Below are 113,231 nucleotides of genomic sequence, written 5' to 3' on the forward strand. Positions count from 1 at the left end.
CCACAGCGTGTAGTCCGCGTACTGCACCGCGAGCGGCTCCCAGGCGGGGGCGCGGCCCTTCGCGCGGGCGGCGTAGGCCGTGGTGAGGTCGCGGAACAGCGGTCCGAAGGACTCCCCGTCCACGGCGATGTGGTGTGCGACGACGACGAGGGTGTGCTCGCGGGGGGCGCAGCGCAGCAGTCGGGCCCGCAGGGGGATGTCGGCGGCCAGGTCGAAGGTGGTGGTGGCGGCCGCGGTGACGGCCGCCACCCGCTCCTGCTCGGTGACGTCGGTGACGGCCAGGTCGACGGGCTCGTCCCCCGGCGCCAGCACCCGCTGGTGCGGGACGCCGTCGCCGTCCTCGACGATCACGGTGCGCAGGACCTCGTGGCGGTCGACGACGTCCGCGAGGGCGGCCCGGAGCGCGCCGACGTCCAGGTCACCGGTCAGCCGCAGGGCGAAAGCGCCGTTGTAGGTCGGCGAAGGGCCTTCGAACCGGTCCACGAACCACAGCCGGCGCTGCGCGAACGACAACGGGATCATTGTTGTGTCTCCATATCGGCGGAACCAGGAGGGAGCGGGCGGCGGCTCAGCTCAGGTCGAGCAGGTCCAGCAGTTCGTCGTTGTAGAAGTCGTCGATGGAGCACGCTCCCGACAGGGTCGAGAAGTAGCGGTCGATGTGCTCCTGGTGGCCGACCAGGTGCCGCAGCATCTCCACGCGGCCCTCGGGCTTGAGCTCGGCCACGTTCAGGGCGCCCTGGTAGTGGCTGAGGGCCTCGCCGCTCAGGTCGTTCTCGTAGCGCTTGAGGGCGGTGCGCAGGGCGGCGTCGTCGTGGAGCTGGGTGCCGACGTGGTCGACGAGGGACTGGGCCTGGACGAAGGCCTCGGTGATGCCGCGGGCGGTGATGGAGTCCTTGTGGTTGACCGCGTCGCCGACCAGGACCCAGCCGGGTCCGTAGGCCTTGCGGAAGTAGTTCTCCTGGTGGCCGGTGCCGTAGATCTGCTCCACGCGCCGGCCCGCCTGCATCCGCTCGTACAGTTCGGGCGCCGTGGTGCGGAAGGAGTCGAGGTAGAAGGGCTCCACTCCCTTGCGGACCTCGTTGTAGAGGTCCTGGGGGAAGTAGGTCATCAGCAGGGTCAGGTCGTCGTTGGTGGGGATGACGCCGATCCAGCGGCCGGGCCGCTCGTAGAGTTCGAAGTGCGAGGGGACGTCGGCCCAGTAGCTGTAGTAGGTGCAGCTCACCCGCGGGTGCTCGATGACGTTCTGCGCGCCGGTCTTGCGGGCCACCAGCGAGCGCATGCCGTCCGCGCCGACGACCAGGCGGGCCCGCTCGGTGGTCTCGGTGCCCTCGGGGGTCGTGTAGCGCACGCCGGTGACCCGGTCGTCCTGCCACACCAGGTCCTTGACGGCGCAGCCCTCCCGGAAGTCCACGCCGGCCTCGACGGCTCCCTCGGCGAGCAGCGGGTCCAGGACGTAGCGCCGGGGCGCGTAGGTGTGGTCCAGGCCGTCGACCGGCAGGGAGAAGCCCTCGATGCGCACCCCGGGGCCCTGGTAGCTCTGGCGGGTGATGGGCCGGCAGCCCGCGTCGCGGAGCTTGCCGAGCAGCCCCCAGCGGTTCAGCAGCCCCATGCCCTGCATGTGGATGTAGTGCGAGGACAGGGTGTCCTGCGGGAACCGGGCCTTCTCCAGGAGCAGGACCCGGTAGCCCTGCCGGGCGAAGAGCATGGCCGTCGGCGAACCCGCGCAACGGGCACCGATGACAATCACGTCGTACATGGGCGCGCCTCTCTAACCAGGTAGTTTTCTGCACGCGACGCGGCCCGTGGGCCGGTGGTCCGGGTGGGTCCGGCGCGCTATCGGTGCGGTGTCAGGGATTCGATGTACGTGGAGATCGACGCCACCGTCGGGTGGAGGAACATCTGGTCCATGGGGACCTCGGCGCCCAGTTCCTCCAGGAAGGCGCCCTGGATCCGGACCATGATCACGGACTGGCCGCCGAGGGCGAAGAAGTCGTCGTCGGCCGCGATGTCCTCGCGTCCCAGTTCCCGGCACCAGATGGCGCGCACGCTGTCGGCAGTCATCACAGTCCTCGGTTCTTGAGGGCGTCGACCAGCGCCGCGCGGTCGACCTTCCCGTGCGGGCTCAAAGGAATGGCCGCCACCTCGACGAAGCGGGCCGGGACCATGTTGCGCGGCAGGGTCGTAAGGAGGCGGGCGCGCACGGCGTCCTCGGCGAGAGCGCCCGCCTCCGGTACCACGAACGCGGTCAGCTCGGCCTCGCCGGCGTCGGTGTGGGTGACCGCCACGGCGGCCTCGCGCACCTCGGACAGCCTGCCGAGCGCGCGCTCGATGTCGGTGGGGTCGATGCGCATGCCGCGCACCTTGACCTGGGCGTCCATCCGCCCGGCGACGACGAGGTCACCGGCCTCGGTGACCCGGCCCCGGTCGCCGGTGCGGTACAGCCTGACCGGGGTGCCGTCGATCTCGACGGTGGCGAACTTGGTGTTCTCGGGGCCGGCGGCGCCCAGGTAGCCGGCGCCGACACCGGCGCCGGCGATGCAGATCTCGCCGTCCTCCCCCGCCCGCACACCGCGCAGCCGCTCGTCGAGGAGGTGGATGTCGGTGTTGTACGCCGGCCGGCCCACCGGGGCGATGTCGTGCTCGCCGGCCCGGTAGCCGGCGAGGTCGAAGGAGGTGGCCACGTCGGTGCACTCGGCCACGCCGTACTGGTGCAGCAGGGTGCAGGTGTTGCCCTCGCGGCGCATCCAGTCGGTGAGCCGCTCGGGCTTGAGCGCCTCCCCGCCGAAGAGCACGTAGTCCAGGCGGGTGAGGGCGTCGCCGCCGCGCGCGTTCTCCCAGTCGATCAGCACGTACAGGGTGCTGGAGGCGCAGTGCACGACGCGGATGTCGTGCTCGCGCAGGACGCGGTAGGCGAGCATGGCGTCGAAGTTGCGGCTGGCCAGCAGGTGCTGGGTGGCGCCGCAGAACAGCGGTGTCATCAGGGCGCGTTGGGACAGGTCGAACCCGAACGCGCTGACGACGAGGTTGTGCGAGCCGCGGTGCAGGCCGTATTCGAGCCGGAGCCAGTTCATCAGGTTGAACCAGCCCTCGTGGCGCACCGCGGTCAGTTTCGGTGTGCCGGTCGAGCCGGAGGTGAAGACGGCGTAGCAGAGGTCGTCGCCGGTGACGGTGATGCCGGGAGAGGTGGCCGGCAGGCTCGCCAGGTGGTCGGCGAGCTCGTCGAGGTCGACGACGTCGACGGCCGCCGTCTCGACCATGGCGGCCGTGGCCGGGGAGGCCACGATCAGGGCGAGTGAGGGGACCTGGTCCAGCAGGAGCTGGAGCCTGGCGGCCGGGTAGGCCGGGTCGAAGGGCACGTAGGCGGCGCCCGCCTTCAGCGTGCCGAGGATGGCGACGAGCAGGTCGACGGAGTAGTCGAGGCAGAGGCCCACCTTCGCGCCGCGGCCGTGTCCGCGCGCGGTGAGGAAGTGCGCGAACCGGTTGGCCCTCGCGTCCAGTTCGGCGTACGTGACCTGCCGGCCGGCCCGGACGACGGCGACGGCGTCGGGGGTGGCCTGCGCGTGCTCCTCGAACTGCTGGTGGACGACGGGCGCCGAGGGCAGGGCGACCCGCTTTCCCTGAAGGATCATCAACTGACTCCGATATGAGGGGTGTCCGGTGGGACGAGCCGCCGGCCCGCCACGCGGTGCGCGTCCGGGCGATGCCGCGTTCCGGCGGTACGCGTCCGGGCGGTGCGCCGGTGGGTGGTGCGGTGGGCCGGTGGTGCGCCGGTCGGGTGGTGCCGGGGCCGGTGGGTGATGCCGGCGGGTGGTGCCGGTTCAGGCGGTGCGCCGGCCGGTGGCGGGGCCTTGCGGGTGCCGGCCCGGGGTGGGGCGGCCCGCGGGGTGCAGGTCGGTGGCGAGGCGGTCGGTGGCGGGGCGGTCCGTGGCGGGGCGGTCCGTGGTGTCGAGCGTCCGGGTGACCCACTGGGCGACGGGCAGGCCGTGCGTGGCGGCCGCCCGGGAGTAGTGCTCCAACTGCTCCGCGGACAGCTCGATGGTGAGCGTGGTGACCTGGTGCCGCTGCTCGGTACCGGCCTGGCGCCGTTCGGCGGCGGGCTCGGCGGGGTGGGGCACGTGCGCTTCCCGCTCCCCCGGACCGGGGCTGGTGCCGGGACCGGTGCCGGGGTCGGTGACGGTGCCGGGGTCGGTGGCGGTGCCGGGGTCGGTGGCGTCGCTCTGTGCGGCCAGGCCGGCGCGGACCGCCCTGCGCAGTTCGTTGCGCGACCACTTCTGCTGTTCGGCCCGGCGCAGCCAATAGTCCTGCTCCGGCGGCGAGAGGCGGGTGACCTCGGCGTGGTGGGCGAAGCTGAGGCTGTCGCGCCGGCGGTGGTGCTCGAAGCGGCGGGCCACCCACGCGTAGTTGCGCAGGGTCTGGTAGTCGAGCCCGGTGCGCTCGATCGCCTCCTTGTAGCGCCGCCACCCGTAGGTGGCCTCACCGTAGAGCAGCCAGTCGGCGAGCCACCACGCGGAGGAGTTCACCAGTTCGCGCAGGTTGGCGCCGATCCGCTCCCAGGACCGCTCCGGCAGGTTGGGAGGCAGGACCATCCCCGATTTCTGCACCGTGGCCTGCGATCCCACGAAGGACAGGACCACGTCGCCCTGCGCCGGCGCACGGCCGGCGTCCACGGGCCCCGGTCCGGGCCTGCCCGCGGTTCTCACAGCCCCCGTCACAGTGTTCAACTCCCCACTCGAAGTGTCTTCCTGGGCGCGGACCGGCCGGGCGGACGACGGTGTCGTCCCGGTCGGGTCCGCGGGAGGGACGGCTCTCAGTCCGCCGCCATGGCCTCCTGCAGGCTCTTGGGCCTCAGGTCGGTCCAGTTCTGCTCGACGTACTCCAGGCACTCGGCCTTGGCCGCCTCACCGAAGACCACACGCCAGCCCGCCGGGACCTCGGCGAACACCGGCCACAGGGAGTGCTGCTCCTCGTCGTTGACGACCACGTAGAAGCGGCCGTCCGCGTCATCGAAGGGGTTCGTGCTCAACAGGGCACCGTCCTTGTCGGTCAGGGGGTGGCTCGGGATTCGGACATCGCCGGCCGGGTGCGCGGAGCACACCGGGCGCGGGTCCGCCGGCCGATGCCCGTCCGGTCGACGGGACATCCGCGCCGTCCGGTCGACAGGACAGCCGGCGCCGGCGGCGGCCCCGGCGATGCCTCGAAACCGTAGGGAGCGCGCCGTCGGCGCTACAAGGGCACCGGCCCCGCCGGCCCCCCGGCGTGCGGCAGCGGCTGCGCGCCGCGGTGATCCTCTGTACCGGGCCGGTTTCCTGTGCCACGATGCCGCGCCCGCGGGCCGGCGGCGCACCTGAGGCCTGCTAGAGGGCCACCTGACCAGCGGCGGAGTCCCCCGCGGTGCCGCGTCCGTACGGCACGGTCCGGCACGGCCCGGCACGGCCGCGTTCCGGGCACGCAGGGGCGCCCTCGTGGCGTACGGGATCACCCGCCTGGCCGTGGGGCGGGGATCACCCGGCGGGCCGTGGGGCGGGGATCACCCGGCGGGCCGTGGGGCGGGGATCACCCGGCGGGCCATCAGCGGGGTGGACAGCGCGGGCCCCTCGCTCCCGGCCCCCCTCCCCTGCCCGCGGCGCCGTCCGTCCACGCACCCCCGGCCACCCCTCCGTTCCGTCCGCGCCCGCCCCTCCACGCCCGCACGCGCGCACGCACGCACACCCGCGCGCGCACCCGCGAGGACGGCAGACGGCAGACGGCAGACGGCGTACGACGGACAGCGGGCGGCGGGTGGTGGGCGGCTCGCAGCCGGACGGGGCGCCGGTGACCGGTGAGCCGGTGACCGCGATGACGGGCCATCCCCGGCACTCCCCCAACTCCCTTCCCCCGACGGTAGAACGACCAATTCCGGCCTCGCGCGGGCGGGGCGGCGAACGGCCGGAGACGCCGTACCTGCGCCTTTTCGGCCGTGGCGCCGCCGCACGAGTTGCCCGCGAGCCAAGTGACCTACGGTGCCGCCACGAACCGCACCTGTACGGATCCGGCCAACGTGCGGACACGACGAAGAGACGGGGCAGAGACGATGACGATGCGGAACAGGCCAAGAGCGGGCGTGGTCGCTCTGGCGGCGGTGGCGTTGACGGCCACCGTCCTGACGGGTCCCGCCCGGGCATCGGGTGACACGGCCGCGGGGGCGGCCGGCCATCAGAACACGCAGGCGGCGATCGAGGCGGCCGTCGCGGCGGGTGTCCCCGGCGTGAGCGCCGAGGCACGGGATTCCGCCGGAGTCTGGAAGAGCGCGGTGGGTGTCGGCAACCGGGCGACGGGCGCGCCGCGCGGCAAGAGCGACCGGTTCCGCACCGGCAGCATCACCGACACGTTCGTGGCGACGGTCCTGCTCCAGATGGAGGCGGAGAGGAAGGTCAGCCTCGACGACCCGGTGGAGCGCTACCTGCCCGGCGTGGTCGGCGGCAACGGCAACGACGGCGGCGCGATCACCGTCCGCCAGTTGCTGAACCACACCAGCGGTCTGTTCGACTACCTCGCCGACGTGTCGTACTACCAGACGTACACCATGGGCGACAGCTTCCTGGCGCACCGCTACGACACCCTGACGGCCCAGCAGCGCCTGCAGGTGGCCTTCTCCCACGCGCCGCTGTTCCAGCCCGGCGCCCGGCACGCGTTCTCCCACACCAACGACCTGCTGGCGGCGCTGATCGTCCAGAAGGTGGCGGGCAGGCCGTACGAGGACGAGGTGCGCCGGCGCATCATCGGGCCGCTGGAGCTGAAGGCGACGTCCAACCCCGGCACGAGCAGTGAGCTGCCCCGGCCGAGCAGCCGCGGCTACTCCAAGCTGTTCTACGACACCCAGCCGGACCGGATCGACGACGTCACCGACCTGAACGGCTCCCAGAACTGGGGCGACGGCGACATCATCTCCAGCGCCCACGACCTGAACCTGTTCTACGGGGCCCTGATGGGCGGCAAGTTGCTGCCGGCGCAGCAGCTCAAGGAGCTGAAGACGACCGTCGTCAATCCCGACCTGCCGATCACGTCGTACGGGCTGGGCGTCGAGAAGCTCACGCTGGGCTGCGGGGACATCTGGTACCACGACGGGGGTGTGGTGGGGTCGCTGACGCTGGCCGCCTTCACCGAGGACGGCCGCCATCAGCTCACCTTCAACTACAACGGCGACTGGGACGCGTCGGGGATCGTCCCCATCCTGAACGCCGAGTTCTGCGGCCGGCCGTCCACGTCCGGCTGACAGCCCGACCGACAGCCCGCTGACAGCCCGAGGAGACCCGGCCGGAATCCGGCCGGGTCTCGCGTCGCAGGGCGCGCCGCCACGGAGCATTAACTCCCGCCCCATTGCAACAAAGCGGATCGCTGACGTTGCATTACATTCAGGCCCGTTGCAACAATTGGGCGCAGTTGAGCTGGAGTTATAAGGGTGATGCGCAACAGACTTGTTGCCAGATCACTGAACGCAACGTAGCGTTTTCTGCATCGGAAAACACGAGCCCGAGGAGCCACCGATGCAGAAGACCGAGTACGCGACGCAGAGGTTCGACACCCCCTCCCCCATCCGCGCCGAGGTGGACATCCCCGCCGGACGCATCCGGTTCATCGCCGCCGACCGGGCCGACACCGTCGTCGAGGTCCGCCCCGCCGACCCGGCCAAGAACCGCGACGTGAAGGCGGCCGGGGCGGTCGAAACCGCCTTCGGTGACGGCATCCTGCGGATCGGGGCCGCGCCGGCGGCCCGCAAGCTCCTCGGGCACCCGGGGTCCGTCGAGGTCACGGTCATGCTGCCCGCCGGCTCCGGGGTCGAGGCGAAGGCGGCCGCCGCCGAGTTCCGCGGCGTGGGACGCCTCGGCGACGTCGCCTTCACGGGCGGCCACCGCTCGGTCAAGATCGACGAGGCGGCGAGCGCCCGCATCGACGCCCACGACGGCGAGGTCTTCCTCGGCCGCCTCGACGGCCCGGCCGAGATCGGCGTCCACAAGGGCGGCATCCGCATCGAGGAGGCCGCGCGCGGCACGGTCACCCTCAGCGTCCAGCACGGCGACATCACGGTGGGCGCCGCCCGCGGCGTCTCCGCCTCCCTGGACGCCCGGACCGGCTACGGACGCATCGACAACTCCCTGCGCAACAACGGCACATGCGACCTGGACCTCCACGCCGCCACCGCCTACGGCGACATCACCGCCCGCAGCCTGTGACCGCCCACGGCCCCGAAGGAGCACCCCTGATGAGCACCGTGGCCATCGCGGCGAGCGGGCTGCGCAAGTCCTACGGCGACAAGACCGTCCTGGACGGCATCGACCTGGCCGTCGAGGAGGGCACGGTCTTCTCCCTGCTCGGCCCGAACGGCGCCGGCAAGACGACGGCCGTCAAGATCCTCTCCACCCTGATCCGCGCCGACGCCGGCGAGCTGCGCGTCGGCGGCCACGACCCCGCCCGGGAGGCGCGGGCCGTACGCGCCGCGATCGGCGTCACCGGCCAGTTCTCCGCCGTCGACAACCTGATCACCGGCGAGGAGAACATGCTCCTGATGGCCGACCTGCACCACCTGCCCAAGGCGGAGGGCCGGCGGGTCAGCGCCGAACTCCTGGAGCGCTTCGACCTCACCGAGGCCGCGCGGAAGCCCGCCTCCACCTACTCCGGCGGCATGAAGCGCCGCCTGGACATCGCCATGACCCTGGTCGGCGGCCCCCGCATCATCTTCCTCGACGAGCCGACCACCGGTCTCGACCCCCGCTCGCGCCACACCATGTGGGGCATCGTCCGCGAGCTCGTCTCCGGCGGCACCACCGTGTTCCTGACCACCCAGTACCTGGAGGAGGCCGACCAGCTCGCCGACCGGATCGCCGTGCTGAACAACGGCAGGATCGCCGCCGAAGGCACCGCCGCGGAACTCAAGCGGCTGATCCCGGGCGGGCACATCCGGCTCCGCTTCACCGACCCCGCCGCCTACCGGTCGGCCGCCACCACGCTGCGCGGGGCCACCCGGGACGACCAGGCGCTGGCGCTGCAGATCGTCAGCGACGGCACCCAGCGCGAACTCCACTCCATCCTCGACTGGCTGGCCGCGACGGACATCGAGGCCGACGAACTGACCGTGCACACCCCCGACCTCGACGACGTCTTCTTCGCCCTCACCGACAGCGGCCAACCGCCCGGCCAGCCGGGCCGGCCCGACCGGCCCACGGAGACCCTGCGCTGAGCTCCCCCTCCCCCGCCGTTCTCCCGGCGGGAAATACGGACGCCCTTCACCGAAGACGGCTTCACCGGCCGGCGGGCGCCATGCCAACAGCAGCCTTCATCGACCTATGGAATTCATCGACCGGTGGACGTCATCGACCGGTGGACACAATTGACCGGGCGGGATTCATTCGGCCAATGGGATTCATTCGGCCCGGAAGTTCGACGTGCAACCGTTCGAGTGCCGCTCCGGTGCCACCCCAGGCGGCGCTGCGACGCTTATCGACGGTTATATGCACCGTTCTTTGGAGGCATGATGGCGCATCAGGCCGGTCAGACCGCGGGGTCGCACGGCGGCACGGCGACCACCGTCCCGCAGGCGACGCCGCGGCAGGCGCGCGCCACGGCGTCCGCGCCGCGCCGGGTCCCGGTGCTGACGACCAAGGTGGGCCTGCAGATGCCCGCCAAGATGGCCTACGACGAGTGGGAGCGGGCCGGCCGGCAGCTCGCCGACGTCCTCGACTCGTCCTCCTGGTGGCTGGGCGACTGGATGGTCTACGGCAAGGACCACTACACCGACCGCTACCAGCGCGGGATACGCGCCGCCGGACTGTCGTACCAGACCCTGCGCAACTACGCGTGGGTCTCACGGCGTTTCGACCTCACCCGGCGCCGCTCCGCCCTCAGCTTCCAGCACCACGCCGAGCTGGCCTCCATGCCGGTCGCGGACCAGGAGCTCTGGCTCGACCGCGCCGAACAGCGGCAGTGGACCACCAAGCAGTTGCGCGGTGCCCTGCGCGCCGCGCGCCAGGGCGATCAGCAGCCGGCCGCTCCCGCCGTGCCGGGCCGCCGCCTGGAGGTTCCCGGCAGCCGTCTGGAGTGGTGGCACCAGGCCGCCCAGCAACTGGGCGTCGACTTCGAGCAGTGGGTGATGGCCACGCTGGACAGCGCGGCCGCGACCGCCCTGGAGGCGCTCGGCACCGCGCCGGAGCGCCCCGAGGCGGCCGGACTCAAGGGCGTGCAGGACATGCAGGACAGGCTGGACAGGAACGTGCAGGACGGCAACGTGCAGGACATGAAGGGGACCGCCGAGCAGCGGACCCGGCCGGTGGCCATCAGCGCCTGAGGCCGCCCGCGCCGGGTGCCGCCGGCGTCTCAGGGCAGCCGGTTCATCAGCCCGGCGACCTCGCGCTTGTACGTGCACCCGCTCTGCCCGAACGAGGTCTGGACCCGCTCGCGCACCTCGCCCGGCTGTTCCTGGCTGAGCTTGAACATGCCCTCGGCGCCCGTGACCGTGAACCGGAAGGCCCCGACGGCGGGCACGATCTGGCGGAAGTAGCCGAGTGATTCGGTCATGTCCCAGCCGTCGCCGAACGCCTTCTCGAAGGCGCGCACAGTGGACTGCACCACCTCCAGCGTCTCCTCGGTCGAGTCGATCTTCTCCACCACGCCCCGGACATGCACCGCGGTGAAGTTCCACGTGGGGGCGGCCGGGGTCTTCCCGTACACCGTGGGTGACACGTAGGAGTGCGGGCCGGTGAACGTCAGCAGCAGCACGTCGCCCGACCGCAGCGCCGCCCAGTGCGGGTTGGCCCGGTTCATGTGCCCGAGCAGCGTGACCCCCCGCAGCCCGTCGCCGGCGTCGTCGGCGTCCCCGGAGGCGTCCGGGGCTTCCGTGACGTCAGGGGCGTCGGGGGCGTCGGGGGCGAAGATGACCGGCAGGTGCGTGGCGAAGGGACCGCTGTCGGGGCTGCCGTTCGTCACCGCGAGGGCCAGGGGGTTGTCGCGGATCAGATCCGCCGTCCAGGAATTATTCGGCTCGCGATAAAAGCGGGGCACGAACATTCGCATTCTCCTTTTCGGAAATCGGCCTGTTTCGAGGTCCCCGACCGTACGGCCGTCCTGTCCGACAGGACAATGCTTCCACATTCCGAGGACCTGGAGAAGGTCTGAAGAAGTCCTGCAGAAGTCCTGCAGAAGTCCTCGAGCGGTCTTCGATTATTCTTCGAGAAACGCTCCGAAAAACACCCCTGCCGCACCCGTTCCCGCATTTCCGCGCACCCGGTGCCGCACACGGGCCGGCACCCGCACGGCACCGGCCGCGCGACGGGACCGGCACCGGCGACGGGGCGCACCGCACGAGCGGGAGCACGCCGGACGCCGGACGCCGGGCACCGGGCACCGGGCACCGGGCAGCATCGGGTGGCGCCGGGCGGCGGTGCGAGGCAAAGGTTCCCCGCCGCCGCGGGCCGAAGTCACCTCTCCCACCAGCGACTCCGCCACCACTCCAGCGTCACGAGACCGGATCTCAGGATCGTCTTGCCAACATCATGGCAAGGTTTTGCCAAGCCGGAAGGCGTTGTGGGCCACCGGTTGATTTCCAGACGCATCGGGAGCATTCACATGGAGACAACGGGCAGGCGGAGCGAAGAGGTCTACGACGTGGTCGGTATCGGGTTCGGCCCGTCCAACCTGTCGCTCGCCATCGCTCTGGAAGAGCACGGGGCGAGCACTCCGCAGCATCCGGTCACCGCCCACTTCTTCGAGCGGCAGCCCGCCTTCGGCTGGCACCGGAACATGCTGCTGCCGTCGACGACCATGCAGATCTCGTTCCTCAAGGACCTGGCGACGTACCGGAATCCGCTGTCCCGGTACAGCTTCGTCTCGTATCTGCACGCCTCGGACCGGCTGGTGCAGTTCGTGAACAACCAGGACTTCTTCCCCACCCGCCAGGAGTTCCACCAGTACCTGGAGTGGGCGGCCGCCGATCTGGGCGACCGGGTCACCTACGGCGCCGAGGTCACCTCGATCCGGCCCGTCACCGAGGCCGCGGCGCCGTCCTGCGACCTCCTGGAGGTCGAGGTGCGCACCGGCGACGGCGGCACCCGCGTGGTCGCCGCACGCAACGTGGTCATCTCGACCGGCCTGGTGCCCAGGCTGCCGGAGGGCGTGCGCTCCGACGAACGGGTGTGGCACAGCTCGGAGTTCCTCGCCAGGTTCGACGCGCAGGACCCGAAGGACCTCAAGAGCGTGGCGGTGGTCGGCGCCGGCCAGAGCGCGGCCGAGATCGTCCGGTTCTTCCACGACGCGCTGCCGCACGCCCAGGTCAGCGCCGTCGTCCCGTCCTACGGCTACGCCATCGCCGACGACACGCCCTTCGCCAACCAGGTGTTCGACCCCGACGCGGTCGACGACCACTACTTCGGCACCGAGCAGGCCAGGGACGCCTTCTGGCGCTACCACCGCAACACCAACTACTCGGTGGTCGACTCCGACGTCATCCGGGACCTGTACCGGCGCAGCTACGACGAGCGGGTGCGCGGCACCGAACGGCTGCACTTCCGCAACCTCACCCGGGTCACCGACGTCAAGCGCGCCGGGAACGAGACGCGGGTGGGCCTGCGCTCGCTGCTCGACGACCGTACCGAGGAACTCGCCGTCGACGCGCTGGTGTTCGCCACCGGCTACGACAACCTCGACCCCGCCCGCCTGCTCGGCGACTTCGACGGCCACTTCCTGCGCGACGCGGCGGGCCGGCACCAGGTGGAGCGCGACTACCGCCTGCTGAGCGCGTCCGGACTCAAGAGCGGGGTCTACCTCCAGGGCGGCACCGAGCACACCCACGGACTGTCCTCGGCCCTGCTGTCGAACATCGCGGTCCGCAGCGGCGAGATCGCCGACTCGATCGTGCTGCGGCGCACCGAACGGGAACTGGGCCGCACCACCGCCGCCCGGGCCACCCGCTCGGCCGCCTGAAGCACCGGGCCCGGCCGCTGTCTTGTTGACAGGACGTGACCTCGCGGCAGGACACTCGAGAACCCGCGCGCGAGAGCGCGCCGCGCCCCCGCGGGCCGGGCGCATGTCCACCGGTCATGGGGTTCAGCCCGCGACCGGGGCCCCACAGAAGGAGTCCCATGAGCGCCAATTCCACGGTCGGCGGCCTCGGTCGTTCGGCGGGCGAGGGTCTCTTGGCTTCCTCCCCCGCCTAAAGGCGGGGGATTCCAGCGGTCGCCCGCTGGGCTTCCTGCTTCACCAACGACTGCCCCGTCCGGGAGGACTCCCGTTGAGGCCTTACACCGTCTCCACAGGCAGACACCGCCAGCCCGGCGGCCAGAATGTTGCGTGCCGCGTTCACGTCGCGGTCATGCAGGGCGCCACAGTCGCATGTCCACTCGCGGACGTTGAGCGGCATCTTCGCGGCGATCGTTTTGCAGGTCCCGCACAGCTTGCTGCTGGGGAACCAACGGTCGATCACGACGAGGTCGCGTCCGTACCAGGCGCATTTGTACTCCAGCATCATGCGCAGGTCCGTCCAGGCCGCGTCGGAGACGGCGCGCGCGAGATTGCCGTTCTTCAGCAGGTTGCGGACGGCGAGGTCCTCGATCACGACCGTTTGGTTCTCACGGACGAGCCGAGTCGACAGTTTGTGCAAAAAGTCGCGGCGCCGGTCGGCAATCCGCGCGTGAACACGGCCGACCTTGCGGCGGGCCTTCTCCCGGTTCGCCGAGCCCTTCGCCTTGCGGGCGAGTTCACGCTGTGCGCGGGCCAGCCGGGCGCGATCACGGCGCTCGTGCCTCGGATTGGCGATCTTCTCGCCGGTGGACAAGGTCACCAGGGAGGTGATCCCGGCGTCGATGCCGACCGCCGCCGTGGTGGCCGGGGCCAAGACGGGGGTGTCCTCGGCGAGCAGGGACACGAACCAGCGCCCCGCAGCGTCACGGGACACGGTCACCGTGGTCGGCTGCGCCCCGGCGGGCAGGGGCCGCGACCAGCGAACATCCAGCGGTGCGGTCATCTTCGCCAAGGTCAGCTGTCCGCCGCGCCACGTGAAGGCGGACCGGGTGTACTCCGCCGCCGCCCTCGACTTCTTTCGCGACTTATACCGCGGGTACTTGGCCCGCTTGGCGAAGAAGTTCCCGAAGGCCGTCTGAAGATGCCGCAGCGCCTGCTGCAACGGCACCGAGGAAACCTCCGCAAGGAAAGCGAGATCCTCGGTCTTCTTCCACTGCGCCAGCGCGGCGGACGACTGCGCGTAGGACACACGGCGCTGCTCGCCGTACCAGGCCCGGGTGCGCTCCTCCAACACCTTGTTGTACACGAGACGGACACAACCGAACGTGCGCGACAGCTCGGCCGCCTGCTCGTCCGTCGGGTAGAAGCGGTACTTGAATGCCCGCTTGACCCGTTGCGTCATATTTCACACAGTATCAAATTCCCTGTAAGCGAAGGCTGCCAGCCAGTGGACGGTGCACGCCGGTCTGCCCTGCCGGCGAACCGGCTTTCCCTGCCCTGCTCCGCAGGAGCTTCGTTTCCTCCCCGACCAGGTCGAGGTATCCACGAAGGAGAAACCCGATGACCGTCAGCGTGCAGCAGGCCCAGGCCAAGGCCCGGTCCCTCGGTGACGCCCTGCCGTGGCTGGCCCGTCACCAGGGCCGGACGGTCGTCGTCAAACTGGGCGGACACGCCATGGTCGACGCGGACCTCACGGCGGCCTTCGCCCGCGACGTCGTCTTCCTGCGCTACGCCGGGCTGCGGCCCGTGGTGGTGCACGGAGGCGGCCCCCAGATCGACGCCGAGCTCGAACGGCGCGGCATGAAACGCGAGTTCGCCGCGGGCCTGCGCGTCACCTCGCCGGCGGCGATGGACGTCGTACGCATGGTCCTGGCCGGGCAGGTGCAGCGCGAGCTGGTCGGGCTGATCAACCGTCACGGCCCGCTCGCCGTCGGCATGACCGGCGAGGACGCCGACACCCTGACCGCGGTGCGGCACGTGCCGTGGATCGAGGGGGAACCCGTCGACGTCGGCAGGGTCGGCGACATCACCGGCGTGGACACCACCACCCTGGACGGCCTGCTGGCCGCCGGCCGGATCCCGGTGGTCTCGCCGCTGGCCCGCAGTGTCGAGGACGGCCTGGTCTACAACGTCAACGCCGACACCGTGGCCGCGGCGCTGGCGACCGCGCTTCGGGCCCACGCGCTCGTCATGCTCACCGACGTGGCGGGGCTGTGCGCGGGCTGGCCGCACCGGGCCGAGGTCATCCCGCGGCTGACGGCCGACGAACTGGAAAAGCTCCTGCCGGAACTGAGCGAGGGCATGGTGCCCAAGATGGCCGGCTGCCTGGCGGCGGTACGGGGCGGGGTGGGCGCGGCCCGGGTGATCGACGGGCGCGTCCCGCACTCGGTCCTGCTGGAGATGTTCACCGACGACGGGATCGGGACGGTGATCGTGCCGGACCCGGACGATCAGGAGGTCCTGGCGTGAACGAGCAGTGGCACCAGCGACAGCAGCCGCCCGCCGGTCCGGCGGGGACCCTGGGGCCGCCCCCGGGCACCGGGCACGCCCCGCAGCCGGCCGTGCTCGTGCACGAGCTGGTCGCCGTGGCCGCGGCGGGTGGGGAGCGGGCCGAAAAGTGCGCGCGCCGTCTCGCCGCCGCGCTGCCGCCCCGGGCCCGGTCCGTGCTGCTGGACGCCCTGGCCGAGGCGGACACCCCGGCCGAGGCGGCGGGCCCGCCGACCGGGGAGGACGGCCCGTACGGGGACGAGGGCGGTGACGCGCTCTCCTTGGGCGGACCCGAGCACCCGCTGCCCGCGGCCCGCTCCCATCTGAGCCTGCTGCCCGCCTACCGGGCAGCGGGGCCGGATCCGCAGACCGGCACCGGTGACGGCGGCGATGGCGGGGTGTGGCCTGAGCCGCGTAGCGGGCCGCCGGCCGCCGTCATCCGGCTGCGGTTCGCCGACGCGATCGCGCTGGAGCGGGCCGGCGCCTGCTTCGAGGGTGCCTGCGGCGACCCGGTCACGGGCACCCTGCAGATCCCCGCGGACGCCGGCGTCGAGGCGGTGCGGGCCGTGCTCGCGGCCCTCGACGCGGCGGCCCTGGCACCCGAGTCGTTCACCGTGCACTCGAACGAACTCGACGACGTCTTCGCCGCGTTCACCGGCCTGCTCTGACCGCGCCGGGCCCGGGGCCGTGCGCTGCCGGGCCGCGGTGGTCCGGGTGTCAGGTGCCCGGGTCCTGTTCCCGGATGCCGCGCAGCAGGCGGGCCTGGTCCTCGACCAGCCGGTCGATCCGGGTCTGGAGGCGTGCCACCTCGGCCGCCAGGTCCGGGCGGTGCGGATCCGCGGGGGCCAGGGTGGGGCAGTGGTTGAGGACCGCCTCCAGGCGGCGGCGCAGCGCCGGGCCCGGTTCCACGCCCAGGGTGCCCAGAAGGCGGCGGCGGGCGCGTTCGTAGACGCCGAGGGCCTCGGACTGCCGGCCGCACCGGTACAGGGCGAGCATCAGCAGGTCGTAGAGGCGTTCGCGCAGCGGGTGGGCGGCGGTGAGGCGTTCCAGGTCGCTGACGGTCTCGGCGTGGCGGCCGCAGTTCAGGCTCGCCTCGTACAGGGCTTCCAGGGTGGTCAGGCGCGCTTCCTCCAGGCGGTCCGCCTCGGCCGTGCACAGCGGGCCGTGGCAGGAGTCCTGCAGGGCCGTGCCCTGCCACAGCGCGAGTGCCTGGCCCAGGAGCCGGGTGGCGTGGCGGGGGTCGCCGGGGGCGGTGGCGCGGCCCTGGCCGGACAGGCGGGTGAAGCGGGCGGCGTCGGTGGAGGCCCGGCCGAGGCTGAGCAGGTATCCGGTGGGCAGGGTGCTGATCCACTCGTGGCCGGGGGCGGGCAGCAGCCGGCGCAGCCGGGCGACGTGGGTGTGCAGGGCGCTGGGGGCGTTGGCGGGGGGCCGGTCGCCCCACAGTTCCTCCACCAGGCGGTCCACGGAGAGCTGTTCGCCGGCGTGGACGACGAGGGTGGCGAGCAGGGCCCGCTGTTTGGGCCCGGCGGGGGTGATGCCGGTTTGGGTGAGCCGGTTGTGGACGGCCACCGGTCCCAGCAGCCGGAACTCGGTCGCCTCGACGGTCTCGGCGACCGAGGCCGCCCCGGCCCCGGTGGCCCCGGTGGCCTCGCCGGCTCCGGTGGCCCGCGTGGTGCGGGTGCGGGTGGGTGCGGTGGGGGCGGGTGCGGGGAGGTCCAGGACGCTCATCGGGCGGCCGTGGACGGTGCGCGGGTGGCCAGTTGGGCGCGGCGTACGTCGTCCTGGATCTGTGCGGCGACCGCGGGAAGGTGGTCCTGGAAGTAGAAGTGGCCGCCGTCGAAGAGGTGCCGGCCCAGGAAGTGCTCGGTGACCTCGGCCCAGCCGTCCAGGCGGTGGGGCGGGGCCACCTGGTCGAGGGTGCCGCCGAACACGGACAGCGGGACGGGCAGCGGCGCGGTCAGGGGCGGGGTGCGCCAGGTCTCGCTCATGCGCAGGTCGGCGCGGATGGTCGGTTCGAACAGTTCCCACAGTTCGTCGTGGTCCATGACCTCGGCGGGGGTGCCGCCCATGGTGGTCAGCTCGTGGCGCAGTGCGGTGTCGCTCAGCAGGTGGCGGCGCACCGGGTCGCCGTCGGGGTGCAGGGTGCCGCGGGCGGACACGCCGAGCCAGAGGGGGGGTGTGCGGCCCTGGTCGAGGAGGCGGCGGGTCAGTTCGTAGGCGACCAGTCCGCCCATGCTGTGCCCGAAGAAGGCGTAGGGGCCGCTCAGCCGGGTGTCGAGTTCGTGCAGGAAGTGGTCGAGCAGGGCGCCGGCGTCGCGCAGCGCGGGGCGCCGGTCGCGGGGGCCGCGGCCCGGTGCGTCGGGGATCTGCACGTCCCAGTGGGCGGGGAAGCAGGAGGTCCAGTCGCGGTAGGCCAGGTGCGAACCGCCGGAGTGGTGGAACACGAACAGGCGCAGCTTCGGCTCTTCCGCCTTGTGCATGAGAACTCCATCGAGAGGACACTCGCCCGTCCGGTCCGCCGCGAACGGGCCCGGACCGGGGTGGAATGGGGACGATAGCGGCGTCCGGGCCGTGGGGCCCGCTGTCCTGAGCGGGCCTCGAACCGCTCTCGAGTGCGTGTGGACGTGCCTGCTCCCGCGTCGACGCGCCCGCCCTCGTCGGGACGGCAGGCGGGCGCGGACGGGGAGGAGGATGTGCGTGTACGACGTTAGGCGGGCGGGGTCCTCACGTCTCGTGTGCTGGACGGAACGTCGAGTTCGGCTGCAGCGGCCGTGGGCCCGGGTTCAGGCGAGGTCGTCGCGGGTGACGTGGCGGTGCGTGATGCGCCACTGGCCGCCGGAGCGGACCAGGACGTCCTGCATGACGTACACGTGCAGGGCCTTGGGGCGGCCCTGGCCGGGGGTGGTGTGGACCAGGGCGGAGCAGCGGGTGTGCAGCGAGCCGTCCTTCTGCGGGTGCACGTCCAGGAGGCCGACCCAGTGCTGCAGGCGGTCTCCGGCCCGCCGCCGGTGGGCGGCGCCGGCCCGTACGTAGCCGGGCAGGGCGGTGCGTGCCTTGAGCGGGGCGGGCAGTGCGGGCAGGTGCAGGATGGCGTCCTCGGCGAAGGTCTCGGCCCAGCGCCCGGTGTCGTGGGTGTCCAGCAGCCGCATCTGGTGTGCGTAGAAGTGCTGTGCCTGCGCGTACAGGGCGGCGAACTCCTGTGCGGGCGGGGCGGGGTGGGCGGTGTCCGCGAGTTCGACGGTCATGTGCGAGGCCTCCGCTTCTGCGTCCGCGTCAGACCGTGCCCTGCGGTTCGGGGGCCGGTTCGGGGCGGGGTGTGGGCTGCGGGGTGGGGGCCGGGCCGGGGGCGGGGGCCGGGCCGGGGAGGGTGCGGCGGGCGTGGGTGACGGCGGGGCCGATGGCCGCGGTGCCGGCCAGGAAGAGGGCGGCCAGGGCGAGCCAGCCCAGGGCGTCGTGGCCGACGACGAGGAAGGTGACCAGGGCGGGGCCGAGGGTGGCCTGGATGACCATGTGCAGGTGGAAGGCGCCGAGGTATTCGCCGCGTGCGTGCTCGGGGGCCAGTCCGAAGCCCAGGCCGAAGCCGCTGGCGGCCTGCCACAGTTCGGCGAGGGTGAACAGCAGGACCGCGCCGAGGGTGATCGCGGCGGTGGCGGCGGATCCGGTGAGGGTTCCCGCCGCCAGGGCGGCGCAGGCCAGCACGCTGACGGCGCCGGATCTGCGGGCGGCGCGGACGGAGCCGTCCAGGCTCTCCGAGCCGCGGGCCGCCGCCACCTGGAAGAGGACCACCAGGACGGTGTTGACGGCCAGGATCAACGGGACCAGGGCGCGCGGCAGGTCGGTGTTGCGGACGATCCACAGCGGTATGCCGGCCAGCAGGACGGCGCTGTGCAGGGCGAGCAGGCTGGAGGAGCCGATGACGCCGAGGAAGGGCAGGTCGCGCAGGACGCGCAGGGGCTGGGAGCCGGCGGCGGCCCGGGCGTCGTTGGCGGGCAGTCTCAGCACCAGGGCGGCGGCCGCCAGGAAGGTCAGGCCGTTGCCGAGCGGCAGCAGGGCCAGGGTGTCGCGGCCCAGGGAGATCAGCGCGGCCGCGGTCAGCGCGCCGGCCGAGAAGCCGGCGTTGAACAGGGAGCGCAGGGCCGCACGGGCCCTGACGCGTTCGCCGTCCGGGACGAGTTCGGCGATCAGCGCGCCGAACGCCGGTCCGCAGCCGTACTCCAGGGCGCCGGTCAGGACGACCACCGGGAAGTAGACGGCGGGCGAGTGCACCGCCGGGTAGAGGGTGTAGGCGCCGGCCAGGAGGAACAGCAGGACGGCGAGCAGGCGGCGGGCGCCCGCGGTGTCGGTCATCCGGCCGAAGACGAGGCTGGCCACGAAGCCGCTGAGGCCGGCCAGGGACAGGCCCAGGCCGACCGTGGTGGCGGGCAGGCCGGCCACGGTGACGAAGTAGACCGCGGAGCCGGCCATGAACAGGCCGTTGCCGAGGCTGTCGACGAAGTGCAGCGCGCCGAGCGTGCGGGCCGGGCCGCGCAGTGGGGAGAACGTGCGCTTCAGGAGCGTTTTCACGGGCGGTGGGTCCCATCCTTGAGGTGGTCCGGGTCGGTGGGGCGGTCCGGGCCGGTGTCCGGCCCCGCGTCGTCGCCGCGCTTTCAGGTGGCCTGGGGCGCGGTGGGCGGCAGGCCCTCCAGGGCGGCGGGGGCGACGACGGCTCCGGTCAGGGCGGGCGCGGCCAGGTGGGCGGCCGCGGCGCGGGCCACGTCGGCGGCGGTCAGGGCGCGCAGCTTGTCCTCGTAGCGGGCCGGCCAGCTCGCGGGCAGTGCGCTCGCCAGCACGGCGGCGTACGTGGAGGCCAGTCCGGAGCGGGAGGAGCAGGCCATCGCCATGGAACCGACGGCGTAGTTCTGGGCGTTGCGCAGTTCCTGGGCGCTGAAGGCGCCGTCGGCCAGGCGGCGGGTCTCCTCGGCGATGAGGGTCAGGGCGCGGGCGGCGCCGTCGTGGCGTACGTCGGCCTCCACGGTCAGTACGGCGTCGCCGCCCAGCGGGTCCAGGACGGCGCGGGGCGCGTAGGCCAGGCCCTCGCGTTCGCGCAGGACGAGGGTGAGGCGGCTGGCGTAGTAGCCGCCGAGCATGAGTGCGGCCAGTTGCAGGGCCGGGTAGTCGTCGTGGCCCCGGCCGGGCACCAGGGCGCCCAGGCGCAGCAGGGTCTGCGGGGTGGCCGGGTGGAGCACGGTGCGGCGCGGGCCCGGGGCGGGTGCGGGCGGGCGGGGGGCGTCGGCCTGGTCGTGCGGGGCGGTGGTGGTGCGGGGCAGCAGGGCGGCCGCCTGGGCCAGGAGTTCTCCGGCCGGGTCCGGGCCGACGAGGACGCTGTGGCGGCGGGCGGCGGGCGTGCTGTGCAGCAGGGCCGCGGTCTGGGCGCCGTCGACGCCGGCGGCGTCGGCCGCTGTGGCCGCGCGGCCGTAGGGGTGGGGGCCGAAGACGGCGGCGAGGAAGTGGCTGCGGGCGAGGTAGGCGGGTACGGCTTCGGCGGCGGCCAGCCGCCGGGCGACCCGGCCGGCCGCCTCGCGCACCCGGCGGGCCTGGTGGGGGCGGCCGGTGTCGAGGCAGTCGCGGATACGGGCGCGGGTGGCGGCGACGTCGTCGGCGAAGGTGCGCACCGCGACGACGGCCCGGTCGCCGCGTGCCTCCACGCGGACGGTCGCGAGGTCGGCGGCGGCCTCGGTGAGCGCGTCGCGCAGGGCCTCGGCCATCACCTCGACCCGGCTCTGGTGCGCGCCGGGCTCCGGTGCCAGCGGGAACAGCAGTCTGGCTTCGGCCAGTTGGCCGGTCCCGGCCCGCTGGACGGCGACGGCGGTGCCGCGGCCGGTGACCTGCTCGCTGTGCGCGGGCGCACGGAAACGGGACACGGCCGCGGCGGCGGGCGCGGGTGCGGCGGGGGTGACGTGGGGGGCAGTGGGCGCGGCCTGGGACCCGGTGGGCGCGACCTGGGGTGCGGCCGGCGTGGTGCGGGGTGCGGTGGGCGCGGCCTGGGACCTGGTGGGCGCGGCCTGGGCGGTCTGGGGTGCGGCGGGCGTGGTCCGGGGTGCGGTGGGGGCGGTCATCGGGCGGCTCCTGTGGGGACGGCGGTGACCGCGGCGGGCGCGCAGGCTGCGGGGGCGGGGGCCGTGGGGGCGGGGCGGCTGGTGAGGCGGGCGGCGGGGGCGGCGGCGAGCCGGGCGGCCGCGGCGGCCACCTCGGTGTCGGGCAGCCGCAGCAGGGCGCCGGGCAGGCCGGCCAGGTGGAGCGGATCGCGGTGGACGGCGGCGCCCACGCACAGCCAGGAGGCCTGGCCGGCCACGGAGTCCAGTTCGGCGTGCAGGGCCAGCGCGAGCTGGCGGCGGATCCGGGTCAGGGGCCCGGCCAGGGGCACGCTGCCGTCGGCGACGCAGGCCATCACGGAGCGCAGGCAGTGTTCGGCCTCGTCGGGGTCGAGGTCCACGGGGTGCGGGAAGTCCACGGCGAACAGGGCGTCGCGGGCGACGTCGAAGGGGTTGCCGGTGCGGTGGGCGCGGGCCTTGAACGCGCCCCAGGTCCGCCGGGTGCCCCGGTGGCAGGCGCAGTCGGTGCCCAGGTCCTCCAGCAGTTCGCCCAGCAGCACGGTGGCCAGGTGTGCCTGGGGTGCGGTGGCCGGGTCGGGGGTGCGGAAGCCGATCGCGGTGCGCGCGGTGGCGGCGATGCGTTCGTCGCGCAGTGCCCGGCGCGGGGCGGTGAGCGGGGCCTCCGCGGTGTGGGGGCGCGGCGGCCCGGTGCGGGCCGGCACCGGTGCCAGGTGCTGCTCGACCAGGTCGCGGGCGTGGTGGGGGTCGAAGTCGCCGACGAGGGCGAGGTGGGTGTTGCCGGGTGCGTAGGAGGCCTGGAAGAAGCGGCCCAGTTCGGCGGGGCCGAGGTCTCCCAGGGCCTCGATGTCGCCGTATCCGTTGTGCCGGTTGGCCCAGGTGTCGTGCAGCAGGGCGGGCAGGTCGAACAGCACCAGTCCGCCGTGCGGGCGTTGCAGCATGTTGCGGCGGATCTCGGCCTGGACGACGGCGGTCTGCGCCGTGATGTGGGCCGGGCCGAGGTCGGGGTCGGTGAGCCGGTCGTGTTCGATGCGCAGGGCCAGTTCGAGCGCGCCGGCCGGGAGGATGGCGGTGTACTGGGTGTAGTCGGCCGCGGTGCGCGCGTTGACGGTGCCGCCGGCGGCGGCGACCGCGTCGGTGAGCGGCCTGCTGCTGGAGGCGCCCTGGGCCAGGACGTGCTCCAGCAGGTGCGCGGCGCCGGCGACCGGTTCGTTGCGGAAACCGGTGCCGACGTGCAGGCAGGTGGCGACGACCTGGCAGCCGGGCAGCGGCTGCAGCAGGACGCTCAGCCCGTTGCCGAGAACGAGGCCGGTCGGCTGTGAGGTCATTCTCGCTCCTCGTCCCACAGGGTGACAGCTATTACGAATTTTCTAGTCATTCATAGTCATCTCTAGTCGGGTGTCTCACGTACTTTGGTCTTGTGAAGCTTTCGGAGTGGGCGCGTCAGCAGGGCGTGAGTTACCAGACCGCCTGGCGGTGGGTGAAGGACGGGAAGATGCCCGTGCCGGTCCGCCAGGCGCCGTCCGGGACGTGGCTGGTCGATGAGGTGGCCGTCCAGCCGTCCGGACGCGTGGTGGCGTACTGCCGCGTGTCTTCAGCCGACCAGAGGGCCGACCTGGATCGGCAGGCCGCGCGGGTGGTGTCCGGCGCTAATGGACTGGGCCTGGCCGTCGCGGAAGTTGTGACCGAGGTCGGGTCAGGGCTGAACGGGCGCCGTCGCAAGCTGCACCGGCTCCTCGCCGACCCGGGTACGGCCGTGATCGTGGTCGAGCACCGTGACCGGCTGGCCCGGTTCGGTGTCGAGCACCTGGAGGCCGCGCTGTCGGCGTCCGGCCGGCGTCTGGTCGTCCTCGACCCGATCGAGAGCCCAGACGATCTGGTGCGGGACATCACCGAGGTGCTCACCTCCATGTGCGCCCGCCTGTACGGGCAGCGCGCGGCGAAGAGCCGGGCCGCCCGCGCGGTGGCTGTGGCGACCGGCGAGGCCGTCGAGTGAAGAAGTTCCAGCCGCAGCCCGGGTTCGTGGTGCAGGCGTACCGCTTCGCGCTGGACGCGAACGCCACCCAGGAGCACGCGCTGCGCTCGCACTGCGGTGCCGCCCGCGCGGCCTACAACTGGGCTGTCGGCTGGGTGACCGCCTCCTGGTGGCAACGCCGCGCGGAGGAGACATACGGCGTCCCGGAGGCGGACCTGACCGAGTGGCGGCCATGGTCGCTGCCAGCGCTGAGGAAGGCGTTCAACGCGGCCAAGGGCACCGACCCAAGGTTCGCCTCCTGGTGGGAGGAGAACTCCAAGGAGGCGTACTCCACCGGGCTGGCCAACGCGGCGGCGGCGTTCGACAACTACGCCAGGTCCAAGCAGGGCCGCCGTAGGGGCAAGCGGGTCGGGATGCCCCGCTTCAAGTCGAAGCGGAAGGCGCGTCTGTCCTGCCGGTTCACCACCGGCACGATCCGTGTCGAGGCCGACGGACGTCACGTCACCCTGCCTCGCCTCGGGACGATCCGCGTCCACGAGTCCACCGGCAAACTCCTGAGCCGGGTCCAGGCCGGGACCGCGCGCATCCTGTCGGCGACTGTACGCCGCGAGCGAGGACGATGGTTCGCCTCGTTCCAGATCGAGGTGAAGCGGGACCTCTTGCGGGTCACCCGGCCTGATGTCGCGGTAGGCATCGACCTCGGTATCAAGACCCTGGCCGTCATGGCCGACAGCGCGGGCGAGGTCCGCGAGGTTTCCAACCCGCGGCACCTGAGCACCGCGCTGAAGCAGATGCGCCGCGCCTCTCGCATCGTCTCCCGGCGTCGAGGCCCGGACCGGCACACTGGACAGAAGCCCTCCCGCAGGTGGGAGAAGGCCGACAACCGGCGGAACAAGGTCCATCACCGCGTCGCGGACCTCCGCGCGGACGCCCTGCACAAGCTCACCACCGCCGTGACCGCCGAGTACGGCACCGTCGTGGTCGAAGACCTCAACGTCGCCGGCATGGTGAAGAACCGGCGCCTGGCCCGGCACATTGCTGACGCCGGGTTCGGTGAGATCCGTCGTCAGCTCACCTACAAAACCCGTCAGCGCCACGCCACCCGCATCATCGCGGCCGACCGCTGGTTTCCCTCCTCCAAGACCTGCTCCGGGTGCGGCGCGGTGAAAGCCAAGCTGCCGCTGCACATCCGGACCTACGAATGCGACGCCTGCGGCCTGGTCATCGACCGGGACACCAACGCGGCCCGCAACCTCGCTGCCCTCGCCGCGGCAGCCTGCACGACTGGTACCGGAGTGGCCGGAGACCAGGACACCGCCCTGGCGGTGTCGAAGCCCCGTGGAGCCGACCATAAGACCCGCACCACCCGCCCTCGCCGTAAGACGGGGACGGGGCGGGCAGGTGGCACAACCCTGCCGCACCAGCAGCAGACAGAAACGGGAGACCGTACTCAAGCCGAGCCCCTGATGCTCTGGTGACGTGACGGACCTTTCGGGTCGAAATGCCCGGAATGCTGAGACCTGACTACGGACTCAGCAACGGGTGTGTCGGTGCGCAGGACCGAGTAGAGGACCTGGTCGTGCCAGCGGCCCGAGCGCCACTGGGCGGAGCGCAGGGTGCCCTCGCGGGTGAAGCCGGCCTTTTCCAGGGCGCGTTGCTCGGCGAGGTTGGCGTGGTCGGTGAAGGCCTGGACGCGTTCGGCCCGGGTGTGGGCGAAGAGGTAGTCGACGACCTGGCGCTGGGCGGCGGTTCCGGTGCCGCGGCCGCGGGCGGCGGGCACCAGGGCGATGGCGATGGTCCAGCAGGCGGAGGTGTCGGGGCGTCCCCAGGCGGAGGCGAACCATTCGACGCGGCCCACCGCCCGGCCGGCGGCGGTGATGGTGAGCATGCCGCCCTCGCGGCCCAGGAGGCGGTCCTCGGCGTAGCGTTCGCGCAGCCGGTGGGTGGAGGTGAACCCGAACCACTGGAAGGGGCCGGTGCCGTCCTGGGTGGTGAACTCGCTCTCGAAGAGGTCGAGATCGCCGGGGACGACGGGACGCAGGGACACTTCGCTGCTCATTTAGATGGGCTCCTTGGCCGCCGAGTCGGTGGGTGCCGCGCCGAGTTGACCGGCGGGCAGCGGGGCTTCAGCATCCACCACCTCCAGCCAGCCGGGCGGGGCGAGGGCGCCGCTCAGGTCGCGGTGCCCGGCCAGCCAGCGGCAGGCGAAGCGGACCAGGTCGCGCAGCGGCACGGCCCGGCAGTGCGCGCCGCCGATGCGTGCGTCGGCGAGGGGGGCGCCGGCGGCTTCGTAGGCGGCGCCCAGGGCGTCGAAGTCGCCTTCCCACACGAGGAGTTCGGGGACGCGGTGCCAGCGGCTGCCGCCGTGTCCGTCGGGTTCGGGCAGCGCCCACAGGCCGGCTCTGCGGCCCCGGTAGGCGGTGGCGTACTCGGCGAGGTGCAGGGCGGTGGTCTTGTTCCAGGGGGCGCCGAGCAGCAGGACGTGGGCGTCGAGGTCCCACAGCCGGCCCAGGGGTCCGTGGGCGGCGAGCCGCCAGGCGGCGGGGTGGGTGCGTACGACGGTGGCGGCGTGGGGGCCCTGGGCGGCGAAGGAGACGTGCGGGTGGCGGGAGCGCAGGGTGCCGGGCTGGGTGCGCAGCAGTTCGGGCAGCACGCCCATGGTGCGGGCGGCCGGGGTGCGCCGGGGGTCGAAGGGCGGCATCCGGGCGGCGATGCGCGGGTCGGTGGCGGCCTCGGCGAGGTCGGGGGCGCGCCAGGTGGAGGGATGGCAGAGCTGGGGGGTGAAGGCGGGCATGACGAGGGTGCCGTCGGGGCCCAGGGCATCACGCAGGGCGAGCAGGACGCTGTGGGCGCCGCCGACGACGTAGCCGAAGGAGCTGAGGGCGGTGTGGGCGATGACGGTGGCACCGGGCCGCACGCCGAGGGCGGTGAGGCCGTCGGCGATCTGCGCGCGGGTGACGATGTGACGGCCTGTCATCGCGGCATCTCCGTGGGGGTGTCGGCGGTGCGGGGGCCGGGGCCGCGGGTGGCCCGGGAGGAGCGGGCGACGATGTGACGGCACCCCGTCGCGGCGCCGGGGCGCGGGGGTCCGAGGGGGTGGGGGCCGGGTCCGCCGGCGGTCCGGGAGCGGGCGCCGATGTGAGGGCCTGTCATGACGGCACCTCCGTAGGGGGGTTTGCGGTTTTGGGGGTGAGTTCGTCGGTGACGGCGGAGAGCACCCAGCGGTACCAGGCGCGGATGTTGCCGGGGCGGCTGAGGGGGTGTGCCTCGGAGCGGAAGAAGGCGACCTCGCTGCGCACTCCCTGGCGGGCGAGGGCGCGGTGGGTGCGCAGGGTCTCGGTGGGCGGGACGAGTCCGTCCTGCAGTCCGTGCGAGAGCAGCACGCGGGTGTCGGGCCGTACGGGGCGCGGGGCGAGGCTGTTGACCTGGTAGAGCGGGCGCCATTCGGTGGGGTCGCCGAACTCGCGGATCCACTGCCAGCCCACGTCGCTGCCCTCGGCGACCTGGGTGAGGTCGAGGGGGGCGGCGTGCGCGACGACCAGGTCGGGGTTGAGCAGGTCGGCGGTGGTCAGGGCGAGGTAGCCGCCGAAGCTGCCGCCCATGAGGGCGAGGGGTGAGTCCAGCAGGCCCTCGGCGGCGCGGACGGCTTCGACCTGGGCGGCGGCGCTGGCGGCGATGCCGCCGCGCCACTGGCGCCAGCCGGTGCGCACCGCGTCGGGGTAGCCGAGGCTGAGCGGGGGTTCGACCAGGACGACGGCCAGGCCGCAGGCGACGAAGGGCCACGGGTTCCACCGCCAGGACCATTCGCCCCAGCTCTGGAACGGGCCGCCGTGGTAGAGGACGACGGTGGCGTGGGGTGGGCCGTGCTCGGGCAGGCAGAGCCAGCTCGCGACGTCGCCGTCGGTGCCGGGGATGCGCTGGGGCCGGTAGTGGAGCCGGCCGGGCCTGGGGGGTGCCTCGGCGGACACGACGTGTTCGCCGGGGGGTCGGCCGGGGCCGGGGTGCAGGCCGGTCACCTCCAGGGCGGGCGGCAGGTCGGGGGCGGAGGTCAGGACGGCGGCGCGGCCGTCGTGGACGCGGGCGTGCATCACCGAGGCGCGGGTGGGCACCGGCCGCCAGGTGGCGTCGTCGAGGTCGTGGACGTACAGGCCGCGGCGCGGACCGGATTCGGCGGTGCACACCAGGCGGCGCGGTCCGTCCCAGCCGACGGGGCGCTGCCACAGCCCCCTCTCGGCGTTCAGCAGGACCGGCCGGCCCAGGTGTTCGCCGACGAGGCAGGCGTACTGGGTGATGGGCGCGTTGTCGTGGCGTGGTGTGGTGCCCAGGTAGGCGACCTGTCCGCCGGGGCCGGGCACGGGGTAGCAGAGGTCGACGGTGTCGCTGAAGAGCTCGCGGGTGACGCCCTCACCCCCGTCCTCATCCCTGTCTCGGTCTTCGTGGCCGGTGTCGACGGTGAGGGCGAGCAGGCCGAAGTTGCGTACGCCGTGGCGGTGGTGGCGCAGGGCGCCCAGGAACAGGGTGGCCGGGGTGGCCCAGGCGGCCTCGCCGGAGAGGGCGAGGCCGGCGGGGATGTGCGGGGTGAGCCGGTGCGGTTCGGTGCCGTCCAGCGGCACGAGGTGGACCTGCCAGGGTCCTTGGGGCTGTTTGGCGTAGCTGAGGGTCATGTCGGAGCCTTCGGCCCACACGGCGTCGGAGCCGGCCAGCAGGCCTTCGGGGTGTTCGCCGGGGCCGCCGAAGGTGCTGGTGGTCACCGCGAGGTGGCCGCCGCCGGGGCGGGGGGCGAGCGCGCCGACGTGTCCGGGGGTGGTCAGCAGGAGCTGTCCGGGGCCTCCGTCGGCGGGGCGCAGTTCCACCAGGGTGCGGCCCTCGCCGCGGCGGACGCAGACGTAACCGCCGGGCACGGGCAGGGCCTGGGTGCCCCAGGGCAGGGTCCAGCCGGCTTCCCAGGTGCCGTCGGGGCGGCGCCGGTAGTGGACCAGGTGGGGGTGTTCGGCGCCGTGGCGGGTGGGGACGTCGACGCGCAGGAGCAGGCCGTCGTCGCCGTGGGCGGCGACCTGGGTGGGGCGGGGCTCGGTGCAGTGCGCCTCGACCAGGGCCAGCGCCGACGCCGGAACCGGAGCCGACGCCGGGGCCGGGGCTGGGGCGGGGGCGGGGTTCTGGTCGGGGCGGGTGGGGGTGGGCGGTGCGGTGGGGGTCATCGGGTGGCCGCCGGCTCCCGCAGCAGCCGTGCGATCAGGGCGAGGTCGAAGGCGCCGGCGAGCCGGGCGGCCTCGGCGGTGTCGCGGAAGCCGCGTTCCAGGGCGCACAGCCGGTAGTCGTGATCGCAGTCGGTCTGCCACAGCTCCTGGAGCAGGGCGTGGCGCCGGCTGGTGGGGGCGGGGGGTGCGGCGGGGGGCAGCAGCAGGTGCAGGCAGCGCTGTTCCAGTTCGTCCAGGGTGCTGCCGGCGACGGCCTCGGGGGGCAGGTCCTGGTAGACGAGCCGGCCCGGCGGGAGTCGGAAGGTGCGGGCCAGGAGGCGTTCGTCGGCGGTCCAGTGGGCGGTGGCCTCGGTGGCACGGGCCAGACGGGCATAGGGACGCGTGGCCGGAGCGAACCCGGCGGCACTCAACAACGCCCCGGCCGCACCGACGGCACCCGCCACACCGGCCGTGCCCGTCGCACCGGGGGCACCGGCAACTCCGGTGGCACCGGCACCTCCGGTGGCACCGGCGGCTGCGGGGGTGGCGGCTGCGGCGCCTCCGGCGCCTCCGGCAGTTCCCGCCGCTCCGGCGACTCCGACGGCCTTGGCCGCACCGGCGGCTGCAGCGACTCCCGCAGCCCCGGTACTTCCCGCCGCTCCGGCGACCCCGGCACCTCCGGCAGTTCCCGCCGCTCCGGCGGTCCCGGCGGTCCCGGCGGCTGTGGTGGTGGCCAGGCGCAGTGTGTAGGCGCGGTGGCGTTCGGGGAAGTCGGGGGCGAACAGTTGCAGGCAGGCCAGGGCGAGCCGGGCGCCGACGGTGGAGCCGGGTTTGAGCGGCCGGTGTTCGAAGTCCCATTCCCGGCCGTAGGAGCTGGTCCACACCTCGGCGGCGGACGCGGCGCCGGGGGCGGGGGGCGGGACGGGGCGGGCGGCCAGGGTGTCCAGGGCGTGCCGGGCGTCGCGGGTCTTGATGTCGCCGTGGTGCCGAAGGTGGTCCAGGAGCAGGTTCATGGCCTGGCGGTCGGGGCCGGCTGCGTGGCGCAGGCCTGTGTGGGAGCGTTCGGTGAAGTGCAGGCGGGCGGCGGCCTGTTCGAGGCGGGCCGCCTGGCCGGCGTCCAGGGTGCCGGCGTCGCGCAGTTCGGTCAGTGCGTGGCGGACGCAGACCATGGCCTCGGTCAGGCGGCGGGCGCCCGCGCTGTCGTCGGTGTGGAGCACGGCGACGTCCGCGTCCGCGCTCAGACGTCCCGCGCGGGCCTGTCCGTACACCTGGCCCAGGCCCTGCATGCCGAAGTCGGCGAGTTCGGCGGCGCGCAGCGCGCCGAGGCTGGCGGTGCCGGCGACGTGCACGCCGCGGGCGAGCTGGGCGAGGATCTCCTTGTGCCGGATGGGCGCGAAGTGCTGGTAGACGCCGTCGATGATGAGGACCTGGTCGCCGGGGCGCAGGGCCAGGTCGAACAGGTCGCCGTGGCGGATGGGCGGCCGGTAGGCGAAGGGGCCGCGGGGCCGCTGGTGTGCGGGCAGGGTGGGGCCGACGAAGGCGATGCGGCGGGGGGTCACGCGAAGCTCCTGCTGGCGAGGGACTGCGGGCGGGGGTGGTGCAGGGTGAGCCCGAGTCCCGGTGCGAAGACCTGGACGACGGCGGGCCAGGGCTGCCGGCCGGGGGTGAGGTCGACGGCGATGACGGGTCGTCCGGTGGTGCGGTGCACGGCGGTGACGAGGTCGTCGAGGACCTGTTCGAGGGTGCGGGAGGCGGCCGGTGGGGCCGGTGTGGGCATGGGTTCGGTGTGCCGGGGGGTGGGGCGTGGCCGGTCGGCCGGGGCGCCCAGGCGGCGGAAGGTCCATTCGGGGATGTCGTCGCGGCCGCCGCTGATGGTGGAGCCGCGGCTCTGGACGGCTTCCAGCAGGGCGCGTTCGGCGGCGATCGCGGGGTCGGTGTGGCAGCCGGATCCGGCGAAGATCTGCCACATCTCGGGCTGGGTGAGCCAGCAGGTGTAGGCCCAGGTGCCCGGCACGGAGGGGATGCGTTCCAGGGCGACGTCGGCGCCGGCGGCGCGGATGCGGTCGACGACGGTGCCGAGCCGCTCGCCCAGGGTGTCCAGGTCGGTGGCGACGGCGTCGGCGGGGCGCAGCCGGGCCAGGGCGTCGCGTTCGACGGTCTCCAGCAGGGCGTGGAGGGTGGCTTCGACGTGGTCGTTGCCGGAGGCCAGGCCGTTGGTGGTGGTGACGAAGGTGGGGGGCTGCCAGCGGGCGGCGGCCCAGCCGCGCAGTCCGACGGCGGCCGAGGGGATCAGGCCCGGCGCGGCACCGGTCAGGTCCCAGCCCCTGGTCCATTCCAGGACGGTGCGGTCGTCGACCAGGGAGACGGGGTGCAGGGTCAGTTCGTCGACGCCGTAGCCGGGGTTCAGGGTGCGGGCGGTGCCGTGGGTGACGCCGGGGGGCCGGGCCTGTTCGGCGACGGCGACCTCCAGGGACTCCATCACCGCGGAGATGCGGGCGGCGGTGTGCGACAGGCCCTTGCCGGCGCTGGCGGCCAGGGTGGCGGCGGCGGGCCGGATCGCCGTCCACACCGGTACGCCGAGGATGTCGAGGCCGGTCAGGTCGGCGACGCGGGTGATGCCGCGGGCGGCGAGCTGCGGCTGGAGGCGGGCCCAGGTGTCCTCGAGGCCGAGGGTGCGCAGGGTGCCCTCGGCGACGGCCGCGGGTCCCCCGCCGCTCATCCAGGGTGCCCGGCCGGGTACCCGCGGCCCGCTCACCGGTGCTCCCTGCGCAGGGTGACCGCGGCCCGGGCGGTGGCGTTCTCGTCGGCGCGGGCGAGGTGGTCCAGCAGTGCCTGGCGCAGCAGTTCGGTGCGCTCGGCCAGGGGGTGGTGGTGGTGGCTGTCGTGCAGGTCCTTGAAGACGGGGTCGCCGAGGAAGCCGGCGAGGAACACCTCGGCGAGGTTCTGCGCGGTGGGCTCCTCCACGGTGATGGCGATGTGGATGGAGTTGCCCTCGCGGGCGGTCGCGTAGTGCGGGGTGCCGTGCGGCATGTACATCACGTCGCCGGGGCGCAGGGTCAGCTCGATGCGGCGTTCGTCGGGGATGGCGCCCTCGTGGAGGACGGAGTCGCTGGTGGAGGTGTCGTCGACGCGGCCCACCACCCAGTCCTTGACGCCGGCGATCTGGAGGATGAAGACGTGCGCGCCGTCCATGTGGGCCTGCATGGCGGTCTTGCCGGGCGGGCTGAGGAAGACGAAGGACTCCAGTCCGCCGCTGAAGTGGGGTTCGAGGGCCTTGACCAGGGTGCGGATGCGCGGGTGCCAGTGCTCGGCCTGGTTGAACTTGAAGGTGGCGCCGTTCGCGAAGTCCTCGCGGATGCGCTCGGGTTCGATGAAGCCGGGCAGCTCGTGGCCGACCACGGTGCGTCTGCGGGTCATGTCGCTGATCGCGGTGCGTACGCCCTCGTTGAAGATGGTGAAGTAGGGCCGGGACAGCAGGCCGCAGTCGACCTCGTCCCACATCTCCTGCTCGGTGATGAGCCGGCTCAGATCGCTGTGCGCGCGCAGCAGGACGGGCTGGCCCGCCCAGTGGTCGCGGAAGAAGGCGTCGGTGTCGCCGACCAGGTGCTCCAGGCGTGCGGGCAGCACGTCGTGCCCGCCCGCACAGCCGGCACCGCATCCGCCGTCCTGGCCGGCACCGAATCCGGCGTCCTGGCCGGGGGCGCGGCCGGCGTCCTGGCCGGCGGCCTGTGCGGTGTGGCCGGGGGCGCGGCCGGCGTCGTGGCCGGGGGGCCGGGCCGGTGCGGTCTCACGGGTCTCGGTGGTCGTGGTGGGCATCAGCCGATCGCCTCCCGCATCGTCTCGAGCGCGGTGCGCGCCCAGTGGTCGCCGTCCAGCGTCCGGGCCCGTTCGGTCAGGGCCGAGCGGACCTCGGCGGTACGGGCCGGGAGCGGGCGGGTGTGGAAGTGGTGGACGAGGTTGTGCTCGTCGTCGAGGAAGCGCCGCAGGAGTGCGTCGAGCAGGTCCTGCGGGGTCGGCTCGGTGAGCGTGAACGTCAGGTGGAGGGAGTCGCCGCCGCGGGCGACGGCGTCGTGCGGCCAGCCGTGCGGCAGGTAGAGCACGTCACCGGGTTCGAGGGTGAAGACGTGGCTGGGCCGGGCGGCGTCCACGTCCAGGCCCGCCGAGGCGCCGACCTGGCCGGGTCCGGCGTACAGGTGCCATTCCTTGCGGCCTTCGAGCTGGATGACGAGCACGTGGGCGGCGTCCCGGTGGGGAAGCATGCCGCGTGATTCCTCGGGCGTGTGGAAGACGTAGGAGTTGACCGCGACGGGGCGGATCTCCTCCAGGTGCCGTGCGATGGCGCGGGTGGGGCGGTGCCAGTCGCCGACCTGGTTGAGTTTGAGGGAGGCGCCGCCCTTCATGTGGCGGGCGATCGCGGCGGGGTCGGCGAATCCGGCGACCTTGTGGCCGATCACGTCCCGCTTCGTGGTGTACGAGGACACCGTGGGCACCTCACCGTGGCGCAGCAGGGTGAAGTAGGGCCATTTCAGGAGGCTGGCGTCGAGCAGGCGCCGGACGGTGTCCGAGGTGAGCAGGGCCGAGGGGTCAAGGGCCTGCTTCTCGACGCGGTGCGCGCGTCCCCAGGTGCTGTCGCCGAGGAGCCTGCCGGTCAGGGCGGCAGGCAGAGGAGTGGCTGCGGGCATGCTGATGCCAACCTTTCCGGTCCGGGGGCGCCTGGGAGCATGTCGCTCCCAGGCGGCCGCCTGTCAGGCTGCTCAGGCCTCGTTGATCTGGCTGAGGACGGTCATGGGGGCGTCCGCGGCCTCCTCGTTGTTGTTGAGGACGGCGGCCTTCTCCGGGTCGAGGACACCCTCGCCCGCCAGACGCGACTCGGCCGGAGAGGCGACGGCGTCGGTCTCGTTCAGGGACTGGAAAACGTCGCGCAGAGCCATGCGAAACCTCCTTTGGGGCCACTGCCGTTCAGTGACCGCATCTGGAGGGAACAGGACCTGACTCGGGATGTGCCTGGAGACCCCTCGTGCCCGGCTCGAACCACCGGCCACGGCCGCCCGACCTCCGCACGAGGCCCGGGAGTTCTCCTCCCGGACCTGGTACCGCGGGCCGGCCGGGGCGGTTCAGGTGCCAGGGCGGCCGGAGTCCGGGGTGCGGTCCGGGACCAGGGCCAGGTGGCGCCGGCCGGCCGCGCGCACGCGCGCGGTGGAGGGCCCCGCCGGCCGGGACGGCACGACATCCACCGGTACGGGTACGGGTACGGGCGGGGCGGGGGCGGGGGCGGGGAGGGGGCGGGGGCGGGTGACGGCGTCCTTGAGGGCGTGGGCGAACACCTCGATGTCCTCGGCCGAGTTGGCGTGGTGGACGGAGGCGCGTACGGCCGTGAGGACGCCGCGCTCGGGCAGGTACAGCGGGACCTCCTCGGCGACCGTCTTCCACACCACGACGCCGCGGTCGGCGAGCCGGCGGCGCACGAGTGCGGCGGGCACGTCCGGGTGGCGGAAGGTGACGATGCCGCTCTGGAGGCGTCCGGGGGCGATCAGTTCGGTGCCGGCGGTGTCCTCGACGGCGGCGCGCAGGCCGGGGGCGAGGTCGCTGCCGGGCGGCGAGGCCGGGTGCAGGGCCAGGGCCCGGTTCAGCGCGGCGGCCGCGGCGCCGTGCGGAGGCGCCAGGGGCAGGCCGCCGTGCGGGGCCAGCATCGTGCGCAGCCGTGGTGCCACGCCGGCGAATCCGGTCGCGTAGGGGCCTCGCAGGAACCTCCAGCCGTCCCCGGTCAGGAGGTGGCAGCCGATGCGGGCGGCGTCCAGGGGCAGTTGGCCCACCGCGTAGGAGGCGTCGACGGCGTACAGGCAGCGGTGGGGGGCCAGGAGGCGCCCGATGTCCTCGACGGGATGGACGATGCCGCAGCCGGAGGGCACGTGCGGGACGCAGACGAGGGCGACGTCGCCGCCGATGTGCCGTGCCATCCACTCCAGGTCGAGGTCGCCGTCGGGGCGCAGCGGTACGACCTCCAGCCGGCAGCCGGTGCGGGCGCGCAGCGCGAGGACGGCGCTGAGGTTGGCGGCCGACTCGTAGGGCGTGGTCCAGACGCGGTCGCGCGGGCCCAGCGGCAGCCGGGACAGCACGGCGGCGAACGCGTCGGCGGCGCCGGTGCACAGGAAGGTGTCCCCGGGCGGCATGCCCAGCAGGGCGGCCAGCCGCTCGTGGATCTCCCGGTGCAGGACGTCCTCGAGGCGTTCGTCCAGCTCGTAGGGACCGTGGCGGTCCTCGAAACGCGTCCACTCGGTGAGGACCTCCCGTACGGCCGCGGGCATGCGGCCCGTGCCGGCCGGGTTGAGGTGGATCCTGCGGTCACCGTGGGATTTCTCGTTCACTTCAGGGGCCTCCCCCCACAGGTGAGGCAAATGATTGCCTAGTTCTTGGCAACACCTTGCCTTCCGTGTTGGAGTTTTGGCAACCTCGGACAGCACCGGCTCAGGCACGGCTCTAGTTGCCGGGCCGGCGGCAGGGGTCTCGACCGCGTCCGGCCCGGTTCCCCAGGAATTGCCAAGCGTTGCCAGAGCATTTCCGGCTCTGCCAAGAATCCTCGTTTCCGCAGCTCAGGGCGGCTTTTTCTAGGCAACTCGGCGACGGTGGGCCGCCTCCTGGGGTGTTCCTGGCGTGCACCTTGAGTCCGAATCGACCCATTCCCGACCAATTTGCGAGCTTTGGTTGCCAATCTTCTTGGCAGAAGGTTGCCAAGCAACGAAAACGAAATTGACACCGAGGAGCCCGCCATGAACCGCATCGCCCGCATCGCCGTCGCCGCCGCCGCCCTCACCGCCTTCTCCGCCGCGGGTGCCACCGCCGCCGACGCGATCGACTGGCCGACGACGGCGAAGACGGTCTCCACATTCCAGGCCGGCGACATCAACTGGCCGACCGCCCCCACCGCGATCCAGGCCGACACCCACTGGCCCACCGCGCCGACCGCGGTGCAGATCGGTGACATCAACTGGCCGGTCGCCCCCACCGCGGTCCAGGCCGACACCCACTGGCCGGTCGCCCCGAACGCGGTCCAGGTCGGCGACATCAACTGGCCGGTGGCCCCCGCCGCGATCCAGGCCGACACCCACTGGCCGGTCGCCCCCACCGCCGTGCAGGCCGGTGACATCAACTGGCCGGTCGCCCCGGCCGTCGCCAGCGTCTGATCCGCGCCCCGGGCCTTCGCGCCCGCCCCGTGACGCCCCCGCAGGCAGCGATGCCCAGCGGGGGCTTCGGTGTTTTCCCGGGGCGGCATCCGCACGCGGCACGGCGTCCCGGTGATCGCCGGCCACTCCCCCGCCCCGGGCGCCTTGGCAACCTCGCCCCCGCCGCCCCGGCGGCAACGCCCCCTCGCCACCAGCGACTCCAGTGCCGCTCGACCGCCTCAGGACCCCACCTCAGGCCACCCTTGCCACCATTCAGGCAATATTTTGCCAAGCCGGAAGGCTGTCATAAGGAGCGAGTGGCGATGTCCATCTCCGGCCTCATCGAGCAGCAGGTCCAGGAGCGTCCCGACGCGGTCGCGGTGCACCATCCCGAGCAGGCCGGCGACCCCGGCGGCCGGCTCACCTACCGGGAGCTGGGCCGCGCGGCCAACCGTCTCGCCGCCCATCTGCGGGCGCGCGGCATCGGCCGCGGCGACCGGGTGGTGACCTCGCTGCGGCCGGGCCCGGAGACGGTGACGGCGTTCCTGGGGATCGTGCGGGCCGGGGCGGCCTACGTCCCCCTGGACCCGGCCGACGGTGCGGAGCGGCGGCGGCTGATCGTGCGGGACAGTGCGGCCGCGGCGGTGCTGAGCGACAGCGCGGGCGTCGGGGACTACGCGGGTCTGGACACGGTGGTCCTCGCGCTGGACGCCGAGGCGCCCGAGATCGCGCGGCGCTGCGCGGCGCTGCCCGAGCAGACGGCCGGCCCGGACGACGCCTTGTGCGTCTGGTACGCCCCTGGTGGCGTCGAGGGTGTCGTCGTGCCGCATCGGGCGGTGCTGGGCCTGGTGGGCGGCTCGGCCCCGGCGCGGCCGGAGCCCGCCGGTGTGGCGGGCCGGACCGGTGCCGGGCGGGCCTTCGACGCGGCCGTCTTCGCTGTGTGGGGTGCTCTGGCGTCGGGTGCTCTGGCGTCGGGTGCCCGGCCCGTCGGCGGCCCGGGCGAGGACGGCGGACGAACGGAGCCCGAAGGGGCGGATGAGCGGGCCGGACGGGCGGAGGAGCGGGCCGGACGGGCGGAGGAGTGGGCCGAACGGGGTGCGGAGTGGGCCGAGTTGTGCGGGCGGCGCTTTCGGCTCGGTGAGGTCGAGTCGGTACTGGGCGCGCATCCGGCGGTGTCGGCGGCCGCGGTGTCGGTGCACGAGGGCGCGGACGGCGGCAGGCGTCTGGTGGCGCATGTGGTGCCGGCCCGTCCGGCCGCGGCGGCCGCCGACCAGGACGCGCAGACCGCGCAGTGGAAGGAGATCCACGAGGCGCTGCACGCCGGTGCCGCGGCTCGCGTGCTGGGGGACGACTTCACCGGCTGGACCAGCAGTTACGACGCCCTGCCGATCCCGCTGGAGGAGCTGCGGGAGTGGCAGTACGCGACCCTCGACCGGATCAGGGAGCTGCCGCGCCGGCGGGTGCTGGAGATCGGGGTGGGCGGCGGGCTGCTGCTGGCCCACCTCGCGCGGGAGGAGGAGGTGCAGGAGTACTGGGCCACCGACTTCTCCCCCGCCGCCGTGACCGCGCTGGGCGCGCGGGTGGAGGCGGATGCGGTGTTGAGGGACAAGGTGCGGCTGGACTGCCGTGACGCCGAGGACACCGGCGGACTGCCCGCGGGTCATTTCGACGTGGTCGTCGTCAACTCGGTCGTGCAGTACCTGCCGGGCCTGGCCCGGCTGCGCACGGTCCTGGAGCGGGTGCTGGGGCTGCTGGCCCCGGGCGGCTCGCTGTTCCTGGGCGATGTGCGCAGCCTGGATCTGGCGTGCTGTCTGCAGACCGGGATCGCGCTGGCCCGGCCGGGCGGGGCGGGCGGTGACCGGGAGGCGCTGCGGCGCGGTATCGGGCACCGGGTGGCCACGGAGACCGAACTGCTGCTCTCCCCCGCCCTGTTCGGTGCGCTGGCCCGAGAGCTGCCCCGGGTGCGTGCGGTCGATGTGCGGCTCAAGCGGGGGGTGCATCACAACGAGCTGTCGCGCTACCGCTACGACGTGGTGCTCTCCACCGCCGAGCCGGTCGCCGACCTGGCCGGTGTGGCCGTCGTGCGCTGGGGTGCGGACGTGGCGGGCGGGCTGGAGGTGGTGGACCGGGTGGTGGCGGCGCGCCCGGCCGTGGTGCGTCTGGCCGGGGTGCCCAACCGGCGGGTGCACGACGAGTACGCGGCGATGCGGTCCCTCTTCGATCCCCGCGAGAGCCTCGATCTGCCGCCGCAGGACGCCGTGGCGCCCGATGTGGAGGCGCTGTGCGAGCGGGCCGAGCACCTGGGCTACCGGGCGCTGCCCACCTGGGGTGAGAGTCCCGAGCTCCTCGACATCGTGCTGCTCGATCCCGCGCGGGTGCCCGCGGGTGCGGTGACGGGCGTGTACGCGGCGGCCACCGGGACAGGGTCCGGCACCGGGACGGTGTCCGGGAGCGGCGCCGTCGGCGGGCCGGGGTCCGGGAGCGGGACGGGGTGCGGGAGCGGCACCGGGGTGGAGGGGTTGGAGGGGTGGGCCAGTGTTCCGGCCGCCTTCGAGCACGGGGTCGATCTGGAGGTCGTGCTGCGTGCCCATCTGCGGGAGCGTGTGGCGGAGCACATGGTGCCGTCGGTGCTGATGACGGTGGAGGCGCTGCCGCCGGACGGCGCCGGCGGGGTGGACCGTGCGGCGCTGCCGGTGCCGGCCCGTGGCGCCGACCGTCCGTTCACCCAGCCCGGCACGCCGATCCAGGAGATCGTGCGTGACCTGTTCGCCGAGGTGGTGGGTCTGCCGCGGCACCGGGTGCAGGCGGAGTCGGACTTCTTCCGCATCGGCGGGCACTCGCTGGCGGCGGCCCGGCTGCTGTCCCGGGTCCGCGAGACGCTGGGGGTCGATCCGGGCAGCCGGGCCCTGTACGAGGCGCCGACTCCGGCCGCGTTCGCCGTGCTGGTCGGTGACGTGCCCGCCGCGGTGATCGGGCCGGACGACACGGCCGGTGACAGCCGCGCGTTCTCGCTGCGGCTGCGCGGGAGGCTGGACCGGCGGGCGCTGGAGGTGGCGCTGGAGGATCTGGGACGCCGTCATGAGGCGCTGCGCAATGTCCGGCTGGGGGCGGCGGGGACGCGGCTACGGGCGCTGGCGGTGGACGACCATCTGCTGGAGGTGGCCCTGCCGGCCGACGCGGTGGACCTGTGGTCGCATGTGCCGCTGGCCGCCGACCTGGCCCGGGCCTATGGGGCGCGGGCCTGCGGGGGTGCCCCGCACCGCTCGCCGGCCGGGCTGGACGCGGCGCCCCGCGCGGTCTTCGGCGACCGGCTGCCCGCGGCGCTGCCGGGCAGCGGGCCGCGCTCCGCCCACGCCTCCTGGGGCACCCTGGAGCGCGCCCTGGAGGCGGACCTGCACGCGGAGCTGACGCGGTGGGCGGCCGGGCGGGGCGCCACCGTGTTCATGGTGGTGCACGCAGCGCTCGTGGCGCTGCTGGGCCGGCTGGGGGTGCCCGGTCCGGTGACCGTGGCCGCGCCCGTCCCGGCGCGGGACAGTGCCGCGCTGCGCGAGGCGGTGGGTCCCTACGGGCGGGTGCTGGCGCTGACGGTGGACGCCTCGGGCGATCCGTCCTTCACCGAGCTGCTGGGCCGGGTCCGTGAGCGGGACCTGGCCGCCTACCGGGACGGTGAGGCGGCGCTGGCGGCGCTGCCCGGCGGGGTGGCGCTGGCGGTGGTGCAGGAGTGTGTGGGCCGCTTCGAGGCGGGCGGGCTGTCGGTGCGGGCGGAGCACTGCACGCCCGCGGTGCCGGCCGCGGACCTGGGGCTGACGCTGACCGAGCGGCAGACTCCGGCGGGTGGCGCGGCGGGTGCCGCGCTCAGCGTGACCTTCCGTCACGAGACGGTCGGGGAGCGGGCCGCGGCCCGTCTGGCCGGTCAGCTCACCGCCGTACTGCGCTCGGCTCTCGAGGCGCCCGCCACGCCGCTGAGCCGGCTGCGGCTGGGACCGGGACCGGAGACGGCGGGCGGGGTGTGGGCGGGTGAGGAGGTGACTGCGGCCCGGCAGGACGTGGCGGCGCTGTTCGCGGCGCAGGTGGCGCGCGATCCGGGGGCGCTCGCGCTGGAGGGCCTGGACTATGCCGGGCTCGACGCCCGCTCGGAGCTGCTGGCGCATGCCCTGATCGAGCACCGGGCCGGTCCGGGGAGCTGTGTGCTGACCGCGCTGTCCTCACCGGCCGGGTTCGCGGTGGCCGCGCTGGCGGTGGCCAAGACGGGGGCCGCGCTGGCGGTGGTGGACCCCTCGCTGGATGTCGCCGAGTCGCTGCGGCCGGCGGTGCTGCTGCTGGACGAGACCGCGGACCTGCTGCTGCCCGAGGTGCCGGGTGCGGTGCGGCTGGTGCGTGAGGAGGGGGCCGAGCGGTGGCCGCCCGCCGGGTCCTGTCCGGTGGGGCGGGCCGAGCGGATCCGTCCGCTGCGCGCGGGCGATCCGCTGCTGCTGCTGCCCGGTGAGGGCGGCACCGTCGCGGTGGGCGCGGCGACGGTCACCGCGGCGCGGCCGGCCGACGCGGCCTGGCTGGTGCGCGGCTACCCGGACGGGGACGCGGCGATCGGGCTGCTGGGTGCTCTGGCCGGCGGGGCGCGGGTGCACGTCCCGGACCGCTCGCTGACCCGGGAGGTGCCGCACGAGGTGCTGGGGTGGCTGCGCCGGCAGGGGGCGCGGGTGGTGCTGGGCGGTGCCGACGACGTGCTGAGCGCGCTGGTCGCGCTGGCCCGCGGCGAGGGGGTCGAGCTGACCGTGAGCGGCGGCTGGGCGGAGGCCCGGCTCGTCGTGGAGCACACGCCCGGTGGTGCGGCCCGTCCCGCCCCCGGTCACCGCGCCTATCTCCTCGACGCGCGGCTGCGGCCGGTGGGCCCGGGTGGCACCGGTTCCCTGTACATCGCGGGCGTCGGGGTGGCCTGCGGGTACACCGGTGCCCGCGGGGCGGCGGGCTGCGAGCGGTTCCTGCCCGATCCCTTCGGCGGCGGTCCGGCCGGCGGCACGGCCCGGATGTGGCGCACCGGGCGGGCCGCCCGCCTCGACGAGTACGGCAATCTGCGGGTGCTGGACGCTCCGGCGCACGACGACCCGTACGACGACGCGTCCGCCGCGTTCGTGGTGCTGGCGGACGCGGCCGGCCACCGGGCACTGTGGCCGGCCGGGGCCGGCGTGCCGCCCGGCTGGTCCAGGACACCCGAGCACCGCTGAGAACAGCCAGGCCCCGACCCTGCCCTCCCCCGCCCTTTGTCCGGGCGGGGGGCGGGGCCGGGGCGGAAACGGGGGGCCGGGGCGCCGCCGGGGCGGGCGGGGTCAGGCGCTGGGCGGGGCGGTGGGGGTGGTGGGGGCGAGGGGGGTGGTGGGGGCGGCCAGGGATTCGGCGAGGATGCGCCAGATGTCGGCGGCCAGGTCGATGTTGGCGCCGGCCTGGGCCTGTTCGGCCAGGTCCCGCAGTCCCTGGATGCCGCTCGAATCGCCGGAGCGGATACGGAGCTGGTTGCGCAGGATGTCCAGGCGGACCCGGTCGCGGTAGCTCATCCTCAGCTCCATCTCGGCGAGTTCGCCGAGCAGGGCGTGGGCCTCGTCGTAGCGGGCCAGGAAGAAGGCGACGTCCGCCTTGAGCGCGAGCAGGTCCTGGCGCAGGCCGGGGGTGCCGACGAAGGCGAGCGCGGGTTCGGCGGCGGTCAGGCACCGCTCGGCGGCCTGGGGGTCCGGGGGCTGCTTTTGCAGGTACAGGCGGCTGGCGGTGAACCGCAGGCGCAGCCACAGCACGAGGTCCTCGCGGCTGCTGAACTTCTCCAGGGCCTCTTCCAGGTAGCCCTGGGCGGCGGTGTGGTCGCCCTGGCGCAGGCGCACCGCCGCGCAGGTCCACATGGCCTCGGCCCACAGGGTGTCGCTGCGGCCCGCGACGAGTTCGGCCAGTTCGTCGGCGTGGGCCCGGGCGTCGGGCATCCGGCCGGCCTCGGCCTCGACCGAGACCAGGGCCAGCAGCACGGTGGCGCGGTCCTCCGCGTCGAGGCCGTCCTCGCGGGCGAGGTGGTGGGCCGCCATCGCGGCGTCGAGGGCGGCGCTGATCTCGCCCTGGGTGCGCAGGCAGCGGGCCAGGCGGGTCAGGCCGCGGACCCGCAGGGCGACCAGTCCGACCGATTCGCCGAGCTGGACCAGTTCTTGCAGGTACTCCCGTTCGCCGTCGTGGTCGCCCTGCAGGCGCCGCTGTCCGGCGAGTTGCCACAGGGCCTGCCAGCGCAGCACCGGTGCCTCGTGTCCCTCGGCGGCCAGTGCCTCGCGCAGGGTCTCCAGCGCCGTCTCGGAGCCGGTGGAGGAGACCAGCGACAGGGCGTGGGCCAGGGAGCCGCCGGCGGGTTCCTCGAAGTCGGCCGGCTCCAGGCCCAGGCGTTCGGCGAGGTAGGCGACGGCCCGTTCGGTGGGCTGGCGGGCGCCGGACTCCAGCCGGGAGAGGTATCCGGTGGACATGCCGTCCCCGGCCAGGGCGGTCTGGGACAGGTCGCGGGCCTGTCGCAGTTTGCGGAGACGACGGCCGAACGCGGGCTGACGCAGCATGTGACCATTCCCTGGGACGGACGGGCGGGGGGTGGCCCCGTGGGGCCGAGGGGGCGTGCCACCGCCCGGGTGCGCAACCGAGCGTAGGGGGCCGGGCAAGGGGTGGGCAATGTTTTGCCAGGTGCCGTGCCTCGGAGTTCGTGCGAACCTCACGGATTCCTCTGGCGTTCCTCGAGCGGTTCTTGAGCGGTTGCGGGGAAAGTCTCAAGCGCCCGGGTCCGGTACCTGCGCACCGGCCCGTCCTCGCTCACGGGAGCTGTCCTCGTCCGCGTCCACGGGAGTCCTTTCATGAAACACGCGGTTCCTGCCCGCCGCGTCGCCCGCAAGGGCCCGCCCGGCCGACCGGTGCCGGTGCCGGTGCCGGTGCCGGGCACCGCGTCGGACGACGACATCAACTGGCCTTGACAGCACCCCTCCCCTGCCCCGCCACGTGCAGACGTACAGGCATACAGGCGTGCCGGGTTGGCAGAGTGCGGGGGCAGGTGTGCCGGGTGCCGTCCGCAAAGCCGGAGCCGGAGGGCGAAGCCGGGCCGGTCCGGGTCAGGGGCGGGCGGCCGAGGCGCACGCACGCTGCAGGGCGGCCGCCAGGCTGCGGGGCGCGTGCGGATCGCCGTCGGGGCCGCCGACCACGACCAGCGGCGGGCGCACCCCGGCCCGGGTGATGTGGTGGGCCAGTTCGCAGGCCAGCGCGCCGGTGCCGCAGTAGCCGCCCAGGACCAGCCGGCCGCCGGCGCGGGCGAGGCGGACCAGCGCGTCGGCCTGGGCGGGCGGCGGGCCACAGGCCGGGCGCAGCGCGGTCAGGGCCTCCGGTCCCCGGTAGTGGCGCAGCAGTTCGCGGTGCCCGGTGTACGGCGCGCCGGGGGTGTCGAGCAGGCACACGGTGGCCGTGGCGGGTGCGGGTGTGCCGCGCAGCAGGACGAGGGGGGCCGTGTCCCGGGCGGCGGGGCCGTCGGGGACCGGGGGTGTGGGGGTCCCGGGCATCCAGGCCAGTACGTCCGCGACGGTGGTGGCCGCGGTCGCCGTCACGGGCAGCAGGCGCAGCAGCCGTACGGTGTGGGCCAGCAGGGTGGCGGTGGCGGTGGCGTCGATGAGGTCGCGGTCGTAGGCGCAGGTCAGAACGAGAGCGCGGCGGGTGTCGTGGCCGGCGCGCAGGCGCAGGGCGTATCCGGCGGGTGCTCCGGCGGCTTCCTGTTCCTCCAGGCGTACGCCGTGTGCGGCGAGTTCGTCGCGGTAGGCGGTTTCGGGGCCGGGGCCGCAGTCGAAGGCGAGCAGGCCGCCGGCCCGCGGTCCCAGGACGCGGGCGGTGGCGGGTGAGGCGGGGGTGGCCCATTCGTAGGCGGACAGGTCCATCACCGCGTCGCGCAGGGTGCGCAGCAGGCGGGGCAGGGTGAGCGCCGGGTCGACGGTGAGGGTGAGCGGCAGGGTGTTCTCGAAGGGGCCGGGGATGCCCTCGATGCCGTCCAGGAGCAGGCCGCGGCCGGGGAAGTCCAGGCCGAAGCCCACGGTCGCGGGCGCGGGGGCGGTGTCGCGGGCGCGGTAGAGGAGCAGGGCCCACACCGCCTGGAGGACGCTGCTCTCCGCGACGCCCCAGCGGGCCGCCCAGTGGGTCAGCCGGTTGCTGCGGGCCGGGGGCAGAACGGCACGCAGCACACCGGTACCGGTACCGGTGTGCGCGGCAGTACCGGGGCCGGTACGGGCGCCGGCGCCCGTACGGGTGCCGGTGCCGGGGCCCTTGCCGGTACGGGGGCCCTTGCCGGTGCCGGTGCGGTCCGCGGGCCGCAACAAGGGCTGCGCGGCGGGCCGGTGGGCGGGCCCCTGCCGGACGTCGGGGGCGGGCAGGTGGGCGGGTTCCTGACGGGGGTCGGGTTCCTGGCGGGGGTCGGGGGCCGGGCCGGGCGGGGGCACGGCGGGCAGGTGGGCCGGCTCCTGGCGGGGGTCGGGGGCCGGGCGGGGGGCCTGGGCGGCGATCCGGCGGGCGCAGTCGCCGAGGTCGGGGCGGCGCTCGCCGCCGGGCAGTGCCCCGCCGGCGAGGTAGGCGCGGCAGCACTCGCGCATCAGCAGCCGCACGCTCCAACTGTCCAGCAGGGCACGGTGATAGGTGAGAAGGATGTCGGTGAAGGGTGCCGCGGCGTCCCGGGGGCCGCTGTCCAGCAGGGCCAGGCGCACCGGAGCGGGGCGGCGCAGGTCGAAGGCGCGGGCCCGTTCGCGGGCCGGCAGCGCGGCGCGCCGGATCACGGTGCGGTGCGGGTGGCGCACGACGTCGCCCAGGGGGCGGTCGAAGACCACGGCACGCGGGCGCGGGTCCCATACGAAGGCGGTGCGCAGCACGCTCTCGCGCTCGCCGACGGCGTGCCAGGCCGCCTCGAAGCGTGCCGGGTCCAGCGGGCCGTGCCAGCGCCAGAGGATCTGCTCGACCTGGTGGCCGGGCCAGGCCAGGGCGTCGGCGAGCCGCTGCTGCTGCAGCGGGGTGACCGGCTCGGTGCGCGGCAGGGTCCGGCAGGGCTGTCCGGCCGCCGCGGCGGCGGGCCCGGTGCCGGGACGGGGCTCGGGGGCGGCGGTCAGCAGGTCGGCGAGCCGTCCGAGGGCCGCGGGCGCGGGTGGCGCCTGACCGCCGGACAGTTCGACGATGTGCAGGTCCTGCCCGTGCGCGACCAGCCGGCATCCCGGGTGCCGGGCATCGGGGACGCTCTCCGCGACGCGGTGCAGGGCACGGTGGAAGGAGGCGGTGTCCCAGATCCCGTGCAGTTCCATCGTGCCGTGATCCCCCTGTTCGGGGTCGATCACCGCGCACACACCGGGCCCCTCACCGTTCATCGGCTCCCCCTTTCCGGACACCCCCGGCCAGATCGAGCAACTGCCCCGTGCGGCCCGGAGAGTCGGCGTGCGGCCTTCGACGGGCATGCGGGCGGGCGCGTAGCGAAGCCGGAGCCCGGCCTCCCCACGCTAGCCCCGCCGCGTCCCCGTCGTCCGTTTTCTCCAGCGGCCCCCGAACGGTCCTCGATCCCCTCGCCCCACCGAGGGACCGGACCCCGCGTGGGCTTGACGGCGCGCGGGCCTGATGGCACGTGGGCCTGATGGCGCGTGGGCTTGATGGCGGGTCAGCCTGCCGGCATGTCGGGCACGAGCAGGTCATGGCACTGCTCGATGCGGCCCGCGGCGTCGAAGCGCAGTTCGGCGATCAGGGACCAGGTGGCCGTGCCGGCCCGGGCGGTCGCGCGCAGGGCGACGACGTCGTGGTCGGCGACGACGCTCTCGGCCCGCAGGCCCAGTCCCTCGGGCAGCGTCCGCCCGCCCCGCTCCCCGGCGCCCGCCCAGTGGCGGGTGAGGTGGTTGACCTCGCCCCGGTTGCCCGCCGCGACCAGCGCGAGGACGAGTTCCCTGTTGCGCTCGCGCAGACTGCGCGCGGTGAGGAGTTCGTGCAGCGCCCCGCTGAGGGGCTCGGTCAGCGCCGGCGTCATGACGAGGCCCTTCCTCCTGCTCCGCCCTCCGTACGACCGTACGGAGGCCCGGAAATCATGGCCGTACGCGCTAGAGCGGGAATGGAGAACGGTTGACGTGCTCCCTGGACTGAAGTCCGGGGATTCGGGCCTGGGCCGTCTGACCCTTCCCGGGGGCTTCCTGCTTCAACGCGCTGTGCGGGCACGTGTGCCCGTCTTACCGGCGCTCCACAGGCGTTTGGCGTCTCCACCCGTCCGGCGGCGACGATGCGGCGTCCTTCGAAGAGGACGTTGCGTGCTGCGTTGTGGTCGCGGTCGTGCACGGTGGCGCATGCGCTGCACGTCCATTCCCGGACGTGCAGGGGCTTGGGGCCGTCTCTGAATCCGCAGGCCGAGCAGACCTGGGAGGACGGGAAGGCGCGGTCCACCTTGGCGAAGGTGCGGCCGTGTTTGACTGCCTTGTACTCCAGCATGCCGACGAACACGGACCATCCCGCGTCGTGCACGGACTTGGCGAGCCGGGTGCGTGCCAGGCCGGACACCGCGAGGTCTTCCACATACACCGCTTGGTTGTCGCGAATGATCTGGGTGGATGCCTTGTGGTGGAAGTCCCGGCGCCGGTCCGCCACCCTGGCGTGCTGGCGTGCGACCTTGATACGGGCCTTGGCCCGGTTCTTCGATCCCTTCGTCTTGCGGGACAACTCCCGTTGAAGTCGCTTGAGTTTCTTCTCGGCCCGGCGCAGGAAGCGGGGACTGTCGATCTTGCTGCCGTTGGAGAGGACGGCAAAGGCGGACAGGCCGAGATCGAGACCCGCGTCGGCCGCCAGGGCGGGAAGGATGTCCGGCTCGGTGTCGACGACGAAGCTGAGGAAGTAGCGGCCGGAGCTGTCTTGGGTGACGGTCAGCGACGTGGGCGTGGCTGGAAGCCGGCGGGACCACTTGACCTTGAGGTTGCCGACCTTGGCCACGTAGACCGTGCCGTCGCCCTGGAGGCGGAAGGCGTTGGTGTTGAGGCGGATGGACTGCCGGGTGTCCTTCCTCGACTTGTAGCGGGGAGGGCCGACCCTGCGGCCCTGCCGCGTGCCCTTGATCGAGTCGAAGAAGTTCTTGTAGGCGGTGTCCAGGTCTCGCAGAGACTGCTGCAAGACAACCGCCGAGACATCGGCGAGCCAGGCCCGTTCTACGGTGCGCTTGGCCAAGGTGATGCGACGACGGGACAGCTCGGACGACTTCACATACGGCAGTCCTGCCGCCTGCGCTTGCTTCTGGTCTCGCAGACAGTCGTTCCACACCACCCGGGCACACCCGAACGCACGCGCCAGCGCACGACGCTGCAGGGCATCCGGGTAGGCCCGGTAGTTGTAACGGAGCCGCACACCCACGAGACTACTGGGGCTGGTCTCACAGATGGTCAAAAAGACCACAGGTGTGGCAGACACGTCGTTTCAGCGGTGGATGTGCACGCGGTCTTCGTGACGAAGCCCGGGCGCGGGGTGTTCAACGACGAGATGCTGACACGCTGCGAAGCAATCATGCGGCAGGAGTTCACCGGCCGGATCGACCGCGCCGTCTTGCACGGGCACCTGCGGTCGCCCTCGCATTTCTTCGCATCGTGCGGCGGAGCATTTTTAGCGATCGTCTACCGGTACATCGAGCAGCGAAACCGTCCACTTCAAAGCGCATGTCAGAGCAGTGTTGCATTCATCCCCGGCGTGAACGAACGCCCGGGGCTTTCAGTTTTCCCCTTCTCCTCGTGCCTCGCCTCCTCCTTGTCCTTTCTCCCTTTCCGTCATCATCCTCGGCCGTGGCGGCGGCCCCCGCGGGTTCCGCCGTGGCTCGACCGCTGCTGTAGGCGGCGTGGCCAGGCTGGCCCGGTGGGGGTGGAGCGACCGACAGGACAGCCATGACGTTGGCCGGCAGGAGCGCGGCGATCAGAACCTTGACGGACGCTTTCACCGACTGCGCCGAAGGATGCTCGCGCACCGTTTTGATGGAGGGGGCTGCGGGCTGCGGCAAGAGTGCGCTCGTGCATTTGCTGATCGAACGGGCCGCTGCCGCGGGAGCGGTGGTGCCGTGCGCGGCCGGCTCCCCGGTGGGGCACCGAAGCGTGCGGGACATGCTCCGCCGGCTGCCGGCTCTCCCGCCCGGCGGGAAAACACCGCGCGGCGGGGGCTCGACGGCACGGGCCTCGCGGCGCCGGACGCCGGGCCGGGTGAGGCGGGCGGGGGCAAACCCGCCGGTCATGTGGGCGTACGACGTCCACCACGCCGACGCCGAGTCCCTGGACCTCGTACGCCACCTCACCCGCCGCGGGCACGGCGGGCGCCTGCTGCTGGTCGCTGCGCGGACGGTCCCCCATGACAGCGGCGACCGGGCGTTCGCGGCCGAGCTGATGTGCCGGTCCACGTGCCGGCACATCCGCCTGGCACGACTCTCCCCGGCCGAGGTGACCGCGCTCGCCGAGCAGGCCGGACGCCGCGGGCAGGCCGCGTTCCTCTACGACTCCAGCGGCGGCAACCCCCCTGCTGACCCCCACCCGGCCCGCCCAGCACCTCCCGGACACCGACCGGCCCCTTCGCCCGGGCGATGCAGGCCTGCCTGCACCCTGCCGACGCCGTGGCGGCGGCCATCGCCCGGGCCGCCGCCACGGCGGACCGTATCGCCCAGCGCACCGGCATCGCGTCTGCCGCCGTCGGCTCAGGGCGCGGCCGGCCTGCTGCTGAACGGCCGGTGTCCCCGCCCCGCCGTGGGGCCCGTGTTCCTCGGCGGGGCGTCCACCACCCCGGCCGCCCCCGCGACGGCCCTGGCCGCTCCTGGCCCAGCCCAGTAGCGCCAGACACACGACCGGCGAGAAGGCCGGTGAAAATCGACGACACGCAAAGGGTGAGGTCAGCGATGGCTTGGGACAACAAGTTCGAGGAACTGCTGCGTGAGTACCTGCCGTTCCACGGCGCGGGCGAACCGCTGGAGGCCGATACGGACCTGCGGCTCGCGGGGCTGGACTCGCTGGGCGCGGTGGAGCTGCTGGGCTCGCTGGAGGGCGCCTACCAGGTGCACTTCGTGGACGACGTCCTCTCCCTGGACACCTTCGCCACCCCGGGGGTCCTGTGGTCGACGCTGACCCGGCTGCGGGCCCTGGCCGCCTGAGGCCGGGCACGGCGGACGCCGGGCGGCCGGACCGGATGACGGTCGGGCCGCCCGGCGTCGGGCCGGTGACGCGCGGCGGGCGGGGTGCCGCGGCCTGCCCGGCCGCCGGGGGCGGCCGGGCGGCGGCCGTGCCTCACGCCGCGAACAGGTCGAAGGTCGAGCCGTGGCGCGGTCCCGCCAGCAGGTCGAGCTGCGGGTCCACGGCCAGCATGGCCTGGTGCATGCGCTGGAGCTGCGGGGAGGGCTCCACGCCCAGTTCGTCGATGAGCCGGATGCGCAGCCTGCGGTAGACCTCCAGGGCCGTGGCCTGCCGGCCCGAGCGGTACATCGCCACCATGACCTGGGAGTGCAGGCCCTCGTGGTGCGGGTGGCGGGCGGTCAGCTCGGTCAGTTCGGCGATGAGCTGCGCGTGGCGGCCCAGCCGCAGGTCGGCGTCGATGCGCCGCTCGACGGTGACCAGCCGGCTCTCCTGCAGCCGCATGACCTCGATCTCCAGGACGGGACCGAGTCTCACGTCGACCAGCGGCGGCCCGGTCCACAGGTCCAGTGCCGTGCGGAACCGTTCCGCGGACACCTCGTCGTCGCCTTCCACGAACGCGGCCTGGCCCTGGCGGGTCAGCTCCTCGTAGGTGTGCACATCGACACAGCTCCTGTCGATCTGCAGCAGGTATCCGCCGTGCCGGGTGGCGAGAATGTCCTTCGCGCCGGCCGGTGCGCCCGGGCCCATGGCCGTGCCGAGCCGCCGGCGCAGTTGCAGTATGTACGTCTGAAGGGTCGTCAGTGCGCTCGCCGGAGGCTCGGTTCCCCAGAGTTCCTCCATGAGCGTGGGAACAGGCATGACACGTCCCGGGTAGAGCGCCAGCAGCGACAGGATCTGTCGCGGCTTGCCCGCCGTCGGAACGATGGATCCCCCGTTGACCTCGGCACTCAACGGACCCAGAACCTGAATCTCCATGGTGGCCTCCCCACCTCGTCGAGTTCCTTGTCCAGTTCCTTTTGTGGCCGGAAATCTCCGCCGCTAGGCACGCTAGCCGGGTCCGTGCCCCCCGAGCGTTTTCCTGTAGCGGTCCTCCAGCGGTGCTCCACGTGGGGTGGTGCGTCAAATACACGGCACTCGAGAGCACCTGCACCCGCACCGGAAATGAACTCCGGATTCCGGTAAGGATTCCGGTGCAGATTTCGATGCAGATTTCGGTACGGATTCCGGGAGGGCGGGCAATTGCGCACCGCCATATACCCTTTTTCCTTTTCCGTCCGCCGGCACCTGCGCGGGTGCCTGGCGGGCGGTGGGCGGCGAACGGTGTCGGCGGGCGGGGTGGGTGGACGGGTGGGTGGACGGGTGGGCGGGGGTCAGTGCGGTGCGGTGGCCGTCTCGCGGTGGGGGGTGTGCGGTGTGGGGGCGGGTGCGGGCAGGGTGATGGTGCGCGGTGCGGCGCGGTCCCAGGGGAATCCCTGGTGCAGTTCCAGGTGCGGGGCGGGGTCGTCGTCGGCGGGGACGGCCACCGCGGCCAGCACGTCGGGGACCGGTTCCAGTTCCAGGAACCGCCAGCGGCCGGCCGCGTCGTCGGCGGGCGGCTGGAAGGCCAGGACGCCGCGGTCGTCGTCCAGGGTGAAGGCGAACTCGTCGAAGGGCAGGCCAAGTCCCAGTCCGCGGGCCTTGGAGTAGGCCTCCTTCAACGTCCACAGCCGCAGCACCCGTCGGTCGCGCCGGCGTCCGGGGGGTGCCTGCCGCGCCCAGTGCCGCTCGCCGGGGGTGAAGGTGGTCAGGATGGTCTCCAGGGCGCCCGCCTCCCGGTCCAGGCACTCCACGTCGACGCCGACGCGTGCCGTGCGCACGATGCCCAGCAGGCTGTAGCCGCCGGCGTGGGAGAGGTTGAAGTCGAGGTGGCCGCCGCCCCGGGGCAGGCCGCCGGGCAGCGGCTGCAGGAAGGGCCGCCCGCGCGAGGAACGCCAGATGACCAGCTCGGCCTCGCCGAGGCCGGCCTCAAGCGCCAGGGCGCGGCGGACCAGGGTGTGGGCGACGAGGTACTGGCGGCGGTCGCGTTCGAACAGGAACCGGGCGGCGGTCGCGTTCTCGCGCTCGTCGAGCCAGTGCGCGGCCAGGATGGCGGTGACGGCCGGCGGGAGGGCGTCGTTGGGGCACAGCCACAGCTTCACCGGGGGCACCACCGTGGGGTGCGGGCCGAGCCCGGCGGCGGGCGGCTGCGGTGCGGTGAGGGTCATGGTGTCGTTTCAGTCCGTCTCGGTTCGCCGTCTCGGTTGCCGTCTCGGTCGCCGTCCCGGTTGCCGTGCGGGGTCGCCGTCCCCCGTGCGGGGGTCGCCGTCCCGCTGCGTACGACGGTGAGGTGGCGGCGCGGGGCCGCCGGGTCCGCGGCAGGCGCGGCAGCCGGTGGGCCGGCGGTGCTTTGCGGGCGGGCCGTTCAGGCCGGGCGGTGGGCCAGGAGCGCGGCGGCCTCGTCGACACCGATCCGGTCGCCTCGTACCGCGTCCAGGAGCGCGAGGACCTCCTCCTGGGACAGCGCGGGCCGCCGCACCGCCGCGGGGGCGGGCTGCTGCGGCGACGACTCCGCCTGCGGCTGCGGCTGCTGGTGCTGGTGCTGGTGCTGCCCGGCGGATACCGCGGCGGGGCCGGGGGCGGAGGCGTCCGGGGCGGAGGTGTCCGGGGCCGGGGTGTCGGGGGTGTCCCGGGTGCGGGAGGCGATGTAGGCGGCCATCGAGGCGAGGCTGGGGTGCTCGTGGACGGTGACGGGGCGTTCGCTCAGGCCGTAGGCGCGGTTGACGCCGGCGGTGAAGTCGGCGGCCAGGATGGAGTCGATGCCCAGTTCCGCGAAGGCGGCGCCGCCGTCGATCTCCCACGGGTCGCAGTGCAGGATCCGCGCCAACTCGTGGCGCAGCACCTGCAGCACCGCCGCCGCGGCACCCGCGTCCCGGGCCGCGGGGACCTCGTCCGCGCCGTGGCGAAGCGCGCTCAGCCGGCGGGCCAGGAGGGCGGGGGTGGCGTACGTGTAGAGGTCCGCGCCGGCGATACGGACACCGAAGTGCTGGTCGATGGCCGCGACGAACTCGATGGTGAGCAGGGAGTCCAGGCCCAGGACCGGGAAGGGCTGGTCGGGGTCGACCCGGTCGGGGTCGGCGTGCACGACACCGGCCAGCACGGCGGTGAGCTCGGCAAGAACCTCTCCGTGGCCGTCGGAGGATGCCGTCGGCTCGCTGGTCATCAACGCGTCCCTTCGTGGAAAACCCCGGCACTTGGACCGGGACGGGCGTGCCCCTCCGCACACGGGGAGGCGGCAGCAGAACTCCCGCGCGGCACGGCGGGGCGGGGCGGGGCGGGATGGTGCAGGCGCCGGCCGGGCGGACACCGGCCGGGGCTGATGGCCGGTGGCCGGCGGATACCGACTGGGGCTGGTGGCCGGGGCGGATACCGGCCGGGGCTGGTGGCGGGGCGGATACCGGCCCGGGGGCCGGTGGCCCGTGTGCGCGGCTGGTTGCCGGGGCGGTCAGCGGCCGGCGGTGATCTGCGGTCCGGCCGCGGCGCGGGCCGGGACGGGCGGATCCGGCGGGCCCTCGGGTGCGGCCATCAGGATCGAGTGCTGGAGCCGGCGCAGTCGCGGGGAGGGTTCAAGGCCCAGGTCGCGGCTGAGGGTGGTGCGCAGGTGGGTGTAGGCGTTGAGGGCCTCACCGCGCCGCCCCGAGCGGTGCAGCGCGATCATGAACTGGGCGTGCAGGTTCTCGTGGTTGCGGTAACGGCTGGTCAAAACCGTGAGTTCGGCCAGGACTTCGCGGTGCCGGCCGAGCCGCAGGTCCGCCTCGATGCGCTGGTCGAGCGCGCACAGCCGGCTCTCCTCCAGGCGCCTGGCCTCCATGGTGAGCTGGGCGCCGGTCTGCACGTCGGCGAAGGCGGAGCCCGACCACAGGTCCAGGGCGGCGCCAAGGGTGCGGGAGGCGCCCGCGAAGTCGCCGGCGTCCATGGCTCGGTAGCCCAGTCCCGCCAGCCGGTCGAACTCGCGGACGTCGCTGGTACCGCCGGACGCGGCGAGCAGATACCCGCCCGGCAGGGTGACCAGGACGTCCTTGGCACTACGGCCCCCGGACCCGGGCCCGGACCCGGATCCGGGCCCGTCCGCGGCGCCGCGGGCCAGCGCCTGGCCGATGAGCTCGCGCAACTGCAGCACGTAGGTCTGCAGGGTGGTGCGCGCACTGCGCGGGGGCCGGGCGGACCACAGCTCCTCGATGAGCGAGGCGACCGGCACCACCCGGTCCGCGTGGACCGCCAGCAGCGCCAGCACCTGGCGGGGCTTGGGGGCCGTCGGGGCGACGGACACCCCGTTCTCCCGCACGTCCAGTGCACCTAATACCTCGATGTCCACGCCGACTCCCCTGTCCCCGTGCGCTGCTGACACTCCAACATTAAAAAACAGCACAGACGGTATGTCAATACGAGACCGATCGTCCTGTTTTTAACAACCTTCGAGCGGCGGTGCAGCAACCCTCGAACGGGGCCGCGTGCGGGACAACTTCCCGGTGACAGCAAGCCTGTTCCCGTTCCGCGGGGCCACCGGCCGGGCGGCGCGCGGCGGCGGGGCCGGGGGCGCATACCCGGCAGACCGGTCCGATCTCGCCGTCGGTGCTTTCCTCAAACAAACCGGCAGGTATTCTCGCTGTGGTCGCCGGAGGGTCACCTCACCGCCGCCTGTACGGCCCGTGGTCCTGGCCGCCGGGCAGCAGCCGGCGCGGTCCGGCGGCCGGCAGCGCCTCCGGCCGCCCGGGTGCCGGGCGGGCGCGCAGGGCCAGCAGGACGACGGTCAGCGCGGCCAGTTCCTCCTCGGTCGCACTGCCGCGCTCGACGCGCAGGGCCGCCGGCCGGCCGCTCTCCACGTCGCCCATGGCGCCTCCTCCCGCAGGTGCCGCCACCCTCGGCCACGGCACTCAAGGAACGCTCTCGGACCACTGGACGGCCCACCCCGGCACACCCCGGCACACCCCGGCACACCCCGGCACACCCCGGCACACCCCGGCACACCGGCGACACCGGTGCCCCCGACGGCTGATGTCCGGTGCCCGGTGCTCGATGTTTGGGGCTTGGGGCTCGGCGTTTGGGGCTTGGTGCTCGGTGCTTGGGCCTGGGAGGTTGGGGTGGGGCTTGAGGTCCGGTGTTCGGGTCAGGTGGTGCGGGTCCGTACCGCCCGCAGGGCCCGGGACAGGGCCCGTGCGGTCTCGGCGGCGCTGCCGAGTCCGGTCATGACCGCGGTGGGGGTGCGGCCCGTGCGGCGGGCGGTGCGGCGGGCGAGGTCGTGGGCGGCCGGGCCGGCCGGGCCCACCCCGCACACGGTCAGCTGCCGGGTGCCGTCGAGCAGGTCCGCCGGGACGGCGGGGGGTGCCTGAGCGCCGGTCAGGGTGAGCGAGACGATGCGTTCGGGCCCCTGGTGGGCGCGCAGGAGCAGGTCGTAGGCGCCGGGGGTGACGCCGGGGACGGTGACCAGGCACACGAGGTCCGCCCCGGCCCGCCCGGCGCGCAGCACCGCGAGGACCGGGGAGGCGCCGGCGGGCGGCGGGGTCATGGCGGGCACCTGCGAGGTGCCCAGCAGGGCCAGGGCGTCGGCGACGGTGAACGTCTCGTGGGGATGGTCGGGCAGGCTGCGCAGCAGGTGCAGGCACTGCGCGAGGGTCTCGGCGGCGTCGGTGTCGGTGAGCCTGGCCCGGTCGTAAAAAGCGTCGAGCACCAGGGCGTCCTGCGGGTCGTGGTGGGCGACCAGGGTGACGGGCAGGGTGGTGGCGCCGCCCGCGCTGTGCGGGGCGCCCGCCGTGATGGCCTGGTCGGCGAGTTCGGCCCGCAGGTTGGCCGGCAGTTCGGGGTGGGTCTCGAAGCGGACGGTCGTCTCGGTCAGCGGGGACTGCGAGGCCCGTCCGCTCCAGCGGCGGACCTGGCCGGCCGACACCCACGCGTAGGCGGTCAGGTCGAGCGCGGCGTCGCGGACCTGCACCAGCAGGTCCGCCAGCGGCGTGGCCCCGTCCACGGTGACCGTCATCGGCAGCGGCCCGCCCAGCAGTCCGGGGATGCCGGCCCCGCCCCGCAGCGCCAGGTCGCGTCCCGACAGGTGCACCCCGAACGCCACCGGCCACGGCCCCGGCCGGCCGGCCGCCCGGTACAGCAGCAGCGCCCACACCACGTGCAGGGCACTGCTCTCCCCCGCGCCCCGGCCCCCGGCCCAGGAACGCAGCCGCGCGCTCTGCACCGGCCTGAGAACACGCCGGACCCGGCCCGTCCCCCCAGCCGGACGGCCCGTCCCCCCGGCCGGGGGGCCCGTCTCCTCAGCCGGACTGCCGGGCCCCCCGGCCAGGGGGCCCGTCTCCCCGCCCGGGCTCGTCTCCCGGCCCGGGTGGGGCGGTACACCCGGGCGGGCCGGGGTGAGGGCGGCGCCGGCCGGCGGGGCGGCCGCCGCCCAGAACTCCCGGGCCGCGGCCGCGTCCTGACGGGCCAGCCAGTGGGCGTGGTCACGGATGTCGGGACGCCGGTCGGCGCCGGGCAGCACACCGCCGGCGAGATAGGAACGGTAGAACTGGCGCACCAGCAGCCGCGCCCCGCGCTCGTCGAGCAGCGCCCGGTGATAGGTCACCAGCAGCCGGACGGCCCCCCGCCCGGCCCCGGCCCCGGTACGGGTATTGCTGCCGGCCCCGGCCCCGGCCCCGGCCCCGGCCCCGGTGCCGGTGCCGGTGCCGGTGCCGGTACCAGGGGTGGGGCCGGTGCCGGTGGTGGGGCGGCTCGCCCGGGGCGGTCCCTCGAACAGGGACACCCGCAGCAGGGAGGGCCGGTACAGCTCGAAGCCGCGCTCGCGCTCACGGCGCAGCAGGTCCTGCCAGCCGGCACCGGCCGGCCCGTGGCGGACGACCTCGACCGCCGCGTGGTCGTGCAGCACCAGGCGGGGGGCGCCGGCCCAGTCGAAGGACGCCCGCAGCACCGTCTCGCGCTCGGCCAGGGACTGCCAGGAGGCGATGAACCGGGTGACATCCAGCGGCCCCGTCCAGTCCCAGTGGAGCTGCTCCACGAAACGGCCGGGACCGCCCTGATGACCGGCCGCCGCCGTAAGCAGCGCCCGCTGATGCCCCCGCACCGGGACCGTGCCCGCGGCGGGCGGCGCCAGCAGATCGGCCAGCAGGTCCTCGGTGAGCACCGGCCCGGCCCCACCCGGACCAAACAGACCGTCCGGACCGGGCAAGCCGAACGGACCGTCCGAACCGTCCAAGCCGCGCGAGTCGTCCGAGCCGAGCGGACCGTCCAGGCCGAGCAGGCCGTGCGGGACATCGGGGCCGAGCAGGCCGGGCAGGCCGTGCGGGACGTCAGGGCCGAGCATCCCGGCCGAGCCGTCCGGGTCGTCGGGGTTGTCGGGGTTGTCGGGGCCGCGCGGGCTGAGCCGCAGGAGATACCGGTCCGCCCGCACGGCCGGACCCCGCACACCGTCCCCCGGCACACCGTCCGGCGCGCCGTCCCCCGGTACGCCGTCCTGGGGTGTGCCGTCAGGTGGTGTGCCGTCGGGTGTGCGGTGCTGTGGTGTGCGGTCTGCGGGTACGTCCAGTTCGACGTCGTAGGCCCGGTGGGATCTCGCGACGCGGGCGGCGACCGCCTCGGCATCCGTGCGGGTCGCTCCGCACAGTTCGAGGACGAGCGGCGAGCGGCCGTGGGTGTCCTGCGGTTCGTGTACGACGGCCAGAACGGTGCCGTCGTACGAGTGATGACTCCTCATCGCCCCCCGGGGACGGCGCACAGCGTTGCCGCGGCAGCTCTGTCCGCCACCCCCGCCTCCTTTTCGAATCGTTTCTGCACGGCCGGCCACAAGCCGTCGTCCCCCCACTGCCATGTCTGCTCACCGCTGTCCGGAACCACGCCGTCCGGGGAAGTCCAGGACCCGCCCGCCGAGCGGCGGCCGCGCCGGGGACACCGGGTGCGGCGGGTGCGGAGCCTCCGCGGGAGGCGGGGAGCTCGGCCGGTCCGCGCAGGGCGGGGGGCTCGGTGTGTCCGGCTGCGGTGGCGCGGCGCCCGGGGGATGCACCTGGCCCGGGAGGCCCACCTCGCCCAAGAGGCCCACCTTGCCCGGGAGGTCCACCTCGCCTGGGAGGCCCACCTCGCCTGGATGGCGGGCCTCGCCCAAGTGGCGGGCCTCGCCCGGGTGGTGAGCCTGGCCCGGGTGGCGGTCCTGGCCCGGGTGGTGGGCCTGGCCTGAGTGGTGGGCCTGGCCTGAGTGGTGGGCCTGGCTGACCAGGTAGCGGCCGTCGACGAGGTGGGTGGCGAAGGCCCACTGCCCGGCGCCGTCCCCGGTGAGGCGGGCGCTTGCGGCCGTGTCCCAGGTGAAGCCGATGGCCGAGAAGCGGCGCCGCATGCCGTGCCCGAGTGCCTTGACGTAGGCCTCTTTCAGGGTCCACAGGCGCAGGAACGCCTGGGTGCGTTCGGGTTCGGGCAGGGCCGCCAGCCGCCCGGCCTCCTCGGCGGTGCACACGTGCTCGCGCAGCGCCTCGAAGGAGATCCGGCGTCCGGCGGGCTCGGCGTCCACCCCGAGCGGACCGGTGCGGCTGACGCCGGCCACGATCAGCTCGTCGGTGTGGGCGAGGCTGACCTGCACGTCCGCGCCCAGCCCGCGCAGCACGGGCCGCCCGCCGGGCAGGGCGGCGAGGTCGAGCCGGGCGGCGGGGACCTGCAGGACGGCGGCGGCCGTGTGCTTGAGCACCATCCGGGAGACGGCCAGGATCAGCCGTCCGGCCGGGGCCGGGTGCCGGCGGTAGCGCGGCCAGTCGCGGCCCAGCAGGGCGCGCAGGTCGGGGTCGAGCAGGGCCGGTGCCAGCCACTGGCCCCAGGTGGTGTGCACCACCGCCCGTCCCGTCTGTTCGGCGTGTTCCTGGACCTGCTCCCACGGCCCGTCGGGCCCGGGCACATGACACGGCGCCGGCACCACCGGCGTCACCGGCACCACTGGCGGCGCTGGTGTGCGGCCGTGCCCGCGCTCGTGCTCGCACTCGTGCTCGTGCTCGTGCGGTGCCGCGCCGCCGCTCACCACGCCGGCCCCGCCGCGTACAGGTCCTCGTCCGTGGCGTGCAGCGCGCGGCGGGCCAGTTCGTCCCACACGCCCGGCTGCGCGTCCGGCATGCCGGCGGGCAGCGGCAGCCCGAGCCGCACGGTGATCCGGCCGAGCGCCAGCAGCGCCCAGCCGGCGCCGGCGAGGAAGGGATCACGCGCGCGGGCGGCCTCCTCCCGCGCGGCCGTCGTCCGGTCGGCCAGCACCAGCAGGGCCTGACGGTCCGCCAGCGCGCGCAGCGCCGGGTCGGCCACATCGTGCCCGGCGGTGCACGCCCACGCACCACGCAGAGCCCGCCGCTCGGCGGCCAGCCGGCGACCGATCCGGGCGAGCGCGGCCACATCGGCATGAGCAGCGGCATCGACGCCAGTACCGGTGTCGGTGTCGGTGATGCCGGCGGCGGTGGGCGGCGGGGTCGTTGCGGCCGGCGCACCGGAGCCGGAGCCGACAGGGGCAAGGGCGGTGCCGGTCGGGTCAGTGCCGGCGGCCGGTGGCGTCGCGGTGGCGGGCGACAGCCGGGCGGCGGCAGCCGGCGGTGGCGTGGCGGTCTGCGGGCCGGTGCTGCCGGGGACCGCCGCAGGGCCGGAGGCGGTGGCGGTGCCCGGGGTGGCGGTGTCGTGGAGCGGGGCCGGTGCCGGTGCCGGGGGTGGTGTGGCCTCGTGGCTCTTGTGGCGGTCCGGGCCGCCCGTCGCGTTCAGCGTGCGCACGATGCGGGCCTGGGCGGCACCGGTGGCCGCCGGGCCGGCCCCGGCCAGCGCCCGGTCCCGTACCACCCTGGCCAGGGCGCGCCGCTCGACGGTGTGGGCGTCGAACCCGCACTCGTTCAGGACCAGTTCGAGATCCCCGAGCAGTTCGACGGCGAGCTGGGGCACGAGATACGCCACGACCGCGGCGAGCAACTTGCCGTCCCCGTCGCCGTCACCTGTGTCGGGCCGGTCGGGGGCGGGGCAGGCGCGCAGGGCCGCGTCCGTCAGGCTCCGGCAGGCCAGCAGATCGGCGAAGACGGTGGCCAGGACCGGCCGCCACTGCCGGGCCGCCGCCTCGTAGCGGCTCAGGCCCTCCACGATGCGGGCCACACCGCGCAGGACGGCGCCGGCCGCGGCAAGCAGGGCGGCCGGGCCGAGCAGGGCGGCCGCCGGATGCGGCATCGGGGCGCTCGCCGGCGGCCCGATGCTCCAGGCATGGGCGAGAGCGAGATCCCGGCGAAAGAGCGGACCCAGAGCACGGACGAGCCGATCGGCGGGCAGGCTGTCGGGGCCGGGCAGCCCGGCCGGCGGGGCGGGCAGGCCGCCCTGGCCGCGGGCCCACAGCGCGGCACGGCCATAGGGATTGGCGGGATCACGGACATCCCCCAGCAGCACAGCGAGCCACGCCGCGTACTGCTCCGCCCCGTCGGACACGCCGTACGGCACCGCACCCTCGGTCACCGGCGCAGGCGCCACGTGCCGCACCGCGCCATCGGATACCGGAGCGGGCGCCACACCGGCGGACACCGGGACAGCCGCCGCATGCCGCGCCGCACTCCCGGACACCCCGGCGGGCACGTCGTGCCGCACCGCGGCGTCGAGTTCCTGAGCGGGCGCCACACCGACGGGTGCCGGGGCAGGCGCCGCGTGCTGCACCGCGCTCCCGGGTACATCGGCAGGCATCGGGGCGGGCGCCTCGTGCTGCACCGTGTCGTCGAGTTCCTGGGCGGGGGCCGTGTGCTGGGTCCCGGTGTGGGGGGCCGGTGTCGCCGGGGGCCGCCCGGCCTGCCGGTGCGGCCGGGTGGGAGCCATCGCCGATCTCCTCGTCGTCGTGATGCCGGTCGCTTCGGAAATCTCGCCGGGCGCCCTCATCGCAGCCGGCGCAGGGCGCTCTCGGCGTGCCAGCGCGCCAGGGTCAACGTCTCCGTGCTGGTGCGCCCGAGCCACTCGCGCACCTGGCGGCGGGCGTCGACGGGCAGCGTGCCGGTCCCCGCGGCAGGCTCCAGCACGCTGTCGCGGAGCATCACCTGGTGCCGGTGCGCGACCCGTACCCCGGAGGTGTCGGGCTCCAGGGACCACTCCCCGTAGTACGCGGCGATGGGATCGGGCGTCACGGTCTGCCGGTGGACGATGCGCCCGGCGGCCGGGAAACACAGCCGCACGCCCCCGAAGACAGCCGTGTCCCCGGTGCCGGGATCACTGGTGTGCACGACGGTCCGCTGCACACCGGGCCGCTCCTCGCCGGCCTCCACCCGCTCGACATGGGGAACCAGATCGGCCCAGTCCCCGACGCGGTAGAGGAAGTCGTAGACGATCTCCGGGGAACCGCAGACACGGAGACTGTCCTCGAAGGACAGCAGCAGCTCGTCCAGACGGTCCCAGCGCTCGGCCGCCGCACGCACCGCCGCCACCTGTGCCCGCACCCGCACCTCAAGCGCACCCGACACACCAGACGCGTCAGCCGCGTCAGCCGTGTCGAACGGACCGAGCACCCCGGACACGCCGGGCATACCGGGTGTCCCGGGTGCGTCGCACGCTCCGGGGGCGTCGGACACCCAGGGCGCGCCGGGCACGCCGAGCGGGTCGGGCACCCCGGGCGGGTCGGATACGCCGGATGCGCCGGGCGTGTCGGGCCCTTGGGGCGGGCCGAACAGGCCGGGTGCGCCAGGCGTGTCGGACACCCCGGGCACCCCGGGCGGCGGGCCGGGCGGGGCCGGGGTTTCCTGGTGCAGGGTCACCAGGCAGCGGCCGGGCCCCTGGGGTGACACGTTCCAGTACCCGTGCATCGGCACGCCGGGCGCGTGAAGGTCCTGGTGCTCGAACTCGATGCGGCGCGGGCCGGGGTGCAGGACGCGGCGGACACGCGCGCCATGCACCCGGCCCCCGTGCAGGTGCCACAGCCGCAGACTGTCACCGGCGGCGGTGGCGTCGAGGCGTTCGACATGGATGTAGGAGGGCAGCAGGACGGGCCAGCGCGGGGCGTCGGCGAGCAGGCCGTAGACGACGCCGGCGGGGGCCGCGACCTCGGCGGTGTGCCGGGCGCAGTGTCTGCGCTGCGACGACATGCGTGATCTCCTCCTCCGGTGTGATCAACGCTGCCCGGCCGCAGCCGAGCGCTGCTCGATTCCTGGTGGAGAGACGTACAGGACCGGATACCGGCCGCCACAGGGGCCCGGGTACAGGTCGGCAGCGGACCGGCGCGGGGGCCGGGTGTGTCAGCCCACCCGAGCCACGCCTGCGCCTGCACCGGCGCCCGCCGCGGGACGGGCCGGGAAGGTGTCGGGGCCCGACATCAGGATGGAGCGCTGCAGTTTGGCCAGCGCGGGCGAGGGCTCCAGACCCATGGCGCGCACCAGGGTCGCGCGCAGCCGCTGGTAGGCATCCAGCGCCTCACCGCGGCGCCCGGACCGGTAGAGGGCCAGCATGTACTGGCCGCACAGACTCTCGTGCATGGGGTACTGGCTGATCAGCACGGTCAGCTCGGCCAGCAGCTCACGGTGGCGGCCCAGCCGCAGATCGGCCTCGACCCGCTGGTCCAGGGCACACAGCCGGCTCTCCTCCAGCCGCTTGGCCTCGGTACGCAACTGCGGACCGGTACGGACATCGGCCAGCGCGGGACCGCTCCACAGCTCCAGCGCCTGGCGCAGCAGCCGCGCGGCCTGGGGATAGTCCTCGGCGTCCATGGCCCGGTACCCGCTGCCGGCGAGCCGCTCGAACCGCCGCACGTCACTGACCCCCTCACCACTCTTGAGCAGATAGCCGCCGGGCACGGTCAGCAGCACATCCTTGGCCTGCCGACGCCCCACCCCCACACACCCACCCCGACCCAGGCCCTGGATCTGATCCTGCCCCTGGCCCTCGCCTTGATCCTGGCCCCGGCTCCGGTCCTGATCCCGGCCCAGGCCCTGGCCCTGGCCCTGGCTCTGCTCCTGGCCGTAATCCTGGTGCTGGTTCTGGTTTTCGGCCGCCGGGCCACCGGTGTCGAGGGCGGCGGAGATGAGTTCGCGCAGCTGCAGGATGTAGGTCTGCAGGGTGGCGCGGGCACTGCGCGGGGGCCTGGCCCCCCACAGCTCCTCGGCCAGCACCCCCACCGGGACAACCTGACCGACCCTCAGCGCCAGCAGGGCCAGCACCTGACGGGGCTTGGGAGCCGTCGGCGTGATGGACACGCCGTTGTACCGCACGGCGAGTGTGCCCAGTACATCGATGTCCACGCGTCTCCCCCATTCACCGGCACCGTCCGTAACGGTCCCCTGACACCCCCAGTAAAAAACAGCACGAGCGGTATGTCAACGCTCGGGACACCGGCCCCGCCCGGGATGGACGCAGACTCGAGGCAGCCGCAAGACACACCAGCCAACACCCCTAAAACAGGGCGAACACCCCACAGGAGCAACGAAACCGCCCCAGGAACCGGCCACTCCCCGAACCCACGACCAGACCCCGAAGACGGTTTCCAGACACCACGGCTCCCCCACCACCCGCCAACCCGGACCACCACCGCCGCGACGAGCCCGGCCCATCCGCAGGCCCGGAACACCGCCACCGCGACGAGCCCGGGGCGCGCTGCCGCAGACTCGGGGCGGCACCCGCCGACTCCCGGCACTGCACCGACCGCCACGCCGACCGTCGGCATCACCGACTCGGGTCGACACCGCCCCAAGGCAACACCCGCCGCCAGTAGCCGGGTTGACATCACCAGCACAGGGGGCGGCACCCACCGGCTCCCGTCGGCACACCCGCCTCGGGCAGCACCCACCCCCCATCACCGGCATCAGCCGCCCTCCCGCCAGCGCCCGGACCCATCGGCGCCGCCGGCCTGGCGTGCCACTGCAACCGGAGCGACATCCGCCGACGCACGCCGACCCCGGCGGGCCGTCAACATCACGACTCAGGTCAGCACCGTCCAAAGCAACACCCTCCACCGGCAACCGGGTTGGCGTCCGACGGCATCGCCAGCTCCCGTCGGACGCCCGCCGCGGACGGCACCCGCCCCCCATCACTGACACCAGCCGGTCTCCGGCCGGCGCCCGGACCCGTCGGCCGCCACCCGGACCGGGGCACACCGCCGCACCTCGGAGCGACATCCTCCGACGCCCGCCAGCCTCTGCCAGCCGTCGACATCATCGATTCCGGTCAGCACCGGCCCAAGCCAACACCCACTCCCGACCTCCGGGTTGGCATCACCAGCCGGGGGGCAGCACCCACCGACCCCTGCCAGCCCCCGGCGCTTCACCGGCTGTCGACATCGCCGCCTCGGGGTCAGCGCCGAAACCAAGGCAACACCCACCCCCGGCAACCGCGTTGGCATCACCGGTTCAGAGGCCTGCCTCCGACGGCATCACCGACACCCTGGACACGCCCGCCACGGACGGCACCCGCCCGCGTGACTGGATTCAGCCGGCCTCCGGTCAACTCCCGAACCCTCGGCGGCGCCGGGCCCGGCATGGCGCCGCAACCCGGAGCAGCATCCGCCGACGCCTGCCAGCCTCCGACGGCCGACGACACCACCAACTCAGGTCACCACCGGCCCAAGGCAACACCTGACGTCGGCAACCGGGCTGGCGTCACCGGCCCGAGGCATGCACCGGCCGGCTTGCGACGGCATCCCCGGATCCCGTCGGCCCGCCCGCCTAGGGCGGCACCCGTCGGCACCACCGGCGCCTGCCGCCAGCACCGGCGTCAGCCGATCTCCGGTCAGCTCCCTGACTCGTGGGCGCCGCAGGCCCGGGGCGCTGCGCCAGCCCCGCCGACCATCGATATCACCGACGCAGGTGACCACCGGCCCCAAGGCAGCACCCGCCACCCGGCAACCAGGTCGGCATCACCGGGGGGCGGCACCTGCCGGCATCCCCAACTCCCGTCGGCACGCCTGCTTCGGGCGGCGCCCGCTTGCGCAGGCCCCCGCCGAGGGCGCCAACACCCGTCAGCATCACCGCCGTCAGCCGACTCCCGTCAACTCCCGGCCACCTGCGAGCTCCCGGCCCCGTCGGCCCGCCCGGCGCAGGGCGGCGCGGGCCGGTGCCGAGCGGCGCGGCTGGTGCGGGCCGGTGCCGGGCGGGGTCGGTCACTCGGTGGCTTCGTCCGGGTCCTGCGGTGCGCCCGCGCCGGCGGCGGTGTCCGGCTCGACGCGGACCTGCTGCGGGGAGGCGGCCAGCAGGGGCAGCAGGAAGGTCCAAAACCGTGCGGTCCGCTCCAGCGAGACCCACTCGAGGTCCCAGCCGCTGAGCGTCTCGAAGCCGACCGTCGCGGCGACGACGGCCGCGGCGGCGTCCTCGGGCGAGACCCCGCCGGCCAGTTCGCCTTCCTCCCCGGCCTGGGCGATGAGGTCCTGCACCCACTCGCACCACCACCGCACCAGCCCCCCGGACTCCTGTCCGCCCTTGAGCGAGGGATCATGGCTCAGTTTGAAACCGGCCCTGACCACCGGATCACCGGCCACGGCGGCCAGCAGCCGGCAGGTCGCGTCCACCAGCGACTGCAGCAGGGTGTCCGCCGAACCACGGCAGCCCGCCGCCATCTTGCCCACCACATCGGCCGCGGCCCCCTCCACCTCCCGCGCCAGCGCCTCCTTGCTGGCGAAATGGAAATGCAGCGCACCGGTGCTCACCCCGGCCCGCCTGCTCACCGCCGGCAGGCTGGCCAGCGCATAACCGTTGTCGGCGAAGACCTCGGCCGCAGCGACGATGAGGGCCTCACGCGTACGAGCCGCCCGCGCCTGCTTGACCATGTGCACCCTCCCTGCCGACCAACCTCATCCCCCCACCACCTTATCAAACCGCATGTCTGGTTGGTTATTGCTGCACGGAACGACTCTCCCTCCGACACCCTCACCGGGCAGAGCCCGCAAGTCCCCTGTTCACCAGGGGATGCCCGGACAGGGCAGCCGCCCCACCACCCGGCCGGGCCCGCCCGGAACAGGTCACCCGGTCGGTTACAGGCTCTGCCGCACCCCGCCCGCCCCGGTGAAACCCGCACCCTAACGACACGACCGCACAACATGCCGTCACCGACGCCACCACCCGGACACCAGACCCCCCTGGAGAAACCTTCCGCCAGGTTTGATTGCACACCCCGCCAGACCCCAACACACCCCGAAAACCCCACCGCCACCCCCGGAAACACCGACACCCGACACGGAGCACCGGACCCCAGAGCACGAGAGGACAGGGCGCACAGACACGGACCACGAGCCCGCGACCAGGGCGCCCCGGGAACACCGGCACAGAGCGCGGAGTACGGAGTGCGGGCGCGGACCGCAGGACTCGGGGGCGCGGCATCACGAGATGCGAGCCGCGGGGGGACGGGACCGCGGCCAGGAACACCGACCACGGGGTACGGGGCGCGGGACTCGGAGCGCGCAACCACGGACCGAAGGAACCGCGGAGTGCGGACCACAGGACTCGGGGCGCGGACTGCGGGGTGCGGGCCCGCGGCCAGGAGCGCGGGGTTCGGGACTGCGGGGTGCGGGACTGCAGGAATGCGGGCCGGTGGCCGGGACCCGGGGGTGTTGCCGGGTCAGCCTGCCGCCGGCTGGGGCTCAGGCTGGGGCTGGGCTGCCAGACGCCGGGCCTCCTCGATGACCCGCAGGCCCCGGTCCGGCGCGATGTCCAGGCTGACCAGGGCGGCCGGGGTGGCGATCGCGGGAAGGACGTACCGAAAGAGCGTGGAGGCCCGCTCGGGCAGATCGGCCCAGCCGGCGTAGGCCTCCGACAGGTGCTGCATGCCCAGCCAGGCACCCAGGATGAACTCCGCCGTCTCGTGCGGGTCGATGTGCCGCAGCACCTCACCGCGCTCCTTGGCCTCCGTGACCTTCGCCGTCACCAGCTCCGTCCACGCCGGCCAGGCACTGCCGAACAGCTCCCGCCCCTGCACATCGGCGGACAGCCGGATACCGGCGATCAACACCACGTCCTGCGGGATCCGGTGCGCCAGCGTCATGCAGATGTCCACCAGCTCCTGGAGCTTCAGCTCCCGCGGCACCCAGTAGTCCGCCGTGATCTGCGCATCGATCACCCCCCGCGCCAGAGCCTCCTTGGAACCGAAATGAAAGTACAGAGCACCCTTGGTGACATCCGCACGCTCGAGGATCTCCGCGATGGTCGCCGCCGCGTAACCACGCTCGGCGAAAACAGCCGCCGCCGCCTCCACAACAGCGCGCCGGGTCCGTACCGCACGTTCCTGCTGCGCCATGGGACCCTCCACGCTCCTGTAAACAAAACCGAACGTGAGGTACCTTACCCCACGGTCAGCCTCCTACCCCCGGCAGCACACCCCAACCCGACACGACCACACCCCCACCCGGCACAACCCCACACCCGCCCCGGCACCGGCACACACCCGCCCGGCACCTGCGACGACACCCACCCGCACCACACCGCCGCAGCGGCCCCACCAGCCACCCCTCACACCGGCCCCGCCACCACCTGTCACACCCTCAACCCGGCGCCACCGCACCGCCGTCACCACCCCCGCGCCACCACCACACCGCCGCTCCACCAGCACCGGCCGCCGAACCGCCACCGCCCCACCGGAGTCACGAAACCTCCGTCGCCACCACCAGGCCGCCCGCGCGCCGCCCCCACCGACCCGCAGTCACAGTCCAGGCGCTCCCCGCCCAGGCGTCGCCACCATCACGGCGCGGCCGCACGCCACCCCCGCTGACCCGCCGTCACCGCCCAGGCGTCGTCATCGCCCGGCGCCGCCCATACGCCGCCGCCACGGTGGCGCCTGCACACCGCCGCTGACCCGCCGTCACCGCCCAGGCGGTCCCAGCCCAGGCGTCGTCATCGTCACGGCGCCGCCCGCGCACCACCGCCACGCCACGCCGCCTCCCGCGGTGCCGCCTGCACGCCGCTGCCGCTGACCCGCCGTCACCATCCGGGCGGTCAGCACCTGGGCGTCGTCCCCGTCACGGTGCCCGGCCGCCGGGCGGGCGCCCGCGCTGCCGGGTGGTGCGGGGATCGTGCCGGGGCAGGTCACCAGGCGGTGCGTCCTCCGTCCACCGCGAGGGTCGCTCCCGTCACGAAACTGGCCTGCTCGCTGCACAGCCACGCCGCCGCCCGCGCCACCTCCTCGGGCTCCGCGGCCCGCTGCGCCGGCGCCGAGCGCAGCGCACGCCGGCTCGCCTCCGGCACCTGCAGCCACTGGTCGACCATCTCCGAGCGGGTGAGCCCCGGCGCCACCGCGTTGACCCGGATACCGGCCTGCGCGTACTCCACCGCCGCCGCCTTGGTCAGACCGATCACCGCATGCTTGGACGCGATGTACGGCGCCCCCGTCGAGGAGGCCACCAGACCCCCCACACTGCTGGTGTTCACGATCGCGCCCCCGCCGCCCTCGAGCATCGCGGCGATCTCATGGCGCATGCAGTTCCACACCCCGCGCACATTGGTGTCCATCACCGTGTCGTAGGCGTCGTCCCCCAGCAGATGCAACGGCGACCGCTCCAGCCCCACACCCGCATTGTTGAACGCCGCATCCAACCGCCCGTACCGCTCCACCACGAACTCCACCAACGCCCGCACCTCATCCCCGCACCGCACATCCACCACCCGCCAGCCCACCCGCGCACCCACCCCCTCCAACTCCCCCGCCAGCTCCCGCAACCGCTCCCCACGCCGCGCCGCCAGCACCACCACCGCACCCTGCTCCGCGAACACCCGCGCAGCACCCGCACCGATCCCACTGCTCGCACCCGTGATCAGCACAACCTTCCCCTCCAACAACCCCCCACCACCCCCACTCACCCCCACAACCCACCACCCACGCCGACGCCGGCACCCGCACCAACACCGGCGCCGCCACCCACGTCGAAGGCGGAATCCGCACCAGCACCCGCACCAGCACCGACGCCGGCGCCCGCAAGCACCCCCACCCCAACACCGGCAGGGGCACCCGCACCCGCACCCGCACCCGCGAGCACGCCAACCCCGGTGCCGGGACCTGCACCGGCGCCCGCGAGCGCACCCATACCGGCGCCCCTGCCCGCGAACGCGCCCGCACCCATACCGGCACCCGCACCCGCGAACACACCGGCATCCACGCCCATACCGGAACCGGCGCTCATGCCGGTGTCGGCGGGGGCCGCATCGGGGCCCGGCCACACCGCGTCCCGCGCCGCCTCGCCGTCCACCACCCGCAGCAACGCCTCGTCGATCTCCCCCAGCTGCGACACCAGATGCCGCACCCCCACCTCCCGCATCGCCTCCCGCTGGAAACCGTGCCGGAACGTGGAGGGATGCCCGATGAACGGCACCCTCAGCCCACGCGCATGCCCCGCGAACCGCGCCACGTCATCGATGAACAACACCTGCGAAAACCCCAGCCCGAAACACCCGGCGATCTCCCCGATCCCCGGCCGGAAACCATCCGTGCACACATAACCCGGCCCCGCGAAAAGCGACCGCCACTCCCCCAGATACCGATCGAAATGACGCACCCCCAACCCCCCGTAACACACCACCTCCAACCCCAACGACCGCAACCGCCCCACCAACTCCAACGCCCCCTGCGTCAACGACACCGGATGCTCCCGCACATACCGCTCCCGCTCCGCGAAATACACCCCCGTCACCCACCCCGCCCCCACCCCCGACCCGATCGCCCGCGCCAACACCCCCGCAGCCACCTCACGCGGCTGCGACAACACCCCCGCCTCCAACTCCCGGCTATACGCCACCCCATACGCCCCAGCCACCCGATAAATCACCGGACTGAACGAATCCTCCAACAACACCCCATCCAAATTCACCGCAACCAACCTCAACGAACCCAGACCACCAGACATCCCCATCTCCCCCTCACACAACCAAAAACCCCGACACAAACCGACAACACAACAACCAATAGAGCCGCACCACAAAAAGCCGAACCCGGAACCAACGGAGGCAGCGCCACAGACCCCAACGCGAAGCCCGTGAAGCCACGCCACAACAACCGAACCTCGAGCGGTGGAACGCTGCCGCAACAGCCGAACGTGCAACGAGTGGAGCCACGCCGCAACGATCGAACCCGGAGCCGCTGGAACCCGTGGAGCCGGTGGAACCGCATCACAGAGCCGAACACGCAACCACGCCCGAACAGCCGGACGAGGAGCAGTGGAACCGCACCGCAACGGTCGAACATGGAGCAGTGGAGCCGCGCCGCAACGGTCGAACGTGGAGCCGGTGGAGCCACATCACACAGCCGACGTGCAACCGTGCCGCAGCAGCCGAACGCGAACCCGCGCCAACACAACCGCTGGAACCCGTAGAGCCGACAGAACCGCGACACCGAGCCGGTAGAACCGCGACACCGAGCCGGTGGAGCCGGTAGAACCGCGAAACACAACCGTGGAGCCGGTGGAGCCGGTGGAGCCGGTGGAGCCGGTGGAGCCGGTGGAGCAGCGTCACACAGTCAAGGTGGCACCGTGCCGCAGCAGTCGACGCTGAAGCCGCGCCACAGAACCGAAGACGGAACGGTGGAACCGCACCACCGAATCGACCTGGCGCCGATGAAGCCGGTGGAACTGGTGGAGCCGCATCACAGGGCCGGACGTCGAGCTGGTGGAGCAGATGGAGCCGCATCACAGGAGCTGACGGATCCGCGACACAGAACCGAAGGACCGAGCTGATGGAGCCGGTGGAGCCGCGACGCAGAGCCGGTGGAGCCGCGGCACCGAGCCCGTGGCCTCGCGCCGCAGAACCGAAGGTGGAACCGGTCGAACTGGTGGAGCCGTGACGCAAAGTCAAGATGGAGCCAGTGAAGCCGTGTCACACAGTCACGGTGGAACTGGTGGAGCCGCGACACCGAGCCGGTGGCCTTGCGCCGCAGAACCGAAGGTGGAGCCGGTGGAACTGATGGAGCCGTGTCACACAGCCGCGGTGGAGCTGGTGGAGCTGTGCCGCGGGGCCGTACGGCAGGGCCCGGAGGCGGGGCCGGCACCCCCGCACCGGCGGTTGTCTCCCCCGGCACCCACCTCGCACCGAACGAAAGAAAACCGTCAAGCAGGTTTCCACCAGGCCCACACCCCCACCCGAACCGGTCTTTTCGCTGCTGCACCGTGAAAACGGAGGCAGTTATTCACGTTTCCAGCATGAACTTGGTGAAGTCTTTACCTAGCGCTTCCGGCCAACAAAACCGGTAGGTCCGTATCTTATGGACTCGTCGGACGCGGCTACAAGACGGGGGGCAGCCATGAACCTGATCACCACCGAAAGCAGCCCGGGAACACACGACTTACCCCGCCTGACCACCACGGTCCCCAAGGAGTACGTCCACCGCGCCAGCCTCGCCGAGGTCTTCCTCACCTCCTGCACCCCCCAGACCCCCCTCACCTACACCCTCACCGGCCAATGGCCCCGCGCCCACCCCTACTTCACCACCCCCGACGGCACCGCCCACGACCCCCTCCAGGTCGCCGAAACCCTCCGCCAGGCCGGCATGCTCCTCGCCCACACCGGACTCAACGTCCCCCTCGGCCACCACTTCATCCTCTGGAACCTCACCTACACCACCCACCCCCACCACCTCACCATCGGCCCCACCCCCACCGACTTCACCATCCACGCCCACTGCACCCACCTCAACCAACGCCGCCACACCATCAACCGCGCCACCCTCCACATGACCATCCACCGCAACAACACCCCCATCGCCCACGGCACCGCCACCTTCTCCACCACCAACCCCACCACCTACACCCGCCTCCGCGGCACCCCCACCACACCAAACACACACACAGCAACAGCAGCAGGAACAGCAGGGGCAGGCAGCACAACAGGGGCAGGCAGAGCAGGAGCAGCAAGCACGGCGAGCAGCACAGCAGGAGCGGCAGGCTCAGCAGACACGGCGGCGAGAACAGACCGCACCGGCGACACAGCAGGAACAATCGCCACAGGCGGCACGGGCAGTACAGGCGCGGGCGGCACGGCAGGACCAGCGGGAACCACCACGGGCGACACAGCGGGAACAGCGGGAACAGCAGGCACGGCGGGCGGCACCACAGGAACGGCAGGCTCAGCAGACGCGGCGGCAAGAACAGACAGCATCGCCGGCACAGCAGGAGCAATCACCGCAGGCGGCACGAGCGGCGCGGGCAGTACGGCAGGAACCATCCCCACAGCCGCCACGAACACTACGGGCACCAGCGACACAGCGGGAACAACGGGAACGGTCACCGCGGGCGGTACCGCAGGAACAGCCCCGACACCAGGAACAGCCCGGACGCCAGGAACAGCCGGGACGACAGGAGCCACCACGCCCGGCGACACGGCCGGAACGGCAGGAACGACCACGACCGGCGACACGGCAGGCATGACAGGAACAGCAGGAACGGCCGGAGTGGCAGGCACCACGGCCGGGACGGCAGGCACCGCCGCCGCCTCAGCAACCACTAACAGCCTCGGCACGCCGGGCACCGTCCACCACGCCCCCATGCCCCCCGCCACCGTCAACCGCCGCACCCCCCACGACGTCGTCCTCACCCCCACCGACCACCCCCACCACTGGCTCCTCACCCCCAACCACAACCACCCCACCCTCTTCGACCACCCCACCGACCACATCCCCGGCATGGTCCTCATCGAAGCCGCCCGCCAAGCCGCCTACCACGCCTCCGGCTCCCCCCACTACACCCCCACCACCGCCACCACCACCTTCCACCGCTACACCGAACTCGACCAACCCTGCCACATCCACATCACCCGCATCACACCCGACAACAACACCACAACCACCATCGAAATCACCGGCACCCAAAACAACCAAACCACCTTCACCACCACCACAACCGGACCCACCACACCACCCACCCCACCAACCACCGGGCACTAACCCACCAGCCCAGGCGCGAAGTTGCACGCCGAAGTCGAATACGTCGACGCGGTCCCCGACCGCCAGAACGTGAGGTCGAGGTCCACGAGATACGTCGCGGCCCAAGGCGGCTCTGTGGCACCCCTCGTACAAGCACGCAAGCAGGGTGAAAGTTCGGCCCAGCCCGGCGCCACACGAGCGCCAACGGCCGCAGCCCATAGGCTGCCTTCAGGCTTGCAACAGGGACACCGTTCCCACGGCCGCGATCCGTTCGCCGGACTTCACGACGAAGCGCGAGGCGCCGCCCTCGGCCACCACCTCTACGACCGCCCCTCGGCTTGGCACCGGCGCGTCAAGTCGCACGGCCATGCCGACCACAGCGGACGGCAGGGCTCCCCGGTAAAGCAGCGTCGCCTGTCTTCCTGCTTCCAGGACTGCGAGTGTCGGCAACAGGGCGGGTCGACCCGGGAGAAGCACCGGGTGCCCCGGGTCGCAGGGGGCGATCACGAGCCGGCCTTGTGTTCCACGCGCGAGCAGCACGTCCGGTTCGGCCGACGTTCCCACGGCTGCCGGGGCAGGATGCAGCAGGCCCGGATCCGGAGTGGAGGCCACGGCCTCCTCCGGTCGAGGATGTGAAGGGCGGGCCAGCGTCATGCCGCAGGTACCGAAGTGGGTGCCGGCGTGAAAGAACTCGGCCGTCAGCCGGTACGCGGCGACAGAACCGACGCGTACGACGAGATCGCTGATCGTGACGTGCATCAGCACGCTGGAAGCGGCGCCGCGCTCTACCGGTCGCACTCTCGAGTCCACTCCCAGGCTCACCGAGACGGGCTGGAGTCGGCCGGCATCTGGTCCCTTGAGATACCGCGGTTCCAGGGCAGCGGCGAGTTGGCGAGCCGACTCGGCCATGAGCAGGGGGTGATGCGTCACCGCCAGCGCGCGCTCGTTCAGAGCATGCCACCGAGGCCATTGGCACAGCGCTTCGAAGTAGCGGCTTCCGCGTTGACTCACCGATACGACCAGCATCGCCGACATCGACTCCAGCCCCAGCTCGCGCCATGTGGGCAGCATGTCCGGTCCGCTGTGGCGCTCGGCGGAGACCTCCTCGATCCCGCTGCTGAGCAGCTCCGTCACCGAGCTCGTCTCCATCGTCACCATGTCTCGCATCAGCGTCTTCTCGGTCCGGAAGGCGGACGGCCGCGGGTTGCGAACGCAGGCCGAACGCTATTGGTCACATTTCGCACCGAAGTGCCCGGATGGATGCGCGGTGCGTGAGGGCGGCGTCCGAGACCGGACCACGCCGGTCATGGAGGCCGCCCGCACAAGCAGCAGGCCGCGGCTCGCCCGCGACGAAGCGGGAGGGCCGCGGAACACGCGGTCGGCTCGCCGGCTTCGGCCGAGGTGAGTCCAGGTTCACAGGCGGTCGCGAAGCGGCTCCGTGTCGAACGGAGCTTCTTCCCGGGCCCGTTCGACGGCCTTCCGCCGCGGCTGCCCATAGAGGGCCGTCGTCCTCACGTCCCCGCTGGAGCACCTCGGGCGAGCGGAGCGGGGAAGTCGGACTTCCTCCGCTCCAACGTCATGACCGACGCGGCCCCGTCGATCAGCGGTCGACCTCCACAGATTCGCTCATCTCGTAGTTGGCCAGCGCCAGCCCCAGGGCGAAGAAGGTGGGCGCCCACTCCCCCACGAAGATGCCCCAGCGGTCGGCCCGTTCCAGGTTCTCCTGCTTGTTGGAGGCCAGCCAGGAGACGAGTGAAAGGCCGATGGAGCCGAAGGCTGCGGCGTAGGCGTGTTCGCTCTGGACGCCGGCATCGTGCAGCTTCTTCACGATCATTAGCTTTCCTCTCGCCATGAACGAGCGACCTATTTTGGTCTGCTTTGTCACCTCATTCCTGTTTCAGGCTGTTCGCAGATGCGGGGGTGATCCGCACGCGAGCCTCTCCGCGACGGAGCTCGGGCTCATCCCTCAAGGAGCAAGCGCGCACACAGTTCACGGGGCCGCGCGCTGGTGGGCCGGAACGGGGGCGGGCGGGAGTTGCCTGCGGCCGGTCCGCTGCCGCATCCACGGATCGATCGCCCGCCGAAAGGGGAGGTGAGTCGTCCAACTGCCCCGCGTCCAACCGGGGCGAGGGAGGTGTGGCATGGTCATCAGCCATGCCGGGATCCTGGTTCCCGGCGCCACGGGAGTCCTCGGCACCGCTCTGGCTCTGCGGCTGCACGAGCAGGGAGCCGCCGTGGCCGTCGCAGGCCGCGACCAGAAACGTCTCGCCCGCGTCTCCCAGGCCTGCGGCGACGCCCCTGCCCTCGCTTTCGACGCCTACGACCTCGAACAGTGCGCACGCACGGTGACCTGGGCCGCCGACCGACTCGGTGGGCTGGACGGTGTCGTCGTCTGCGTCGGCGGCGCCGCCTTCGGACCGGCCGAATCGGTGAGCGACGCCGTCGCCGAGCACCTGTTCACCGTCAACGCGCTGGCCCCCATCACGTTTCTGCGAGCCGCCCTGCCCCTCCTCGAACCGGGCGGCGTGATCGCGGCGATCACGGGTGTCGTGGCCGACTCACCCCTGGCCGGCATGGCCGACCACTCCGCTTCGAAGGCGGGACTGGCCGCGTGGCTCCGGGCGGTCCGGCGCGAGCAGCGCGCGTCCGGGGTCACGGCGCTGGAGATCCGTCTGCCCCACGTGGAGACAGGATTCGGCGACCGAGCCGTTCTCGGAACACCCCCCGTGCTGCCGGCAGGAGTGCCCGTCGCCGACGCGGTGGACGCGATCGTCGCCGCACTCTCGGCGGGCGCCCGTGTGGTCAAACCGGGCCATGACGCCCCGCTCGACGTCGAGCGATAGGGCGGGCGACCCAGGAGCAACCGTGCCCGACAGTGGATCGACCCGGCGGTATCACCGGACCATGCACCCCGTGGAGCCGGTGACCCCCCGCGCGCCACGGGAGTTGCGGCATACGTTGTTCCGGCAGGAGTGGCGCGACCTGGTGTTCTTGCACTGGCCCGCCGACCCGTTCCAGGTGGCCGGGCTTCTGCCGCCCGGCACCGTCCCCGACCTTCACAACGGCCGCGCGTACGTGGGCCTGGTCTTCTTCCGTATGCGCGATCTCTCCTTCGGTGGCGCCCCGGCGATCCCGTATTTCGGGTCCTTCGACGAGGTCAACGTCCGTCTCTACAGCCGTGACGCGATGGGGCGCCGAGGAGTGGTGTTCCGCTCGCTGGAATGCGACCGCCTGGTGCCCGTCCTGGCCGCCGACGCGTCCTTCCGGCTCCCGTACCGGTGGTCCCGTATCCACAGCCGGTGGTTCGACAACCGCCTGCTGTACCGGACCAGCCGCCGAGGGGCATCGAACGCCGAGGCTCGCGTGTGGCTCGAGGTGGACAGCGTCCCCATGGCCGCAGACCCCGTCGAGGAGTTCCTCACGAACCGCTGGGGACTCCACGGACACGCGTTCGGGCGCTCCTACTACCTCCCCAACACCCACCCCGAGTGGTCCTTCCGCCGCTGCTCCCTGCTCGGCTGGGACGACTCTCTCATCGCGGCCGCAGGTCTGTCCCGGCCGGAGGCGGCGCCGGTCAGCGTGTTGTACGCGCCTGGCGTGCCGGTGCGGTTCGGAACACCGGTATCACTGCCCAGCACCTGACGCGTCTGCGACCGGGCCGTCACGCGTGCCGTACTGGCGCCCGCTCCCGCACCACCACGAGCAGGCGCGCGGTTCCCCATCGGGGCCCGCACTCACACCCGAGACACGCGCGGGTGGCGCACCCCCTGTCCGTGCCGCCCCCTGCGGGCGGACAAGCGGGCTAGCCGCGCATGCCCGTGTCCGTGCCCGCCGCCGTGGCAGGCTGCGAGCCGCCCACGGCATGGGTCCAATCCGATGCACAGTCGATGCATGTTGCCCGCTGCATCGATATTTCGGATGGTGGCAGAGCGGGAATCGCCCCGCGCGAATCGATGCGCCAGACACCACAACAGACGGTGAGACCTTGCAGCGGTCCCCTCTGCCGGAGAGATGGCGTGATCCGCCCTGTTCGAGGAGCAGTCGCCATGACCTCACAGCAGATGACAGAGCAGCCCCTTGAGAGTGCTCCGCTCGCGGCTCCCCTTCAGGGGTCTATCCCTGATGCGGAACTCGCCTCAGCGTTCGCCAGCGGCGACGAGCAGGCCCTTTCCGGGGCGTACCACCGATGGGGTCGCCTGGTGTACACCCTGGCGTGGCGCTCTCTCGGGGACGCGGCCGAGGCGGAGGACGTCACGCAGGTGGTGTTCCTCGCCGCGTGGCGGGGGCGAGCCGGCTTCACACCCGAACGTGGCGCCCTGGCAGCGTGGATCGTCGGAATCACCCGGCGCAAGATCGCCGACGCGTTGCACGCCAGGACACGCAGGGCCGACCTGGTGGCGGCAGCGGGGGCCATCGTGAGCACGCGGGTACGCCCCAGTGAGCCCGACGCGGTGCTGGACCGCGTCCTCATCCGTCACGAGCTGTCGAAGCTCCCGGCGGCGCAGCGGCGCGTGCTCAGCCTCGCCTACTACGACGATCTCACGCAGACCCAGATCGCCCAGGTCACCGGCTTGCCGCTGGGAACGGTCAAGAGCCACACCCGTCGCGGGCTGTACGGCCTGAACCGTTGCCTCCGAGAGGTCGAGGACAGCGTTCGTGCGTGACCCCTTCGAGCTTCGAAGAGCGTGAACGTGACTGCTGGATGGCTCCGGCGGTCGGCGACTCCCGACTTGTCGCTACCGTTCACGCCTTGCGGCGTCGACCAGTCGCGGGACTGACCATCGAGGACACGAGCCAGGACATCGGCCCGCCCTGCCCCGGCGACGGCCACGACGACATGGTCATCCTCGTCCTGCGCAAGCCCGGGTACCCCTGACACGCCGGGCACGTGACACGCCGGGCACCTGACAGGGCGACGCGCGCCTGCGTCCGGCTTCGGCTCCAGAGGCCCGTCAACATGAACAGAAGCATCGAGACGGGCACGGGTACCACAGGCGGTCAGCCGTCTCGTCGGCCAAGCACACGGCGGGCCGCCTCCGCCTCTGCCGCGGGCGGCGACAACTCGTCGAGCGTGTCGAGTTCGTCGTCGGACTCCAACTCGCTTTCCCAGGCCGCAGCGAGGCGCTCCTGCTCTTCGCTCGGTTCCGCGTCGACAGCCTGCCGGTCCTCCGGGTTCAGAGCCGCCAGAAATCTAGCCACCGAGTCCATCGGCATGCCGTACTCCTCGTCGCTGGAAAGCGTGCTGATTCCCGCCCAGCATGGCCAATCGGCTTTCGGCCGGTGGCCTGACACGGCTTCAGCACACTCGGATGGCCCCAGCCCGAACGTGCGGGCGCTGAAACCTGCCGTGCGACGGGCCCGAGGTTCAAGACGGCGGACCGGGTACGTGGCGGCCGGCTCCCCGCGCTAATGCGCGAGGGCGGCAGGCTCACCGAGGTGGGCGGCCGCCGTCCTCCACGCCGTGGTCACCGCCGTACGAGCCCGTGCCGTGCGAGCCGCGTTGTCACCGGTCAGCACGATCGGGGCACCGACGTGGACGTGCAGATCGGGCCGACGCAACGGCGCTGTGACGAGGCCCGCGACCTGCTTGATCTTGCTGCCCGAGGTGACACGGCGGGCGCCGGCCTGGCCGACCGGCACGACAGGGGCGCCGGTGCGTTCGACGAGGCGCGCCAGACCGGTGCGGAAGTCACCAGGGGCCGCCTCGGCGGCATCCCTGCGGCGGGGCAGGCCGCCCTCGGCGTAGATGAGAACCAGTCGGCCTTCCTCGAGGGCCCGTGCCGCCAGGTCGAGCGCTCCGGCGGCTCGCCGGTCACGCCGGTGGACAGGGATATGACCTTCGCGGGTGAGAGATCGGCCCAGCAGCGGGATGTGCCACAGCCCGGCGGTGGCCATGATGACCGGCGTGACGTCCAGGCGGTACAGAGCGGCGATCACGACGGCGGGGTCGGCCAGGGACGTGTGGTTCGCGACGACGATGCTCCCCGGCGCGAAGCTCGCATCGGGGTCACACGTCACGGACAGCCGTCCGACGGCGGATACCAGAGTGCTGGCGGTACGGCTGAGCATGAACGGGCTCCCGGCCACTCGGCGATTGATGAACTCCATCGTCGAGGCCCGTCCCGGCCATGGCATGAGCTGTCGTACTCATCTTCCCGACCGCTCTACCCAACGCGATTGCCTACCTGCAACGAGGCCCTCGGGCGTCCGGACCAGCATGCGGGCCCGCATCCGGGCCAGCACCCGCACCGGCATCCGAACCGGTGCCCTGACCGCCGCGAGCCATCAGAGGCCGGGCCGCACCGGCCACACCCCGCAGCACGTTCCCGGGTCACGTTCCCGGGTCCGGGCGCTCCACGGCAGCAGAGGACCATTCCTTGGCGCAGGACCATTCCCTTGGACGATTCTTCTTTTCGCGATATTGCCTGGTCAGCGTGGGGTGACAGGCCCCTTCAGGAGCTGATATGAAGATCGCACAGCTCGGCGGTTACTCGTGTAGGTCCCCGGAATTCACGCACCGGCGATCACACGTGTCTGACGGGTCACCGACGCCCAGCCCACACCGTCTGTCTCACCGCCCCGCTCCCGCACGTCTCCCCCGCCAGGAAGTCGTTCACTCCTCAGCCGTTCGCCCCTCAGCCGTTCCCCCTCCGTCCTTCGCCCCTCGGGAATCCGCCATGCCCTCCTCCTTCCGTCCCCGCGTGGCCGTCGGCTTCCTGCTGGCAGCCGTCGCCGTTCCCGCCCTCGCCGCCTGCGCCACCGACTCCGGCCCGCGTCGTGCTGCTGCCGCTCCGGCCGTCGTACCGTCCGAGCCGGGTCCGTTCGGCCCCCGGACCCTCGCGTCCAAGCCCCGTGAACTCGACGACAAGCCGGTAGCGGTCGGAGCCGGTGTCGTGCTGACGCTGCCGGACGACAGAACGGCACTTGTCGCCTCCGATCCAGCCACCGGCGCTCAGCGGTGGAAGTCGTCCGCACAGTTCTCGTATGCCGAGCAGGTCTGGCCCGTCGACGGTGACTTCATCGTCAACTGGGCCAACGTGACACCCAAGGGAAGCGACCGGAGCGTCGTCGGCAGTTTCGTGGCCCGCCTCGACGGACGAACCGGAAAACCTGTCTGGGCCACCAGGATCACCGATGTGGTCAGCCGGGGTGAAGACATCCGGTTCCGCCCGAGGGCGGATGCGGTCCTGGTCTCCGGGGCTTCGTCGTACGGCTGGGTGTGCGCTCTGGACCTGGAGTCGGGCAAGATGCGGTGGTCGCGGAACAGCTATGACGGAATGGCCGACAACTTCGGCTCCGGCGACATCGGCGGCAACTACGCCCTTCTCTACCAGCAGTCGGACTCGTACACGGACGCGGGACGCCTCATCCGCGTCGATCCCCGCAAAGGCACCGTCCGGTGGACGGCCGCGTTGGGCAAGGCGTACGGCACGACCGTCTACAACGTTCGCCATCACATAGTGGTCTCCCGCAAGGGGCGCGAGGGGGACGGAACCGTGCTGTTCCTCAACAGTGCCACCGGCAGACGAGTCGCCAAGGTGCGTGGCGAGGTCCGGGCGGAGGACGACAGCATCGTGGTGGTGGCCTCCGAACGGGGTGTGACCGCCTACGACCAGAGCGGCGACAAGCGCTGGGAAGTCACCGGGCTCACGGTCGAGGACGGGCAGCGTGGCTTCAGCGACGGCCGCACCGTCTACTTGCTCACCGGCAGCAAGGCGGATGGCACGCTCAGCCTGGTGGCCCTCGACGCCAGGAGCGGCAAGCAGGTGGCCCGCCTGACGCATCAGTCGGAAGCGGAACTCCTCGGCACGGTCCACGGCTTCCTCGTGGCCGAAAGCCCCTATGGCCGAAGCGGGCTGGTCTTCTCCGCGAAGCGGAGCCGGTGAAGCGGCGGTTGGAGACCTCCTCGAAGCACGGTGGCACGATGCGTCCATGGGAAACATCTACGACTACTACGCGGCCACCGACGACACGCAGGCCCTCGCACTGTTCCAAGGCCACGGCATGGCCGACCCGTTCGGCACGCTCGGCCTCAAAGGGGCCGATCCCTACATGCTCCTCGGAACGGTCGAGGCCCACCTGACCGGACTGTCCGAGGAGCGGGTGGAAGCCGACCCGCGCTTCTGTGAACTGCTCAACGACCCTGCGGACGAAGGGCCTTGGCTCGTCTCGCTCACGGACTCCCTCCGTGACGCCCTCGCCGAGGCCACCCCGGAGCACCTGCTCGCGGCCGCCGCCGCATGGACCCGCACCGAAGACGGTCGCGGGGTGGACCCTGAGCTGATGGCCGACTTCCTGGGGCGCCTCGGCGAACTCGCGCGCGACGCCGCGCCGGAACGACGCCTGTACTGCGGCATGTCCTTGTAGGGACGGTCACCGGAAATCGAATGGGCCTGAACGGCCGTGGTCTGGCACGATCCGCGAGTGTCCGTTTCCCTGTACGAATCTCATGTGACCGTCCGCTGTGCCGACTCCGACGAGTGGGTTCGCCTGCGGCGGTGGGCGGCCTTGGGCGGGCTCAAGGTGACGCACATCGTGCTGGCGCGCGGCAGGATGCCCGAACAGCCCATGCTCACCCTGTCCGGCTCCCCGTCGTACAGGCAGGAGGCCGAGCGGGTGCGGGACGTGGTGGCGCGGCTCCGCGCGGCCGGCTTCGATCCGGTGCGGGTGAAGACCGAGTGCACGCCGTGGGCGGCGGAGGTACCGGATCGTCTCGGAAGGGACGACGAGCGGTACTTCGAGCACCATGTGAAGCTGCTGCTCGACGCGGGCACGGATCTGACCGCGCTCGCGGCCCGCGTGATGCCGCACGGCGCCCATCTGTCGTGGAACGCCTCGCGTGTACGGGCCGGCGCGCGGCACGAGCGGTTCGTGACGCAGCGCTGCCGCGAAGTCGGTGCCGATGAGGCGGGACTGGCCTTGGAGCGGTTGCTCAGGGAGCTCGGCGGATGCGAAGTGGTGAGCGTGGAGCGCGAGTTCGTGCTCCACGACAGTGACCTGTCCCTGGACGACGGTTGGATCGAGGAGCCTGTGGGGGTACGGACATGACCGGGAAGGCGTGGAAGGGGTTGGGCCGGCGGGACACCGAGTTGCCTCGGCAACCGTTGGACGAGGCGACGCGCGAGGCCGAGGACCTGCCGAAGACGCTGGCGTGGGTGCCGGGTGACGACGTGGTGCAGCGACCCGTCTTCGACCCGTCGCTGAAGCACCATCAGAACGCGTACCGCGCGACCGACCCGCGGTTCGGGGATCCGGCGCGGGGCACGGCATGGCGGACGGCCCGGCGCCGGGCCCTGCATCTGGTCCTGGATGCGATCGCCACGTCGCAGTGGGTGGACGCCCTGGTGCTGCGCGGCAGTGTGCTGATGTCCGTGTGGTTCCCCGACTTCGCCCGCGAGCCCGGGGACCTGGACTTCGTCGTCGTCCCCGACACCTGGGGAATCGACGACGGCCGTACGGACCCGATGCTGCACGGGATCGCTTCGGCGGCGCAGACGCTGGCCGCGGCGCGCGGAGAGGGAGTGGACATCTCGGCGCGAGGTGCGGTGGTAGAGGACATCTGGACCTATGACCGGGTACCGGGCCGCCGCATGGTGCTGCCGTGGTCGTCGCCGGGGCTGCCGGGCGGCCACGTCCAACTCGACTTCGTCTTCAACGAGCAACTGGCCGAGGCGCCCCGACGAACCGAACTGGCGGGCGGCACCGTCGTACAGGCGGCCACACCTGAGCTGTCGCTCGCCTGGAAGCTGATGTGGCTGATCAATGACATACACGGACAGGGCAAGGACTTGTACGACGCCGTGTTGCTGGCCGAGCGGCATCCGCTCCACTACGAGCTGCTGCACGAGGTGTTTCGGCTGTCGGGCGAATGGCCGTATCCGCAGCGCGAGAAGATCCTGTACGAGGACGTGGTCGAGGCCGTCGGGTATGTGGAATGGAACCACTTCGTCACCGAGTACCCGCAGTTCGGGGATGCCGAGCGGGAGTACGTGGAGCGGCTGCTGCGGGCTTTGACGACGACGTTTCAGGAGCGCGGCGCCGACTGACGCTCATCACCTCAGGCTTGACGCCGACAAGCGCAGGCTTGAAAGCCCACGGCTCGGCACGAGAACGACAGGCGCGCGACGGCCTGCGGCGGCAAAGAGCCGTCGCAGGCCGTCGCCCGAGCGGAATCGGCGCCGTCGTCTAGCAGGTCTTGCGTACGTAGCCGCTGCTGCCCGCCGGTTTGACGTCCACGTCGCGCTGGACGATGCTCAGCGTGCCGCCCCACCCGTTGCAGGCCTTGGACCTGCCGGAGTTGGTGTACTCGATCACTATGACGTTGTTTCCGAAGGCGCTGGTGTAGTCGCCGCACTCGTCGTACTGGCCGCACTCCTCGGCCACGGCGAAGTCCAGCCCGTTGGCGGTGTGGTTGCCCGCCAGCTCGGGCGTGTTCTTCTGGGCGATGGCCAGGCCGTCCGTGTGGGCGCGGGCGGAGAGCAACTTGATGTACGCCTGCGCGTTGCCGGCCGTCAGGCGGTTCCCGGAGCGGGTGTAGCTGTCGTAGTTGTCGGGCTCGATCGCCTGGAAGCCTTTGGACTTGCAGCGGTCGATCAGGCTTCCGATCTTGGCCGCGATCCGCTGGCGCTTGCCGTCGGTGCCGATGTCGAGGAAGGCCTCGCCCCAGTCCTCGTCGTAGACGACCTTGCCGGAGGCGTCGCGCAGCAGCAGGTCGGAGTCCCACTCGCCCTCGGCACCCGGCTGTGCCTGGAAGGCGTTGACGTAGCAGATGTTGTACAGGCCTGCCGCCGGCGAGGCGGCGTTGTCCCGGGTGACGACCTTGACGCCGGTCGGCGGGGTGTAGGCACCGCCGATCTGATAGTCGAAGCCGACGTGGGTGGGCGGCAGGGGCACGGAGGCGGCCTGCGCCGAGGTCGCCGGGGCGACCAGGGCGCCGACCAGCGCTGCCGCGCCGATGACGGCGCCCATGAGGATGCGGGAGGTTCGGCCGAATTGGCTCATGTGGATGAGCTCCCATGGGGGGAGAGGGCACGTCCCCGCCTCGGACGCGTCAGAACGTCCTGGCGACTTGGGCCGGGCTCGTGGCGCGAGGCCTGCATACCGGCTGGGCGTGTCTCTGCACACGGAGCACGGCTCCGGTGTTGTCGGGGAGTAAAGCGACTGCCCGGGGAGATGTCAACGCCAGAACGCCTCACCCACGCCGTGCCGCGTCTCCCCTCCCCTGCCGTGCCGCGTCTCCTCGCTCACGCATTCCGGGGCTCGTCGCTCGCCGCGGCACGACCGAAACGACGCACGTCACCGCCCGCGAAGCCATCGCGACCGGCTCGTCAGCCACCATGACCCAACGTTTGGGTGCCAAACCGGTCGACGTTCGACCGACACCGTGAAAATCGCTCGCTCTGTCATGTCCGCGCGGGGACCCTGGAGGCATGGAGTTCCTCTGCTACCACCGCGACCGGCCCGGCTCCGGGCCACTGCGCGACGAACTGCTGGAGAAGCATTGGTCCTATATGGACCAGTACGCGAAGGAGATGATCGCCCGGGGCCCGACCCTCACCGACGACGGTGACACGGCCACCGGCAGCGTGCACATCGTCGACCTGCCCGATCACGCCACCGCCCGCGCGTTCGTCTTCGACGAGCCCAACTACCAGGCAGGCGTCTACCGGGACGTGCTGCTGCGACGCTGGCGCAACGTGCTGGGACGCACCATGTGGGACTTCCCCGGCGGCCGGACCGGCGGCAACCGGTATCTGGTGATCGGTCTCGGCCAAGGGCGGGCCGCCGACCTCGCTCTACCGCACGACACGGACGACCTGATCGCCTACGGGCCTCTGCTGTCCGACGACGGCGCCACCTGGCTGGGCACGGCGGTGCTGCTCCGGGCCACGGACCCGGAAACGGCGCGCGCCGTGCTCACCGCGGACCGGTACGCCGACATCGAGGTGCACAACTGGCAGTTCGGCGGGCGGCCTTCCTGACCGAGGACGTCCGGAGCGAGCTTCACGGTCTGCGTGACGCCCGACCGCAGACGTCACCGCCGAAGACCCGGCTCGCTCGGGAGGTCGCCGGCCGGCCGAACTCGTCGATGAATCGGACGTGTTCGGCCGCGTCCGGCGCCTCCGAGCCGCCGTTGGGGCCTGGCCGACCGCTCAGACCGCGTCGAGTCCGGCTGTCTGCCGTGCGGTGCCTCTGCCCTGGACCAGGCTGGACAGGGACAGGGCGCCGGGTCCGAAGAACACCAGGAGCAGGAACGCCCAGCAGAACAGCGCGGGCGACAGGCCGCCGTTCTGCAAGGGGAAGAGGCCGTTCTTCTGGTGCTCGGTGAAGTAGGCGAAGGCCATGGCACCGGAGCTGAGGAACGCGGCGCCGCGCGTCGCGGCACCGAGGAGTACGAGGACACCGCAGACCAGCTCGATGACACCCGCGTACCAGAACGGCCAGTCCCCCACGGGGCTGCTCTGCCGCCCCAGTATCCCGAAGAGCGTGGCGGCGCCCTCGCTGGCGAAGAGCAGGCCGACGACGATGCGGAACAGGCCGAGGACGAGGGGCTGGTGGCTCGACAGCCGGTCGCTCAGGGGTGCGGTGCTCATGGGTGCGTACTCCTTGGGTCGGTCGGGTGCGTACCCGGGTGACGTGAGGGAACGGGCGTTTTGAGAGACCCCGTCCCCATTCCTCTTACGTGCGTGCGGGATCTTCGGTTCAGCGCATCATCCTGCCGGTTGCCGCCCCGCGACAGTCAACCCTCGAAGCCCGGCCTTTCCTGCGGCGCGGGAGCATCGCTCGGGGGATGCCTCGACCCGGCGGGCAGGTCTCCGTGTCACTTCGACCGGATCAGTCGCGCCTGTACGCCGTAGTGGTCGGACAGGTAGGCACGGCGGCCGTCGCCCAGTGTCACCTCGTCCTGGAACACGAAGTCGGCGCCGCCGGTCAGGGTCTCCCCCGCCGCCGCCCGGACCAGTACGTGGTCCAGCGCCGGCGGCGTGGGCCACTGCGGAGTGGGCCGGTAGGTCGGACGCGTGTCGCCGGCGAGGACGTCCCGTAGCCCTGCCGCTGCGACGAAGTCGGCGAGCACGGCCGAGTCCCGCGGGACGTTCAGGTCGCCCACCACGACGACGGGCACGGACGGGCCGACGCCCTCGATCAACCCCGCCACCAGAGCGAGTTCAGCTTCGGCGATCCGCGTGTACCGGTTCGCCGGGGACCAGTCGTCGTCGCGGTTGGCCGACAGGTGCGTGTTCACGACCACCAGCTCGCCGTCCGGTGTGGCTATGGACGCCACCTGGACGCCCTTGCGCATGAAGAACTCGCCGCGCACCGGGCTCGTCATCGGGTACCGCACGAACCGCCGCTCCTTGATGGGCCACCGGGAGAGCAGGACCAGGCCGCCCTTGAGCAGGACCGTGCCCGAGCAGGCGAAGTGCCCGTACGCGGGAGCGGCACGGCGGATCAGCCGGACGTTGCGGCGGAACATGACCTCCTGCAGACACACGATGTCGTAGTCGGACTCCTGGAGCGCCGCCCCCAGGGCACGCAGCCGAGCCGGGACGTCTCCGGTGAAGAGGGTGTTCATGGTCAGCAGTCGCAGGGGCTTCACGAACCTGTCACCTTCCGTCCGGCGGCCTGTCCGGCCGTGCGGGGAGCCGCTCACGGCGTTGATCGTATGGTGTTCACGCCCTGAGCGGCGCTGAGCTGTCTTTATCCTCTGGCGCCACTGGGGCAGTGCGGGCAGGGTGCGTGGCATGACAGACACGTCCGACGCTGCTTCCACGGATATGGGCGACCGTCAGGCGATCGAGCGCCTCCTCGGCCGTCCGTTGAGTCGGACATGGCCGACGGGTGCGCTGGCACCCGGCAGCCGCGTCCGGGTCGTCCGCGCCTCGGACTGGGACGGTCCTTGGCCGGTCGAGTTTTCCGGAACGATCGATGCCATGGGTGCGCCCGAGCACGGCGAACATGTCCAGTCGCTCAGTGGCGAGTTGCTGTACTGGGTCGCCTTCGACACGCCGCAGTACGACAGCGACGGGGACGGTCCCTATCGCAAGGCCCAGATCTGGGGGCGGTACCTGAGGGCCGAGGCCGGTTTCCCGGCGTAGACATGTCGCAGGCACGTCGCCGCGCTCGAATCGCCCGTGGAACCGACGGCATCCTGCTCGGTCGGCCGGGATCGGAACGTCAACGCCGCAGCAGGTTCCAGGCCCGATGCCGGGGCCGGCTCGCCGCGTCCGATCGGATGACCGGTCGGTGTGGCGTGCGAGGTGGTGTCGGGTGCGGGCCTAGCCTCTCCCGCGTCCGGGCTTTCCTCCGTTCTGTCCGGGTCCATGGCACTGGTCAGGAAGGAGTGTGGGGTGGCGCCTTCGTCCGGCAACCGTGGCCTCCTGCGGGTTCTGCTCGCACTGTGCCTGTCGTCAGCTCTGCTGGCTGGCTGCGGCAGCGAGAGTGGCGGGCCGGTGACGCTCAACTGGTACAACTTCCCCGATGATTCGGGTGCGCTCGCGAGTGCGGCCAAGGCCTGTTCCAAACGGTCCGGCGGGCGCTACAGCATCAGTTACAACAAATTGCCCCGCACCGCGGACGGGCAGCGTCAGCAGTTGGTGCGCCGACTGGCCGCGAAGGACAACACGGTCGACATCATCGGACTGGACGTCACCTGGCCCGCCGAGTTCGCGGAAGCCAAGTGGATCCTGCCGTGGACCGGGGGCAACCGCGCGGCGGCCATCCGGGACACCCTGGAGGTCCCGCTGCGGACGGCCACGTGGAAGGGGCGGTTGTACGCCGTCCCGTACAACACGAACACCCAACTGCTCTGGTATCGCAAGGACCTGGTCCCCACGCCGCCCGAGACCTGGGCCGAGATGCTGCTGATGGCCGGCCGCCTGGCGAAGCAGGGCAAGCCCCACTACGTGGAGATCCAGGGCGCGCAGTACGAGGGACTCACCGTGTGGTTCAACTCGCTGGTGGAGAGTGCCGGCGGCTCCATCCTCAACGCGACCGCCACGGCTCCCAGATTGGGCCCACCCGCCGTGCGCGCGGCCTCCATCATGAAGACCCTGGCCACCTCGGCCGCGGCCGACCCGTCCCTGTCCAATCAGATGGAGGACCAGAACCGGCTGGCCATGGAATCCGGCAGCGCGGCGTTCGAGATCAACTACCCCTTCGTGTATCCCTCGATGAAGGCCAACAACCCCAAGCTCTTCAAGCAGTTCCGCTGGGCGCCCTATCCCGCGGTCGAGAAGGGCAGGCCCACCAAGCCCACCATCGGTGGCATCGACCTGGCCATCGGCGCCTACACCCGTCACTCCGAGTTCGCCTTCGACGCGGCGCTGTGCCTGCGGAACCGGCAGAACCAGTTGACCGCGGCGCTCGAGGGCGGCCTGCCGCCCACGCTCCGCCCGCTCTACTCGGATCCCGCTCTCGTCAAGAACTACCCCTTCGCCTCCACGGTCCTGGCGGCCCTGGAGAACGCCAGCATCCGGCCCAAGACCCCCGCCTACCAGAACGTGTCCATCGCGATCTCGCACACCCTGTCGCCGCCGAACGGGATCCAGCCGAGACCGGACGTGCAGAAGATCAGTGGCCAGATCAAGGACGCCCTCGACTCGAAGGGGCTGATCCCGTGACCCAGTCGGCTCCGACCGCCCCTGAGCACGCACCGGTGGCCAAGGAAGGCCGTGCTCTGTCCGAAGGGGCCCGGCAGGAACGCCGGTTGGGCTGGCTGCTGTGCGCGCCGGCCGTGATCGTCATGCTCGCCGTGACCGCCTACCCCATCGTCTACGCGATCTATCTCTCGCTCCAGCGGTACGATCTGCGCTTTCCGCAACAGGCGCACTTCGTCGGCTTCAGCAACTACGGTGCCGTGCTGTCCTCCGAGTTCTGGTGGCAGGCGCTGTGGGTGACGGTGTTCATCACCGTGGTGTCCGTGGCCGTGGAGCTCGTCCTCGGATTCGCCCTGGCGCTGGTCATGCACCGCACCATCTTCGGGCGCGGCACGGTTCGTACCGCGATCCTGATCCCGTACGGCATCGTCACCGTGGTCGCCGCCTACTCCTGGCAGTACGCCTGGACCCCGGAGACCGGCTATCTGGCCGACCTGCTGCCCTCGGGTGACGCGCCGCTGACCGAACAGTGGCCGGCCATCGGTCTGATCATCCTGGCGGAGGTGTGGAAGACCACCCCCTTCATGGCCCTGCTGCTGCTCGCCGGTCTCGCCCTCGTGCCCGAGGAGACGCTGCGCGCGGCCCAGGTGGACGGCGCCGGTGCCTGGCAGCGCTTCTTCCTGGTGACCGTGCCCCTGATGAAGCCGGCCATCCTGGTCGCGCTGCTCTTCCGGACCCTGGACGCCTTCCGGATCTTCGACAACATCTACATCCTCACGTCCGGCGCCCACAACACCGGCTCGGTGTCCATCCTGGGCTACGACAACCTCTTCACCGCGCTCAACCTCGGCATCGGGTCGGCCATCTCCGTACTGATCTTCCTGTGCGTGGGACTGATCGCCTTCGCCTTCATCAAGCTGTTCGGGGCAGCCGCCCCCGGCGCCCAGGAAGGGGGACGCTGATGTCCGCCGCCGGACGACGACGGAAGTCGGGATGGGCCGTCGTCAACATCCTCGTGATCGCCTACGCGCTCTTCCCGGTCTGGTGGATCATCGCGCTGTCCTTCAAGGACCCCAGCACCCTCACCGACGGGAGCTTCATCCCGACGAAGTGGACGTGGGAGAACTACCGCGGGATCTTCCAGACCTCCGAGTTCACCCGGGCTCTGATCAATTCCATCGGCATCGCCCTCATCTCCACGGTGATCGCGGTCGTGCTGGGCACGATGGCGGCCTACGCCGTCGCCCGGCTCCGGTTTCCCGGCAAGAGCCTGCTGATCGGGATGTCGCTGCTCATCGCGATGTTCCCGCCCATCTCGCTGGTCTCGCCCTTGTTCAACATCGAGCGGATCATCGGCATCTTCGACACCTGGACCGGGTTGATCATCCCGTACATGACCTTCTCGCTGCCGCTGGCCATCTACACGCTGTCGGCGTTCTTCCGGGAGATCCCCTGGGATCTGGAGAAGGCGGCCAAGGTGGACGGGGCCACCCCGGCGCAGGCGTTCCGGCTGGTGATCGCTCCGCTCGCGGCGCCGGGCGTGTTCACCACGGCGATCCTGGTGTTCATCTTCTGCTGGAACGACTTCCTCTTCGCGATCTCGCTGACCTCGACCTCGGCGGCGCGGACCGTGCCGGCGGCCATCGCCTTCTTCACCGGGAGCAGTCAGTTCGCCCAGCCCACCGGTTCGATCGCCGCCGCCGCGGTGGTGATCACCATCCCCATCATCGTCTTCGTGCTGCTCTTCCAGCGGCGCATCGTGGCCGGGCTCACCTCCGGAGCCGTCAAGGGCTGACCGGCGGCAGCCGTTCGTCAGGACAAGAAGGACCGACCGTGGCAGAGATCGTTCTCGAAGGCATCACCAAGCGCTACCCCGATGGTGCGGTGGCGGTGAAGGACGTCAACCTCAGTGTCGGGGACGGCGAGTTCGTCATCCTCGTCGGTCCCTCCGGCTGCGGTAAGTCCACCACCCTCAACATGATCGCCGGGCTGGAGGACATCACGGAGGGACGGCTCCTGATCGACGGCGAGGTCGTCAACGACAGGACTCCCAAGGACCGTGACATCGCCATGGTCTTCCAGAGCTACGCCCTCTACCCGCACATGAGTGTGCGCGACAACATGGGCTTCGCGCTCCGGCTGGCCAAGGTGGACAAGGCGACCATCCGGGAGAAGGTCGAAGAGGCCGCGCGCATCCTGGATCTGACGGACCATCTGGACCGCAAGCCCGCCAACCTCTCCGGCGGTCAGCGCCAACGCGTCGCCATGGGACGGGCCATCGTGCGCGACCCGAAGGCGTTCTTGATGGACGAGCCGCTCTCCAACCTGGACGCCAAGCTCCGCGTCCAGATGCGCACCCAGATCTCCCGCCTCCAGCAGCGCCTGGGCAGCACCACGGTCTACGTCACCCACGACCAGACCGAAGCCATGACACTCGGCGACCGGGTGGTGGTGATGCGCGGTGGGGTCGTGCAGCAGATCGGAACCCCGCAGCGGCTCTACGAGCAGCCGAAGAACCTCTTCGTCGCCGGTTTCATCGGGTCGCCCGCGATGAACTTCCTGCACGCCACCGCGGAGGGCGGCCGCCTGCACACGTCGGTGGGCGACCTCGACCTCAGCGACCGGCTGCGCCGCACGCTCGAACAGCACAACGCCCCCAGGGACTTGATCGTGGGGCTGCGCCCGGAGGCCTTCGAGGACGCCGCCCTCGTGGACCAGAGCAGGTCGGAATCGGGTACGACGTTCAGCGTGGACATCGACGTGGTCGAATCCCTCGGATCGGACGTGTACGCGTACTTCACCGAGGACGAGTGGCAGCCGACCGCCACGTCCGAGCTCGCCGAGCTGGCGGCCGACTCGGGGACGACCGACACCGGGGCGGGCGGGCATCAGATCGTCACCCGTCTCGACGCCTCCACGCGGGTCCGCGAGGGCGGCCGGGCCGAACTCTGGGTGGACACGGCCAAGATGCACGTCTTCGACCCGTCCTCCGGGGCCAACCTGACCCTGACCGAGGACTCCGACACCTGACCGAGGAGCGCGGCACCCGACCGAGGAGCCCGGCACCTGACCGGATCAGCAGTCGCCGCCGACAAGGCCCACCGCCTGCGGGACCGTCGTCCGCAGTTCCCTCACCAGTGCGCGGACCACGGCCGTCGCGGCCAGTTCGGAGGTGGTGACGTACCCGATCTGGCGTGTCGGGCGTTCGAGGCCGAGGTCGGTGATCCCCACCGTGTCCGCGGCTCCGGTCAGGGAGAGCGCCGGCATGATCGCCATGCCGTGACCGCTGCTCACCAAGGAGAGCACCGCTCCGTCGTCCTCGGCCTCGACGGTCGCCTTCGGGATCCAGTCCTGTCCCGCCCACCAGTCGCGGGTGTAGGAGCCGCAGTTCTCGGCCCAGTCGACCAGCGGCAGCGAGCGCGGAGCGGTGTGGCCCGTCGGGTGCACCAGGGCGTACGGCTCTTCGAGGAGCCGGCGGGCGACCAGGCCCGGTGGAAGCGGCACGGAGCCGCCCAGGGTGGCGATGGCCACGTCGGCTTTCCCGTCGGCCACTTCGCCCGCCGTGCCCCGCCCCACCTCGCGGACGATCCGCACCCGGGGTTCGATTCCGGGATAGCGGGCGCGCAGCCGCTGGAGGACGGGCGGCAGCAGGTGGAGGGCCGCGCTGCGGAAGGCCGCGATGCGCAGCGGTCCCTCCACGGTCTCGGACCGGGCCGCACCTCGTGCCTCGGCGGCCAGGACGTCCAGCAGGCGCAGAATACGGCGGGCGTACGCGACGGCCTTCTCCCCGGCGGGCGTGGGGCGGGCGCCGGTGCGGCCGCGGTCGAAGAGCACGGCTCCGATCGTGCGCTCGCTGCCGCGTACGGAGTGGGAGACCGCCGACTGGGTCACACCGAGTGCCTCGGCGGCGGCCGAGAAGGCTCCGGCGTCCGCGACCGCCACCAGTGTCCGCAGTTCCTGCGGGGTGAGATCGGAGTCGGTCGTGCGGGCCACGGGGCGCTCACCTCACGGTATGAGAACTGCTCATGGAAGGGTGTGTCGCATGAGGCCAACCGTCTGACCAGGTGCCGCATTCCCGTCCTACGGTCCGGGGCATGACCGAGACCGCGCTCACCGTGCACCAGACCGCCCGCCCCTCCGGCTTTCCGACCTCTGGGCACTTCGCCTTCGTCGAATCCTCGCTTCCCGAGCCGGCTGTCGGCAGCGCGCTCGTGGAGAACCTCTACTGGTCCGTCGATCCGTATCACCGCGAGATGATGGACGACATGCCCGGCGGCTTCGCGCTCGACACCCCGCTGGAGGGCCGCGCCATCGGACGGGTCATCGCCTCGCGCACGCCTGGGCTCGACGAGGGCGAGATCGTGTTCCACCGGAGGGGCTGGCGCACTCACGCGGTCGTCACGCCCGAGGAGATCCGCAGGCTGCCTCGCTTCGACAAGGTGCCCCTGACGGCGTACTTGAGCACGCTCGGCGGCACCGGCCTGACCGCCTACGTCGGCCTCACCCGGATCGCCCGGCTCCAGGAGGGCGAGGATCTCTTCGTGTCGGCCGCGGCGGGCGGGGTCGGCACGGCGACCGCGCGCTTCGCCCGACTGCTCGGTGCGGGGCGGCTCGTGGGCAGCGCCGGTTCGGCCGCGAAGGCCGGTCACCTCACACGGGAGGTGGGCTACGACGCCGTCTTCGACTACCACGACGGACCCACCGCCGATCTGCTCGCGAAGGCGGCGCCGGGCGGGATCGACGTGTTCGTCGACAACGTCGGTGGTGAGCAACTGGCCGCCGCCGTGGGAGCGTTGCGTGTGTTCGGACGCGTCGTGCGCGTCGGCACGATCAGCCAGTACAACACCGCCGGCACGTCGTCGCCTCGCTTCGACCACGCGGACATCGTGGAGAAGAGCCTTCGCATGGAGGGCTTCCTGGTCAGCAACTACATCGACCTGCAAGACGAGTTGTACGAGTTCGCGGTGCCGCATCTCCAGAGCGGCCGGCTCGCCCTGGACGAGACGGTGGTCGACGGTTTCGAGCACATCGTGGACGCGTTCCTGGGAATGCTGCGGGGCGAGAACACCGGCAAGATCATCGTGCGGGATCACACGCAGGCACCACCGGCGGCCTGAAGCCCGGCTCGTCGGCGGGGAACATCGCCTTCAGTCTGGTGACGCATTGACCTTCCCATCGGTGTGATGGTTGTGCAATCGAGTCATGGACAGGGACTTGATGGACAGCGACTCGTTTCGGTTCGGCCTGGCGTTGGAGGGCACGGGCTGGCACCCCGCGTCGTGGCTGGTGTCGCCGGTGACGGATGCGGAAGAGATCTTCGGAGGCGGCTATTGGACGAGTTGGGGCCGCGCGGCCGCGGCCGGCGGCGTCGACTTCGTCACGCTCGAGGATGGCCTGAGCCTGCAGACCGACCGCTTCGCCACCGCCGACCACGCCCGCGACCGGGTGCGCGGCAGGCTCGATCCCGTGGTCACCGCGGCGGTCCTGCTGGCGACGACGGACATCGGCGAGGTGGTGGTGTCACGCAACGTGACGCACACCGATCCGTTCCATGTGGCCGCGCAGATGGCGTCCTTGGCGGCGATCGGGCCGGGCCGGGTGGTGTGGCGGCCGCAGGTCTCCGCCGACGCGCGCGACGCCGTGGTGGTCGGCGGCCGGGCCACGCCAGGGTTGCAGCCCGAGGACGTGTACGTCCCGACCCGCATCGCGCGACGGCTGCGGGATCTCTTCCGTGACGCCGAGGACTACGTACGGACGGTGCGCGAGCTGTGGCACACGTTTCCCGGCGAGAGCCTGGGCTCCGGGGACACGTTCCTGCGCCGGGACATGGTCGCTCCGCTGGAAGTCACCGGGGCGGAAAGGTATCCGGCGGCCGGCCCGCTGACCGTTCCGGTGCTGAGTGTCCCGAGGGTCGCGGTGCTCGCCCATCACGCGTTGGAGCCCTACCGATTGGCGGCCGCCGTCGCGGACCGGGTCTTCGTCACCCCGTCCGAGGAGCATCCGATTCCCTCGCTCCTGCAGGCGTTTCGTGAGGTCGAGCGACTGACACCGGACGCGGTCGAGACCGAGGTGTACGCGGACGTCGCGGTGGTGCTGGGCGACACCCAGGAGCACGCGGAGGCCAGGCTGGCCCGGCTGAACGAGGCCGCCGGCCTTGTCTGGGCACAGGACACGTACGTGTTCGTCGGCACCACGGAGCGCCTCGCCCGGGAACTGGCCGACTGGCGCGAGCGGTTCGGGCTGCGCGGGGTTCGGCTGCGCCCCGCGGTGCTCGCGGAGGACGGCGACAGAATCGTCCACGAGCTCGTGAGGTGAGGAACTGGCTTCAGGCGCGGCGCTGTTGATCAGGCGCCGCCCGGCCGACCGGGTGCGACCGGGGCCCGGTGCTGCTCCACCTCGGCCAGGTACTCGGTCATCGCGTCGCGGTTGCGGGTGAGCGTCTCGATCCGGTCGGTGAGCTTGTCCCGCTCCGAGGTCAGCAAAGCGAGCATCTCCGGGGTGGCGTCCGGGAAGTGAATGGACCTGGGCTTGTCCAGGCACGGGAGGATCTGCTTGATGAGCCGGGTGGGCAGCCCCGCCGCCAGCAGGCCACGTATCTGCTTCACCCGGTCCGCGTTCCGCTCGTCGTAGTCGCGGTATCCGTTCGCCGACCGATCCGGCACGATCAGGCCCTGCTCCTCGTAGTAGCGCAGCAGGCGCCTGGACACTCCCGAAACGCGGGACAGTTCACCGATTCGCATCCGCTCGAGGTTAGCCGCCCGGCCCGGGCTTGACCATCACATGTATGTGAGGGTTTCACGATCAGTGCATGACGACCACAACAGCCTCTCCGACACGACGTGTTGTCCTGCCGTGGTCCGCGCTGCTGGCACTGGGCACCGCGGTCTGCATCACCAGCCTGACGGAAACCCTCCCGGCGGGCGTACTCCCCCAGATGTCCTCCTCTCTCGGCGTCAGCTCCGGCGCGGCGGGCCAGGCGGTCACCGTGTACGCCACCGGTACGGCGCTCACCGCCATTCCGCTGGCCGCCGCCACGGCGGGAATCCGGCGCAAGCCGTTGCTGCTGGGCGCCATGGCCGTCTTCCTGGTCGCGAACACCCTCACCGCCGCCGCGCCCACGTACGCGGTCCTGCTCGCCGCACGGTTCCTCGCCGGGGTCGCCGCCGGACTCGCGTGGGCGATCCTCGCCGGATACGCGCGGCACACCGCGCCCGCCGGTCAGGAAGGCCGTGCCATCGCGATCGCGATGACCGGGATCCCCCTCGCGCTGTCGCTGGGCGTTCCCGCCGGGACGCTGATCGGGGAGCAGATCGGGTGGCGCGTGTCCTTCGCCGCCGTCTCGGTGGTCACTCTCGGCGTCCTCGGGTGGATCACGTTCGGGGTTCCCGCCGTCAGCCGGCCCACGACAACCGCCGAGAAGCGGAAGCCGACCACCCTGGAGACGCTACGGGTCCCCGGCGTCACGCCCGTCATGGTCGTCGTCGTGACCTTCGTCCTCGGCCACACCGTCATCTACGCGTACATCGCGCCGTACCTGGGGCATGCCGGCCTCGGCTCCGCGGCCGACGCGATCCTGCTGGCCTTCGGCATCGCGTGCCTGGTCAGCATCTGGTACACCGGCCGTCTCATCGACGGCCGTCCGCGCGAGCTCGCGCTGACCGCGGCGACCCTGTTCACGCTCGCCACGGCCGCCTTCGCCGTCACCACGGCACAGGCCGTCGTCTGGGTGGCGGCCGTCATGTGGGGTCTGGGGTGGGGTGCCGCGCCCACGCTCCTTCAGACCGCGGCCGGTCATGCCGGGACACGCCGGAGTCCAGCGGTCGCCGACACCGCGCAGGCCATCCTCGTGACCTTGTGGAACGCGGCCATGGCGCTCGGCGGCATCATCGGCGGCCTCCTCCTGCAGCGTGTCGACGTCACCGCGGACGCGACCGCCGCGGCGGTGCTCGGAGCCCTCAGCCTGGCCGTGATCGCCCTCGCGCGACGGCACGCCTTCGCGCCGAGCCACCAGGACACACCGTGACCTGCGCCAACGGATCGCTGTCCGTGGCTCTGAAGGACACCCCTACCTCGGCACGGTGGGAGCGCCGAGGTCACCGGCGTACTTGTCGATGTGCGCGTCCAGCGCCGCGAACGTCGCTTCCGGACGCTCGATGTGCGGCAGATGGCCGGCCTCGGCGATCGGCTCGAAGCGCCCTCGGGCGAACGCCCCCGCGTAGGCCTGCCCGTACGCGGGTGTGACGATGCGGTCACTCTCACCCCAGACCAGGAGCGCCGGGATCCGCACCCGCGCGAGCCGGTTCAGGAGCTTCGGGTCGTGCATGTACGGGTCGCCGGCCAGGAGGTGGAGCGTGGCCATGTTGGCCTGCTGGACCGCGATCCGCTCCTCGGTGAGAGTGGCCGGGTCCACCGCGAAGCGGGCCGGATCGTGGAACGAGTACGCGGCGATCTCGTCCGGCCGAAGCCCGAAGATCTCGCGGACCGGCTCTCCCGGGACGGCCACGCCCGCGGCGTTGACCAGGACCAGCGAGCTGATCACCGCGCCGTCGTCGCGGAAGGCCATCTCCGCCGCGGTCCAGCCGCCGAGCGACGAGCCGACGACGAGGACGTCGCGGTGACCCTCGTCCCTGAGCCAGTGCAGATAGGCGATCGCCAGGTCGTCGACGCCGGTGAACCAGCCGGGGCGCTCGGTGCCGTTCCAGCCCGGGTGGGTGGGCACGACGGATCGCATGCCGTGCCGTTCGGCCAGATGTGCGGCTATGCCCTGGACGGTGGCGGGTCCGCCGCCACCGTGCAGGACGAGCGCGAGGCGGCCGTCGGCGGGGCCGGTCTCGGTGAGGGTGAGGGGGAGGTCGGGGCGTGAGTGGACGGTACGGGTTCGCATCTCGGTGGAGGTCATGTGCCCCACCGTATATACGCATACGTATATACGCAAGCTTAGATTCTGCACTAGGATGCAGCCATGACCGCGAACCATGAGGAACCCAGGGCCCGAAGCGCAGCCGGCACGGCCGCCACCAGGACGCCCGACGCCACCGGCACTGGCTCCGCGTCCGATCTCGCCGCTCCGGCCTCCCTGGACCCGGGCTCGTCCGCCGCCCCCGTGGATATCGAAGAGCTGGGGCGCGCCGTGAAGGAGGCGCAGTACCGGCACCACCGCGCGCTCGACACCCGTCTCTCGGCGGTCGGCACGACCCTGGCGCAGTGGGACGCGCTGCGGGCCATCGCCCGTACGCCCGGAGCATCCGCACATGAACTGGCGGTCGCCACCTTCCAGGGCGACCAGTCCTTCGGCACCCTGGCTTCCCGCCTGGCGTCCCAGCACCTCATCGAGCGTCGCCCCGGTCGCGGCCGGCGGATCGAGCACCACCTGACAGAGACCGGCGAGCGCGTCCTGGCGGCGGGGCGCACGGTCACGCGCGAGGTCCTCGCCGCGTCCTTCGACCCGTTGGACGAGACCGAACGCGCCACGCTGCTCGGGCTGTTGCGCCGCATCGGCGCTCCCACTGACGGGCTCTAGGATCGGCGACCATGGCACTCCCGCGGCTCGCGAGAGCTGACGTGCTGACCCGCGCTTCCGCCCTCGTGGCGGGCCCGTAACCCGCCCCCAGGTGGCGGCCGGTCGCCCTGTAGCGTCCGCTCCGTGATCGAACTCGACGCGCTCGTCCGGCTCTGCCCGCCGCCCGCCGATCCGCCACCCGAGGTGGACTGGGCGCGAGCCGAGCGTGCCCTGGGTGTGGCTCTGCCGGCGGACTACAAGGTGCTCGTCGAGACGTACGGCGCCGGGATCTTCGACGAGACCATCTGGCTGCTCGTCCCCGCCTCCGCCCACGACGAGTGCGACCTGCACGCGCAGACGGCGGAGCGCGACGAAATCCTGGCGGACCTTTGGGAGTTCGAGGAGAAGCCCGCCGGGCTGCGGGAGGCGGGGGCGCGGGTCCTGCCATGGGCGTTCGAGGAGGGCACCGGGGCGTTCCTGTACTGGCTGGCGCGGCCCGGTCAGCACCCCGACGAATGGACCGTGCTCTACAACGAGGGGCGCGGCCCGCTGTGGGAGCGGCACGACATGGGCTGCCTCGCCTTCTTGTCGGCGGTGCTCGGCGGGACCGCGGAAACGGAGTACTTCGGCAGCCTCCGTGAAAGGGCGAAGCCTGGAGTGCACCGCTTCGCGACGGCGGGCGCGATCTTGGGAACGGCCGGAGAGTGAGGTGTCGGGTGCTCTCGACGGATCCGTAGGCGCTTCGCGGAACGCCGGCGCTTCCGGGTCCGGGCCCGCTCCGAGTTCGGCTTCAAGGCCGGGACCGGAGCCGGGCGACGTGTCGGACGTGTCCGCCGGGTCAGACGCGGAAGTAGAGGGTTCGTTTCAGGAGACCGAGTGCCGACTGCGCCCAGGCCAGGATGTCCAAGGTGGCATCCAGGTTGCCGGGTGGCTGGTTGACGAGGGTGTCGCGACGGATGAGCCGTTCGAAGTCGACCATGACGGGGGCCGTCCGTGCGCTGCCGTCGGAGTGGCGGAACCGTACACCGGCCGTGAGCATGACGTTGATCAGCTCCTGGGCGACGATCCCGTAGGCGATGGTGGTGGGGTGCACGCCGTCCAGCGAGAACAGGCCACCGCCGGTACGTCGCGTGCCGTCGCTGGTGATGAAGCGGGAAGTCGGCTCCGGAGCAAGAGCCTGCAGTTGCGGGGGCAGTTGGTAGGGCCGCCACCAGGGCGGTCGGGCCGTCATGTCCTTCATGTACCGGCGTGACGCGAGCCGGTCGAGCAGGCCGGCCGTGTCCATGAGGAACCAGTCCGCCCCCGCCGTCCGTGCTGCTCTCACGTGGTCGGTGATGGCGTCGTTGTAGAGGTCGATGGCCCGGTCGACGTCTTCCGCCTGTTGTCCCGTGATGTGCGGGTGGATGACGTGGTCGAAGGTGTCGTCGTCGATCCAGGGGCGGGTGTAGTACGGGAAGTATCTGGACCCTGGAGCGGTCTTGCCGCCGATCCCCCGGGCGATCGGGGGAATGGTGACGTGCGGGACGGTGCACCAGATGACATGGCGAGCCGCGATCTGCCGTACTTGCGCGGCGACTTGCCTCAGCTCGTCCTTGAAGTGGACGGGATTCCAGACCGTGTACGCCTTCTTGCGCTCCAGGTCGTCGTACCCTTCGTCGCTCCACTCCACCCTGAGCTGGGTCACTGTCTGCAAGGCGTTGTTGGCCCCGAGGAAGACGATCAGGGTCTCGATTCCGTGGCCCGATCCGTCGGAACGGTCCTCGCCGAGGCGGCGGGCCGCCGACAGCAGCGTCATGGTTCCGCCCCGGTCGACGGTGCTGGAGGGCAGGACGCGCAGTGCCGCGCGGTCACCGTTGTTCTCGACGGTCTGCCGCAGCAGGTTGTCGGTGGGCGTCGCGATGGCGTCCTGGCAGATCTTGGCGCTCTTTTCGAGAACGTCGCGCAGGTCCCAGCCGTACACGGAGAGGTTGTGGTTGATGGCGTTGAGCTGCGGGACGACGGATCCCGGCCCGCGCTCCCAGTAGTCCTCGACCTCGTCCAGGAACTTGCGGGCGTGGAACAGGGCCAGCGGGACCTCCCACCAGTCCAGATCCGTGCCGAAGCGCTCCTGGAGCTCCCTCAGCAGGAGTTCGATGTTCAGGGGCAGCCCTCCGTACCCCGGGTACACGGGGAAGCGGAAGTCGGAGCCGGATCCCAGTTCGTGAGCGATGATCGCCGGGTACGACAGGTCGGTGTTGAAGACCGCTCCGCTCTGGAACCCGTGCGTGAGCGAGTCCCCGATCGTGACGAGCCGGTGGCGTGGCTCCTGTCCCGGCTCCGGGTGATCGATCGCGATGCCGAGCGTGGGATCCGTGACCGGTTCGCGTGGTGGTTGGCCCCGGCCCGCCAGGACCTCGTCAGGGGTGTGGGCGTGCATGTGGTCGGCCATGGTGTCTCCTTGGCCTGACGGGGCAGCGTGCGCGTGAGAGTCACTGCTCCGCGATGTGTTGTTCGAGCCAGCCGAGCAGGGCCGCGAACGCCGGGGACATGGCGGCGTCGGACCGGGTCAGGACGGTCGAGCGGCCCTTGTCCTCCACCGTGATCGTGTGGCTCATCGCGTCCCTGGCTCGGCTCGGTCGTTCGTGGCCGGCTTCGGAGGCGGCTGCCGCCACCAGTCGGGCCAGCTCTCCCGCGGCGGCTTCGGGCAGGGCATCGGATTCCAGTTTCTTGGGCGGAAGGCCCAGGCGGATCGCGGCCGCCTGACCTCCGTGCGCTTCCCAGGTCACCTTCATCGGGCACGCCCTTCCGGCCGGCGGGCGCCCGTCGCCGTCAGGGGCGCCCGCGTCGACCGTCCTCGGTCACTTGCCCTTCAGCGCGGTCACATCCCTGGCCAGACCCGTCACCTGGGCGGCCAGTGCGCCGATCTGTCGGCTCACGGTGGCCATTCCCTTGTCCCCGCCCGCGCCACCGTTGCGGTCGGCGGCGAGATTTCGTGCCCGGGCGATGCCTGGCAGGATCCCGCTGATCTGGATGCCGACATCCTGCCAGGCGGCCAGCACGGCCAGTTGTTCGGCGCTGTCTTCGCCGAACAACTCCGCGGACTTCCGGTACGTGGTGTTCGCGAACTCCTGGAACTGCGTCTCGACGTCGGACGCCTTGAGCGATTCGTACCAGATGAGGCCGGGAGCCTCCCAGGCGAATCCGCCGACACGCGACGCCGTCAGGAAGAACGCCTTGTTCGGGATGCCGGAGTTGATGTGCACTCCGCCGAGGTCGCCCTTCTCGGTGTCCGGCAGTCTGACGAAGTCCTCCATGTGGTCGGGCTGGGGGTCCCTGCCGAACAGGGCGTTGTCGTACGCGTGCCCCGGGGCCTTCATCGACCGCAGTGCGTCGGCGTCGATGCCCGGGGTGAAGATGTCCGGCCCGATCAGCCAGTCCGCCTCGTCGGCCGACTGCTTCAGCGACCACTGCTTGACCAGCGACCCGAAGACGTCCGACATGGATTCGTTCAGGGCTCCGGACTGGTTGTGATACTTGAGTCCCGCGGTGAGTTCGGTGACTCCGTGGGTCAGCTCATGGCCGATCACGTCGACGGATCCGGTGAAGTCGGAGAACATCCTTCCGTCCCCGTCACCGAAGACCATCTGCTGACCGTCCCAGAACGCGTTGTTGAACCTTTCGCCGAAGTGGGCGAAGGCGTCCAGGCGCATCCCCTGGCCGTCGATGGAATTGCGGTTGAACACCGCCTTGTAGAAATCACGTGTCGTTCCGAGTCCGTCGAAGGCCCGGTTGACGGACACGTCCGGGGACTCCGGGCCGTCCTCCGACCGGGCGAGCATCGCCGAGGGGAGGAAGGTGCCGTTCTGGCAGTCGAAGGCGGTCCGCCGGCCGTTGCCGGGTGTGGCGGCGGCACCGGCGAAGGATGCCCGGATCCCTCGCTCGCCCCGCAACCGAGCGGTGGTCAGCATGGTGTTCAGCGCCACCTGGCGCACTTCGCTGTCGTCGCTGCTCAGGAGCTTCTCGAGCAGGTGCGGGGGGATGATGCAGTGGAGGTGGGAGGTCCTGGTCATGGGGACACCTCGCGTACATGAGGAGAGGCGGGGAAACCTCACTCATCGGATGTGGTCGCGTGGTTGTTCTCCGCGTTCGGAACGATCACTGTTTCGGAACGTCCGGAACGATCACTCTTCGGACGGTTCGGAACGATCACTCTTCGGACCGTTCGGAACGATCACTGATCGGAACAATCACGCCGATCCCGACTGGAGCTCGCCCTCGTCGATCGTCTGCGCCGGAGGCGGAGCATCGACGGTGTCGATCGCCAGGCGGACGGTTGTGCTGTGACCGGGCAATCGCGTCTGACGCGCCGGGCCCCACCTGCTCCGCACCTCGGTACGGCGAGGTGAACTCCGGGATGCCGGCTCAGCCGTGTAGCGAGCGGTCTCACTGTCTCCGCTTCGTGCGCAGGACCGAAGAGGTGAGAACCGTGTCTACTTCGAGTATCCGCTCGGCGCCATCGACGCGCACCCCGGGCGAGGCGCTTTTCTCTGCCAGTCACGGACCCGGCCGACAGCTTTCCTCAGGCAACAACTTCCGTGTGCGCCCGCTGATTTCGCGCGGAGAGCCGGTGGTCACGATCACGCCGTGGCTCTGCGTGGACCTGCTCAGGTCCAGGGGGCTGAAGTGGTGGGGCAGGCGCGTTCAACCCGCTGACGCCCAGGAGGGGCCGAAGGTGTCGAGTCCGCCGACAGCCGCTTCGTGTGCCCCAGCGGGGGCGACGGGGCGATCGTCGGGGAGGGGAAGGGTGTCCGCTTCCTCCACGGAATGCCGCAAGTCGACCGTGAAACCGGCCTGTTCGAGTGCCGTGGCTCCGGCCGTGCTCGCCATCGCCGGCACGAGTCGGGCAGAGGCTACGTGCAGGGGCACGACCTCGGTCCGGTTCGCGGCGGCCTCCAGATCGGTCAGCCCTTGGCCCTCGGACAGCTCGATCCGCGCCCAGAACACGGGGCGGTTCTCCACGGCGGCTCGGGTGAACACGGGGTGAGGCGCGGTACGCAGGCCGGCTTCCCTCGCGAACGCGCGCTCCTGAGGATCCTCACCGACGAAGACGCAATCGCCGGCCGCCGAGGGTGGTGACCCCGGTGACTCCTCCCCCGCCGTGCCGGCGACTGCCTCGTCGAAGATCTCCCGGCTGCCCTTGGAGCCCCAGTGCACGAGCACGTCGTCCGTGAAGCGACCGGGGAACGCCGTCTGCAGGGCGGAGAAGGCGCGCTCGGCGGCACCTTCACCGGGACCGGGGTTGGAGATGACGCCCATGCGTACGTCGCGGAACTCATCGAGTACGGCGAGGACACGCGGCCGGGGCACCAACGTCAGCGAACCGTCCGCCTCCACGCGGGCGTCCGCCAAAGTCGCCCCTATGTCGAAGAAGAGGACGGTCATCTCGATGCCTCCGCGGAGTCGACCCGGATCTGCATTCGGCACGCGCCCAGAGGAACTGTCATAGCGGGAAGGCCCGTTCGGGAGCGAACCCCGCTGCTGAGGGACGAGCGTCGCCCAGTGCGGGACCTTGAGGCCCGCGCCGTCCCCCGACGACCGCGCAGGCGCTCCGAGCAGGGACTCCCGGCTTCTCCATGGTCCCTCTTCGGTTGCGCTTCCGCATCCCGGGATGTATGCGAATGCCTTTCGACTGCTGACAGTTGAAGGGGATACGGAGTGCGGGGATCGCCGTACGCCGGGGAGATCTCTCCGCGACGGCGGCCCGAGGGCCTACACCTGTTCCTGGTACACCCTGATCTCGACAGGTTCGAGTCTGCGGATCACGGTCCACGCCGGCCGCTGGGTCAACCCGTGGGCCCACTGTTCGAGGTCGTCGCCTCCGGCCCCGTGAAAGAACCACGAGTTGAAGCTTCCCAGGGCCTCCAGAGCGGGTGCGAGTCCGTAGCGAAGCTCGCAGTGGACTTGAACGTAGTGGTCGTGATCACCGCTGTTGTCGGTGACCTCGAATTGACGGACGAGGTCGAGCGTGAACGTCGGAGGACCGTCGAACGCGTGCGTCCCGTACTGAAACAGGAGGCCGTCGGCATCAGGTGCGTCCGAGAGGTGGAACGACCGCCGCCCGAAGCGAAGGAAGGCGAGCCAGGCGTCTTCAGTGACGGGACCGGCAAGCGTCGCGGCCCCCAGCTCGCCCTCAAGCGCCTCCACGACCTCGTCCATCGACGGTCTCGGTGTCACGTCCACCCTCCTCAAATGCATCCAGTCTGAGCCCGCTCAACGCACTGAGTCGTAGCCTCTGTTCATGCCTTCGGCAGGCACAGGAGCGATCATCTCCCAGCCAACGCCCCTACATGTGAGGGCCATCTGGATGAACAAGCCACCTCATCTCAACGAGTGACGCTGGTAGCGCTCATCGGGCGGCTCGAATTCCAGCCCGTTTTCATCGAGGGCGTTGTAGACGGTGAGTTGGCCGCGGGGAAAGTGGAAGCCCACTGCGACTGTTCCTTGCGCCATGTCACTCCCGATCCACTCGAGGAGCTCAACGTCCTGAAGGGCTTGGCCCTCGAATTCCTGCAGTTCGGGGTACATCCCCTGGCGCCACTCGAGATCGAAATCGGCCCACACGACGGGCCGACGTGGGTCGATCGTGTTCCAGGTGATCGAGAGGTCGTCGAACTTCTGATGGTTGATCTCGACCTGCTCTCCGCTGAAGTCCAACAGGACCGGACCATCGGATAACCACGCGTTGGCCTGCATGTCCCAGACCAACCAGACATGGGACAACGAGCGGCCAATGAGTGCCCGCAGTTGTCGCGCGTGGCTTGCCGCGACCGCCGATCGGCCGTTCAGCCAGTGCGGTCGGTAGCTTTCGATCCCGAAGTTGAACACGTCGGGATCTTCCCAGAAGGAGACAGCTCATAGGCGTGATGACGCCTTGGCAACGCTGCGCGAGGGGAGGAGGATGCCGCCTTCGGTGACCGTCGGGGGGAGCGGCATGCGGGGTCGAGGGGTGGCTGCTGAGGTCGAGGACGAGCCTGACATACCGTTCCGGGAGCGCTTATCCACGGCTGCCGCCTATGGCGTCGCCTCTCTGCTGCACATCCTGACCGCGAGTTTGCTGTTAGGCGGTCTGTCGCTGATCGTTCTTCGGCTCACGACGGTGGTCCAGCCGCTCATCGGACTGGTGCTGGTGCTGTGCGCCGTCCTCCTGCGGCCCCGTGTCGACAGACTCGACCCGGATCTGCCCACGCTGTCGCGGCAAGAAGCGCCCGCCTTGTACGACCTGTTGGACGAGATAGGTGATGAGCTGGGCGTACGACGCCTCGACGTCGTACAGCTCAGCACCGATTTCGCCGTACGAGCCACCTCCTACGGCATACGACGCCGACGGCGGCTGGTGCTCGGCTATCCCCTCTGGCTGACCTTTGCGCCTCAGCAGAAAGTCGCCGCTCTCGCACATGAACTGGGGCACTTCGCATCTCACGATGTCCGACGCGGGGCACTGGTCGGGAGCGCGCTCGCCGCACTGGCCGGTGGAGCGGAACAGATGGAGCATCGGGCCATCACGGCGGACGCTGCCTTCGACACGTCCCCGCTCTCCCGGTACGCCGACGAGATGGCCGTGGCGGCCGTCCGGTTCAAGGCCCATGGCCGCACTGCGGACTGGGCCCTGTGGATCCCAGGCCTGCTGATGAAGGGTGCTGCTCGGCTGCTGGCGGGACTGACAAGGCCAAGCGCCCGACGCGCAGAGTTCGAAGCGGACGCGGCGGCTGCTCGTGTCGCGTCCACCGAGGCGGCTGTCGCAGCTCTGCATGACCGACGACTGGCCGACGGCGTCACCATAGAGATGCACCGACTGGCCGTCACAGCGCAGACGTTCGGCTGGACCGGCAGTGCCCAGAACGTGGACCAGGAGTTCTGGACGAAGGTCGGCACACACGCGGCATCACTGCGCGCCAGCGCGCGGAGCACGGCCGATGGCGTCATCCCGAGCAATGGGGTCCTCATAGATTCCGCCCCACCGAGCGGGCAGGACGAGGGCTCCGGTCTTCCAGACAGTGGCGTGCGCGTGACGCGGTTGTCCATGGGGACGACCCACGCAGCCACCGTCACGCTCGACACGGCCCGGGCCGACGCCATAGAGGCCGAACTCCACGAACAGAAGCGCCTGCTGGCTCGAAGGATCGTTCAAGACTGCGTCCAGGAGTGAACCTGTCGCCTGCAGCCAGCTTGAGTTCAGCCCATCATGAGAAATGAGGATGCATCTCATAGCGACGCCCACGTCCGCGACAGGTTCTGGTTTCCCCTCGGTGCTCGGAATCTTCGCCCACCCCGATGACGAGAGTCTGCTTGCCGGTGGCGTGCTCGCCCAACATGCAGCCGCCGGCGCCCGCACGTCCGTAGTCACCGCCACCTGGGGCCGGGACACCGGGCGGGCCGACGAACTCGCCAGAGCCCTGACCGCTCTGGGGGCAGGCACACCGCGCATGCTCGGGTACGGCGACGCCCGCAACCTGTCGTCGGCGCCCGGTCGAACCCGATGGTGCGACGTGAACCTGGACGACGCCGTCGCCCAAATCGTTTTGCACATCAGGGAGTTCCGCCCTGATGTCGTGGTGACCCATGATGCGCTCGGTCAGCTCACCGGCCACCCGGACCACCGTCGCACCCACCAAGTGGCTCTGCTCGCCGTGGAGGCCGCGGGATTCGGCCGGCTTCACCCCGAGGCGGGTGAGCCGTGGCGAACGGGTGCGCTCTACGCGGCCACGCACCCGGACTCCGGTGTCGCCGGCCTCGGGTCGCTGTTGCGAAGTGTCGGAAAGACGCTGCTCAGCGTGCCGGACGAGGACGTGGCCGCCGTCGTGGACGTGACGCCATGGGTGCCACAGAAGTGGTCCGCCATCTGCTCGCACCAGAGCCAGCTTCAGGGCGAGCGACCGCTCCCCGCACTGCTGTCCCGCATACAGGAGCCGAGCCGCGTCCGGATCCTGTCCACCGAATACTTCACCCGTATCGGCACGACCTCAGCCGCACGGCCGGCCGTTCAGCCGATGCTCACGGTCTGATCCTCGACGCCCCGCCCACGCCTCCGCGCCTTCCAGCCTGTTGCGAATGGCTGATGGCGCCGACTGCTACCTTCCGAGCCATGACCGACAGCGTGTATGTGGGCAACGCGGGCCAGGACGCCGCACTGGACCGGGGGTGGCTGCTGGGGCATTTCAAGGATGTCTCCGATCCTCGGCACAGTGAGGACGTGGAGATCAAATGGGGTGTCCACCCGCGGGGCGATGAGCGGGGGCAGTGGGTGACGGGTGAGGAGCGGACCGCGCTGCTGGTCCTCATCAGTGGGCGTTTCCGGGTGGAACTGCCCGGGCGCAGCGTGCTGTTGGCCGAGCAGGGCGACTACGTCGTGTGGGGGCGGAGCGTCGATCACTCCTGGTTCGCGGAGGAGGAGTCGGTCGTTCTCACAGTCCGCTGGCCCTCGCTCCCCGGTTACAAGGCGACCGATTAGGGCGATCGGCCGTTCGTCCGAGTCGTTTCTCGTCCGCGCCGCCACCGGCGCCCGAGCGTCCTGGCGCCGCGGCCGGGGGCGGGACCCTCGGCCGCGGCAAAGGCGGCGGTTCCGGTGACGGCAGGATCGGGCGCGGCAGCGGCCGCCGACGGCCGGGCTAGCGGTTGACGGATCGCATGCCGGCCTCGTCGTAGCGCTCTCCCGACGCCTCGGGCAGCTCCGCGTCGATTCGGGCCAGGTCGTCCTTGGTCAGCTCGATGTCGACCGCGGCGGCGTTCTGCTCCAGGTAGGTGCGGCGCTTGGTGCCCGGGATCGGCACCAGGTGCTCGCCCTGGGCCAGTACCCAGGCGATGGCGAGCTGAGCCGGGAGCACGTCCTTCTCGGCGGCGATCTCCTTGACCTTCGCGGCGAGCCGCATGTTCGCCTCGATGTTGGCGTCCTGGAAGCGCGGGTTCTGGCGGCGCCAGTCGTTCGCGTCCAGCTCGTCCGGCGAGCTGAACCGGCCGGCGAGGAAGCCGCGGCCGAGCGGCGAGTACGGCACGAAGCCGATTCCCAGCTCACGGCAGGCGGGCAGCACCTCGGCCTCCACGTCCCGGGACCACAGCGAGTACTCGCTCTGCACCGCGGTGATCGGGTGCACGGCGTCGGCGCGCCGGATGGTCTCCGCGCTCGCCTCGCTCAGGCCGATGGCCCGCACCTTGCCCTCGGCGACCAGCTCGCCCAGCGCGCCGACCGTCTCCTCGATGGGGACGTTCGGGTCGACCCGGTGCTGGTAGTACAGGTCGATGTAGTCGGTGCCCAGACGCTGCAAGGAGCCGTGGACCGAGCTGCGGACGTGCTCGGCCGAGCCGTCCTGCGGGCCGACCGTGCTGATGTCGCCGGGTACGGCGTCGTCCATCCGGTAGTTGAACTTCGTCGCGATCACGTACTCCTCGCGGCGCCCCCGGATCGCTTCGCCGACGAGCGACTCGTTGGTGAGCGGCCCGTACATCTGCGCGGTGTCGAGGAAGTTCACCCCGATGTCGAGGGCACGCCGGATGGTCGCGATCCCCTCGTCCTGGTCCGTGGATCCGTAGAAGGCGGACATGCCCATGCATCCCAAACCGATGGCTGATACCTGAAGGTCCCGCAGGCTGCGCTTCTGCATGCCGTCTCCCAGTTTTCTCTGCACACGCGTCATGTCGTTCGTCGGGCCGCGAAGCCCTTCATCCATCTAGCGACGATTTCCGCGGCCGGGCATCCGCTGAGGGGCCGGGGCCACAGGTTCCGTGCGCCATGGTGTCTGCGACGCTACGACCTGGAGCGCACTCCAGCGCAAGTCGGCTCCCGGGCGGCCCGGGCCCGCCTTGAACACGGGTCAGTGACCGACCGGCGCCAGATCCTTCCGGGGCGTGCTGTCGGACCCCGTGCGCAGGATCCCGGCGGCCGCGGCGGTGGTCACACACAGCAGGGTCAGCAGGACGAAGGCGTGGTTCAGGGCGACGAGGTGGGTCAGCCAGCCGATCACGGCAGGGCCGGCGAGCATGCCGACGTAGCCGAGGCCGGCGACGCGGGAGACGTTGGCGCCGGCGGCCGCGGGGTCGGCGTGCCCGGCCGCGCTGAACAGTTGCGGGACCGTGCCCGACAGACCCAGGCCGAAGAGTGCCCAGCCCGCGAACGCGGTCCACATCCAGGGACCGAGTGCCACGAGCGTGATGCCGACGGCCGCCATGGCCGCGCCGTGGCGCAGGATCGCCATGGAGCCGAAGCGGGCCACGAGGCGGTCGGCGAGCAGCCGGCCGATGGTCATGGCCGCGGCGAACGTGCCGTAGGCGAACGCGGCCGTGGCGGCAGGCGCGCCGAGGACGTCCTTGAGGTGCAGGGCGCTCCAGTCGTTGGCGGCGCCCTCGCACAGCATGACCATCAGCGCCAGGACGGCGAGGAGCCAGACGCGTCCCTTCCCGCCACGGGGCGGTACGGCCGGTGATGTCTCGGCCGGGGATGCATCGGCCTCCTCTGCGGAGGGGGAGCAGGAGGGGGAACCGGAGCGGGAATCAGCCCCGTCCCCGGACACGGACTCAGGCCCGGACCCGGCCCGGGATCCGGACCCTGCCTCCGCCCCACGCCCGGGGTCACGGTCGGAAGCCACGGCAACAGCGGCGGGAGCCGTAGGCAGCAGGGCGCGCGCCGACGCGAGGGCGATCACGATGGCCACCGCTCCCAGCGCGGCCATGCTCGGAACCGGGTCCAGCCCGGCGCTCGCGGCCCCGGCCGCGACGAGGGCGGCGATGACACCGCCGACGGAGAACGTGGCGTGGAAGCCCGACATGACGGGGCGGCCGTACGCCTTCTCCACGTGGACGGCGTGGGCGTTCATGCTCACGTCCAGGGCGCCGTTGCAGAACCCGAAGACCAGCAGCGCTCCCGCCAGTGTCCACGGGGACTGGGCGAGACCGGGCAGCACCAGGGCCGCGCCGCACAGCACTCCGCCGGCCGGGACCACGACGCGTGCGCCGAGGCGGTCGGTCAGGGGGCCGGCCACCTGCATCCCGGCGAAGGCCCCGAGCCCGAGGAGGACCAGCAGGCCGCCCAGTGTCGCGTGGCTGACGCCCACGCGCTCCTCCGCGGCGGGGATGTGCACCACCCAGGCGCCCATGAGGGTGCCGCAGAGGACGAAGTAGACGTAGGTCGCCACGCGGGCGGCTCGAAGCGAAGGTTGCATGCCGCTCACCGTAACGAACGATTTCAATGTTCGAAAGCCCGGTTCTCGAACACGTTGCATGTTCATTGTGGCGTGGTGTTCAATCCCGGTATGAGCAACGCAGAGCGGCACGGGCTGATCGCGAAGGCCGTCAGGGACTCCGGCGGCGCCACGGTCCAGGAGCTCGCGGAGCTGACCGGCGCCTCGGAGATGACCATCCGGCGCGACCTCGACGCCCTGGCCGGCCAGGGTGTCCTCGAACGCGTCCGCGGCGGCGCGCGCACCCTGCTGCTCAGGGGCGAGGAGCCCCCGTTCGCGCTGCGCACCACCGAGTCGGTCGACGCCAAGCGCCGGATCGCCGCCGAGGTCGCCGCGCTCATCGCCGACGGCGAGAGCGTCCTGCTGGACAGCGGCACGACCTGCCTGGAGGTCGCGCGCCTTCTGCGCGAGCGCCCCGTCACCGTGATGCCGCTGTCCCTGCAGGCCATCCATCTGCTCGGCGAGTCGCCCGGCCCGGCAACGCTGGTGGTGCCGGGCGGACAGCCCCGCGCCGCCGAGGGCGCCCTCATCGGTCCGCTCACCCTGGCCTCCCTGGCGGCCCTGCGGTTCGACACCGCCGTCATGGGCTGCTGCGGACTGAGTGCGGCCGACGGCCTGACCGCGTACGACCTCGACGAGGCCGCGGTGAAGAAGGCGGGCGTCGCCTCGTCGCGTCGCGTGGTCCTCGCCACGGACGGCAGCAAGTTCGGCCGCACCGCCTATGCCTACGTCGGCCCCTCGACCCTGATCCACACCCTCGTCACCGACACGACCGCACCCGCCGAGGAGTTGGCCGCGCTCGAAAGCGGCGGCACCCTCGTCAAAACCGTGTGACCACCCCGGTGCGCCCCCTCGACCTCCGGGCGGACAGTCGGCGAGTCCCGCGGACACAGGCCCTCCCGCATCGTGCGCCGAGACGGTCGGCCGACCCTTGCGCGAGTGGGCGACACGGCCCTGCGTAGGGTGGTGACATGCACATATGGGGGCGCAGGCTCAGATTCACCGCGGTGTCGGCACTGGTCGTGCTGGCCTTGACCGGGTTCTCGTCGGGTCGTCACGGGAGCCGCAGCCATCACAGCGGGGGCGGTTGCAGCAGTTCCAGCCAGGACCACGACAGTTCGTCCACGTCGGGCGGCGGCTCGTCCAGCGGCGGTTCGTCCGGCAGCGGCGACGACTCCGGTACGAGTACGGGTGACAGCGGCGGAGCCACGTACCGCTCCCGCCCCACCCACCGTTCGACCACCGCCGCGCCCTCCCCCAGCCGTGCCGCCGAGCCCCTGAAGGACGGCACTGCCGTGCTCATCCACTGCGCGAGCGCGGACGACCCGTACGCGACCGTCGAGATCAGGAATCCGAACGGACGCGACGGCGTCTTCGCCCTGAAGATCAGCTTCAAGGACCGGAACGGCTCCGCCATCATGGACAGCGGCGATCAGGTGTCGGTGCCCGCGAAGGGCAAGACGACCTACCGGGTCCCCGCGGCCGGTGCCGGGGCCGGCGTGGAGCTGATCGATCACTGTGAGGTCGATCGACGGGCCACGGCCGTCCGATAAAACACCCCGCGGAACTCACCGCGTCCGGGGACCGCTCGGATACTCCTGCGCCCCCGCGACGACGGTGAGACCGCGGCTGTTCGTTCATGTCCGGAACGAATGAAGCAACTCGTGCCGCAAGTCTTGTCAGGTTCTGAACAGGCTCCTACGTTCCGAATGGGTGCGTGGGACCGCTCCCACGCGCCGTCTCACCCATCGAGCAACGGAGCTCCGATGACGACAACCTTCGTAAGGCCCAGGTGGTTCGCGGGCCTCGTACGGCCCAAGTGGTTCGTAGGCGCCGTGTTCGCCGCCTGCGTGATGCTCATCGCGACGCAGCAGCCCGCCCACGCCGGCACCTGGGGCGCGGCGCAGACCGTCAACTCCTGGAACGTCATCAGCGGCAGGTGGACCGCCAACAACGAGTTGGAGACGTACACGCCGGACTGTGTCTGGTACGACGGCGGCACCCTGATGATCAAGACGTACAACGCCGGTGGCGGGGTCTACCGCTCCGGCCGTGTGGAGTCGAAGGCCCTCTACGGGTACGGCACGTACAGCTTCACCGCGAACATGCCCAGCGGACGGGGACTGCTTCCCGCGGTCTGGGCGGCCTATCTCAACCCCTGGCTCCCCGAGATCGACGCGGCCGAGATCGTCGGGTCCAACCCCAACACCGTCTACCAGACCTTCCACGACACCAGCAACGCGCAGACCCAGTGGGCCGTGAACAACTCGGGTGGCTGGACCAACAGCTTCCACGTCTACGCGTTCAGCTGGTGGCCCGACCACATCGACTTCTGGGTGGACGGCGCCTTCCAGGGGACCAAGTGGTACACCACCGCTCCGGGCGTCGGCATGCACTTCATCGTCAACACCGCGGTGGGCGGCGACTGGCCGGGCAACCCGGACTCCTCGACCTGGGCCACCGCGGACGGTGCCCGCTACCTCAAGGTCTCCGCGATCACGTACACCCCGTACTACCCCTGAGCCGCCCCCTCCCGGCTGTTACCGTCGCGCCATGTCCAAGAGCGAGATAGACGCACTGACCACCGAGTTCTTCGGCGCCTTCGACAACCGGGGCGGCAAGGCCGCCGACGTGGCCCGGATCAGGCGGCTCGTTCTCCCGGACGGGGTGATCGTCAAGACCGGCCCCGAATTCACCGCCTACACGGTGGAGGAGTTCATCGAGCCCCGTCGGGAGCTGCTGGCCGACGGCCGCCTGGTCGAGTTCTCCGAGTGGGAGACCTCCGAACGGACGGAGATCGCGGGAGACATCGCTTCCCGGTTCAGCACCTACCGCAAGTCCGGGATCCTGGACGGCCGGCGGTTCGAGGGAGAAGGCACCAAGACCATCCAGTTCGTGCGCACCTCGCAGGGCTGGCGGATCACCGCGGTCGCCTGGTACGACCAGCCCTGACCACATCTGGCCGTACACGACACCTACGATGGCCCGTCGCCCTGCGCACACCAGCCAAGCGGGCCAGGGCAACTGACGTACTGCCACCTGATGATCCATCAGAACGTTTACACGGAGTCCCCTTTGTCGAAGGGGCACCGAGAGTGGCACGCTCGTCACCAAGCGCGCTTCCGCTGACTCCCGGGCGGGACCAGCGGAAGCGTGCCCCTCGTGGCACACTGCGGCCATGTCTGACGGCCACGCCTCCGCCCCGCCACGGTTCCGGCCGGATCCGCCCCGTGTGGCCTGGCGCAAGGACATGCGCGAGCGTGTGATCACCGAGGCCAGGGCGCTCGCGGCCGAGAACGGCTGGGACCGTGTCCGGGTCGCCGACCTCGCCCTGCGGGCCGACGTGTCGCGCCCCTCGATCTACAAGGAGTTCGGGGACCGGGCGGGAATCGGCCGCGCCCTGGTGGAGCGCGAGACGGACGCGTTCCTCGTCGGCCTCGCCGCCGTCCTGGACGGCCACCGCGGTCGCCCCGCCCCGGCGCTCGAAGCGGCCGTGGCCCACGCCTTGGAACAGGCGGCGGTCAACCCGTTCGTCGGCGCCGTACTGACCGCCACGCGCGGCGGCACCGACGCCCTGCTGCCCTTCCTGACCAGCAGGCCCGAGCCCGTCTTCTCCAGCACGCGACGGCTGCTCAGCGCATGGCTGGGCGAAGCGGTCCCGCAAGCCGCTGGGGACCGCCGTGAGGCCGCCGCCGATCTGGCCGTACGCCTCACCGTCAGCCACATGCTCCTGCCCGCCCAGGACCCGGGGGCGACCCCGCTCCACATAGCGCGGACCGTGTGCACGATCCTCGGGGTGCCCGAGCAGGATGGAGCGGCGCATCCGGCCGTCCATCGAGGCTGACACCGGACGGAAGGATCCTCCACTCCCCCGAGCCCTCCGAGGTGGCACACGGCGGCGATGCCCTGACCTCGGCGCGCGGGGTCGTCGCGTGCGCGGGCGGGGCCGGCCGGGACCGGCGGACGCCGGGTGAGAAGACGATCACTCCTCGGGAAGGACGCGCCGGACGGACGGAACGACGCTCGGATTCCGAAGACTGACGGGCCGACCCCGCCACGGACCATGTTGCTGCATAA

General features: G+C 72.1%; 101 protein-coding genes (1 of these 101 only partly in view). 41 read left to right on the top strand and 60 right to left on the bottom strand.

Features of this window, described 5'->3' with window-relative positions; all coding sequences use genetic code 11:
• From ACFRIC_RS00385 to ACFRIC_RS00410, 6 genes are all read right to left on the bottom strand, one after another.
• A protein-coding gene (locus tag ACFRIC_RS00385) for an amino acid adenylation domain-containing protein (RefSeq protein WP_382778233.1) crosses the window boundary here: on the bottom strand, window positions 1-522 show its beginning. It extends 7,260 nt beyond the left edge of the window; the window shows 522 of its 7,782 coding nt (coding positions 1-522); the start codon lies at window positions 520-522; the stop codon falls past the left edge of the window.
• 46 nt (window positions 523-568) lie between these two features.
• Window positions 569-1,756 carry an NAD(P)/FAD-dependent oxidoreductase gene (locus ACFRIC_RS00390; protein WP_382778234.1) on the bottom strand — a complete coding sequence of 396 codons (1,188 nt, stop codon included), beginning with the start codon at window positions 1,754-1,756 and terminating at the stop codon, window positions 569-571.
• Window positions 1,757-1,833: 77 nt separating this feature from the next.
• Window positions 1,834-2,061 (bottom strand): acyl carrier protein, encoded by a 228-nt coding sequence (locus ACFRIC_RS00395; RefSeq protein ID WP_382778235.1) that lies wholly within the window; start codon window positions 2,059-2,061, stop codon window positions 1,834-1,836.
• Complete coding sequence (locus ACFRIC_RS00400; protein WP_382778236.1) at window positions 2,061-3,629, bottom strand: amino acid adenylation domain-containing protein; 1,569 nt, start codon at window positions 3,627-3,629, stop codon at window positions 2,061-2,063. Before ACFRIC_RS00400 ends, ACFRIC_RS00395 begins: the two co-directional genes overlap by 1 nt.
• Window positions 3,630-3,818: 189 nt before the next feature.
• Entirely contained in the window at window positions 3,819-4,667 is an 849-nt protein-coding gene (locus tag ACFRIC_RS00405; protein WP_382778237.1) for an LmbU family transcriptional regulator, read from the bottom strand.
• A gap of 140 nt (window positions 4,668-4,807) precedes the next feature.
• Entirely contained in the window at window positions 4,808-5,023 is a 216-nt protein-coding gene (locus tag ACFRIC_RS00410; RefSeq protein WP_328443621.1) for an MbtH family protein, read from the bottom strand.
• A 1,047-nt stretch (window positions 5,024-6,070) separates the two neighbouring features.
• Between ACFRIC_RS00410 and ACFRIC_RS00415 the strand changes: the two genes are divergently transcribed.
• The 4 genes from ACFRIC_RS00415 to ACFRIC_RS00430 all read left to right on the top strand — a co-directional run bounded on the left by ACFRIC_RS00415 (window position 6,071) and on the right by ACFRIC_RS00430 (window position 10,318).
• Window positions 6,071-7,252 carry a serine hydrolase domain-containing protein gene (locus ACFRIC_RS00415; protein WP_382778238.1) on the top strand — a complete coding sequence of 394 codons (1,182 nt, stop codon included), beginning with the start codon at window positions 6,071-6,073 and terminating at the stop codon, window positions 7,250-7,252.
• Window positions 7,253-7,523: 271 nt separating this feature from the next.
• Window positions 7,524-8,210 carry a hypothetical protein gene (locus tag ACFRIC_RS00420; protein ID WP_382778239.1) on the top strand — a complete coding sequence of 229 codons (687 nt, stop codon included), beginning with the start codon at window positions 7,524-7,526 and terminating at the stop codon, window positions 8,208-8,210.
• Window positions 8,211-8,239: 29 nt separating this feature from the next.
• Window positions 8,240-9,214: an ATP-binding cassette domain-containing protein gene (locus ACFRIC_RS00425; protein ID WP_382778240.1), complete on the top strand. Its 975-nt coding sequence runs from the start codon at window positions 8,240-8,242 to the stop codon at window positions 9,212-9,214.
• Window positions 9,215-9,505: 291 nt separating this feature from the next.
• On the top strand, window positions 9,506-10,318 hold the full coding sequence (locus tag ACFRIC_RS00430) for an LmbU family transcriptional regulator (protein ID WP_382778241.1): 813 nt from the start codon (window positions 9,506-9,508) through the stop codon (window positions 10,316-10,318).
• A gap of 29 nt (window positions 10,319-10,347) precedes the next feature.
• On the opposite strand, the gene ACFRIC_RS00435 is transcribed toward ACFRIC_RS00430, so the two are convergent.
• Window positions 10,348-11,037, bottom strand: coding sequence for an FMN-binding negative transcriptional regulator (locus ACFRIC_RS00435; RefSeq protein WP_382778242.1), 690 nt, complete (start codon window positions 11,035-11,037; stop codon window positions 10,348-10,350).
• 558 nt (window positions 11,038-11,595) lie between these two features.
• Between ACFRIC_RS00435 and ACFRIC_RS00440 the strand changes: the two genes are divergently transcribed.
• Entirely contained in the window at window positions 11,596-12,948 is a 1,353-nt protein-coding gene (locus ACFRIC_RS00440; RefSeq protein WP_382778243.1) for a lysine N(6)-hydroxylase/L-ornithine N(5)-oxygenase family protein, read from the top strand.
• Window positions 12,949-13,177: 229 nt separating this feature from the next.
• On the opposite strand, the gene ACFRIC_RS00445 is transcribed toward ACFRIC_RS00440, so the two are convergent.
• The gene (locus ACFRIC_RS00445; protein ID WP_382778244.1) at window positions 13,178-14,386 is read right to left on the bottom strand and encodes an RNA-guided endonuclease InsQ/TnpB family protein; all 1,209 of its coding nucleotides are present in this window, start codon (window positions 14,384-14,386) and stop codon (window positions 13,178-13,180) included.
• Between the two features lie 158 nt (window positions 14,387-14,544).
• Between ACFRIC_RS00445 and argB the strand changes: the two genes are divergently transcribed.
• Window positions 14,545-15,453: an acetylglutamate kinase gene (gene argB / locus ACFRIC_RS00450; protein WP_382778245.1), complete on the top strand. Its 909-nt coding sequence runs from the start codon at window positions 14,545-14,547 to the stop codon at window positions 15,451-15,453.
• Window positions 15,450-16,139, top strand: a complete 690-nt coding sequence (locus ACFRIC_RS00455) for a hypothetical protein (RefSeq protein ID WP_382778246.1) — start codon at window positions 15,450-15,452, stop codon at window positions 16,137-16,139. The genes argB and ACFRIC_RS00455 overlap by 4 nt, the downstream gene beginning before the upstream one ends.
• 49 nt (window positions 16,140-16,188) lie before the next feature.
• On the opposite strand, the gene ACFRIC_RS00460 is transcribed toward ACFRIC_RS00455, so the two are convergent.
• From ACFRIC_RS00460 to ACFRIC_RS00485, 6 genes are all read right to left on the bottom strand, one after another.
• On the bottom strand, window positions 16,189-17,199 hold the full coding sequence (locus ACFRIC_RS00460; RefSeq protein ID WP_382778247.1) for a BTAD domain-containing putative transcriptional regulator: 1,011 nt from the start codon (window positions 17,197-17,199) through the stop codon (window positions 16,189-16,191).
• Complete coding sequence (locus ACFRIC_RS00465) at window positions 17,196-17,951, bottom strand: thioesterase II family protein (RefSeq protein ID WP_382778248.1); 756 nt, start codon at window positions 17,949-17,951, stop codon at window positions 17,196-17,198. The genes ACFRIC_RS00460 and ACFRIC_RS00465 overlap by 4 nt, the downstream gene beginning before the upstream one ends.
• A gap of 303 nt (window positions 17,952-18,254) precedes the next feature.
• Window positions 18,255-18,716, bottom strand: coding sequence for a nuclear transport factor 2 family protein (locus ACFRIC_RS00470; RefSeq protein ID WP_382778249.1), 462 nt, complete (start codon window positions 18,714-18,716; stop codon window positions 18,255-18,257).
• A gap of 28 nt (window positions 18,717-18,744) precedes the next feature.
• On the bottom strand, window positions 18,745-20,034 hold the full coding sequence (locus tag ACFRIC_RS00475) for an MFS transporter (RefSeq protein WP_382778250.1): 1,290 nt from the start codon (window positions 20,032-20,034) through the stop codon (window positions 18,745-18,747).
• Between the two features lie 83 nt (window positions 20,035-20,117).
• Window positions 20,118-21,566, bottom strand: coding sequence for a M16 family metallopeptidase (locus ACFRIC_RS00480; protein WP_382778251.1), 1,449 nt, complete (start codon window positions 21,564-21,566; stop codon window positions 20,118-20,120).
• A complete protein-coding gene (locus ACFRIC_RS00485; RefSeq protein WP_382778252.1) occupies window positions 21,563-22,888 on the bottom strand; it encodes a M16 family metallopeptidase in 1,326 nt (441 codons plus the stop codon). The genes ACFRIC_RS00480 and ACFRIC_RS00485 overlap by 4 nt, the downstream gene beginning before the upstream one ends.
• Before the next feature lie 92 nt (window positions 22,889-22,980).
• Here ACFRIC_RS00485 and ACFRIC_RS00490 point away from each other — a divergent pair, with 92 nt between their 5' ends.
• Together ACFRIC_RS00490 and tnpB are read left to right on the top strand one after the other, a co-directional pair.
• On the top strand, window positions 22,981-23,556 hold the full coding sequence (locus ACFRIC_RS00490; protein WP_382778253.1) for an IS607 family transposase: 576 nt from the start codon (window positions 22,981-22,983) through the stop codon (window positions 23,554-23,556).
• On the top strand, window positions 23,553-25,013 hold the full coding sequence (gene tnpB, locus ACFRIC_RS00495) for an IS607 family element RNA-guided endonuclease TnpB (RefSeq protein WP_382778254.1): 1,461 nt from the start codon (window positions 23,553-23,555) through the stop codon (window positions 25,011-25,013). Before ACFRIC_RS00490 ends, tnpB begins: the two co-directional genes overlap by 4 nt.
• Here tnpB and ACFRIC_RS00500 read toward each other — a convergent pair.
• From ACFRIC_RS00500 to ACFRIC_RS00540, 9 genes are all read right to left on the bottom strand, one after another.
• Window positions 24,986-25,594 (bottom strand): GNAT family N-acetyltransferase, encoded by a 609-nt coding sequence (locus ACFRIC_RS00500; RefSeq protein WP_382778255.1) that lies wholly within the window; start codon window positions 25,592-25,594, stop codon window positions 24,986-24,988. The two genes, tnpB and ACFRIC_RS00500, sit on opposite strands and share 28 nt — an antisense overlap.
• The gene (locus tag ACFRIC_RS00505; protein ID WP_382778256.1) at window positions 25,595-26,512 is read right to left on the bottom strand and encodes an aminoglycoside N(3)-acetyltransferase; all 918 of its coding nucleotides are present in this window, start codon (window positions 26,510-26,512) and stop codon (window positions 25,595-25,597) included.
• Window positions 26,513-26,684: 172 nt separating this feature from the next.
• Complete coding sequence (locus ACFRIC_RS00510; protein WP_382778257.1) at window positions 26,685-28,733, bottom strand: alpha/beta hydrolase family protein; 2,049 nt, start codon at window positions 28,731-28,733, stop codon at window positions 26,685-26,687.
• Window positions 28,730-30,271 (bottom strand): TfuA-like protein, encoded by a 1,542-nt coding sequence (locus tag ACFRIC_RS00515; RefSeq protein WP_382778258.1) that lies wholly within the window; start codon window positions 30,269-30,271, stop codon window positions 28,730-28,732. The genes ACFRIC_RS00510 and ACFRIC_RS00515 overlap by 4 nt, the downstream gene beginning before the upstream one ends.
• Entirely contained in the window at window positions 30,268-31,467 is a 1,200-nt protein-coding gene (locus tag ACFRIC_RS00520) for a YcaO-like family protein (RefSeq protein WP_382778259.1), read from the bottom strand. The genes ACFRIC_RS00515 and ACFRIC_RS00520 overlap by 4 nt, the downstream gene beginning before the upstream one ends.
• Window positions 31,464-32,528, bottom strand: coding sequence for a JmjC domain-containing protein (locus ACFRIC_RS00525; protein WP_382778260.1), 1,065 nt, complete (start codon window positions 32,526-32,528; stop codon window positions 31,464-31,466). The genes ACFRIC_RS00520 and ACFRIC_RS00525 overlap by 4 nt, the downstream gene beginning before the upstream one ends.
• Window positions 32,528-33,394, bottom strand: coding sequence for a JmjC domain-containing protein (locus ACFRIC_RS00530; protein ID WP_382778261.1), 867 nt, complete (start codon window positions 33,392-33,394; stop codon window positions 32,528-32,530). The genes ACFRIC_RS00525 and ACFRIC_RS00530 overlap by 1 nt, the downstream gene beginning before the upstream one ends.
• A gap of 72 nt (window positions 33,395-33,466) precedes the next feature.
• Entirely contained in the window at window positions 33,467-33,643 is a 177-nt protein-coding gene (locus ACFRIC_RS00535) for a hypothetical protein (RefSeq protein ID WP_351867782.1), read from the bottom strand.
• 183 nt (window positions 33,644-33,826) lie between these two features.
• The gene (locus ACFRIC_RS00540; protein WP_382778262.1) at window positions 33,827-35,077 is read right to left on the bottom strand and encodes an aminotransferase class V-fold PLP-dependent enzyme; all 1,251 of its coding nucleotides are present in this window, start codon (window positions 35,075-35,077) and stop codon (window positions 33,827-33,829) included.
• A gap of 402 nt (window positions 35,078-35,479) precedes the next feature.
• Here ACFRIC_RS00540 and ACFRIC_RS00545 point away from each other — a divergent pair, with 402 nt between their 5' ends.
• Window positions 35,480-35,893 carry a hypothetical protein gene (locus ACFRIC_RS00545; protein ID WP_382778263.1) on the top strand — a complete coding sequence of 138 codons (414 nt, stop codon included), beginning with the start codon at window positions 35,480-35,482 and terminating at the stop codon, window positions 35,891-35,893.
• A 302-nt stretch (window positions 35,894-36,195) separates the two neighbouring features.
• A complete protein-coding gene (locus ACFRIC_RS00550; RefSeq protein ID WP_382778264.1) occupies window positions 36,196-41,094 on the top strand; it encodes an AMP-binding protein in 4,899 nt (1,632 codons plus the stop codon).
• 102 nt (window positions 41,095-41,196) lie between these two features.
• Here ACFRIC_RS00550 and ACFRIC_RS00555 read toward each other — a convergent pair whose 3' ends face one another.
• The 4 genes from ACFRIC_RS00555 to ACFRIC_RS00570 all read right to left on the bottom strand — a co-directional run bounded on the left by ACFRIC_RS00555 (window position 41,197) and on the right by ACFRIC_RS00570 (window position 47,257).
• Entirely contained in the window at window positions 41,197-42,444 is a 1,248-nt protein-coding gene (locus ACFRIC_RS00555) for a helix-turn-helix domain-containing protein (protein WP_382778265.1), read from the bottom strand.
• Window positions 42,445-42,984: 540 nt separating this feature from the next.
• The gene (locus tag ACFRIC_RS00560) at window positions 42,985-45,258 is read right to left on the bottom strand and encodes a condensation domain-containing protein (RefSeq protein WP_382778266.1); all 2,274 of its coding nucleotides are present in this window, start codon (window positions 45,256-45,258) and stop codon (window positions 42,985-42,987) included.
• A 284-nt stretch (window positions 45,259-45,542) separates the two neighbouring features.
• Window positions 45,543-45,902, bottom strand: coding sequence for a hypothetical protein (locus tag ACFRIC_RS00565; RefSeq protein ID WP_382778267.1), 360 nt, complete (start codon window positions 45,900-45,902; stop codon window positions 45,543-45,545).
• A complete protein-coding gene (locus tag ACFRIC_RS00570; RefSeq protein WP_382778268.1) occupies window positions 45,899-47,257 on the bottom strand; it encodes an RNA-guided endonuclease InsQ/TnpB family protein in 1,359 nt (452 codons plus the stop codon). Before ACFRIC_RS00570 ends, ACFRIC_RS00565 begins: the two co-directional genes overlap by 4 nt.
• Window positions 47,258-47,784: 527 nt before the next feature.
• Between ACFRIC_RS00570 and ACFRIC_RS00575 the strand changes: the two genes are divergently transcribed.
• Both ACFRIC_RS00575 and ACFRIC_RS00580 read left to right on the top strand, forming a co-directional pair.
• Window positions 47,785-48,711, top strand: coding sequence for an ATP-binding protein (locus tag ACFRIC_RS00575; RefSeq protein WP_382778269.1), 927 nt, complete (start codon window positions 47,785-47,787; stop codon window positions 48,709-48,711).
• Window positions 48,712-48,776: 65 nt separating this feature from the next.
• Window positions 48,777-49,028: a phosphopantetheine-binding protein gene (locus tag ACFRIC_RS00580; RefSeq protein ID WP_382778270.1), complete on the top strand. Its 252-nt coding sequence runs from the start codon at window positions 48,777-48,779 to the stop codon at window positions 49,026-49,028.
• A gap of 133 nt (window positions 49,029-49,161) precedes the next feature.
• Here ACFRIC_RS00580 and ACFRIC_RS00585 read toward each other — a convergent pair whose 3' ends face one another.
• The 14 genes from ACFRIC_RS00585 to ACFRIC_RS00650 all read right to left on the bottom strand — a co-directional run bounded on the left by ACFRIC_RS00585 (window position 49,162) and on the right by ACFRIC_RS00650 (window position 68,848).
• Entirely contained in the window at window positions 49,162-49,983 is an 822-nt protein-coding gene (locus ACFRIC_RS00585; RefSeq protein ID WP_382778271.1) for a BTAD domain-containing putative transcriptional regulator, read from the bottom strand.
• A 395-nt stretch (window positions 49,984-50,378) separates the two neighbouring features.
• On the bottom strand, window positions 50,379-51,251 hold the full coding sequence (locus ACFRIC_RS00590; RefSeq protein ID WP_382778272.1) for a 4'-phosphopantetheinyl transferase family protein: 873 nt from the start codon (window positions 51,249-51,251) through the stop codon (window positions 50,379-50,381).
• A 197-nt stretch (window positions 51,252-51,448) separates the two neighbouring features.
• Window positions 51,449-52,246 carry a phosphopantetheine-binding protein gene (locus tag ACFRIC_RS00595; RefSeq protein WP_382778273.1) on the bottom strand — a complete coding sequence of 266 codons (798 nt, stop codon included), beginning with the start codon at window positions 52,244-52,246 and terminating at the stop codon, window positions 51,449-51,451.
• A 282-nt stretch (window positions 52,247-52,528) separates the two neighbouring features.
• Window positions 52,529-53,398, bottom strand: a complete 870-nt coding sequence (locus ACFRIC_RS00600; protein ID WP_382778856.1) for a BTAD domain-containing putative transcriptional regulator — start codon at window positions 53,396-53,398, stop codon at window positions 52,529-52,531.
• Between the two features lie 313 nt (window positions 53,399-53,711).
• A complete protein-coding gene (locus ACFRIC_RS00605; protein ID WP_382778274.1) occupies window positions 53,712-53,915 on the bottom strand; it encodes an acyl-CoA carboxylase subunit epsilon in 204 nt (67 codons plus the stop codon).
• A 275-nt stretch (window positions 53,916-54,190) separates the two neighbouring features.
• Complete coding sequence (locus tag ACFRIC_RS00610) at window positions 54,191-56,770, bottom strand: hypothetical protein (RefSeq protein WP_382778275.1); 2,580 nt, start codon at window positions 56,768-56,770, stop codon at window positions 54,191-54,193.
• A 120-nt stretch (window positions 56,771-56,890) separates the two neighbouring features.
• Window positions 56,891-57,889, bottom strand: coding sequence for a 4'-phosphopantetheinyl transferase superfamily protein (locus tag ACFRIC_RS00615; protein WP_382778276.1), 999 nt, complete (start codon window positions 57,887-57,889; stop codon window positions 56,891-56,893).
• A gap of 179 nt (window positions 57,890-58,068) precedes the next feature.
• Complete coding sequence (locus tag ACFRIC_RS00620) at window positions 58,069-59,871, bottom strand: hypothetical protein (RefSeq protein ID WP_382778277.1); 1,803 nt, start codon at window positions 59,869-59,871, stop codon at window positions 58,069-58,071.
• Window positions 59,872-59,927: 56 nt separating this feature from the next.
• Window positions 59,928-61,124 carry an SRPBCC family protein gene (locus ACFRIC_RS00625; protein ID WP_382778278.1) on the bottom strand — a complete coding sequence of 399 codons (1,197 nt, stop codon included), beginning with the start codon at window positions 61,122-61,124 and terminating at the stop codon, window positions 59,928-59,930.
• 150 nt (window positions 61,125-61,274) lie between these two features.
• Window positions 61,275-62,273 (bottom strand): BTAD domain-containing putative transcriptional regulator, encoded by a 999-nt coding sequence (locus ACFRIC_RS00630; protein ID WP_382778279.1) that lies wholly within the window; start codon window positions 62,271-62,273, stop codon window positions 61,275-61,277.
• 1,853 nt (window positions 62,274-64,126) lie between these two features.
• Window positions 64,127-64,789, bottom strand: coding sequence for a ScbR family autoregulator-binding transcription factor (locus ACFRIC_RS00635; RefSeq protein ID WP_382778280.1), 663 nt, complete (start codon window positions 64,787-64,789; stop codon window positions 64,127-64,129).
• Window positions 64,790-65,577: 788 nt separating this feature from the next.
• Window positions 65,578-66,252 (bottom strand): ScbR family autoregulator-binding transcription factor, encoded by a 675-nt coding sequence (locus ACFRIC_RS00640; protein WP_382778281.1) that lies wholly within the window; start codon window positions 66,250-66,252, stop codon window positions 65,578-65,580.
• 785 nt (window positions 66,253-67,037) lie between these two features.
• Complete coding sequence (locus ACFRIC_RS00645) at window positions 67,038-67,808, bottom strand: SDR family NAD(P)-dependent oxidoreductase (protein ID WP_382778282.1); 771 nt, start codon at window positions 67,806-67,808, stop codon at window positions 67,038-67,040.
• On the bottom strand, window positions 67,805-68,848 hold the full coding sequence (locus ACFRIC_RS00650; RefSeq protein ID WP_382778283.1) for an HAD family phosphatase: 1,044 nt from the start codon (window positions 68,846-68,848) through the stop codon (window positions 67,805-67,807). Before ACFRIC_RS00650 ends, ACFRIC_RS00645 begins: the two co-directional genes overlap by 4 nt.
• 1,388 nt (window positions 68,849-70,236) lie before the next feature.
• Between ACFRIC_RS00650 and ACFRIC_RS00655 the strand changes: the two genes are divergently transcribed.
• Complete coding sequence (locus ACFRIC_RS00655) at window positions 70,237-71,874, top strand: AfsA-related hotdog domain-containing protein (RefSeq protein ID WP_382778284.1); 1,638 nt, start codon at window positions 70,237-70,239, stop codon at window positions 71,872-71,874.
• Between the two features lie 207 nt (window positions 71,875-72,081).
• Here the strand turns inward: ACFRIC_RS00655 and ACFRIC_RS00660 are convergent, their stop codons facing one another.
• Both ACFRIC_RS00660 and ACFRIC_RS00665 read right to left on the bottom strand, forming a co-directional pair.
• Entirely contained in the window at window positions 72,082-73,020 is a 939-nt protein-coding gene (locus ACFRIC_RS00660) for a hypothetical protein (protein WP_382778285.1), read from the bottom strand.
• A 433-nt stretch (window positions 73,021-73,453) separates the two neighbouring features.
• On the bottom strand, window positions 73,454-73,687 hold the full coding sequence (locus ACFRIC_RS00665; RefSeq protein ID WP_382778286.1) for a hypothetical protein: 234 nt from the start codon (window positions 73,685-73,687) through the stop codon (window positions 73,454-73,456).
• Window positions 73,688-73,994: 307 nt separating this feature from the next.
• On the opposite strand from ACFRIC_RS00665, the gene ACFRIC_RS00670 reads away from it, so the two are divergent.
• The 4 genes from ACFRIC_RS00670 to ACFRIC_RS00685 all read left to right on the top strand — a co-directional run bounded on the left by ACFRIC_RS00670 (window position 73,995) and on the right by ACFRIC_RS00685 (window position 76,729).
• Window positions 73,995-74,696: an SDR family NAD(P)-dependent oxidoreductase gene (locus ACFRIC_RS00670; RefSeq protein WP_382778287.1), complete on the top strand. Its 702-nt coding sequence runs from the start codon at window positions 73,995-73,997 to the stop codon at window positions 74,694-74,696.
• A gap of 22 nt (window positions 74,697-74,718) precedes the next feature.
• On the top strand, window positions 74,719-75,495 hold the full coding sequence (locus ACFRIC_RS00675; protein ID WP_382778288.1) for a YqjF family protein: 777 nt from the start codon (window positions 74,719-74,721) through the stop codon (window positions 75,493-75,495).
• Between the two features lie 404 nt (window positions 75,496-75,899).
• The gene (locus ACFRIC_RS00680) at window positions 75,900-76,517 is read left to right on the top strand and encodes a sigma-70 family RNA polymerase sigma factor (protein ID WP_382778289.1); all 618 of its coding nucleotides are present in this window, start codon (window positions 75,900-75,902) and stop codon (window positions 76,515-76,517) included.
• An 86-nt stretch (window positions 76,518-76,603) separates the two neighbouring features.
• Entirely contained in the window at window positions 76,604-76,729 is a 126-nt protein-coding gene (locus ACFRIC_RS00685) for a hypothetical protein (RefSeq protein ID WP_382778290.1), read from the top strand.
• Between the two features lie 122 nt (window positions 76,730-76,851).
• On the opposite strand, the gene ACFRIC_RS00690 is transcribed toward ACFRIC_RS00685, so the two are convergent.
• Complete coding sequence (locus tag ACFRIC_RS00690) at window positions 76,852-77,067, bottom strand: hypothetical protein (protein WP_382778291.1); 216 nt, start codon at window positions 77,065-77,067, stop codon at window positions 76,852-76,854.
• 192 nt (window positions 77,068-77,259) lie between these two features.
• A complete protein-coding gene (locus ACFRIC_RS00695) occupies window positions 77,260-77,922 on the bottom strand; it encodes a lysophospholipid acyltransferase family protein (RefSeq protein ID WP_382778292.1) in 663 nt (220 codons plus the stop codon).
• 608 nt (window positions 77,923-78,530) lie between these two features.
• Between ACFRIC_RS00695 and ACFRIC_RS00700 the strand changes: the two genes are divergently transcribed.
• Genes ACFRIC_RS00700 through ACFRIC_RS00715 form a run of 4 tightly spaced genes read left to right on the top strand, consistent with a single transcriptional unit; the run spans window position 78,531 to window position 81,899 of the window.
• Window positions 78,531-79,739: a PQQ-binding-like beta-propeller repeat protein gene (locus ACFRIC_RS00700; protein ID WP_382778293.1), complete on the top strand. Its 1,209-nt coding sequence runs from the start codon at window positions 78,531-78,533 to the stop codon at window positions 79,737-79,739.
• A 46-nt stretch (window positions 79,740-79,785) separates the two neighbouring features.
• Complete coding sequence (locus ACFRIC_RS00705; RefSeq protein WP_382778294.1) at window positions 79,786-80,220, top strand: hypothetical protein; 435 nt, start codon at window positions 79,786-79,788, stop codon at window positions 80,218-80,220.
• 57 nt (window positions 80,221-80,277) lie between these two features.
• Window positions 80,278-80,901 carry a hypothetical protein gene (locus ACFRIC_RS00710; RefSeq protein ID WP_382778295.1) on the top strand — a complete coding sequence of 208 codons (624 nt, stop codon included), beginning with the start codon at window positions 80,278-80,280 and terminating at the stop codon, window positions 80,899-80,901.
• Window positions 80,898-81,899: a nucleotidyl transferase AbiEii/AbiGii toxin family protein gene (locus ACFRIC_RS00715; RefSeq protein WP_382778296.1), complete on the top strand. Its 1,002-nt coding sequence runs from the start codon at window positions 80,898-80,900 to the stop codon at window positions 81,897-81,899. The genes ACFRIC_RS00710 and ACFRIC_RS00715 overlap by 4 nt, the downstream gene beginning before the upstream one ends.
• A gap of 139 nt (window positions 81,900-82,038) precedes the next feature.
• Here ACFRIC_RS00715 and ACFRIC_RS00720 read toward each other — a convergent pair whose 3' ends face one another.
• A complete protein-coding gene (locus tag ACFRIC_RS00720) occupies window positions 82,039-82,854 on the bottom strand; it encodes an endo alpha-1,4 polygalactosaminidase (RefSeq protein WP_382778297.1) in 816 nt (271 codons plus the stop codon).
• A 428-nt stretch (window positions 82,855-83,282) separates the two neighbouring features.
• Between ACFRIC_RS00720 and ACFRIC_RS00725 the strand changes: the two genes are divergently transcribed.
• Entirely contained in the window at window positions 83,283-83,834 is a 552-nt protein-coding gene (locus tag ACFRIC_RS00725; RefSeq protein ID WP_382778298.1) for a YciI family protein, read from the top strand.
• Between the two features lie 171 nt (window positions 83,835-84,005).
• Here the strand turns inward: ACFRIC_RS00725 and ACFRIC_RS00730 are convergent, their stop codons facing one another.
• On the bottom strand, window positions 84,006-84,446 hold the full coding sequence (locus ACFRIC_RS00730; protein WP_382778299.1) for a DoxX family protein: 441 nt from the start codon (window positions 84,444-84,446) through the stop codon (window positions 84,006-84,008).
• A 227-nt stretch (window positions 84,447-84,673) separates the two neighbouring features.
• Window positions 84,674-85,450 carry an endonuclease/exonuclease/phosphatase family protein gene (locus ACFRIC_RS00735; RefSeq protein ID WP_382778300.1) on the bottom strand — a complete coding sequence of 259 codons (777 nt, stop codon included), beginning with the start codon at window positions 85,448-85,450 and terminating at the stop codon, window positions 84,674-84,676.
• Between the two features lie 145 nt (window positions 85,451-85,595).
• Between ACFRIC_RS00735 and ACFRIC_RS00740 the strand changes: the two genes are divergently transcribed.
• From ACFRIC_RS00740 to ACFRIC_RS00760, 5 genes are all read left to right on the top strand, one after another.
• The gene (locus tag ACFRIC_RS00740; RefSeq protein WP_382778301.1) at window positions 85,596-85,949 is read left to right on the top strand and encodes a ferrous iron transport protein A; all 354 of its coding nucleotides are present in this window, start codon (window positions 85,596-85,598) and stop codon (window positions 85,947-85,949) included.
• Window positions 85,950-86,201: 252 nt separating this feature from the next.
• Window positions 86,202-87,473, top strand: coding sequence for an ABC transporter substrate-binding protein (locus ACFRIC_RS00745; protein ID WP_382778302.1), 1,272 nt, complete (start codon window positions 86,202-86,204; stop codon window positions 87,471-87,473).
• The gene (locus tag ACFRIC_RS00750) at window positions 87,470-88,411 is read left to right on the top strand and encodes a carbohydrate ABC transporter permease (protein WP_382778303.1); all 942 of its coding nucleotides are present in this window, start codon (window positions 87,470-87,472) and stop codon (window positions 88,409-88,411) included. The genes ACFRIC_RS00745 and ACFRIC_RS00750 overlap by 4 nt, the downstream gene beginning before the upstream one ends.
• Window positions 88,411-89,244, top strand: coding sequence for a carbohydrate ABC transporter permease (locus tag ACFRIC_RS00755; protein ID WP_382778304.1), 834 nt, complete (start codon window positions 88,411-88,413; stop codon window positions 89,242-89,244). Before ACFRIC_RS00750 ends, ACFRIC_RS00755 begins: the two co-directional genes overlap by 1 nt.
• A gap of 38 nt (window positions 89,245-89,282) precedes the next feature.
• Complete coding sequence (locus ACFRIC_RS00760; RefSeq protein ID WP_382778305.1) at window positions 89,283-90,479, top strand: ABC transporter ATP-binding protein; 1,197 nt, start codon at window positions 89,283-89,285, stop codon at window positions 90,477-90,479.
• Between the two features lie 45 nt (window positions 90,480-90,524).
• On the opposite strand, the gene ACFRIC_RS00765 is transcribed toward ACFRIC_RS00760, so the two are convergent.
• Window positions 90,525-91,442: a LysR family transcriptional regulator gene (locus ACFRIC_RS00765; protein WP_382778306.1), complete on the bottom strand. Its 918-nt coding sequence runs from the start codon at window positions 91,440-91,442 to the stop codon at window positions 90,525-90,527.
• Window positions 91,443-91,543: 101 nt separating this feature from the next.
• Between ACFRIC_RS00765 and ACFRIC_RS00770 the strand changes: the two genes are divergently transcribed.
• Window positions 91,544-92,566 (top strand): NADP-dependent oxidoreductase, encoded by a 1,023-nt coding sequence (locus tag ACFRIC_RS00770; protein WP_382778307.1) that lies wholly within the window; start codon window positions 91,544-91,546, stop codon window positions 92,564-92,566.
• An 85-nt stretch (window positions 92,567-92,651) separates the two neighbouring features.
• Window positions 92,652-93,764 (top strand): LLM class flavin-dependent oxidoreductase, encoded by a 1,113-nt coding sequence (locus ACFRIC_RS00775; RefSeq protein ID WP_382778308.1) that lies wholly within the window; start codon window positions 92,652-92,654, stop codon window positions 93,762-93,764.
• Between the two features lie 29 nt (window positions 93,765-93,793).
• On the opposite strand, the gene ACFRIC_RS00780 is transcribed toward ACFRIC_RS00775, so the two are convergent.
• Window positions 93,794-94,189, bottom strand: a complete 396-nt coding sequence (locus ACFRIC_RS00780) for a MerR family transcriptional regulator (protein ID WP_382778309.1) — start codon at window positions 94,187-94,189, stop codon at window positions 93,794-93,796.
• 68 nt (window positions 94,190-94,257) lie between these two features.
• On the opposite strand from ACFRIC_RS00780, the gene ACFRIC_RS00785 reads away from it, so the two are divergent.
• Complete coding sequence (locus ACFRIC_RS00785; RefSeq protein WP_382778310.1) at window positions 94,258-95,472, top strand: MFS transporter; 1,215 nt, start codon at window positions 94,258-94,260, stop codon at window positions 95,470-95,472.
• Window positions 95,473-95,514: 42 nt separating this feature from the next.
• Here ACFRIC_RS00785 and ACFRIC_RS00790 read toward each other — a convergent pair whose 3' ends face one another.
• On the bottom strand, window positions 95,515-96,348 hold the full coding sequence (locus tag ACFRIC_RS00790) for an alpha/beta fold hydrolase (RefSeq protein WP_382778311.1): 834 nt from the start codon (window positions 96,346-96,348) through the stop codon (window positions 95,515-95,517).
• Window positions 96,349-96,552: 204 nt separating this feature from the next.
• On the opposite strand from ACFRIC_RS00790, the gene ACFRIC_RS00795 reads away from it, so the two are divergent.
• A complete protein-coding gene (locus ACFRIC_RS00795) occupies window positions 96,553-96,969 on the top strand; it encodes a MarR family winged helix-turn-helix transcriptional regulator (RefSeq protein ID WP_382778857.1) in 417 nt (138 codons plus the stop codon).
• Window positions 96,970-97,092: 123 nt separating this feature from the next.
• Window positions 97,093-97,656 (top strand): hypothetical protein, encoded by a 564-nt coding sequence (locus ACFRIC_RS00800; protein WP_382778312.1) that lies wholly within the window; start codon window positions 97,093-97,095, stop codon window positions 97,654-97,656.
• Between the two features lie 130 nt (window positions 97,657-97,786).
• On the opposite strand, the gene ACFRIC_RS00805 is transcribed toward ACFRIC_RS00800, so the two are convergent.
• The 6 genes from ACFRIC_RS00805 to ACFRIC_RS00830 all read right to left on the bottom strand — a co-directional run bounded on the left by ACFRIC_RS00805 (window position 97,787) and on the right by ACFRIC_RS00830 (window position 103,812).
• Complete coding sequence (locus ACFRIC_RS00805; RefSeq protein ID WP_382778313.1) at window positions 97,787-99,376, bottom strand: hypothetical protein; 1,590 nt, start codon at window positions 99,374-99,376, stop codon at window positions 97,787-97,789.
• A 40-nt stretch (window positions 99,377-99,416) separates the two neighbouring features.
• Window positions 99,417-99,719 (bottom strand): protealysin inhibitor emfourin, encoded by a 303-nt coding sequence (locus ACFRIC_RS00810; RefSeq protein WP_382778314.1) that lies wholly within the window; start codon window positions 99,717-99,719, stop codon window positions 99,417-99,419.
• A 66-nt stretch (window positions 99,720-99,785) separates the two neighbouring features.
• The gene (locus ACFRIC_RS00815) at window positions 99,786-100,997 is read right to left on the bottom strand and encodes a M4 family metallopeptidase (RefSeq protein ID WP_382778315.1); all 1,212 of its coding nucleotides are present in this window, start codon (window positions 100,995-100,997) and stop codon (window positions 99,786-99,788) included.
• Window positions 100,998-101,628: 631 nt separating this feature from the next.
• Window positions 101,629-102,369, bottom strand: coding sequence for an HAD family hydrolase (locus ACFRIC_RS00820; protein WP_382778316.1), 741 nt, complete (start codon window positions 102,367-102,369; stop codon window positions 101,629-101,631).
• Window positions 102,370-102,696: 327 nt separating this feature from the next.
• Window positions 102,697-103,143, bottom strand: a complete 447-nt coding sequence (locus ACFRIC_RS00825; RefSeq protein ID WP_382778317.1) for a hypothetical protein — start codon at window positions 103,141-103,143, stop codon at window positions 102,697-102,699.
• A gap of 162 nt (window positions 103,144-103,305) precedes the next feature.
• Window positions 103,306-103,812, bottom strand: a complete 507-nt coding sequence (locus ACFRIC_RS00830; RefSeq protein WP_382778318.1) for a hypothetical protein — start codon at window positions 103,810-103,812, stop codon at window positions 103,306-103,308.
• Between the two features lie 121 nt (window positions 103,813-103,933).
• Here ACFRIC_RS00830 and ACFRIC_RS00835 point away from each other — a divergent pair, with 121 nt between their 5' ends.
• From ACFRIC_RS00835 to ACFRIC_RS00845, 3 genes are all read left to right on the top strand, one after another.
• On the top strand, window positions 103,934-105,133 hold the full coding sequence (locus ACFRIC_RS00835; protein WP_382778319.1) for a M48 family metallopeptidase: 1,200 nt from the start codon (window positions 103,934-103,936) through the stop codon (window positions 105,131-105,133).
• A 49-nt stretch (window positions 105,134-105,182) separates the two neighbouring features.
• Entirely contained in the window at window positions 105,183-105,989 is an 807-nt protein-coding gene (locus ACFRIC_RS00840; RefSeq protein ID WP_382778320.1) for a PIG-L deacetylase family protein, read from the top strand.
• Window positions 105,990-106,069: 80 nt separating this feature from the next.
• A complete protein-coding gene (locus ACFRIC_RS00845; RefSeq protein ID WP_382778321.1) occupies window positions 106,070-106,435 on the top strand; it encodes a signal peptidase I in 366 nt (121 codons plus the stop codon).
• A gap of 157 nt (window positions 106,436-106,592) precedes the next feature.
• On the opposite strand, the gene ACFRIC_RS00850 is transcribed toward ACFRIC_RS00845, so the two are convergent.
• Both ACFRIC_RS00850 and ACFRIC_RS00855 read right to left on the bottom strand, forming a co-directional pair.
• Window positions 106,593-107,582 (bottom strand): aldo/keto reductase, encoded by a 990-nt coding sequence (locus ACFRIC_RS00850; RefSeq protein ID WP_382778322.1) that lies wholly within the window; start codon window positions 107,580-107,582, stop codon window positions 106,593-106,595.
• A 210-nt stretch (window positions 107,583-107,792) separates the two neighbouring features.
• Window positions 107,793-109,136 (bottom strand): MFS transporter, encoded by a 1,344-nt coding sequence (locus ACFRIC_RS00855; protein ID WP_382778323.1) that lies wholly within the window; start codon window positions 109,134-109,136, stop codon window positions 107,793-107,795.
• Between the two features lie 90 nt (window positions 109,137-109,226).
• Between ACFRIC_RS00855 and ACFRIC_RS00860 the strand changes: the two genes are divergently transcribed.
• Entirely contained in the window at window positions 109,227-109,988 is a 762-nt protein-coding gene (locus ACFRIC_RS00860) for a DeoR/GlpR family DNA-binding transcription regulator (protein ID WP_382778324.1), read from the top strand.
• Between the two features lie 238 nt (window positions 109,989-110,226).
• Here the strand turns inward: ACFRIC_RS00860 and ACFRIC_RS00865 are convergent, their stop codons facing one another.
• Window positions 110,227-110,445: a hypothetical protein gene (locus tag ACFRIC_RS00865; RefSeq protein ID WP_382778325.1), complete on the bottom strand. Its 219-nt coding sequence runs from the start codon at window positions 110,443-110,445 to the stop codon at window positions 110,227-110,229.
• Between the two features lie 4 nt (window positions 110,446-110,449).
• Between ACFRIC_RS00865 and ACFRIC_RS00870 the strand changes: the two genes are divergently transcribed.
• From ACFRIC_RS00870 to ACFRIC_RS00885, 4 genes are all read left to right on the top strand, one after another.
• Complete coding sequence (locus ACFRIC_RS00870; RefSeq protein WP_382778326.1) at window positions 110,450-110,707, top strand: hypothetical protein; 258 nt, start codon at window positions 110,450-110,452, stop codon at window positions 110,705-110,707.
• Between the two features lie 213 nt (window positions 110,708-110,920).
• On the top strand, window positions 110,921-111,676 hold the full coding sequence (locus ACFRIC_RS00875) for a family 16 glycosylhydrolase (RefSeq protein WP_382778327.1): 756 nt from the start codon (window positions 110,921-110,923) through the stop codon (window positions 111,674-111,676).
• A 31-nt stretch (window positions 111,677-111,707) separates the two neighbouring features.
• Entirely contained in the window at window positions 111,708-112,106 is a 399-nt protein-coding gene (locus ACFRIC_RS00880) for a DUF4440 domain-containing protein (RefSeq protein ID WP_382778328.1), read from the top strand.
• Window positions 112,107-112,332: 226 nt separating this feature from the next.
• Complete coding sequence (locus ACFRIC_RS00885; RefSeq protein WP_382778329.1) at window positions 112,333-112,998, top strand: TetR family transcriptional regulator; 666 nt, start codon at window positions 112,333-112,335, stop codon at window positions 112,996-112,998.
• Window positions 112,999-113,231: the final 233 nt, after the last annotated feature.

It is taken from the genome of Streptomyces sp. NPDC056738, assembly GCF_042790435.1.
Taxonomy (GTDB): Bacteria; Actinomycetota; Actinomycetes; order Streptomycetales; family Streptomycetaceae; genus Streptomyces.

Bases quoted from the DNA above. Each gene is read 5' to 3' on its own strand.
- ACFRIC_RS00390 (WP_382778234.1), bottom strand. From the start codon at position 1,756: ATGTACGACGTGATTGTCATCGGTGCCCGTTGCGCGGGTTCGCCGACG.
- ACFRIC_RS00395 (WP_382778235.1), bottom strand. From the start codon at position 2,061: ATGACTGCCGACAGCGTGCGCGCCATCTGGTGCCGGGAACTGGGACGC.
- ACFRIC_RS00400 (WP_382778236.1), bottom strand. From the start codon at position 3,629: ATGATCCTTCAGGGAAAGCGGGTCGCCCTGCCCTCGGCGCCCGTCGTC.
- ACFRIC_RS00415 (WP_382778238.1), top strand. From the start codon at position 6,071: ATGACGATGCGGAACAGGCCAAGAGCGGGCGTGGTCGCTCTGGCGGCG.
- ACFRIC_RS00420 (WP_382778239.1), top strand. From the start codon at position 7,524: ATGCAGAAGACCGAGTACGCGACGCAGAGGTTCGACACCCCCTCCCCC.
- ACFRIC_RS00425 (WP_382778240.1), top strand. From the start codon at position 8,240: ATGAGCACCGTGGCCATCGCGGCGAGCGGGCTGCGCAAGTCCTACGGC.
- ACFRIC_RS00430 (WP_382778241.1), top strand. From the start codon at position 9,506: ATGATGGCGCATCAGGCCGGTCAGACCGCGGGGTCGCACGGCGGCACG.
- ACFRIC_RS00435 (WP_382778242.1), bottom strand. From the start codon at position 11,037: ATGTTCGTGCCCCGCTTTTATCGCGAGCCGAATAATTCCTGGACGGCG.
- ACFRIC_RS00440 (WP_382778243.1), top strand. From the start codon at position 11,596: ATGGAGACAACGGGCAGGCGGAGCGAAGAGGTCTACGACGTGGTCGGT.
- ACFRIC_RS00445 (WP_382778244.1), bottom strand. From the start codon at position 14,386: ATGACGCAACGGGTCAAGCGGGCATTCAAGTACCGCTTCTACCCGACG.
- argB (WP_382778245.1), top strand. From the start codon at position 14,545: ATGACCGTCAGCGTGCAGCAGGCCCAGGCCAAGGCCCGGTCCCTCGGT.
- ACFRIC_RS00460 (WP_382778247.1), bottom strand. From the start codon at position 17,199: ATGAGCGTCCTGGACCTCCCCGCACCCGCCCCCACCGCACCCACCCGC.
- ACFRIC_RS00465 (WP_382778248.1), bottom strand. From the start codon at position 17,951: ATGCACAAGGCGGAAGAGCCGAAGCTGCGCCTGTTCGTGTTCCACCAC.
- ACFRIC_RS00470 (WP_382778249.1), bottom strand. From the start codon at position 18,716: ATGACCGTCGAACTCGCGGACACCGCCCACCCCGCCCCGCCCGCACAG.
- ACFRIC_RS00480 (WP_382778251.1), bottom strand. From the start codon at position 21,566: ATGACCGCCCCCACCGCACCCCGGACCACGCCCGCCGCACCCCAGACC.
- ACFRIC_RS00485 (WP_382778252.1), bottom strand. From the start codon at position 22,888: ATGACCTCACAGCCGACCGGCCTCGTTCTCGGCAACGGGCTGAGCGTC.
- ACFRIC_RS00500 (WP_382778255.1), bottom strand. From the start codon at position 25,594: ATGAGCAGCGAAGTGTCCCTGCGTCCCGTCGTCCCCGGCGATCTCGAC.
- ACFRIC_RS00505 (WP_382778256.1), bottom strand. From the start codon at position 26,512: ATGACAGGCCGTCACATCGTCACCCGCGCGCAGATCGCCGACGGCCTC.
- ACFRIC_RS00510 (WP_382778257.1), bottom strand. From the start codon at position 28,733: ATGACCCCCACCGCACCGCCCACCCCCACCCGCCCCGACCAGAACCCC.
- ACFRIC_RS00525 (WP_382778260.1), bottom strand. From the start codon at position 32,528: ATGCCCACCACGACCACCGAGACCCGTGAGACCGCACCGGCCCGGCCC.
- ACFRIC_RS00530 (WP_382778261.1), bottom strand. From the start codon at position 33,394: ATGCCCGCAGCCACTCCTCTGCCTGCCGCCCTGACCGGCAGGCTCCTC.
- ACFRIC_RS00535 (WP_351867782.1), bottom strand. From the start codon at position 33,643: ATGGCTCTGCGCGACGTTTTCCAGTCCCTGAACGAGACCGACGCCGTC.
- ACFRIC_RS00545 (WP_382778263.1), top strand. From the start codon at position 35,480: ATGAACCGCATCGCCCGCATCGCCGTCGCCGCCGCCGCCCTCACCGCC.
- ACFRIC_RS00550 (WP_382778264.1), top strand. From the start codon at position 36,196: ATGTCCATCTCCGGCCTCATCGAGCAGCAGGTCCAGGAGCGTCCCGAC.
- ACFRIC_RS00555 (WP_382778265.1), bottom strand. From the start codon at position 42,444: ATGCTGCGTCAGCCCGCGTTCGGCCGTCGTCTCCGCAAACTGCGACAG.
- ACFRIC_RS00560 (WP_382778266.1), bottom strand. From the start codon at position 45,258: ATGAACGGTGAGGGGCCCGGTGTGTGCGCGGTGATCGACCCCGAACAG.
- ACFRIC_RS00565 (WP_382778267.1), bottom strand. From the start codon at position 45,902: ATGACGCCGGCGCTGACCGAGCCCCTCAGCGGGGCGCTGCACGAACTC.
- ACFRIC_RS00575 (WP_382778269.1), top strand. From the start codon at position 47,785: ATGACGTTGGCCGGCAGGAGCGCGGCGATCAGAACCTTGACGGACGCT.
- ACFRIC_RS00580 (WP_382778270.1), top strand. From the start codon at position 48,777: ATGGCTTGGGACAACAAGTTCGAGGAACTGCTGCGTGAGTACCTGCCG.
- ACFRIC_RS00585 (WP_382778271.1), bottom strand. From the start codon at position 49,983: ATGGAGATTCAGGTTCTGGGTCCGTTGAGTGCCGAGGTCAACGGGGGA.
- ACFRIC_RS00590 (WP_382778272.1), bottom strand. From the start codon at position 51,251: ATGACCCTCACCGCACCGCAGCCGCCCGCCGCCGGGCTCGGCCCGCAC.
- ACFRIC_RS00595 (WP_382778273.1), bottom strand. From the start codon at position 52,246: ATGACCAGCGAGCCGACGGCATCCTCCGACGGCCACGGAGAGGTTCTT.
- ACFRIC_RS00605 (WP_382778274.1), bottom strand. From the start codon at position 53,915: ATGGGCGACGTGGAGAGCGGCCGGCCGGCGGCCCTGCGCGTCGAGCGC.
- ACFRIC_RS00610 (WP_382778275.1), bottom strand. From the start codon at position 56,770: ATGAGGAGTCATCACTCGTACGACGGCACCGTTCTGGCCGTCGTACAC.
- ACFRIC_RS00620 (WP_382778277.1), bottom strand. From the start codon at position 59,871: ATGGCTCCCACCCGGCCGCACCGGCAGGCCGGGCGGCCCCCGGCGACA.
- ACFRIC_RS00625 (WP_382778278.1), bottom strand. From the start codon at position 61,124: ATGTCGTCGCAGCGCAGACACTGCGCCCGGCACACCGCCGAGGTCGCG.
- ACFRIC_RS00635 (WP_382778280.1), bottom strand. From the start codon at position 64,789: ATGGTCAAGCAGGCGCGGGCGGCTCGTACGCGTGAGGCCCTCATCGTC.
- ACFRIC_RS00640 (WP_382778281.1), bottom strand. From the start codon at position 66,252: ATGGCGCAGCAGGAACGTGCGGTACGGACCCGGCGCGCTGTTGTGGAG.
- ACFRIC_RS00650 (WP_382778283.1), bottom strand. From the start codon at position 68,848: ATGTCTGGTGGTCTGGGTTCGTTGAGGTTGGTTGCGGTGAATTTGGAT.
- ACFRIC_RS00655 (WP_382778284.1), top strand. From the start codon at position 70,237: ATGAACCTGATCACCACCGAAAGCAGCCCGGGAACACACGACTTACCC.
- ACFRIC_RS00660 (WP_382778285.1), bottom strand. From the start codon at position 73,020: ATGCGAGACATGGTGACGATGGAGACGAGCTCGGTGACGGAGCTGCTC.
- ACFRIC_RS00665 (WP_382778286.1), bottom strand. From the start codon at position 73,687: ATGATCGTGAAGAAGCTGCACGATGCCGGCGTCCAGAGCGAACACGCC.
- ACFRIC_RS00670 (WP_382778287.1), top strand. From the start codon at position 73,995: ATGGTCATCAGCCATGCCGGGATCCTGGTTCCCGGCGCCACGGGAGTC.
- ACFRIC_RS00680 (WP_382778289.1), top strand. From the start codon at position 75,900: ATGACCTCACAGCAGATGACAGAGCAGCCCCTTGAGAGTGCTCCGCTC.
- ACFRIC_RS00690 (WP_382778291.1), bottom strand. From the start codon at position 77,067: ATGCCGATGGACTCGGTGGCTAGATTTCTGGCGGCTCTGAACCCGGAG.
- ACFRIC_RS00695 (WP_382778292.1), bottom strand. From the start codon at position 77,922: ATGCTCAGCCGTACCGCCAGCACTCTGGTATCCGCCGTCGGACGGCTG.
- ACFRIC_RS00700 (WP_382778293.1), top strand. From the start codon at position 78,531: ATGCCCTCCTCCTTCCGTCCCCGCGTGGCCGTCGGCTTCCTGCTGGCA.
- ACFRIC_RS00705 (WP_382778294.1), top strand. From the start codon at position 79,786: ATGGGAAACATCTACGACTACTACGCGGCCACCGACGACACGCAGGCC.
- ACFRIC_RS00715 (WP_382778296.1), top strand. From the start codon at position 80,898: ATGACCGGGAAGGCGTGGAAGGGGTTGGGCCGGCGGGACACCGAGTTG.
- ACFRIC_RS00720 (WP_382778297.1), bottom strand. From the start codon at position 82,854: ATGAGCCAATTCGGCCGAACCTCCCGCATCCTCATGGGCGCCGTCATC.
- ACFRIC_RS00725 (WP_382778298.1), top strand. From the start codon at position 83,283: ATGGAGTTCCTCTGCTACCACCGCGACCGGCCCGGCTCCGGGCCACTG.
- ACFRIC_RS00730 (WP_382778299.1), bottom strand. From the start codon at position 84,446: ATGAGCACCGCACCCCTGAGCGACCGGCTGTCGAGCCACCAGCCCCTC.
- ACFRIC_RS00740 (WP_382778301.1), top strand. From the start codon at position 85,596: ATGACAGACACGTCCGACGCTGCTTCCACGGATATGGGCGACCGTCAG.
- ACFRIC_RS00755 (WP_382778304.1), top strand. From the start codon at position 88,411: ATGTCCGCCGCCGGACGACGACGGAAGTCGGGATGGGCCGTCGTCAAC.
- ACFRIC_RS00770 (WP_382778307.1), top strand. From the start codon at position 91,544: ATGACCGAGACCGCGCTCACCGTGCACCAGACCGCCCGCCCCTCCGGC.
- ACFRIC_RS00775 (WP_382778308.1), top strand. From the start codon at position 92,652: ATGGACAGGGACTTGATGGACAGCGACTCGTTTCGGTTCGGCCTGGCG.
- ACFRIC_RS00780 (WP_382778309.1), bottom strand. From the start codon at position 94,189: ATGCGAATCGGTGAACTGTCCCGCGTTTCGGGAGTGTCCAGGCGCCTG.
- ACFRIC_RS00785 (WP_382778310.1), top strand. From the start codon at position 94,258: ATGACGACCACAACAGCCTCTCCGACACGACGTGTTGTCCTGCCGTGG.
- ACFRIC_RS00790 (WP_382778311.1), bottom strand. From the start codon at position 96,348: ATGACCTCCACCGAGATGCGAACCCGTACCGTCCACTCACGCCCCGAC.
- ACFRIC_RS00805 (WP_382778313.1), bottom strand. From the start codon at position 99,376: ATGGCCGACCACATGCACGCCCACACCCCTGACGAGGTCCTGGCGGGC.
- ACFRIC_RS00810 (WP_382778314.1), bottom strand. From the start codon at position 99,719: ATGAAGGTGACCTGGGAAGCGCACGGAGGTCAGGCGGCCGCGATCCGC.
- ACFRIC_RS00815 (WP_382778315.1), bottom strand. From the start codon at position 100,997: ATGACCAGGACCTCCCACCTCCACTGCATCATCCCCCCGCACCTGCTC.
- ACFRIC_RS00820 (WP_382778316.1), bottom strand. From the start codon at position 102,369: ATGACCGTCCTCTTCTTCGACATAGGGGCGACTTTGGCGGACGCCCGC.
- ACFRIC_RS00825 (WP_382778317.1), bottom strand. From the start codon at position 103,143: ATGGACGAGGTCGTGGAGGCGCTTGAGGGCGAGCTGGGGGCCGCGACG.
- ACFRIC_RS00840 (WP_382778320.1), top strand. From the start codon at position 105,183: ATGCATCTCATAGCGACGCCCACGTCCGCGACAGGTTCTGGTTTCCCC.
- ACFRIC_RS00845 (WP_382778321.1), top strand. From the start codon at position 106,070: ATGACCGACAGCGTGTATGTGGGCAACGCGGGCCAGGACGCCGCACTG.
- ACFRIC_RS00850 (WP_382778322.1), bottom strand. From the start codon at position 107,582: ATGCAGAAGCGCAGCCTGCGGGACCTTCAGGTATCAGCCATCGGTTTG.
- ACFRIC_RS00855 (WP_382778323.1), bottom strand. From the start codon at position 109,136: ATGCAACCTTCGCTTCGAGCCGCCCGCGTGGCGACCTACGTCTACTTC.
- ACFRIC_RS00860 (WP_382778324.1), top strand. From the start codon at position 109,227: ATGAGCAACGCAGAGCGGCACGGGCTGATCGCGAAGGCCGTCAGGGAC.
- ACFRIC_RS00875 (WP_382778327.1), top strand. From the start codon at position 110,921: ATGACGACAACCTTCGTAAGGCCCAGGTGGTTCGCGGGCCTCGTACGG.
- ACFRIC_RS00880 (WP_382778328.1), top strand. From the start codon at position 111,708: ATGTCCAAGAGCGAGATAGACGCACTGACCACCGAGTTCTTCGGCGCC.
- ACFRIC_RS00885 (WP_382778329.1), top strand. From the start codon at position 112,333: ATGTCTGACGGCCACGCCTCCGCCCCGCCACGGTTCCGGCCGGATCCG.